Source organism: Gordonia sp. PS3, assembly GCF_041950545.1.
In the GTDB taxonomy this organism is placed as follows: Bacteria; Actinomycetota; Actinomycetes; order Mycobacteriales; family Mycobacteriaceae; genus Gordonia; species Gordonia sihwensis.
Window position 1 is genome coordinate 1,200,061 of sequence record NZ_CP169524.1, and the last position, 112,330, is coordinate 1,312,390.

Below are 112,330 nucleotides of genomic sequence, written 5' to 3' on the forward strand. Positions count from 1 at the left end.
TCGGCGCTTGCGCGTCGGGGCCGTTCCTCTCTCGCGGGCCAGGTACCGGGTTCCGGCGATCGCTCGGCTACCGTGACGAGTATGAGTGAATCTGCCCGGCGGACGATCGGACCGCTGGTTGTGCTGCTGGTGGGTGTCGTCGGGTGCGCACTGCTCGCGATCTGGTCCTCGGATCTGCCGGATCGGGTGGCCTCGCACTTCGGCGCCGACGGCGCCGACGGATTCTCGTCGATCACCGAGTTGATCGTGCTCACGGCGGCGACCGCCGTGGTCGGCGCCGTGATCGCGGGGGTCGGCGCCTTCGTGGTGAAGGAGCCGGTCACCTCGCGGATCGTGACCGGGATCGGAACCGGAACCGCGACCTTCGTGATCGCGGTGACGATCTGGATCACCGGCCGCCAGCGAGGGCTCGACGACGCATCGTCGGCGACGGCACCGGTCTGGCTGACGGCGGTCTGCGGCGTCGGTGCCTTGGTTCTCGCGGTCGCCGTCGCCTTCGCCACGCCGGTCCGGCCGGTCGGATACGGTCGCACGGCCCCCGTGGGCGAGGTGCCGGTCGCCCACGACGGGCAGCGCAGCTGGACGGGAACGGCGTCCGTGGGCGCGGGTGGCCTGGTGACCGTCGGAGCGGCCGTCGCCGTGCTGTGCGGGCTGGGCGTGGTGATGGCGAACTGGTATCTGCTCGGTGTGGCGGTGCTGGTCGCCGCCGTCGGGCTGGCATTGACCGGTTCGATACAGGTGAGCGTGTCCGAGGACGGCTTCAGGGCGGCGAGTCGGATCGGCTGGCCGGTGATCGCCATGCCGCTCTCGGAGATCCGGCGCGCCGAGGTCGTGGAGGTCAACGCGCTCCGTGACTTCGGCGGCTGGGGTTACCGGGTCTCGGGTCGGCGGAATCTGCGCGGCGCCAAGGGGTTCGTGCTGCGGTCAGGTCAGGCGCTGCTGGTGGTCGGTGACGACCGTCGCGAGGTGGTCGTGGTCGACGGCGCCGCCGACGCCGCGGGCGTCCTCAACGCACTGGTGTCTCGCTGATCCGGGGAGTGCGGTCGCGGGGCACGAGGGGGATCGCGATGACGGGTGCGATCGCCGCGACGGCGAAGGCGGCCGAGTAGCCCGCTGCCTCGATCAGCGCGCCGAGCACGGGCGTGCTCGCCGCGGTCGTGACGTACTGGGCGGTGTTCTGCACCCCGAGGGCGCGGCCGCTCCACGACGGCCCGGCGAACTCGGCGATCGCCGTGAACGCCAGTCCGTTGTCGGCGACCGAACTCACCGTCGCGACCACCATCACCGCCGCGGCCAGCGGAGAACCGATCCAGTCGGTCAGCGCCAGCAGCGCAGTTCCGGCTCCCGCGGCCACGGCGATCACCCGGATCGGTCGCATCCTCGATCCCCAGACGTCGGATATCCGGCCGGCTGCGATGCGTCCCAGCGCGCCGACCACCTGTGTGGCGGTGACCAGGACACCGGCGCTCAGGGGCGACCACCCGTGCCCGACGATCAACCATGCCGGAACGAAGGTCCACAGCATCGACTGCGGGATCACCAGCAGGACGCTCACCGCGTGGATCCGCTGCAGAAATGTCGCCCCGCGATACGGATTCGCCGACGAGTCCGAACCGGCGCCGCGTCCGATCGGCGGATCGATGATCCCGAAGATCACGGCGATCAGCCCGAGCGCGGTGACGGCGACCGGCACCGCGAAGGCCGCCGTCAGTCCGGCCCGTGCGGCGAGCACCGGCATGGTGAGCGCGCAGACGGCGATGCCCAGCGGCTGCGCCATCTGCCGGATGCCCATCGCGGTGCCGCGCGAGGAGGCCGGGAACCATCCGACCACGATCCGTCCACTCGCACCGTTCGCCGCGCCCGCGCCCAGCCCGCCCACCAGCAGGGCCGCGGCCAGCGCGGTGAAACCCGCGCCCGCCGCCGCGGCGGCCAGTGCGCCGATCGTTCCGGCCAGAGTGATCAGCAGGGAGACCGTCAGGACTCGGCGCTCGCCGAAGCGGTCCAGCGCCGCACCCCAGACGATGATCGTGAGGGTCAGGCCGATCGTCGGGATCGCCGCGAGCGTGGCCGCCGACGAGAGCGACATTCCCTGCGACCGATGCAGTTCCGGAATCACATAGGCCACTCCGGATGTGGCGCACGTCGTAGTCATCGCCGCCAGGAGCGAGCAGGCGAGCATCGTCCACGCTCTGACATCGGAGATGGATTCGGTGCGTCCCGGCATCATCGGCCTCCCGGTCGATCGGGTGAGACGCTGCGCCTTTGCGCTAGCGTCTCACATAGTGATATATCCGTTTCACATTCTAGAACTGTCCGACTCGTGCGTTAGCCTTGGGGCTATGAAATTGGGTCGTGTAGCCAGTCCTGACGGCGTCGCTTTCGTCGCCGTCGAAGGTGAGCCCGGGCAGGAGACGGCCCGGGAGATCGCTGAACATCCCTTCGGAACGCCCACGTTCACGGGGCGCTCATGGCAGTTGTCGCAGACGCGCATCCTCGCGCCGATCCTCGCGACCAAGATCATCGCCATCGGCAAGAACTACGCCGCGCACGCAGCCGAGATGGGCGGCGAGGCGCCGGCGGATCCGGTCATCTTCATGAAGCCGAACACCTCGATCATCGGTCCGGAGGCGCCCATCGTCCGCCCGCCGTCGTCCGAGCGCGTCGATTACGAGGGCGAACTCGCGATCGTGATCGGGCGCCCGTGCAAAGACGTCCCGGCGGCCAAGGCGGGCGAGGTGATCCTCGGTTACACGGTGGCGAACGATGTGACCGCCCGCGACCAGCAGCAGCACGACGGCCAGTGGACGAGGGGCAAGGGCTACGACACCTTCTGTCCGCTGGGGCCGTGGATCGTCACCGACTTCGACCCCTCCGACGTCCAGATCAAGACCGAGCTCGACGGTGAGGTGAAGCAGTCGAGCCGGACCTCGCTCATGCTGCACAGTGTCGGAGAGATCGTCGAATGGGTGTCGCGTGTGATGACGCTGCTGCCGGGCGACGTCATTCTCACGGGCACCCCGGAGGGGATCGGGCCGATGACCGCCGGTCAGCGCGTCTCGGTCTCCGTGGAGGGTATCGGGACGCTGAGCAACCCGGTGGTCGACAAGTGACCCGGCCCGCGCCGGCACGGCCTCAGACAGTGCGCGTCAACGGGATCAATGTGTCGTACACCGATGCCGGGTCGGGGCCTCTGGTGGTCATGGTGATGGGTACTGGGAGTCCCGGACGCGTGTGGCATGCGCACCAGCAGCCGGCACTCCTCAAGGCGGGCTACCGCGTCGTCACCTTCGACAACCGGGGTATCGCGCCCTCCAGCGAATGTGCCGAGGGCTTCTCGCTCGCCGACATGGTCGCCGACACCGCCGCCCTGATCGAGCATCTGGGCGGTCCCGCGCGGGTGGTCGGGACGTCGCTGGGCGCTCGGATCGCCCAGGAACTGGCGCTCGCCCGGCCGGATCTGGTGACTGCGGCGGTGATGCTCGCCACCTACGGGCGTCCGACCCCGATGCTCGAGGCCTTCTCGGCGGGGGAGCGGGAACTGTTCGACAAGAACATCACACTGCCCGATTCGTACCACGCCGCGCTCACGGCACATATGAATCTCTCGCCGCACACGCTCGCCGACGACCGCTCGGCGCGCGACTGGCTCGACATCATCGGCTTCAGCGGCCAGACGCGCGCGCCCGGCGTCCGCGCCCAACTCGCGTTGCACGACCGCGAGCAGAACCGCCTTTCCGCGTACCGCGACATCGCGGCGCCGTGCCTCGTCGTGGGGTTCGCCGACGACCGGACGCTTCCGGCCTACCTGGCCAAAGAGGTATCCGAGGCGATTCCGGACGCCGAGTACCGTGAGGTGGCGCGAGCCGGTCACTACGGATACATCGAGCAGCCCGACGAGGTGAATTCGCTTATCCTCGAGTTCCTCAGCCGCCACAGATGATGGCGGGATCGGTGCGTGCACAGGGAGTCGCTCATGCCCCACAGTCAGCCGGGTGGGACCGGCCACCTTCTCCAGCGGACCTTCTTCGCGAGTGAAACCGCTCGCGTCGACCCCGCCCTGTACGCCGATGCAGGCGGAACACCGGTCCGGGTGGAGCGTGACTGTGCGGTCCTGTCCGACGGTTCGCGGCTGAGCACCGACACCTACTTCGGTCGGTTCGCCGCCGCGTACTGGCAGCGGTACACCGACGTCGGGACGGTCGCCGTCGAGTTCGACTACTCATGCGACGACGGCGCCGAACTCACCGTCGCCACCCGTGCCTCCGACATCAGCGGGCGGATACGGCCGCTGACCGTGGTCGGTCTCACCGGTGCGGGCCGCGCCGTGGTGGAGGTGCAGATCGATCGCTACCTCGACGGCGGTGCCGCGTGGTTCGACCTCGCGGTCGTCGGTGGCCGAGCGCGCGTGTGGAACGCCCGGTGGACTACGGCGGTCGAGCCGGTCCGCGACCGCCGGGTCAGTGTGGTGATCTGCACGTTCAACCGTCCCGACGACGCTGTCGCCACGGTCGGCGCCGTCGCTCGTGACGCCGATCTCGCCGAGCGCGTCGAGACGGTTCACCTCGTCGACCAGGGCACACGCCGGGTCGCCGACGCCGCGGGCTTCGACGATCTGAGGGCCGACCTCGGCAGCCGGCTCGACTATCTCAACCAGGCCAATCTCGGTGGCAGCGGCGGCTTCTCGCGGGGAATCTACGAGGCGACCGCGGCCGGCCGACCGCTGACCGACGTGCTGGTGATGGACGACGACATCCTCTGCGAGTCGGAGTCGATCCTGCGGATGACCTCGTTCGCGCGATTCGCGCGGGAACCGATGCTGGTCGGTGCGCAGATGCTGCTGCTGTCGGAGACGACGCGCATCCACATGACGGCGGAGACCGACGATCTCGATCACCTGACCTGTGCCGACCCGCCGCCCAACGCCCGCCGCGGTGTCAACGCGCTCGAGTTCCGGCAGGACGTGCGTGTGATCGCCGGGTACAACGCCTGGTGGTCGTGCCTGATCCCGCGGGAGGCGATCGACGCGGTGGGTCTGCCGATGCCGTACTTCATCAAGTGGGACGACATCGAGTACGGCGTACGGTGCCGTCGAGCGGGCTTTCCCACGGTCACGCTGCCCAACGCCGGCGTCTGGCACGCCGACTTCCATCTCAAAGACGTCGACGACTGGTCGTCGTACTTCGGTCAGCGCAATGTACTGATCTCGGCGGCCATCCATTCGCGGTTCGACGGCAAGACGATCTCCGCGACCGTCGCGGAGCACATCGGCGAGTTGATCGTCGGCCTCAAGTACGGGCAGGCGGCGATCGAACTGCGGGCGGTCCGTGACTTCCTCGCCGGGCCGTACGTGCTCGCCGACGGCGGCCGAGCCAAGCTCGCCGAGATCAACGCGCTGCGTAGCGAGTACGACGACACCAGGCTGCGGCCCGCGTCTGAGATCGCGGACCTGCCGGTGATCCCGCGGCCGCCGGCGCCCGCGAAGAAGTGGGAACGGCGGGTGCTGGTGAAGCGCGCCGCGCAGCAGTTGCTCGGTCGGCGGGCGCCCGGGCGGGTGGCGATAGGCGCCGACGACGGAGCCTGGTGGCACGTCGGACGGTTCACCTCAGCGGTGGTCACCGACGCCTCGCAGACCGGCGTGCGGGTTCGCACATACGATCGCGCGACCAGTGTGGCGCAGGGCAGGGAGCTCGCCACGCTGTGCTGGCGACTGCGGCGGCAGGCCCCGGAACTCCAGCGCGCCTGGCGCGAAGCAGTGCCGCAGCTCACGAGCAGGGAGAACTGGGAACGACTGTTCGCAACGGACTGACTACCATTACGGCCATGACCAGTGCCGAGAACGTCCGCGTCCGCTTCTGTCCCTCCCCAACCGGAACTCCGCACGTCGGACTCGCCCGGACCGCGCTGTTCAACTTCGCTCAGGCGCGTCACGTCGGCGGCACCTTCGTCTTCCGGATCGAGGACACCGACGCGGCGCGTGACAGCCAGGAGTCGTACGACGCCATCCTCGACGCCCTGCGCTGGCTCGGATTGGAGTGGGACGAGGGACCCGAGGTCGGCGGCCCCTACGGACCGTACCGGCAGTCGGAGCGTAAGCAGATTCACCGCGATGTGGTCGCCCGGCTGCTCGAGGCGGGGGAGGCGTACGAGGCCTACTCCACCAACGAGGAGGTGGAGGCGCGGCACAAGGCGGCCGGACGCGACCCCAAGCTCGGCTACGACAACTTCGACCGTGATCTCACCGACGCGCAGCGCGCGGAGTTCCGTGCGCAGGGCCGCAAGCCGGTGATCCGGCTGCGGATGCCCGACGAGGACCTGACGTGGGACGACCTGGTTCGCGGCACCACCACGATCAAGGCGGGGACGGTGCCCGACTTCGCGCTCACTCGCGCCGCCCGCGGGGACGACGAGATCGGCGATCCGCTGTACACGCTGGTGAACCCGGTGGACGACGCGATGATGAAGATCACCCACGTCCTGCGCGGCGAAGACCTCCTTCCGTCGACGCCCCGGCAGATCGCGCTGTACCGCGCACTGATGAGACTCGGCGTGGCCGACCGCGTTCCCGAGTTCGGGCACCTGCCCTTCGTCATGGGTGAGGGCAACAAGAAGCTCTCCAAGCGCGACCCCGAGTCGAGTCTGTTCCACCACCGTGATCGGGGATTCATCCCCGAGGGTCTGCTCAACTACCTGGCCCTGCTGGGGTGGGGAATCTCCGCCGACCACGACATCTTCACGCTCGACGAGATGGTCGAGGCATTCGACGTCCGCAACGTGAATTCGAATCCCGCTCGCTTCGACCAGAAGAAGGCCGACTCCATCAATGCCGAGCACATCCGCCGGCTCGACTCCGCCGACTTCGCCGACCGACTGCAGGAGTTCCTGATCGACGGGGGCCGGTTGTCCGGGCCGGTCGACGCCGACCGGTGGGCGGTGATCGCCGACCTCGTCCAGACGCGCATTCAAGTGCTCGGCGACGCGTGGGATCTCATCAAATTCCTGTTCGTGTCCGACGATGACTTCGCCTACGACGAGAAATCGGTGAAGAAGAACCTCGGCGGGGAGGCCACCGGTGTGCTCGACGCGGCGATCGCGGCGTGCGAGGCGGTAGATCTCTGGGAGACCGCGGCCCTCGAGTCGGCTCTCAAGGAGGCTCTCGTCGACGGTCTGGAGCTCAAGCCGCGCAAGGCCTTCGGGCCCGTGCGCGTCGGTGTCACCGGTGCAGCGGTGAGCCCGCCGCTGTACGAATCGATGGAGTTGCTGGGGCGAGAGAAGTCGCTGGCTCGACTCCGCCAGGCGCGCGAACTGTCGGCTTCGCTCTGATCACCTCGGCTGGTCGGGCGCCCTGAATGGGTCCCTGACCAGCCGATTTGTGTTTAGGGTGGGTGTTGTTGGTATTGTTCTTCCCGGCCCGGAAAGCGGAACGGCAGCGCCAAGCCCAACGGATTCCGGTTCAAACCCTTGGGGTATGGTGTAATTGGCAACACAGCTGATTCTGGTTCAGCCATTCTAGGTTCGAGTCCTGGTACCCCAGCGAAGTACACGGATGTTATTCTGTGTGCCTCACAATTCAACAGAGTTGTTCTAGGGCCCCGTCGTCTAGCGGCCTAGGACGCCGCCCTCTCAAGGCGGTAGCGCGGGTTCGAATCCCGTCGGGGCTACAGAAGAAGACCCCCGGTCATGAAGTGGAATTCATGGCCGGGGGTCTTCTCTTTCGGCGTCCTCGATACACCATCCTTCACTGTGCCATTGACAACTGGCGCAGTGGGTGATGTTGTTCAGAGATGGGAAGTTGCGCGAATCACTCAGGTCCGGATCCGGTGTCTGGAATCACCGGTCGGCGCTCGGGGAGCCTCGACAGCGCGACGGGGGCGCACTGATGTACGGCGTCGACCGGCTTCTTCATCGTCTGGTCCGCGACCCGCGCTCAGTCGGTGCCGACGCGGTCGTCACCGGTGCGGGCAGCGGGATCGGGAGGGCCTTCGCACTCGAACTCGCCCGCCGGGGCGGTGATGTGGTCTGTGCCGACATCGACGCCGAGCGCGCCGCCGAGACCGTCGCGCTCATCGCCGCCGAGACCGGCCGCAGCGCCCACGCGGTCCGATGCGATGTGGCCGATCGGGCCGATGTCGAGGCGCTGGTGACCGTCGTCTGCGATGTCTTCTCCGGGGCGCCGACACTCGTCGTCAACAACGCCGGAGTCGGAATCGGCGGCGAACCGGTGGGGCAGGTGGGCCTCGACGACTGGGACTGGGCGCTGGGAATCAATCTCTGGGGCGTGATCCACGGATGCGAACTCTTCGCCCCCATGCTCCGCGCGGCCGGCCGCGGCGGAATCATCAACGTCGCGTCCGCGGCGGGGTTCGCCGCGGCACCGTCGATGGGGCCGTACAACGTCTCCAAAGCCGGCGTCATGTCGCTGTCGGAGACCCTCGCAGCCGAGCTCGCGGGGTCGGGCGTCGGAGTCACGGTGCTCTGCCCGACGTTCGTCAAGACCAATGTCGCGCGGGACGGCCGGATCACCGAGGCCGGACAGAATCTGGCCGGCCGGCTGATGGAACTGACCGGAACCTCGCCGCAGTCCGTCGCCGCCATGACCCTGGACGCCCACGATCTCGGACGGCTGTACGTGCTCCCGCAACTCGACGCCAACGTGATCTGGCGTCTCAAGCGTTTTCTCCCCGTCCCGTACGCCCGCGGTCTCGGCGTGCTGGGCCGCTTCCTGCCGGCCGCCTGACCGACAGTCTCATCGCATCCAACGAAAGGACCGGCCATGGCCATGGACTTCGACAGCATGCTCCAGAAGATCAAAGACCGGCAGTGGGCGCTCGCCGACATCGACTGGGACGCACCGGGTGCCGAACTGATCGAGCCGGAACTGCATGCGAAGCTCAAGCCGTTCATCTCCGATCTGATGTGGATCGAGAACGTCGGTGCGCGCGGATTCGCGGCGATGGCGAAGAAGGCTCCCGACGCCACCCTCAAGAGCATCTACGAGCACTTCCACGCGGAGGAACAGAAGCACGCGAACGCCGAGCTGGCGCTGATGCGGCGCTGGGGGATGCTCGACGACGATGAGATCCCGTCGCCCAACGTGAACGTTCAGCTGGTGATCAACTGGCTCGATCGTTACTCCGACGGACTGTCGCTGTCGTTCCTGGGCACGGTGATTCCGATGCTGGAGGTGGCGCTCGACGGTGCGCTCATCAAGTTCATCACCGACGAGGTGAAGGACCCGGTGGCGCAGGAGGTGTTCAAGCGGATCAACTCCGACGAATCACGCCACCTGGCAGTGGATTTCGAGGTGATGGACATGTTGGGCCACGCCAGTCTGCGTCGGCGCACGATCGACTTCGTCGGCGGATGGGCGCAGCCCTCTCTTCTCGTCGGACTGCTGACATACCTTCCGCTGCTGAACAAGATGCGCGACAACATCGTCGCGATGGGCGTCGACGAGCAACGTCTCTACAGCGCGATGAAGCGCTACCGCTCGGTCGGGCGGCGCAGCGAGTACACCCGCAGACTGCCGATGTTCCGTTTCGTCGCCACACACGGCGCTCTGGTGACCAATCGTGACAACGTCGCCTATCACGCGGTCGCCGATTCGCTGGTGACGGTGACGAACTGGATTCCCGTGTCGCTCGTGCGGCGAACACCGACGTGGTCGCGGGAGTTGACCTACGAGCCCACGGCCTGACGGGAGACCACCATGACACTCTCAGTGGCCGTCATCGGAGCCGGATTCGCCGGTATCGGCGCCGCGATCAGACTCAAAGACAAGGGCATCGACGACTTCGTCGTGTTCGAACGGGACACCGCGATCGGCGGGACGTGGCGCGACAACACCTATCCCGGTGCCGCGTGCGATATTCCGTCCCAGCTGTACTCGTACAGCTTCGCTCCCAATCCGGAGTGGTCGCACACCTATTCCGGCAGCCGCGAGATCCTCGACTACATCGAAGAGATGGCCGACGCCGCCCGAGTGCGCGAACACATCCGGTTCGAGCACACCGTCTGCGGCCTGGACTACGATGCGGCCTCGGGTGAATGGACGATCTCCTTCGAGCACCTCGCACCTGTTCGGGCGCGGTCGGTGATCCTGGCGTCCGGCCCGCTCGCCAATCCCTCGTTCCCGGACATCCGCGGAATAGACGACTACGAAGGTCATCGGATCCACAGTGCCCGATGGGACCACGACTACGACTTCACCGGCAAACGGGTGGCGGTGGTGGGCACCGGGGCCAGCGCCGTCCAGATCGTGCCCGAGTTGGTGAAACAGGCGGCTTCGGTGAAGGTCTTCCAGCGGACCCCCGGCTGGGTTCTGCCGCGCGTCGACGTCAAGACCGGCAGGCTGACCAAGACCGCATACCGATCGATTCCCGGAGCCCAGAAGCTGGTCCGTTCGGCATGGTTCTGGGGACACGAATCCATCGCGCTCGGCGTGGTCTGGAACACTCCGCTCACCCGCGCGGTGGAAGCGGCGAGCAAGCTGTACCTGCGGTCGCAGGTGTCCGACCCGTGGCTCCGGCGCCAACTCACCCCGGACTTCGCAGCCGGCTGCAAGCGGCTGTTGATGACCACCGACTACTATTCGGCGCTTCAGCAGGACAATTGCAAGCTGGTCACCTGGCCGATCGCCCGGATCGCACCCCAGGGGATCCGGACGGTCGAGGGTATCGAGCACCAGGCCGACTGCATCGTCTTCGCGACCGGGTTCGACGTGGCGAAGGCGGGCACGCCGATACCGGTGACGGGTCTGGACGGACGGGTCCTCGCCGACGAATGGCGAGGCGGTGCGTACGCGTACCGGAGCGTCGCGGTGTCGGGGTACCCCAATCTGTTCTTCACGTTCGGACCCAACTCCGGCCCGGGCCACAACTCCGCGTTGGTGTACATGGAGGCCCAGATCGAATACATCACCGACGCCATCGGGCGACTGCTGGCGGCCGACTGGAAGGCACTCGACGTCCGGGCCGACGTCCAGCGGGCCTACAACGACGACATTCAGCGGCGGCTGGGCGCCACCACGTGGAACTCCGGTTGTCGGAGCTGGTATCTCACCGATGACGGCTTCAACGCGACGATGTATCCGGGATTCGCGACCCAGTACGTCCGTCAGCTCCGCAGGGTGGATCTACGCGACTACCGAATCCTGGTGCACGCGTCGGGGCGGGGCGCCGATGCCGAGATGGCGGGCGGCCGCGGCGGAGGCTCCGATGCCGCCCGTGCGGTCGATCCCGGTCTGCGGGGTCGGAGGCGACCCGTGGGTGCCGGATAACATCTGCGCATGACCGAGTACCGGATCGACGACCTCGCTCGCATATCCGGGGTCACCACCCGCAACATCCGCGGCTATCAAGAGCACGGCCTCCTGCCGCGTCCGGTGCGTCGAGGCAGGGTGGCGATCTACACGGAGAAGCACCTGAGCAGACTCCGCGCGATCGACAAACTGCTGCGCAACGGGTTCACGCTCAAGCACATCGCGACCTTCCTGACGAATCCGCGGGCACTCGTCGGCGAGGCTCTGGAACTGACCGAGATCCTCGACGAGCCGTGGGCGAGTACGGAACGGACCGTGTTCGACCGCCCGGCGCTCGAGCGTCTGTTCGGAACCGTCGACGACGCAGACGTGCAGGCGTTGCTCGGCGCGGGCCTGCTGGAGGAGACCGCCGACGGCGCGGCGTATGAGACCGGCGATCCTCGGAGCCTCCGCAATCTCGCGCGGCTCGTCGAACAGGGAATGCGACTGACGGTGCTGGCCGACGTGCACCGTCGGTTCGCCGAGAAGGTCGCCGAGGCCGCCGAGATCCTGATGGTCTCCGCACGGGAAGAGGTGGACCGCAGGCGCGGCCCGGGATGGGTGCCTGCCGACCAGGACGAGGCGTCCTGGGCGGCCTCACTGCTGGGGACGATGCGTGCGGTCGGTACGCAGAATGCACACGCCACCCTCGACCGGTGCCTCGACGGAGCGCTCGACCACGAACTCAGAGTCCATCAGCACGCGGCCGGGGAACGCGAGTCTCAGTCGTCGAGCCACTGAGCCGTCGACCCCGCCACGGGCATCGACGGGAGGTTCAGCTTCCGGTGATCCCACGAGCGGATCCTTGACGGCACCAGGCGCACCGCGACCCTCTTGTTCATCATCGCTTCGACGGCGGGCTGGAGATCGTCGCTGTACGGCCCGGTGTACCGCTCCCACACGCTGATGCCGACCTTGAGGCAGCTCTCGGCGTCGTCGTAGACCTCGACGGTGCCTTCGATGCTGACGCCGCGCAGAGTGTCGTAGGTGTCGCCGTCCTCGATCAGGACCGTCGCGTGCGGGTCGCGGCGGAGATTGACCACCTTCTGCGACTTCGCCTTGGTCTCGAACCAGATCTCGCCGTCGATCACGCCGTACCACATGGCGGTGAGGTGGATCGCGTCCTCGCCGTGCGTTCCGAGAGTGGCGACCCGGTGGCGGTTGATGAATTCCTCGATCTCGTCGTCGCTCATGACGATCGCCGCGCGTTGGTTGATTCCCATGATCCGACGTTATCGTCTCGCCCGTCGGGCTGCCGCGGTCGACTCAGATCTGTGCCGGTGTCTTGAGTTTCGCGCTGATGGCGTCGGCGGCCGCCACCAGGTCGGTGGCCAGCCGGTCGCCGGGACGGCGGCCCATCCGGTCGACGGGTCCGGACACCGACACCGCGGCCACGACGGCGCCGGAGGCGTCCCGCACGGGTGCGGAGATGCTCGCCACGCCCGCAGCGCGTTCGGCGACGCTCTGCGCCCATCCTCGCCTGCGGATCTCGGCGAGCGTCCGCTCGGAGTAGACGGCGTCGGCGAGGAGACTGCGGAGAGTGTCGGGATCGGACCAGGCGGCGAGCACCTTGGCCGCCGAGCCCGCGGACATCGGCAGCCGCGTGCCCTCCGGAACGGTGTCGCGCAGACCGGTCGGCGGCTCCACGGCCGCGATGCAGACGCGATCGGCGCCCTCGCGGCGATAGAGCTGCACCGACTCGCCGGTGGACTCCTGCAGGCGGGGGAGCACCATCAGAGCGGCTTCGCGGACGGTATCGCGGGCGGTCGCGGCGAGCCTGCCGAGAGTGGGACCGGGAATCCACCGGCCGCTGTCGTCGCGCGCGACCAACTGGTGCACTTCGAGCCCGACGGCCAGCCGGTGGGCGGTGGCCCGGGGCAGCCCGGTCGCGTCGCACAGCTCGCCCAAGTTGCACGGCTGCTCCGACACCGTGTGCAGAATCATCACGGATTTGTCCAGCACGCCGATTCCGCTATCCTTTCCCATAGGACGATATTAACCGTCCAAATACTGAGATTGAAAGTCGAGGGGCGCAGGCCCGGCCGAGGTGGTCCACAGCCCGGACCTCCCGGTCGCGTCTCCCGACTCGAAGCGGAACTACTAGAAGATGCGAGTGAGCTCATGACGCAGAGCGCCGGAAATCCGCGCACGCTGGCCGAGAAGGTCTGGGACGACCACGTCGTCGTTCCGGGAGAGGCCGATGCGAGCGGCAACACCAACCCCGACCTGATCTACATCGACCTGCACCTCGTGCACGAGGTGACCAGTCCGCAGGCCTTCGACGGCCTCCGGATGGCCGGCCGGAAGCTGCGTCGACCGGACCTCACCATCGCCACCGAGGACCACAACGTCCCGACCGTCGACATCTTCAGCCCGATCGCCGATCAGGTCTCGGCCCTGCAGGTGGAGACGCTGCGCAAGAATTGCGAGGAGTTCGGCGTCCGCCTCTACCCGATGGGCGACGCGGAACAGGGCATCGTGCACGTCGTCGGTCCCCAGCTGGGACTGACCCAGCCCGGCATGACCGTCGTCTGCGGCGACAGCCACACCTCCACTCACGGCGCCTTCGGCGCGCTGGCGATGGGGATCGGCACCTCCGAGGTGGAGCATGTGATGGCCACCCAGACGCTGTCGCTGCGGCCGTTCAAGACGATGGCGATCACCGTCGACGGCGAACTGCCGCCCGGCGTCACGAGCAAGGATCTGATCCTGGCCGTGATCGCGGAGATCGGCACCGGCGGGGGACAGGGACACGTGCTGGAGTACCGCGGTCCGGCGATCGAGAAGCTCTCGATGGAGGCCCGGATGACGATCTGCAACATGTCGATCGAGGCGGGTGCCCGGGCCGGCATGATCGCGCCGGACGAGGTGACCTACGAGTTCCTCAAGGGCCGTCCGCATGCACCGACCGGCGACGACTGGGATGCGGCCGTGGAGTACTGGAACTCGCTGCGGACCGACGAGGGTGCGGTCTTCGACCGCGAGGTCCACATCGACGCCTCCGCCCTGACGCCCTTCGTCACCTGGGGGACCAACCCCGGCCAGGGTCTGCCGTTGGGGGCGAACGTGCCGGATCCGGCCGACATCACCGACGAGACCGAGGCGCAGGCGGCCGCTCGGGCGCTCGAGTACATGGACTTGACGCCCGGCATGCCGCTGCGCGAAGTCAAGGTCGACACCGTCTTCGTCGGCTCCTGCACCAACGGACGCATCGAAGATCTGCGGGCGGTCGCGGAGGTCCTCAAGGGCCGCAAGGTGGCCGACGGAATGCGGATGCTGGTGGTGCCCGGTTCCATGAAGGTCCGTGCGCAGGCCGACGCGGAGGGACTCGGCGAGATCTTCGAGGCAGCCGGCGCCGAATGGCGGATGGCGGGTTGCTCGATGTGCCTGGGAATGAACCCGGACCAGCTCTCGCCGGGCGAGCGCTGCGCGTCGACGTCGAACCGCAACTTCGAGGGTCGCCAGGGCAAGGGCGGCCGCACGCATCTGGTGTCGCCGGCCGTCGCCGCCGCGACCGCCGTGCGCGGCACGCTCGCCGCCCCCGCCGATCTGGACTGACCGAGCCTCTCCAAGGCCTGACTAGGAGTCAAACACGATGGAACCGTTCATCACCCACACCGGTGTCGGAGTTCCGTTGCAGCGCAGCAACGTCGACACCGATCAGATCATCCCCGCCGTCTACCTCAAGCGCGTCACACGCACCGGATTCGAGGACGGCCTGTTCGCCGGATGGCGAGGCGACCCCGACTTCATTCTCAACAACGAGCCCTGGAGCAAGGGGTCGGTGCTCGTCGCCGGACCGGATTTCGGCACCGGCTCCTCGCGTGAGCACGCCGTCTGGGCACTCATGGACTTCGGCTTCCGCGTCGTCATCTCGTCGCGCTTCGCCGATATCTTCCGCGGCAATTCCGGCAAGGCCGGGCTGGTGGCCGCACAGGTGGCCCAGTCCGACGTCGAGCTGCTGTGGAAGCGGCTCGAGGCCGAGCCGGGACTGGAGCTGACGGTCAGTCTGGAGGACAAGACCGTCACCGCGGGCGATCTCGTGGTGCCGCTGCAGATCGACGATTACACGCGCTGGCGCCTGATGGAGGGACTCGACGACATCGGGCTGACCCTCCGCCAGACGGATGCGATCGCCGAGTACGAGTCGCGGCGTCCGTCGTTCAAGCCGACCACCCTGCCCTGACCTGCGATCGCGGGCGCTGAAGCCTCACGGCGAGAATCGATTTCGACGCTCGCCGTGAGGCTTGCGTTCTGCGGCCGAACTTCTCATGTGAATTTGCGCTGGTTGGCTTATTTTGCGCCACGATCCGTTTACCGTGTGGATTAGCTGGCACGCCCGGCCAGTGTGAATCCTGCGGAGGTACGGATGAACAAGGCAGAACTCATCGAGGAACTCACCAAAAGACTCGATGCGGACAGGAAGACAGCCACCAACTTCGTCGAGCAGGCGATCGACACCATCGTTCGCGCCGTGAACAAGGGTGAGAGCGTCACGATCACCGGTTTCGGCGTCTTCGAGAAGCGCCGTCGTGCAGCGCGCGTGGCACGCAATCCCCGCACCGGAGAAACGGTGAAGGTGAAGGCCACGTCGATCCCGGCCTTCCGGCCGGGTGCTCAGTTCAAGGCGATCGTCTCCGGCAAGCAGAAGCTCAAGTCGGGGCAGCCCGCGGTGAAGCGCGCGTCGGCGACACCGGCCGCCGGTTCCGGAACCGCCAAGAAGGCCGCACCGGCTAAGTCCACCACTGCGGCGAAGAAGACCACCGCGGCGAAGAAGACGACGGCCAAGAAGACGACGGCCACGAAGACCACGGCCGCGAAGAAGACGGCCGCCACGAAGGCCGCCGCGAAGAAGACAACGCCGGCGAAGAAGACCGCCGCCGCGAAGAAGGCGCCCGCGAAGAAGACCGCGGCCAAGAAGACGGCTCCGGCGAAGACCGCCGGCGCGGGTACGACGGCCACGAGCGCCGCGGCCGAGAAGACGGCACCGGCGAAGAAGGCGACAGCCAAGAAGACCGCTGCTGCCAAGAAGACGACGGCGGCCAAGAAGTCCGCTCCGGCGAAGAAGGCCGCCGCCAAGAAGTCCGCACCGACGAAGGGCGCCGACGACTGACCGAATCCACCTGCCGCCAAAGGGTATTGCGCACTTCGGCCCCTGTCCGCACGATGTGGACGGGGGCCGAAGTGCGTCCGGTGTGTCAGTCGGCGAGCGGACTGGGGATGTGATCGGCGGCGACGAGATCGCCGTCGCGCGTGGTCAGCACCCATACGCTGCCCTTGCGGTTGTCCGCTTCGGGCAACTCCACACCGTCGGCCTCGGCCCACCGGTGCAGCAACGGTGCGATGACTCCGCCCTGACTGCACACCGCGTGCACCGACCCGGTCTTGCTCGCCAGTCGTCGAATCCTGCGGTAGGCCTCGTCCGGAGCCGCCTCGAAGGACTCCTCCGACAGTGCGGGTTCCAGCTTCACCTCGGTGCGCAGCGATTCGGCCAGCGGCGCGAGAGTGTCGACGCACCGTGTCCGGTCGGCGGCGTGCAGGCGGTGCGCGCCGAAGAGGGGGAGCAGCTCACGGATCGCCGCGGCCTGGGCCACCCCGCACGTGTCGAGCGGCCGCAGGCGATCGTCGCCGGTGAAGTCCCTGCGGCTCCCCGCCGACGCATGCCGGAGAACGATCAGTGTGTGCAGCTCTCGCACCGGCCGGGAGGCGAAGGTGTGCAGCACATCGCGATCGGCGTCGTAGCTGACCGCGTCGATCGCGTCGGCAACCGGAAGCCACTTCAGATCGTCGCATTCGCGGTTGGCGTGGAACCCTCCGCCGACGGCCTCCACCGCCCAATAGGAGACCCGTTTCGGCACCCCCGAGGCCAGACGGTAGCCGACAGTGCGCAGCCGGTGTCCCAACCGCACCTCGTAGCCGGTCTCTTCGACGAGTTCCCGCGCGGCCGTCACCGGCAGGATCTCGCCGCGTTCGGCCTTTCCCTTGGGCAGCGACCAGTCGTCGTAGCGCCGCCGGTGAACCAGCGCCACCTTCACGCCGGCCGACTTGCTCGGCTTCCAGAGGACGCCGCCTCCGGCCCACACGGTACGGGTCGGCCGGCTCATCAGGATCCAGTCGGGTCGGCGTGGTGGCGTTGACGGGTCATCATCTGTCGCTGGTGGTCGCGGACCTGCTCACCGGCCGCCGGCTGGGCCCGCCAGGTGCCGTCCGGCTGCAGTTCCCAGCAGCGGGTCCGGGGATCGAGCGCCGACTCGAAGATGTCCTCCAGATCGGCGGCCAGCCTGCGGTCACGGACCTGCACCATCACCTCGACACGTCGATCGAGGTTGCGGTGCATCATGTCGGCGCTGCCGATCCAGTACTCGTTCTGGGCACCGAACTGCAGGATCCGTGAATGCTCCAGGAACTCGCCGAGAATCGACCGGACGACGATGTTCTCGCTGAGTCCCTCCACACCCGGTCGCAACGCGCAGATGCCCCGCACCACCACGTCGACGCGAACGCCCGCCTGTGAGGCCCGGTACAGCGCGTCGATCACCTGCTCGTCGACCAGCGCGTTGGCCTTGAGCCGGATGAGTGCCCCCGGATCTCCGGACCGGTGGGCCGCGATCTCGCCCTCGATCCGCTCGATGATGCCGGTGCGGATGCCGTGGGGCGCCACCAGCAGATTCCGGTACTCCTGCTTGCGCGAGTAGCCGGTGAGCGTGTTGAACAGGTCGGTGAGGTCCGAGCCGATCTCCGGTGCGGCGGTGAACAGACCGACGTCTTCGTACAGCCGTGCCGTCTTCGGGTTGTAGTTGCCCGTGCCGATGTGGCAGTAGCGGCGAAGGGTCGAGCCCTCGCGACGGATCACCAGGCAGGTCTTGCAATGCGTCTTGAGACCGACGAGCCCGTAGACGACGTGCACCCCGGCCTGTTCCAGAGTGCGCGCCCAGCGGATGTTGGCCTGTTCGTCGAACCGTGCCTTGAGTTCCACCAGCGCCACCACCTGTTTGCCCGCGGCCGCGGCGTCGATCAGCGCGTTGACGATGGGCGAGTCGCCCGAGGTGCGGTACAGGGTCTGCTTGATGGCCAGCACGTGCGGATCGGCGGCCGCCTGCTCGATGAATCGCTGGACGCTGGTGGAGAACGAGTCGTAGGGGTGATGCACCAGCACGTCGCCGTCGCGCAGGGTCGAGAAGATGCTCTTCGGCGTCTCCCGCTCACCGAACGCCGGGTGGGTGGCCGGCACGAACGGACGCTCCTTCAACTGCGGCCGGTCGATCCCGTAGATCTGCCAGAGACAGGTCAGATCGAGCAGTCCAGGCACTTGGATGACGTCGCCCGGGTCGACGTCCAACTCGCGGAGCAGGAGTTCGAGCATGTGCTCGGTCATGTCGTCGCCGACCTCGAGCCGGACCGGTGAACCGAACCGCCTGCGCGCCAGTTCGCGTTCGAGCGCCTGGAGCAGGTCCTCGTCACGGTCCTCGTCGACCTCGAAGTCGGCGTTGCGCGTGACCCGGAAGACGTGGTGCTCCACGATCTCCATGCCGGGGAACAGTTCCGGCAGATTGGCCGCGATCAGATTCTCCACGGGCAGGAAGAGCGCGGTGCGCGGCCCGTCGTCGGGGCCCTGCGGCTGGACGAGACGGTCGACCCGGACGAACCGGTTGACGTTGTCGGGCACCTTCACACGCGCGAAGTGCTCGCCGCCCTCGGCGCGGTCCTTCACCGTCACCGCGAGGTTCAGGCTCAGACCCGAGATGTAGGGGAACGGATGCGCCGGATCGACGGCCAGCGGGGTCAGGATCGGGAACAGTTCGTTGTGGAAGTGCGTCTGCATCCGCACCCGCTCGGCGGCCGTGAGATCGTCCCAGCCGATGATCTTGATGTTCTCGCCGGAGAGTGCCGGGAGCACCGAGTCACGGAAGACGCGCGCATGCCGGTCGGCGATCTTCTGGGTGCGGACAGCGATCATATGCAGTTGCTCGCGCGGGGAACGGCCGTCCGCCGAGCGCACCGAGAGGCCGGTCTCGTCGCGGCGCTTGAGGCCCGCGACGCGCACCATGAAGAACTCGTCGAGATTCGACGCGAAGATGGCCAGGAACTTGGCGCGCTCCAGCAGCGGGCGGGAGACGTCCTCGGCCAGTGCGAGGACGCGAGAGTTGAAGTCGAGCCAGCTCAGCTCACGGTTGAAGTACCGGTCGGCCGGCAGGTCCGCCGCTTCGTCGGGATCCACGGTCTCGGCCGGCAGTGCGGCGGGCAGGGCGGTCTGGGACTCGTTCTCGATCTCTTCCGTGGCACTCACGCGTCAATTGTGGACTATCGGTCCGATGCTGTCCTGTCAGCCGGACGGTTTGGTTCACCGGAGTGTCGGGACGCCCGGAGTGCCGCGCCCGTGCGTCTCCCGACGCCGAGTTCGACCGCGGCGGCCAGATCCGCGGGCGTGTCGACGTCGGTGCGCAGCCGGGCCCACCGCAGCCGCCCGGGATCGAGCTCAACCGCTCCGGCCGCTCGGTGCGCCGACGCCGACCGCGCACCGAATCGCGGTTCGACGGGGTGCTGGGCGCGCACCACCAGCAGCGCCGTGCCCTCTCCGGAGCGGTCGGCGACGAAGGCGGCGGGGGCGCCTCCGGCGATGGCTGCGGCCGCCTCGTCCAGTACCTCGGCGAGCGTGAGCGCGTCGAGCGCGGCGAGGTCGGCCTGCAACGCGGCGATCAGCGCGGCGGTCGGGGAGACGGCCGCGATCGCATGCGCCAGCGCTGCGTTCAACGGTGATCGGCGCGGCGCGGCGCCGGCCTCCTCGGGCTCGTCGAGTACCCGGACACCGTGCTCGCGGACGGCGACGTGCACGGCGGGGTCGGGAGTGACGATAGCCGCCTGCGCGACGCCCGCCTCCCGGACCGCCTCGAGCGTGTCGCCGAGCATCGCGGTCACCAGGCTCCGGCGCTGCTCGTCGGAGGGCAGGGCCCCGGCCAGCCGTGACTTCGCGTGGTCCAGCCGTTTCACGGCCAGGACGACGGCTATCGGGAGCGGGTCGCGCATGTTCACCATGGTGCAGCACCGACGGGCCGGGCCGCTTGCCGGGCCGTCGAGCCGACCCCGGCGATCGGCGCTGAGCCGTGGCGAGGTGGCGCTAGGGTGGACCGCAGTTACCGGTCGTGGGTGGAGGAGTCGCGAGTGCGTGCAGTAGTGATGGGTGCTGGGTCGTGGGGCACCGCGGTGGCGAAGGTGCTCGCCGATGCGGGCAACGAGGTGAAGATCTGGGCTCGCCGTCCGGAGCTGGTGGAGCAGATCAACACCGCCCACGAGAATCGCGATTACCTCTCGGGTATCGCGCTGCCCGAGAGTCTGCGGGCCGTCGGCTCCGTGGAGGAGGCGCTGGCCGGCGCCGAACTGGTGGTGTGTGCGGTGCCCTCGCAGTCGTTGCGTGCCAACCTCGAGATCTGGCGACCGCATCTGCCCGCCGATGCGATCCTGCTGTCCCTCGCCAAGGGCGTCGAGACGAGTTCCGGTAAGCGGATGAGCGAAGTGATCGCCGAGGTCACCGGGTTCCCGGCTCGGCAGATCGCGGTGCTGACCGGACCCAACCTCGCGAAAGAGGTGGCGCAGGGACAGCCCGCCGCCACCGTGATCGCATGCGTCGACGAGGCCCAGGCGGTTCGTGTGCAGGAGGCGTTCGCCACCGGATACTTCCGTCCGTACACCAACGTCGACGTCGTCGGCTGCGAGATCGGCGGAGCAGCGAAGAACGTGATCGCGCTCGCATGCGGCATGGCGTCCGGGATGGGCTTCGGCGAGAACACGCTGGCGACGATCATCACGCGCGGTCTCGCCGAGACCATTCGGCTGGGAGTGGCACTGGGCGCCGACATCACCACCCTCGCCGGTCTCGCGGGCATCGGCGACCTCGTGGCGACGTGCTCATCGCCGCTGTCGCGCAACCGAACCTTCGGTGCCCGCCTAGGCGAGGGCGCGAGCCTGGCCGAGGCTCAGGCGGCGACCAACGGGCAGGTGGCCGAGGGCGTCAAATCGTGCTCGTCGGTGCTGGCGCTGGCGAAGGCGCACGGGGTGGAGATGCCGCTGACCGAGGCCGTCCATCAGGTGTGCCACGAGGGCATGTCGGTGTCGGACATGGTCAGTTCCCTGCTCGGGCGCAGCACCAAACCGGAGGTGTACGGGCGGGCCTGAACCGCGTCAGCGGCCGAAGTCGAGCGGGGCTCGCTGCAGATTCTTCTCGATCAACGCCGAGACGTCGGTGATCGGCGCGTTGCCGGCACCCGCGGGCACCCACACGGCCACGTAGGGGCGGTGGTCGACGCTCACGTACGCCTGACCGCGGCCCTCGATCGTGTCGGTGATGAACCACTGGACCGGGTTGATCACCTGCAGTGAACTCGTCGGCGCGAGTTCGTGGGGCCGCTCGACACCGCAGCGCACCACAACCGGGTCGGAGTCGGCTCTGGTCCATCGGACGGTGGTCCCGTCGACCGACTTGCCCTCGAAGTCGCCGAGCTCATCGGGCAGTTTCTTGATGAACTCGGCGCAGCGGGCGGCGTCGGCGGCGGTGGTCGTGTACGACTCGACCGGTGACGGCGGGGTGTCGTCGGCGGAGAAGTGCAGCGCCGCGTACGTGATGAAGCCGGCGATCACCATGACCGGGACGGCCACCAGGGTGGCGATCATCGCCGGACTGAATCGCGGTCCCTCATCGGCCGCGGTCTGGCCGTCCTGAGCCTTCTCCGTTGGAGTGTTCCCGGTGCCGTCGCTCATGCTGCCAGTGTGATCGATGGACTGCGTCCGTGGAAATCGGTGCGACCGTTCGCGGTGCGCCGGCGGTAGCATCGGCCCGATGAAGACAGTGGGTGAAGTCGGAGAACGCGCGCTGGTCGCGATGTTCACCACTGCCGCGGCGTCGGGCGGTGACACCGACGATCTGGTGATCGGGTCGGGCGACGATGCAGCGGTGTTCGCGCCCACCGGACCGGTGGTGGTCAGCACCGACACAGCGGTCGCGGGCAGGCACTTCCGGTTCGACTGGTCGACTCCGCGGCAGATCGGGGCACGGGCGGTGGTCCAGAGCGCCGCCGACATCGCGGCGATGGGCGGGGTCCTCACCGGCGTCGTCGTGTCGATCGGCTGCCCGCCGCAGACCCCGGTGGAGCGCGTGCTCGAGCTCAACGCCGGCATCGTCGACCAGACCCACAGGTATCGGGCGCGGGTGCTCGGCGGCGACCTCGTGTCCTCGTCGGAGGTGGTGCTGACCGTGACCTCCCTCGGTGTTCTCGACGGCACGCAGGCGGTGGCGCTGTCGGGTGCGCGCGGCGGCGAGGTGCTCGCGCTCAGCGGTCCGCTCGGCGGTCCGGCAGGCGGTCTGGCGGCTCTGTCCGCCGTCGAGCACGGGGCGGATCCCCTTCTGCTGGAGCAGTTCTCCGATCTGGTCGAGGCCTACCGCCTCCCGCGGCCGGATCTGGGGCAAGGGCGCGTGGCGGCGCTGGCGGGCGCCCGGGCGATGACCGACGTCTCCGACGGCCTCGTGGAGGAGATCATCACGATGGCGGAGGCTTCGCAGGTACGGATCGACATCGATTCGGCGTCGGTTCCCCAGGTCCGCGGGCTCGCCGAACTCGGGGCTGCGCTCGGCGTCGACCCCGCGCGATGGGCCCTCGCGGGCGGCGAGGAACACGAGCTGCTCGCGGCCTTCGATCCCTCGGCGGTCCCCGCGTGCTGGACGGTGATCGGGACGGTGTCCGACGGCGAGCCCGATGCCCGCATCGACGGCGCGGCCGTCGGAGAGATCCGCGGGTGGCAATCGTTCACCGAGACCTGACCTGATTAGATCGACGTATGGCTGTCTACGCACTCGGCGATCGTGAGCCGGTTCTCGGCACAGACGTTTTCATTCATCCCGACGCGACCGTCATCGGTGCGGTGACGCTCGGCGACGGGGTCTCGATCTGGCCGGGAGCGGTGCTCCGCGGCGACTACGGGACCATCACCGTCGGCGACCGCACCAACATCCAGGACGGCACGGTGGTGCACTGCACCTTCACCGAGCCCACCGTGATCGGCGCCGGTTGCGTCGTCGGGCACAACGCGCATATCGAGGGATCGACGATCGGCGACGAATGCCTGATCGCTTCGGGTTCGGTGGTCCTGAACCGTTCGGTGATCGGCGCGGGCTCGGTGGTCGGCGCCGGTGCGGTGGTGTCGTACGGCTTCACGGTTCCCGAGCGGTCGATGGTGCTCGGCGTCCCGGCCCGCCTCCGCGAGGGCTATCAGGTTCCGGAGGGCCATCTGCAGCAGAACACCGAGCTCTACTACCAGAACGCCCAGTACTACCGGAAGAGCCTCCGGAGGCTCGACGCGTGAGCGCCAAGCCGTTGGCCGAGCTGATCGATCCCGGTTGGGCTCAGGCACTGGCGCCGGTCGAGGAGACGGTCGCACGGATGGGCCGATTCCTGCGCGAGGAGATCGCGGTCGGCCGTCGCTACCTGCCCGCCGGAGAGAACGTGCTGCGCGCGTTCGCGCAGCCCTTCGATGACGTCCGGGTTCTCATCGTCGGACAGGATCCCTATCCCACGCCGGGGCACGCTGTGGGACTGAGCTTCTCCGTGGCGCCGGACGTCCGCCCGATTCCGCGATCGCTGCAGAACATCTACCAGGAGTACTGCGAAGACCTCGGTTATCCCCGTCCGGCCAACGGCGATCTGACGCCGTGGGCGCGGCAGGGCGTTCTCCTTCTCAACAGAGTTCTGACGGTGCGCCCGGGCGAACCGGCGTCCCACCGCAACAAGGGGTGGGAAGAGGTGACCGAGTGCGCGATCAAAGCGCTGGCCGCGCGCGACGAGCCCATGGTGGCGATCCTGTGGGGCAACGACGCCCGGCAGCTGGTGAAGTGGTTGCCCGACGTCCCGGTCATCGAATCGCCCCACCCGTCGCCGCTCTCGGCGTCGCGCGGGTTCTTCGGTTCGCGACCCTTCTCCCGCGCCAACGAGGAACTGCTCGATCTCGGCGGCGATCCGGTGGACTGGCGTCTGCCCTGATCCGGTCGGACTACCGGCGGGCGGCGGCGTAGTCCGGCGCGCGCTTGGCGACGAAGGCGTCGACTCCCTCGACGCCCTCGGGCGTGGATCCGAGGGCTGCGATCGAGGCCGACTCCGCGGTGAGCTGATCGCCGAGGGTGCTGGTGGCGCTGTGGTGCAGCAGACGGCGGATCGCGCGGTAGGAGCCGCGCGGTCCGGAGGCGAGCCCGGCCGCGACGTCGTGGGCGGTCTGCTCGACGGAAGCGTCGTCGACGATCTCCGACAGGATGCCGAGGTCCAGCGCGCGGTCGGCGTCCAGGATCTGGTCGGTCATGATGATGTGCCGTGCGCGGGCCGCGCCCACGACGCGGGGGAGCAGCCATGACATGCCGCCGTCGGGCGACAGTCCGATTCCGGGATAGGCGGGACGCATCTTGGTGGCGCGACCGCCGATCGCGATGTCCGCGTGCAGAACGAGGCTCATGCCTGCGCCGGCGGCCCAGCCCTTCACCGCGGCGACCACCGGAAGCTCCGTCTCGTAGAGGAACTCGATCGTCGAATGCAGATCGTCGGCCAGGCCCCGCAGGTAGTCGCTGCGGTCGTCGGCCGCCGCGAACGCCGCGACATTGCCACCCGCGCAGAAGTTCTTGCCAGCACCGCGGAGCAGCACCGCACCCGCCTCGAGCTTTCCCCGGGTGACGGCGCGCAGCGCCTCGCGTGACTCCAGGACCAGAGCGTGATCGAGAGCGGTTCCCGCATCGCCGGTCGAGATGGTGAGGTTCAGAACGCCGTCGTCGTCGACGCGGATCAGATCAGAGGCCATGGCGAGTACTCTACGGAACGCTCGTCGCCGGCCGGTCCGGGTGGTTGCCGTCCGCGCCGGACAGGTGCACTCGGCGACTCCGGAGACGACGAAATCGCCGCCCGGCACTGCCGGACGGCGATCTCCTCACGCTTGGTGCGCTCAGGCCTTGACGGTCTTGCCCGCCTTGAGGCACGAGGTGCACACGTTCTTGCGCTTCTTGTTGCCCGGGGCGACCTCGACGCGCACAGACTGGATGTTCGGGTTCCAGCGGCGGTTGGTGCGCCGATGCGAGTGCGAGACCGACTTGCCGAAGCCGGGGCCCTTGCCACAAACGTCACAAACGGCAGCCATGATCGAACTCCCTTGGTAGAAAACTTGGGTCAGTGGTCAGCCGATAGCGGGCGCTGCGGTGCGCGCCGCGACGATCGGCAACCCGAATAGAATAACCGCGCAGACCTCGGGTGTCCAAATCGGCGCCGGAACGCGAGAGTCCCGGCGACCTCGGCGAGGGGCCCGGACCAGACGCCGCGACAGTACCTGTCCGAGTGTCGGGGGCGGGCGGTAACCTCGGGGCACATCGAGGTTCACCGGCGGTTCGGCGACCGCGCACGAGGATCGCGACGGGCCGGCGGAGAGCGACGGGAAGGCGGGGTGGTCGTGCGGTTGATGACCGGAGACAGCAGTACCGCGGTCAATCCTCAGCTCATCAGGGACTGGGCACGTGCCTGCGCCGACGGCCTCGAGGCTCTGCGTCCGGAGATCAACGACCTCAACGTCTTCCCGATCCCCGATTCGGACACCGGAAGCAACATGGCGCAGACGATGGCCGGCGCGCTCGCGGTCCTCGACGAACTCGACGGCGCGGCCGATCTGCCCGCGGTGACCCGCACTCTCGCGGAGGCGGCCGTCGGATGCGCTCGCGGCAACTCCGGCGTCATTCTCTCGCAGGTCCTGGTCGGGATCGCCGACGCGGTCGATCTCGCGATGGCCGAGAACGACCACAGTTTCAATCGACTGTGCAAGAACGGGCTGCGTCTCGGCGCCCTCGCGGCCCGGCGTGCCGTCAGCGAGCCGAGGGAGGGAACCGTTCTCACTCTGCTGCAGGTCGCGGCGGATTCGGCTGCGGCCAATGTCGCCGGCTCACCGGCGGATCTGGCGCGCGCGGTGGCCGACGACTGCGCCGAAGCACTCGAGCTCACGCCCGAGCAGATGCCCGAACTCGCGAGCGCGGGCGTGGTGGACGCCGGTGCACGAGGCTTCCTGGTGATGGCCGACGCGCTCGTGCTGGTCGTCACCGGCGTCGCCAACAAGCGCCGCGCCTACCGCGGCATCCTCACCTCGAGTGTGCACGGTGCGGGCCACGAGACCGGAGAGTGCGGCGGTGCCGGCGACACCGACTTCGAGGTGATGTATCTGCTCGACGGCGCCGAAGGAGCGCAGATCGGCGCGCTCCGCGACCGGCTCGGACAACTCGGCGACTCGGTCGTGATCGTCGGCGACAGCTCCGCCGACGGCGAGCGGTTCTCCGTGCATGTGCACACCGACGACCCCGGGGCCGCGGTCGAAGCCGGGATCGAACTGGGTCGGCTCACCGACATCCGGATCAGCTGCTTCGCGCTCGACGCCATCCGTGCCGCGCCGGGGGCCAACGAGCCGCCGCCGCGGTTCAAACGGGCCGTCGTCGTCCTGGTCACCGGCGACGGCGCCGAACAACTCTTCGCCGAGGCGGGAGCGGCAGTGGTCCGGGCCGATCACGGCGTCCAACCGGCGACGCTCTCGAAGGCGATCCGCGCGACCGACAGCGCCCACGTCATCGTGATGGGGAACGGGATGATGTCCTCGCAGGATCTGGTACAGGTGGGCGCGCAGGCGCGTTCGCCCCAACGGTCGGTGGTCTTCCTGCCGACGCTGTCGATGGTGCAGTGCCTGTCCGCCCTGGCCGTGCACGATCCGATCGAAGAGCCCGACGTGGACGCCTTCGCCATGGCCGAGGCGGCCGCGAACACGCGCTGGGGCTCATTGATGCACTCCAACACCAAGATGATGACTCTGGCAGGCACCTGCGAGATCGGCGACACCCTCGGACTCATCGGCTCCGATGTGCTGGTCATCGCACCCGAGCAGCGGCAGGCGGCCACCGCGCTGCTCGATCTGATGCTCGCGACCGGCGGCGAGCTGGTGACCGTGCTCGCGGGCCGGGACCTCGACGAACGGACGCGGGAGGCGATTGCCGAGCATCTGCACGCGCACTACCCGGGCATCGAACTGGCGCTGTACGAGACCGGACAGTCGTCGCACCTGTTGCAGGTCGGCGTCGAATGATGCTGACCGCCGCCTCGCCGCTGACCGACTCGTCGGTGGACCCGGCGCTGCTGAAGAAACTGGCCGGACTGGAACTGACCACGGTCGGTGAACTGCTCCGCTACGTGCCGCGCCGGTACCTGCGGCGCGGTCATCTGTCGGAGTCCGAGCGCCCGGAGGTAGGCGAGTGGATCACTGTGATCGGGCGCATCAAGAAGGCGCAGATGATCCAGATGAAGCGCAGGTACGGACAGTTTCTCAAGATCGTGGTCAACGACGGCCGCGCCGACTACGAGGCGAGCTTCTTCAACGCCCGATGGATCCAGAAGGTGCTGCGACCGGGTACCCGTGTCGCGCTCGCCGGCACCGTGAAGCTCTTCCGCGACCAGATCCAGCTGTCGCATCCGGACTGGATGGTGCTGCCCGAGGACGACGGCATCGACGTCGTGGGGAACGCCGCCATGATCGGCGAGTTGGCCGCCGAGGAAGCAGAGTCGGAGGGCAAGGGCTCGCATGGATCCACGGCGTCGCCCGACGACGTCGCGAACTTCTCGCGCGACATCATCCCGATGTATCCGGCCACCAAAGACGTTCAGACCTGGGAGATCTGGCGTGCGGTGCGGCAGGTGCTGGCGGACACGGTGCCCGCCGAGGACCCGCTCACGGAGGCGCAGCGCGCCGAACGCGGTCTGATCACGGCCGACGAGGCGATCAGCCGCATCCACCTGCCCGACAGCCTCGACGACATCGAGGCCGCACGCGCTCGGCTGAAGTTCGACGAAGCGCTGGCCGTGCAGACCGAGCTCGCCCGCAGGCGTTTGAGCGCGGTCTCGGAGTCGGCGCGCTCGTGCCCGCACGTTCCCGGCGGCCTGGAGGATCGGCTCCTGGAACGGTTGCCGTTCGAACTCACCGGCGGCCAGCGCGACGTTCTCGCGGAGATCGGCGAGGACCTCGCCGGCGAGCACCCGATGAGCAGGCTGCTGCAGGGCGAGGTCGGTTCCGGCAAGACCCTCGTCTCTCTGCTCGCGATGCTCCGAGTGGTCGACAACGGCCACCAGTGCGCGATCCTCGCACCCACCGAGGTCCTCGCCGCCCAGCACTACCGCACCGTGATGACGATGCTCGGAGACCTCGCGCGAGCGGGTGAACTGGGCGCCGCCGACGGTGCGACCCGCGTCGGACTGCTGACCGGATCGCTCGGGACCGCGGCCAAACGCCAGACGCTGCTCGACGCGGTCACCGGGGAGGCGGGCATCGTCATCGGCACGCACGCACTGCTGGAAGAACATGTGGAGTTCTTCGATCTCGGGATGGTCGTGGTCGACGAACAGCACCGCTTCGGTGTCGAACAGCGCGACGTCCTGCGGTCCAAGGGTCGCGACGAGACCCGGCCGCACTTCCTGGTGATGACGGCGACTCCGATTCCCCGCACCGTCGCGATGATCACCTTCGGTGATCTCGAGACGTCGGTGATGACCGAACTGCCGCGAGGCCGGCAGCCCATCGCCACCAGCGTGGTGCCGATGCGCAACCAGAAGTGGGTGGACCGGGTCTGGGCACGGGCCAATGAGGAGATCGACGCCGGCCGACAGGTGTATGTGGTGTGCACCAAGATCGGCGACGAACAGACCAACGTGAAGAAGTCGAAGAAGGCCGCCAAGGATCAGGAGCCCGACGACGACACCGTCTCCGTGCTGGACCTCGCCGAACAGTTGGAGGCGGGACCGCTCGCGGGCCGCCGCATCGGCATCCTGCACGGTCGGCTGCCCGCCGACGAGAAGAACGACGTCATGGACGGCTTCACCCGCGGAGACGTGGACGTGCTGGTCGCGACCACCGTGATCGAGGTCGGCGTCGACGTCCCGAACGCCACCATGATGGCGATCGTCAATGCCGAACGGTTCGGCGTGAGCCAGTTGCACCAGCTCCGCGGTCGCGTGGGACGCGGTCGTCATGCCGGGCTGTGCCTGCTGATGACGACGGCGAGCGACGTGGGGCCGTCGATGGAGCGTCTCCGTGCTGTCGAGGCCAGCAACGACGGCTTCGAGCTCGCCCGCGTCGACCTCGCACAGCGACGCGAGGGAGACATCCTCGGATCGTTGCAGTCGGGCGGCAAGAGTTCGTTGAGCTTCCTCTCGCTGCTCGACGACACCGAGGTCATCGCGGATGCCCGCGACCTCGCGGAGCAGATCGTGCTCGACGATCCGGATCTGGTGGCGCACCAACCACTCGCCGATCTCGTGCATTCAATCCTGCTGCCCTCCCGCGCCGAGTACCTCGACAAGTCGTGACCGTCTCGCCCGCTGGTCGAGCGGCTCCCGCCCGCGCTGGTTGAGCGGCTCCCGCCCGCGCTGGTCGAGCGGCTCCCCTCCCGCTGGTTGAGCGGCTCCCCTCCCGCGCTGGTTGAGCGGCTCCCCTCCCGCTGGTTGAGCGAGCGCAGCGAGTCGAAACCACCGCATCCCCGGGCTGGGAACCCCGTCGCGCCCGTACCCGCTCGTCAACCGGCGCGGGAGCGGTGCGACAGGGTCTGGTCTTTCGGCGAGTTTTGGCGGACCCTGGAGATGTCGAATTCAGCTCACCGAACGGGTGGAGGACGGCGAAATGCGGATTTCCCAGATCCTGAGCAAGAAGGGCAGCGGAGTGATCACCGTGGGCGCCGCATCCACGGTGCGCAGTCTGCTGGCGACGCTCGACGAGTGGAACATCGGGGCGGTGGTGGTGATCGACGAGGGCGGTGCACTCGCCGGCATCGTCTCCGAACGCGACGTGGTTCGCAGGCTGCATTCGGGCGGCGCGGACATCCTCGACGGTCCGGTGGGCCGGATCATGACTCCCATCGTGCACACCTGCTCTCCCGGCGACGAGATCGAGGGCCTGCGGGAGACGATGACCGAACACCGCGTCCGTCACCTCCCGGTCCTCGACGACGGGGCGCTGGTCGGGATCATCAGTATCGGGGACGTGGTCAAGAGCGCGATCGATGAGCTGGAGACCGAGCGTGAACATCTGGTGCGCTATATCCAGCACTGAGCGCGTGCGCTACATCCAGCGCTGAGCGCGTGTCGCGGAACCGCGACCGTCGCGGCTGCGTCTAAGGAGCATGGGGCGTCTTCTCGGCCTGCCGCGTGCGGCCGCTCAGCGATGGCGGTGGAGTCGGTCGCGGCGCAGACCCGGGCGGATTCGGCTCACCGTCCGGCAGTGGACGATCGTCGTGGTCTTCGCGGTCACGTCCGCAGTGGTCGCGGTCGGGGCAGGTCTTCCGCACACGCCTTCGAAGGTGCCGGCGGCTGCCGTTGTACGGGCGCGCGCCGCGTTGTCTGCGCTTCCCGTCCTCGGCCGACGGCCGCCTCACGACTCGTCGTACGACCGGGACGCCTTCGGTCCGGCGTGGACAGACGATGCGGCGGTGCGGGGCGGCGGCAATGCCTGCGACACCCGCAACGACATCCTCGCCCGCGACCTCGTGGTTTCGGCGCGAACCGGTACGTCGTCGTGCCCGAGTGCTGTCGCCTCAGGCACGCTGACCAGCCCGTACACCGGCCGGACGATCGGATTCCAGCGCGGTCGCGGTTCGGCGGCAGTGCAGATCGATCACATCGTTCCGCTCTCTTACGCCTGGGACCTGGGGGCGTCGAGGTGGCCGGCGCCGCGCCGATGGTCGTTCGCCAACGACCCGGCGAACCTCGTCGCGGTGGACGGTGCCAGCAACCAGGCGAAGTCGGATGCTGAACCGGCTCGCTGGATGCCGCCGCTGCGTGCCTTTCACTGCCAGTACGCGGTCCAGTTCGTGGCCGTCCTCACCGCGTACGGACTCCCGATCGACGTTCCGTCGAGAGATATCCTCGGTGCGGTCCTGAGGTCGTGCTGAGCGGGTGGGAGAACAGTGGATCGTCGAATCGTGGTGAGCGCCGTGGTGATGCGCGACCGGGTGGGCCGCGTGCTCGTAGTGCGCAAACGCGGGTCGTCGCTGTTCATGTTCCCCGGCGGAAAGCTCGATCCGGGGGAGAGTTTCGCGTCAGCCGCGGTACGCGAGGCGCGGGAGGAACTCGGAGTGCACCTGGATGAGAGTTCACTGCGTGCTCTCGGCACGTTCGAAGCCGACGCCGCGAACGAACCCGGTCACGTCGTCGTCGCGGAGGTCTTCGAGCACCCTGTGGTCGGCGTTCCCGCGGCGAGTGCGGAGATCGCCGAGATCGCGTGGGTCGAGCCCACCGACCGGAGCCGAGCCGACATCGCACCGCTGTTGCGCGACGCGGTGTTCCCCGTCTTGTCGCCCGTCGATTAAAGGGTCGAGCGACTCCTCTCGGCTTGGCTGTCGGTGCGGTGATTTCGACTCGCTGCGCTCGCTCAATAAGCCTGGGGAGGGCGCTCGGCGGTGGCTGAACTCTCGTCCTCGCTCAAGAACCCTGGGGACGCTGCGCTCGCTCAATGCGCTTGGGGAGGGTGCGCTCGGCGGCGGGCTGAACTCTGGTGCTCGGTGGTTGAGCGAGCGGATGTTGTGCTCGCCTCATTAGGCCTGGGGGAGGGTGCGCTCTGCGGCGGGTCGAACTCTCGTGCTCGGTGGTTGAGCGAGCGCAGCGAGTCGAAACCGGGGGTGGGGGATTTCGACTCGCTGCGCTCGCTCGATGAGCCTGGGAGCGCTGCGTTCACTCAATGACCCTGGGGGTGACTCACAAGCCCTTCAGCATCGCCTTCATCTCATCGATCTCGGACTGCTGGGAGTCGGCGATGTCGCGGGCCATCTCGACCGCGTCGGTGTTCTTGCCGTCGGCGATCTCCTCCTTGGCCATGTCGACCGCGCCCTCGTGATGCTCGATCATCTGCGTGAGGAAGAGCCGGGCGGCGTCGGTGCCCTGTGCGGCGCGCAGCTGAGCGATCTGGTCCTCGGACAGCATGCCGTCCATCTCGTGGTCCATCGACGAATGCGTCGGCTCGTTCCATGCCGTGAGCCAGGACTTGAGCTTGTCGATCTCCGGCCCCTGCGCGTCCTTGATCCGCTTGGCCAGGGCCGTGACATTGCCCGGGACACCCGGCTTGGCGAGAATGATGTCGCTCATCACCAGTGCCTGTTCGTGGTGCGGGAGCATCATCTGAGCGAACATCACGTCGGCTTCGTTGTGTTCGGTGCCGGCGGACGCCTGCGACGAATGCGGAGCCTCGTGCGAGGCCGACATGCTCGACATGTCGTGGGTGGCGTCCGAGGCCTCCTCGTTCGGGCTGCACGCGGCGGCGCCGACGATGACAGCTGCGGCGGCGATCGTGGTGGCGGCGAGTCGGGTTCTCACGATGAGCGTTCCTTCCGTGGTGGTCTCGAGCCAGTCTGCCGCACGGACTCGCCTCGTTCGATGACCCTTCTGTGAAGGTTTGCTCAAGCTCCGGACCGTCGGCACCCGGGTAGATGAGATCCCGGCCGGATTCCGGTCAAGATGGAGGCCATGTCGGCACGGGCGATGGTGGTGGAGGACGAGGCGGCGATCGCGGCGCTGGTGGCGTCGTACCTGGAGCGGGACGGGTTCGAGGTCACAGTGACCGGCGACGGGGGCGAGGCGGTGGCCCGCGCGCGAAGTGTGGACCCCGACGTGGTGGTCCTCGATCTGGGGTTGCCCGGACTCGACGGTGTGGAGGTGTGCCGCCGGCTGCGCACCTTCTCCGACGCCTACGTGGTGATGCTGACCGCACGCGCCGACGAGGTCGACACGCTGGTGGGGCTGTCGATCGGGGCGGACGACTACGTGACCAAACCGTTCAGTCCGCGCGAGCTGTCGGCACGGATCCAGGCGCGGATGAGGCGTCCTCGCAACGGTTTCGCCGGAGCGGCGGCGGGCCGGTCGGGCACGGTCCGCGTGGTCGGTGACCTGTCCATCGACGTTCCCGGCCGAGAGGTGCGGGTGGCAGGCGCGCCGGTCCATCTGACCCGCACCGAGTTCGATGTTCTCGAGGTGCTCTCGTCGGCCCCCGGAACGGTGTTCTCGCGCAGTCGTCTCATCGACGCCGTATGGGGCCCGGAATGGGTCGGCGACGACCACCTCGTCGACGTCCACATCGGCCACGTGCGACGCAAGCTCGGCGACGACGCGGCCCACGGACGATATGTGCGCACCGTTCGCGGCGTCGGCTATCGAATGGGCACCGGGCGATGACCGCGACCGGTCGGCCGAGCCGGTTCGCGGTCGGCACCGGACTGATGCTCGTGATGGCGGCGGTGGTGGTCGCCACCACCGCGTGCGCACTGATGATCGCGTGGCTCGTCGCTCCGGGGATCTTCCGTGAGCATCTGCGTCAAGCGGGAATCGACCGCGATTCGAGCGAGGCGATGCACGTCGAACGCGCCTTCGCCGCTGCCGTGGGTGTGTCGTGGGGACTGGCCGCCGTGATCGCCACGGTGTCCGCGCTCGCGGTGAGCTGGTACCTCGCCGGACGCGCGCAACGGACCGTCACGGCGGTGGCGGCGTCGACCGCCCGGATCGCGGACGGCGGATACGACGTGCGGGTGCACGGCGGCGGAATGGGACGGGAGTTCGACGCGCTCGCCGCAGCGGTGAACCGGCTCGCCGCACGGCTGGCGGAGACCGAGGCGACGCGCCGCCGGATGCTCTCGGACCTCGCCCACGAGATGCGCACCCCGCTCGCCACCATCGACTCGTATCTCGAAGCCGTCGAGGACGGTGTCCGGCGGCCGGACGCCGACACGATGGACATCCTGCATGCGGCGACCGGCCGGCTGCGCCGTCTCGCCGAGGACGTGACCGCGGTGTCGCAGGCGCAGGAGGGCGTGCTGTCGGTGATGCCGGTGCGGACCACCGATCGTGAACTCGCGGAGTCGGCGGCCGCCGCGGCGGGGGAGGCGTATGCGGCGAAGGGAGTGACGCTGCGGGTGGAGGCGCATGCGGCGACAGCCGTCCGCGCCGACCCCGCACGGATAGGCCAAGTCCTGGGAAATCTGCTGGCCAACGCGTTGCGGCACACTCCTGACGGTGGCGCGGTGACGCTGCGGACGCGCTGTGCCGATCCGGACGCCGTCATCGAGGTCGCCGACACCGGCGACGGTATCGCCTCCGACCATCTCTCCCACGTCTTCGACCGGTTCTATCGTGCTGACACCGCCCGCGATCGGGACCACGGTGGCAGCGGGATCGGGCTCACCATCGCGCGGGCTCTGGTCGAACAGCACGGCGGCAGCCTGTCGGCCGCGAGCGACGGGCCCGGCAGGGGAGCGACGTTCACCGTGCGGCTGCCGCGGGTGTGACCGGCCGTCGCGGCTACCCTGGAGTCATGAGTGCACCCACCGCCGATTCGGTCGACGCGACCGCCGGCGTGACGGCAGACGTCACGGCCGCGGTCACCGAACTCGCCACCGCCGCCAAGAAGGCCGCCCGCACGCTCGGGCCACTGACGACCGCGCAGAAGAACGCCGTGCTGCTGGCGGCCGCCGATGCAATCGACTCGGCAGCCGAGGACGTTCTCGCAGCCAATGCCGACGATGTGCGTCGCGCCGAGGAAGCAGGCACCGAGGCGTCGCTGGTCGACCGACTGCGTCTGACCCCGGAGCGCGTGGCGGGCATCACCGGCGGCCTGCGCCAGGTGGCGGCGCTGCCCGATCCGATCGGCGAGGTACTGGCCGGGAAGACCCTGCCCAACGGTCTCGAACTGCGTCAGGTGCGGGTGCCGCTGGGCGTGGTCGGATTCGTGTACGAGGCCCGCCCCAACGTCACGGTCGACGGCTTCGGCATCTCCTTCAAATCCGGAAACGCGGTCCTGCTGCGCGGGTCGTCGTCGGCCGCGGCGTCCAACGCGGCGCTGGTGGAGGTGCTGCGCGGAGTGCTGCGCGACCACCAGATCGACCCGAACGCGGTGTCGTTGCTGCCGAGCGAGAGCCGCGAGAGCGTCACCGCGCTGATCCAGGCGCGCGGATTGGTGGACGTGGTGATCCCGCGCGGCGGTGCCGGACTGATCAACGCGATCGTCGAGAACGCCAAGGTCCCGACCATCGAGACCGGAACCGGCAACTGCCACATCTTCGTCCACCGGGATGCCGATGTCGACGTCGCGACCCGGATCGTGCTCAACGCCAAGACCCGTCGGCCCAGCGTCTGCAACACGGTCGAGACCGTGTTGCTCGACCGCGAGATCGCCGACCGAGCATTGGTTCCGATCACCTCTGCGCTGCAGGCTCAGGGAGTGGTGATCCACGGTGAGGAACCCGGAATGGAACCCGCCACGGAGGACGACTGGCACCGCGAATACCTCTCGCTCGACATCGCGCTCAAGGTGGTCGACGGCATCGACGCCGCGATCGAGCACATCGCGGCGTACGGCACCGGTCACACCGAAGCGATCATCACCGGAAGTCTCTCGGCGGCAAACGAGTTCACCTCGCGCGTCGACGCGGCCGCTGTCATGGTCAACGCGTCCACGGCGTTCACCGACGGCGAGCAGTTCGGCTTCGGCGCCGAGATCGGCATCTCGACGCAGAAGCTCCATGCGCGTGGGCCGATGGGGCTTCCGGAACTCACCTCGACCAAATGGCTGGTGTGGGGCGACGGACAGATCCGTCCCGCATGAGCGCGGCGGAGAACCTCGGCGGTCCCACCGTGCGTGACGACGTGCGGCCCGCGTTCACCGGGGTCGACGACGTCCGGTCACGGCTCAAGCAGACCGGCTATCTGGCCGACGACGCGACGTCCACCACGGCCTTCCTCGCCGACCGGCTCGGAAAGCCGCTGTTGGTGGAGGGCCCCGCGGGTGTCGGCAAGACGGAGCTGGCCCGCGCGCTGGCGCAGGCGACCGGTTCGGAGCTGGTCAGGCTGCAGTGCTATGAGGGCATCGACGAGGCCCGGGCGCTGTACGAGTGGAATCACGCCAAGCAGATCCTCGCGATCCAGGCGGCGGGTCATCGGGACTGGGATGCGACGAAGGGGGACATCTTCTCCGAGGAGTTCCTCCTCGCACGGCCGCTGCTGACGGCGATCTCGCGGACCGAGCCCACGGTGCTGCTGATCGATGAGATCGACAAGGCCGACGTGGACATCGAGGGTCTGCTGCTCGAGGTGCTCAGCGACTTCGCGATCACGATTCCGGAGATGGGGACGGTGACCGCGGTCCGCCGTCCGATCGTGCTCCTGACGTCGAATGCGAATCGCGAACTGTCGGAGGCGCTCAAGCGCCGCTGCCTGTACCTGTACATCGACTTCCCGGACGCACAACTCGAACGGGAGATCCTCGCCTCCCGCGTGCCGGAGCTGCCTGCCCGGTTGGCGGAGGAGATCGTGCGGATCGTCGGGGTGCTGCGGACCCTCGACATCAAGAAGAAGCCGTCGGTGGCGGAGACCATCGACTGGGGCAACACCCTCCTGGCGATGACCGCAGGCGCCGACGTCGCGTCGGGCCGGATCGACGACTCACTGGTGGCGCGGACCCTGGGAGTGGTGCTCAAACACCGCCCGGATGTGAAGACCGCACTGCGCGAACTCAAACTCGGTGACAGATGAGCGGTGGGATGTCACTGATGGGATCACGCAGTCGATGACGGAGCCGCTCGTCGACACCCTGACCGGTTTCGTGGACGACCTGCGCAGCCGCGGCATCACGGTGGGGCCGTCGAGTCTGATCGACGCGGGGCAGGCGATGAGCGTGCTCGATCTGCTCGACCGCGACTCGCTTCGGGAAGGGCTCGCTGCGACGCTGCTGGGCGACCACACTCACCGCGACACCTTCGATCTGTGTTTCGAGCTGTGGTTCCCGCTCGGCTCGGCGGCGCGGCGGTCGGCCATGGAGGTTCCGCGCGACGCGGACGGCAACGTCGACGTGCAGGCCCTGCGGGAGCTGACCGCGGATGTGCTCGCCGATGCCGAGGCGATGAGCGACGGCCGGTTCGACCAGCTGGTCGCGATGATCGTCGGCGAGGTGGGACAGTACGAGTCCGCGCGCGGTGAGGCGTACTCGACCTATCAGGCGATGACGGCGATCTCGCCGCAGACGTTGATCGCCCGTATCGCGGCGGCGATGGCCGGCGGGGAGCCGACGGAGTCCGGCGGGCGGCCTGGCACGGATCCGATGAGCCGTCGCGCGGCTCGGGACGCGACCGAACGGCTGCGGGACGCGGTGACGACCGAGACGCAGCGCCGCATGGCCGAGGTGCGCGGGCGCGACGCCGTCGGCCAGTACGCGGTGCCGAAGCTGCCGGAGATGATCGACTTCTTCTCGGCCAATCCGCAGGATCTGGCCAAGATGCGGCGCACGATCGCACCGATCGCGCGCTTGCTGGCCGCGAAGCTCGAGTTCCGGCGCAGGCGCAACCATCACGGCCAGGTGGACGTGCGGGCCACGCTGCGAGCCTCGATGTCGACCGGCGGCGTGCCGATCGAGCTGCGCCGCCGCAAGCCGCGGCCCGGCAAACCCGAACTGGTCGTGATCTGCGACGTCTCCGGTTCGGTCGCGGGGTTCAGTCAGTTCACGCTGCAACTGGTGTACGCCCTTCGCCAGCAGTTCTCCCATGTGCGGGTGTTCGCCTTCGTCGACACGGTCGACGAGGTCACCGAGTTCTTCGACCGCGGCAGCGGTGACGAGCAGTTCGGCGACCGGATGCACCGCATGCTGACCGAGGCCTCGATCAGCACGCGCGACGGCCACTCCGACTACGGTCACATGCTCAAGGGGTTCAACGCCCGCTACGGCGATTCGCTCACGCACAAGAGCGCGCTGCTGATTCTGGGCGATGCGCGCAACAACTTCCGCCCGACGCACGCCGACGCCCTCGCCGCGATGCGCGACCGTGTCCGCAACGCCTACTGGCTCAACCCGGAACGCCGGTCGTCGTGGGACTCCGGCGACTCGGACGCCGGCAAGTATGCAGAGGTGATCGAGATGTTCGAGTGCCGCAACGCCGACCAACTGTCGAGAGTGATCGCCGACCTGCTCCCGGTCTGACACTCCCGCACGTCCTTCCCCAGGCCTGCTGAGCGCCCCTTCCCAGGCCGGCTGAGCGCCCCTTCTGCACGCTGGTTGAGCGACCGTTCCCCAGGCTTGTTTGAGCGACTCTTCCCAGGCCTGTTGAGCGAGCGGAGCGAGTCGAAACCCTCCCGACCCCGCACCCCGGCCCGCGACCGCCGCCCGAACCGCTCCCGGTAGACTCAACCGGCATGTCACAGGCCGCACGCGCGCCCCGCCGGATCGGCGTGATGGGCGGGACGTTCGATCCGATCCACAACGGGCACCTCGTCGCGGGCAGCGAAGTGGCCCACCGCTTCGGACTCGACGAGGTGGTCTTCGTCCCGACGGGCCGACCGTGGCAGAAGGAGGGCGACCACGCGCCCGACCCGTCGCGGCTGGTCTCGCCCGCCGAGCACCGGTACCTGATGACTGTCATCGCCACCGCCTCCAACCCGCGGTTCACCGTGAGTCGGGTGGACGTGGATCGCGAAGGCGTGACGTATACCGTCGACACTCTCCGCGACCTCCGGAAGACCTATCCGGACGACGAGCTGTACTTCATCACCGGTGCGGACGCCTTGGAGACGATCCTCTCCTGGCATGATTGGGAAGACCTCTTCGAGCTCGCGAACTTCATCGGAGTCTCGCGACCCGGATACGAACTGAATGCCACACATCTGATGGAGCATCTGGCGGCCAAACCGGCCGATGCCCTGCAGATGCTGGAGATCCCCGCGCTGGCGATCTCCTCGACCGATTGCCGTGCACGCGCCGCCGCGGGACGCCCGGTCTGGTACCTGGTACCGGACGGAGTGGTCCAGTACATCGCCAAGCACGGTTTGTACCGAAAGGACCTCGCGTGACCGCTTCTCCCGAAGCCCGCCAGATGGTGACGATCGCGGCTCTGGCCGCCGCCGACAAGGTGGCGACCGACATCGTCGCCCTCGACGTCTCCGACACGCTCGTCATCACCGACGCCTTCTTCATCGCGTCTGCGGACAACGAACGGCAGGTTAACTCGATCGTCGAAGAGATCGAGGACAAGCTGCGCGAAGCCGGATACAAGGCGTTGCGCCGGGAGGGGACGCGTGAGGGCCGTTGGGCGCTGCTCGACTACGGCGATCTCGTCGTGCACGTCCAGCACGACGACGAGCGCGACTTCTACGGGCTCGAACGGCTCTGGAAGGACTGCCCGGCGATCGAGATCGACGGCATCGAGCCGCCGTCGCGCGATCGCGCCGCCGAGGACGACGGCGAACCCTCCGGCGCAGAATCCGCGACGGGCGAATGAGAAGTGAACCCGACGCCGGCGACACCAGTGTCGAACGGCTGACTCCGATCGTCCGCAGGCTGATCCTGCTGCGCCACGGACAGACCGAGTACAACGCGGAACGGCGGATGCAGGGTCAACTCGACACCGAGCTGTCGCCGGTCGGGGTGGCGCAGGCGGCCGTCGCCGGCCGGGCTCTCGCCACTCGTGGACCCCGGTTGATCCGCTCCTCCGACCTGCGCCGCGCCTACGACACGGCGCTCGCGCTGGCCGCGGTGACCGGCCAGGAGGTGGAGACCGACGTCCGGTTGCGGGAGACGCATCTGGGCGACTGGCAGGGTATGACCCACACCGAGGTGGACACCGTCGCGCCCGGTGCGCGCAGGCACTGGCGCGACGACGCCCACTGGGCGCCGCCGAACGGTGAGTCACGCGTCGAGGTGGCGGGCAGGTCGGTCCCGGTGGTCACCGAACTCGTCGACCGTCTCGACGACTGGGGGCAGGGCGAGAACGCCGAGGCGCCGGTGGTTCTGGTGGCGCACGGCGGGGTGATCGCCGCGCTGACCGCGGGTCTGCTCGGGCTGCCGGTGGAGAACTGGCCCATTTTCGGAGGCCTCGCCAACACCAGCTGGGTGCAGTTGTCCGGCCACGCCCTGCCGGGTGAGGAACCGGTGTGGCGTCTGGACGTCTGGAACGCCTCCGCGGAGTCGGCCGAGAGCACGGTGCAGTAGACCGCTATGGGTTCGATCATGGTGCTGGGCGACTCCCTGTCCTTCTACGGAGCCACTGGAGGGCTCGCCGCCGACGATCCGCGGATCTGGCCCAACCTGGTGGGTGCGGACACCGGCCGCGACGTCGAACTCTTCGCGCGTATCGGCTGGACCAGCCGCGACATCTGGTGGGCGATCACGCAGGACCCGCGGGTGTGGGCCGCGGTGCCGGAAGCCGAGGTCCTTGTGCTGGCGTTCGGCGGGATGGACTCGCTGCCGTCGCCGCTGCCGACCGCGCTGCGCGAGCAGATCCGATACGTGCGGCCGGCGAAGCTGCGCCAGGCGGTGCGCGGCGCCTACGGCTGGCTGCAGCCCCGGTTGTCGCCGATCGGCTGGCCCATGGCCATTCCGCCGGCGGAGACCGCACGCTACTTCGAAAAGATCCGGGGTGCGCTCGCGCACCTGCGGCCGGATCTGCCGGTCGTCGTCGCGCTGCCTCCGACCCACGACAGCCCGTACTACGGAAACGTCCACCCGGGCCGGATCCCGACCACGGCCGCGATCAGCGAGTGGGCGCGACGCCACCGACTGCCGACCGTGGACTTCTATCCGGTGACGGCGGAGGCGTTCGCCGACCCGGCGGTCGAGATGAACCCGGACGGCATCCACTGGGGATTCGAGGCCCACCGACGGATCGCCGCGCTCATGACGCCCGCGGTCCGCGCCGTTCTCGGCTGACTCACCGTCGAATCACCCAAACCGACCGGCTACCGTGTAGGGGTGCCAGTCGTCGTCGTCACCGATTCGTCCTCGCGGTTGCCCGCGACACTCCTCGACGAGCACGGGATCGGCCAGGTGCCGCTGTACTTGCACACCGAGGACGGTGCCCAGTACGCCGAAGGCGTCGACGAGATCCCGCCCGACGTCATCGGCTCCCAGAAGGTCACCACGTCCGGTGCCAACCTCGGCGATCTCAAGCGCGCGTACGCGCAGGCGTGGGAGGCCAGCCAGGGCGACGGGGTGGTGGCCGTGCACATCTCGCGCAGGCTGTCGGGCACGTGGGGCGCCGCGCGTCTGGCGGCGGACCAGACCGACGGTGAGGTCCGCGTCGTCGACTCGCGCTCGGTCGGGATCTCGCTCGGCCTGACGACGATGGCCGCGGTTCAGGCGGCCGAGAACGGCGCGTCTCGGGACGAGGTGTACGAGGCCGCGGTCCGGGCGGCCGCGACGGCCGAATCACTGCTCTGCGTGCAGGGGCTGGACAATCTGCGGCGCAGCGGCCGGATCAGCGCCGCCGGACACCTGCTCGGTTCGGCGTTGGCGATCAAGCCGATCCTGCACATGTCCGACGGACTCCTGACGCTGCGCGAACGGCATCGCACGTCCACCAAGGCGGTCGCGAAGATGCTCGACGCCGCCGTGGAACTCGCGGGCGACGACGCCGTGACAGTCGGGATCCAGCATTGTCAGAACCCCGACCTGGCGACCGAGGTGCTCGCGCAGATCAGCAGGCGGCTGGAGAACATCACCTCCACCATCGTCGTCGATCTCGGCGCCGTGCTCGGCAGCCACGTGGGGCCGGGGGCGGTCGGCATCAGCCTCGGACACGGACTCGGACCCCTGCGCTGATCACGCGCCGTAGTCGGGCAGATCGATGCCGTCGGCCTTGGCGAACTGGCCGGCGAGCAACGGCCGCATCGGCCACTTGTTCATCGACCAGTAGGAGAAGCGGCTCAGGGCGACGGCCGCACGGCTCGACGGCGCGTACCCTGATGCGCCGCCGGGCGGCAGCTGCTGAGTACGCGCGATGAACGGCCGCATCACCGCCTGGTACTCGGTGAGCGCGGGCGCGACCTCGCCGCCGGAACGCCCGAGCTCACCGGCCAGGACGTATGCCCCGACCAGAGCCAGGGTGGTGCCCAGACCCGTCAGCGGCGTCGGGCAGTAGCCGGCGTCGCCGACCAGCGCCACCCGCCCGGAGGCGAAACGCTCCATCCGCACCTGAGCGAGATCGGCGTAGGCCCAGTCGGTCGCCGAGCGCATCTGCTCGAGCAATCGGGGCGCCACCCATCCGACGCCGTCGAACGCTTCCTCGAGCATGCGCCACTGGCTCTCGCGGTCGTGCAGCGGCTCCGGGTCGCTTCCGCGGACGGCGAGCGAGGCCTTGACCGTCCCGTCGACGCGTGACGGGCGGGCCGACACCACTCGGCCGCCGCGGCTGTTGTGCATCAGATACCAGCCGTCGAGCGGCTGATCGATGGTCGCCGTGAACCAGGCGTACCGCAGCCCGATCGGCCGCAGATGGCGGTCGTCGGGGCCGAAGGCGGCGCGGCGCACCGCGGAACTCAGCCCGTCGGCACCGACGACCAGGTCGAACGAGCGGTCTGGGGCGCGCTCGAAGGAGACGGTCACCGAGCCGGTGTGCTGTTCGATGGCGCGTACCGAGTCGTCCCACAGGTACTCGACGGACTCCGGCACGGCCCCGACGAGCACCTCGGCGAGATCGCCGCGCAGGATCTCGTGAGTCGAGACGATGCCGTTGCCGCCGAAGGCTTCCACGGGCAGTTCGCTGCGTCGTCGGCCGCGGGCGTCGACCGTCGCGATCCCGCGCTGGTCGAGCAGTCGTGCGTCGGTGGCCGGCGTCAGTCCCATTCGGTCGATCACGGTCCGTCCTGCCCCGCGCAGATCGACGGTCTGGCCGCCGGGGCGGAGCCGGGGAGCCCGTTCGACCACGGTGACCCGGTGCCCCTGCCGGGCCAGGAGCAGAGCGGATGCGGGGCCGGCGATCGATGCGCCGCTGATGAGGATCTCCAACTTCTTCATGGTGCGACCGTACGCCGTATCGAGTGCACTGAGATACGGTGTTCACGTGTACTTTTCGTAAAAGTGCACTAGAGCACTGGGGAAGGGCGGTCAGATGAGCCGAGCGGAGCAGATCGCGGACGAGCTGCGAATGCGGATCGTCACCGGGCGATTGCGCCCGGGCGACGCCGTCCCATCCACTCGGGCGATCATGCGCGACCACAACGTGGCGATGGCGACGGCGAGCCGCGTGCTCTCGCTGCTGCAGGCGGACGGTCTGATCGAGTCGGTGCCCGGACGGGGCAGCGTGGTGCTCGCACCGGACGGCGGCGACCCCGCCGTGCTGACTGCGGACGGCGTGGTGAGCGCGGCCGTCGCGATCGCCGACGCCGAGTCGCTCGCCGCGGTGTCGATGCGACGGCTGGCCTCGGCGCTCGAGATTCCGACGATGGCCGTCTACCGGTACGTGCCGAGCCGGGAACAACTCGAGTTCGCGATGGTGGACCGGGTCCTCGGCGAAGTGCGGGCACCGAACGCGTCGGGACAGTGGCGCGCCGATCTGGAGGCGGCCGCGACGTCGATGTGGGCGACGATGGTCCGTCACCCGTGGCTGGCGGGCGCGCTCTCGATGACCCGGCCCGCGGCCATGCCCCAGGCGATGCCGCTCGCCGAATCGATGCTGTCCGCGCTCCACGCCGCCGGACTCGATCCGGTGCAGGCGTTCACCGACTATCTCGGCCTGCTGAATCTGATCCGGGCGGTGGGTCTGACTCTCGAGCCGGAGCTGGCCGACGCCGCGGAGACGGGGATGAGCAACGACGAGTGGATGGACACCCAGGTGGCGGAGCTGCGCAGACTGACGCCACCGGATCGGTTCCCGAACATGCGCCGGATCATGGAGGTGGGGTACCCGTACGATCCCGAGGTGCTGTTGACGTCGGCGCTGCGGAGATTCCTCGACGGCATCGAGTCGTCCGTGAGCTGAGCGGGCTCGACGCGTGCGCCGCGTCTGTGGAGTTCGGCGAAGCGGTCCACAGATGACCGGGATCGCCGGATCGGCACCGCCGCGCGGCGGGCGCGCTGCCTACTCTTCCCGGCATGGGGAGGAACAAGCGGGTGGCCCGCGACCGCGCAACCGGGGCCGATCCACTGGCACGCCTGGCGGGGCCGGCCCCGCGGGCCGACACGCCGTGGGGTGTCACTGGCATGCCGAACTGGCTCGATACGCCCCAGGGCCGACGGGCGTGGTCGCAGCGGGCTGAATTCGACTGCCTCTCGGATGAACCGGAGGACGAGGACGGCGCCGACCGCCCCGACGACTACGAGCAGGAAGGCTATGAGCAGGAAGGTTATGAGCCGGAGCGCTACGAGCCGGCGGGCATCGAGTCGCTCGGTGACGGCGACCGATCCCGGCACGGTGACGATGAGGAGCCGTGGGACGACGAATGGGATGCGCCGCGTCGCCGGTTCACGATGCTGCCGCCGGCCGCGATCGGCCTGATCGTCGTCGGTCTGGTGGCGTGTGCGATCGCCGGGTACTCACTGCTGAAACAGAACGAGCCGACGGCGCCGCTGGTGGCCTTCGAGTCGAGCGCCGGCCCGCGCGCGCCGGCGGCCGCATCCGGCGGCGATTCCGCGTCGGTACCGCCGCCGTCGTCTCCGCGGATCGTGGTGAGCGTCGTGGGTCTGGTCAATCGGCCGGGTCTGGTGGAACTGACCGGTGCGGCGCGAGTGGCGGACGCGCTGAAGCGAGCAGGCGGGGCCCGGCCCGGCGCCGATCTGCTGAGCCTGAACATGGCACAGCCGCTGCACGACGGAGACCAGATCCTCATCGGCAGGGGCGGGGAGGAGGCGACGGTCCGCAGCGCGGTGGTGGCGGCGGGTTCGGCGCCGGCGGGGGAGTCGCCATCGGTTCCCGGCGGCAGTGCGCCGGCGGCGGGCACCGGCCTCGTCGATCTGAATACGGCCACCGCCGAGCAGTTGGACGCGCTGCCCGGAGTGGGCCCGGTGACGGCAGCCTCGATTCTGGCCTGGCGGCAGGCTCACGGCCGGTTCGACTCGGTTGACCGGCTCGCGGAGGTGGACGGCATCGGACCGGGCAGGCTGGCCAAGCTCAAGCCGCTGGTGACGGTCGGTTAGCGAGGTGCGCACGTCCGACCTGCGGCTCGCGGCACCGGCCGCGGGATGCTGGGCGGCCGCGGCGACGGCGCTCGCGGCGCCGGTCGCGGTGAGCGCGTCGATAAGCGCCGGATTCGGGGCTGCCGGAATCGCCGCAGCGGTGTGGAGCAGGCGGAACGCGGGCCTGCGTCGCGCGATCGGCGTCTCGGCCGCAGCGGCGTGCGGATTGATCGCGGCGTCCACTCTGGCCGTCGTCCTGCGAGTGATCGCCGTCGACTCCGCACCGATCCGAACCGCTGAGGGCAAGCCGACCGTCGAGGTGGAGACCACCGGCGACCCGGTGTTCCTCACCGGCGGACGCATGCGCGTTCCGGTCACCGTCCGTGCGCTGAGCGGCCTCCGCCAGCGACCGGTCGCGGCACAGCTGACCGCGCCGGTGGACGGCCCGGATGTGCTGCCCGGCGAGCGGTACCGCGTACGAGTCCGCGTCCGGCCACCGCGTGACCGTGCGGCCGACCGGTTGCAGGCCGCGCAGTTGACCGCGACCGGTCCGATGACCGGGCTGCGGGGACCGCCGTGGTGGCAGCGCGCTGCCGGTACCGTCCGGGAGCGGTTGCGAGATGTCTCGCTGCGGGCCTTGCCCGAGCGGTCGGCGGGATTGCTGCCGGGACTCGTCCTCGGCGATGTGAGCGGACTCGACGAACGCACGGCCGCCGACTTCCGGGCCGCCGGTCTGGCACATCTCATTGCTGTCTCCGGCAGCAATTTCGCGCTCGTGTGCGGCGCCGTGATTCTCGGCGTCCGGTCGTGCGGAGCGTCCGAGCGCACGGTGGCGATACTGGGCGGCCTCGCGATCATCGGTTTCGTGATCCTGGTCCGCCCCACCGACAGTGTGCTGCGAGCGGCGGTGATGGGGTCGGTGGGCCTGGCTGCGGGTCTGGGCTCGCGACGGGCTCAGGCGCTCCCCGCTCTCGGGACGGCGGTGATCGTGGTGACCCTGCTGTGGCCTCAGATGGCGCTCGCTCCCGGGTTCGCGCTGTCGGTGGTCGCGACGCTCGGGCTGGTGCTGTGGTCGGTGCCGATCCGCTCGGCGCTCGTGCGTCGCGGGGTCCCCGAAGCGCCGGCGACGCTGTTGTCGATGACCCTCGCCGCACAGGTGCTCACCACGCCGTTGCTGATCGCCGTCACCGACACGGTGAACCTCCTGTCGGTTCCGGCGAATCTGCTGGCGGTGCCGGTCGTGGGCATCGCCGGACTGCTGGGCACGGCGGCGGCGGTGATCGGCGGGCTCGGACCGCGCTACGGACCGACCACCGTTCTCGCCGAACTGCTGGTGCGCGCCGCGGGTCCGCCGACGAGGTGGTTGATCGCGGTCGCCGACTGGCTGGGAGGGCCGCGGTGGTCCACGGTGGCCGTGCCGGGACCGACCGCGGTCACGGTGCTGGTCCTCGGTGCCGCCGGCGTGCTGGGGTGGCGCAGCCGCGGTCGTGTCCGGGCTGTCTGGCACCATGTTCGATGTGAGCGATCGGCTGTACTTGCTACTCGGAGACGACGACTTCCTGACCGGGCGCGTCATCTCGAAGGTCTCGGCCGAGCGCAGTCGCGAGGCGGGGGTCGACGTACCGGTCACCCGCGTCCGCGCCGGTGAAGTCACCGCGCCGGAGTTGGCCGAACTGTTGAGTCCGTCGCTGTTCGCCGACGAACGCATCGTCGTGGTGCAGTCCGCGGCGGATGCGGGCAAGGAGCCCGCGGCGCTCATCACCGCGTCCGCCAAGGCCCTGCCCGAGGGCATCACGCTGATGGTGGTGCACACCGGCGGCGGCAGGCAGAAGTCGATGGTGGGTGAACTGCAGAAGGCCGGGGCCCAGGAGTTCGCGTGCGCGGCGCCCAAGTGGCCGTCCGAGCGGATGGACTTCGTGCGCGCGGAGTTCCGCGCGCTCGGCGCACGGGTCAGCGCCGAGGTGGTGGAGCTGGTCACCGAGATGGTGGGATCGGATCTGCGTGAGCTCTCGGCCGCCTGCCACCAGTTGGTCGCCGACACCGGCAACAAGGTCGACGCCGCCGCCGTTCGCCTCTACTACACCGGGCGTCCCGAGGTGACGGGCTTCGAGGTCGCGGACAAGGCCGTGACCGGTGACCTCGCCGGCGCGCTCGAATCGCTCGCCTGGGCCGAACACCACGGCACGGCGCGTGTTCTGCTCGCGGACGCGCTCGCGGAGGCGGTGCACGCCATCGCGCGGGTCCGGTCGATGGGCGGCGGCGACAAGTACTCCCTCGCCTCGGAACTCGGGATGTCGCCCGGCCGGGTCGGGAAGATCCAGACCCAGGCTCGAGCCTGGGATTCGGCGTCGATCGGCGAGGCCGTGCTCGTGGTCGCCGACCTCAACGGTGCAGTCAAGGGACAGGCCGCCGATCCCGATTACGCACTCGAGCACGCGGTCGCCACCGTGGCGCGTCTGCGTCCGCGCCGGCGATAGGCGGTGTGTCTGCGCGACGACAAACACCTCGATGACTCCGTGGCCCGTCATCGAGGTGTTTGCGAAAGCGTGATTCTGTTATGGCTTCGCTCAGCAGAACGAACTCAGCTGAACGAAGCGGAGCGGCCCGAAGGCCGCCCGGCGTCAGAGCTTGTTGACCGCGAGAGCCATGGCCGACTTCTTGTTGGCGGCCTGGTTCTTGTGGATGACGCCCTTCGACGCAGCCTTGTCCAGCTGGCGGCTGGTCGTGACGAGCAGCTCGGCGGCCTTGTCCTTGTCGCCCGAGGCGACCGTCTCGCGGAAGTTGCGGATGGCGGTACGCAGGGCCGACTTGATCGACTGGTTGCGCTGACGTGCCTTCTCGTTGGTCTTGTTCCGCTTGATCTGAGACTTGATGTTAGCCACGCGATGTCCTCTTCTGGCGTCCTGTGCGGCCCTCGGCCGACTGTCGTTTGTACCCATCGGCGACAGAGCGGTCCGGTCATCGGCCAGCGTCCATCGCAACAGCGGTCAACGATACCAGCGACGCAGGAAGCGCCAAAATCGCCCGCACCGGGGGTGCGAGCGTCATCCGATGGTGCGCACCGCTGCCTACAGTGGAAGCACTATGTCAGTCGTCTATGTCCACGTAGGTCTGCCGAAGACCGGAACCACGCACGTTCAGGATCGGCTGTGGCGCAACCGCGACCACGCCCTCGCCCGAGCCGGGCTGCTCTATCCGGGCAACCGGATCGACGACCACTTCCACGCCGCGGCCCACCTGCAGCCCGAGCGCTACCTCGACTGGGCCGATCCCGCACACGCGGGCGTGTGGCCGTCGATGGTCGCCCAGATGCGGGCCTGGCACGGCTCGTCCCTCGTCTCGCACGAGCTGTTCGCCAACGCCGGTCCGGAGCACATCCGGCGCCTGGTGGCCGACCTGAGCTTCGCAGACGAGGTGCACGCCGTGCTCACGGTGCGCGATCTGGCCAGACAGGTTCCATCGGTCTGGCAGGAGAACGTCAAGAATCAGCGACAGGCGGCGCTCGACGAGTTCGTCGAGTCGATCGCCGACGACCACGCCGGCCCCGGTCAGGAACCGTTCTGGGAGTTCCAGGACTACCGGCGGATCACTGCGGACTGGTCGGAGGTGGTCGGTCCCGAACGCGTTCACATCGTCACCGTTCCGGCGCCCGGAACCGCGAGCGACGGCGACGGTCTGTGGGAGCGCTTCGTCCGCGCGCTCGGCATGGATCCGGCCGACCTGCCCGCGGAGGTGCCCAGCAGCAACAAGTCACTGTCGGCGACGCAGACCGAACTGCTGCGCAGGCTCAACGGCCGGCTGCAGCCCGAGGACATCGAATGGCGCCGGTACGAGCGTCTCGTCAAAGGCGTTCTGATCGGCGACTACCTGTTCGCGACGCGCGACGGCCGGCCTGAGGGGCTGACCGGGCCGCAGGCGGCCTGGGCCGCGAGGAAGTCGGAGGAGATGGTCGCCGAACTCGTCCGGCGCGGACATCCGGTCGCCGGAACAGTTCAGGACCTTCGAGTGACCGCCACCGCGGGGGACGAGTCCGCCGCTGTCACCGACGGCGACATCGTCGAGGCCGCGCTCGATGTGATCGCACTGTGGGCGAAGACCGGTCCGGTGCCCGACCGCAGTCCCGCGTTGACCACGCGCGCGGCTGATCTCGTGCGGCGGGTGCGGCGCCGGCTGATGCGCTGACGGGTCAGGAAGCGGACTTCGCCGGCGCATTGGGAACGTCCGGTCGACGGCAGCGGGCCGGGTGCCGCGGTGCGCTGCTCATCGTCGTTCCGCGCGCTCGGCGGCCGCGGGCAGGAGCCATGCGTCGACCGCATCGGCCGTCAGGTCGGCGACGCCGCTCCGGTCGGGTTTGAGGCTGTGATCGGCCCGCTCCACTTCGAGCACTCGCACCGGACCGCCGAACAGGTCTATCGCCTCGGCGAACTCCTGCGACGTTCCGAAGGCGTCGCTGCGGCCGTGCACGATCAGCGTCGGCGCGGTGATCGCGGGGAGATGGTCGGTCCGCATGCGGTCGGGTTTCCCGGGCGGATGCAGTGGATACGAAGTGAGCAACAGCCCGTCGAACAGATCCGGGTCCTCGGCCGCCACCATCGACGCCTGACGTCCGCCGTACGAGTGTCCGCCGACGATCAGCGGGCCGGGAGCCGCGGACCGCAGCTCGGCCACCGCCTCGCGGATGCCGTCGCGGTCTCGGGCCGCCTTCGACGGTGACGGCGGACCCTTGGGCCGGTCCTGCCGGTACGGCAGATCGATGCGCGCGACCGCCAGTCCTCGGGCGGCCAGGGCGCCGCCGACCGCCCGCAGGATCGCGGCCCGGCGGTCGGCGCCCGCTCCGTGCGCGAGGATCACTAGTCCGCGGGGTTCGTCCGGGCACGTCACGTCCGCCGCGACCGTCGCCGTCTCCACCGTGAACTCGTTGTCAGTCATCGCCTGTCCGTACCCATGATGCGTCGAGCCTAATCGGTGGTGCGGCCGCGCTGCGGGCCGTCGGGCCTGCGGCGGCCCGCCTCGCGCGGGGCGGCGGGGCGAACTGCCGGCCGGTGTCGTGCGAAACTGGAGGGTGATCTGCACCGGGCTTCACCCGGGCCCGCCGCGCAAGGAGTGAGTGAGATTCCCAGCTTCGCCGACAAGACGTTCACCGATCCCGCAAAGATCCGCAACTTCTGCATCATCGCGCACATCGACCACGGCAAGTCCACCCTCGCCGATCGGATGCTGCAGCTGACGGGCGTCGTCGAGGAACGGCAGATGCGCGCGCAGTACCTCGACCGCATGGACATCGAGCGCGAGCGCGGCATCACCATCAAGGCGCAGAACGTCCGGCTGCCGTGGAAGGTGGGCGACGAGGAGTACGTGCTGCACCTCATCGACACCCCCGGCCACGTCGACTTCACCTACGAGGTCTCCCGCGCGCTCGAAGCGTGCGAGGGTGCGATCCTGCTGGTGGACGCCGCCCAGGGGATCGAGGCGCAGACGCTGGCGAACCTGTACCTGGCGATGGAGAACGACCTCACCATCATTCCGGTGCTCAACAAGATCGACCTGCCCGCGGCCGACCCCGACCGCTACGCGGCGGAGATCGCGCACATCGTCGGCTGCGAACCCGAGGAGGTGCTCCGCGTCTCCGGCAAGACCGGCGTGGGCGTGCCGGAACTGCTCGACGAGGCGGTCCGTCTGATCCCCGCCCCCGTCGGCGACCCCGATGCGCCGGCCCGGGCGATGATCTTCGACTCGGTGTACGACACCTACCGCGGTGTGGTCACGTACGTCCGCGTGGTGGACGGACGCATCGTCCCGCGCGAGAAGATCGCGATGATGTCGACCGGCGCGACGCACGAGCTGCTCGAAGTCGGCATCGTCTCGCCGGAGCCGAAGGCCAGCGCGGGTCTCGGCGTCGGCGAGGTGGGCTATCTCATCACCGGCGTCAAGGACGTCCGGCAGTCGAAGGTCGGTGACACCGTCACCACCGCTCGCAACGGCGCCGACGAGCCGCTCACCGGTTACCGCGAGCCGCGTCCGATGGTCTACTCGGGTCTGTATCCCGTCGACGGGTCCGACTACCCGGTCCTGCGCGAGGCACTCGAGAAGCTCCAGCTCAACGATGCGGCCCTGACGTACGAGCCCGAGACGTCGGTGGCGCTCGGCTTCGGTTTCCGCTGCGGCTTCCTCGGCCTGCTGCATATGGAGATCACTCGCGAGCGGCTGGAGCGGGAGTTCGACCTCAACCTGATCTCCACCGCGCCCAACGTGGTGTACCGCGTGGTGATGGACGACGGCACCGAGCACATCGTGACCAATCCGTCCGACTGGCCCACCGGCAAGACCAGCCAGATCTTCGAGCCGATGGTCAAGACCACGGTGATCGCGCCCAGTGAGTTCATCGGCGCGATCATGGAGCTGTGCCAGTCGCGCCGCGGCGAGCTCGGCGGCATGGACTACCTGTCGGAGACCCGCGTCGAACTGCGCTACACGATGCCGATGGCGGAGATCATCTTCGACTTCTTCGACTCGCTCAAGTCGCGCACCCGCGGTTACGCCAGCCTCGACTACGAGGAGTCGGGAGAGGCGCAGGCCGATCTGGTGAAGGTCGACATCCTGCTGCAGGGCGAAGCCGTCGACGCGTTCAGCGCGATCGTCCACAAGGACTCGGCGTACTCCTACGGCAACCGGATGGCACTCAAGCTCAAGGACCTGATTCCGCGCCAGCAGTTCGAGGTCCCGATTCAGGCCGCCATCGGGTCGAAGGTCATCGCCCGCGAGAACATCCGCGCGATCCGCAAGGACGTGCTGGCCAAGTGCTACGGCGGCGACATCAGCCGCAAGCGCAAACTGCTCGAGAAGCAGAAGGAGGGCAAGAAGCGGATGAAGACGATCGGGCGGGTCGAGGTTCCGCAGGAGGCCTTCGTCGCCGCGCTGTCCACCGACGAACTCGGCGATAAGCCGAAGGGCAAGTAGTGGCGGCCACGACGTCGCCGGTTCTCGCCGACTCGCCGCTGCCGTACGGGCTTCCGGATTTCGCGTCGATCTCCGACGACCACTTCCTGCCCGCGTACGACATCGCGCTCGCCGAGCATCGCGCCGAGGTGGACGCGATCGCGGACTCGACGCAGGCCCCGACCTTCGACAACACGGTGGCCGCGCTGGAGGCGTCGGGACGGTCGCTGGCCCGGGTGAACGGGATCTTCTTCAATCTCGAGGGGCCCGACAGCAATCCGCAGCGCGCGAAGATCGCGCAGGTCCTCGCGGTGCGCCTCACTGAGCACGCCAACGCGATCGCGCTGAACTCCGCGCTCTTCGCGCGCATCGCCGAGCTGTACGAGCGTCGCGCCGAACTCGACCTCGACGAGGCGCAGACGCGCCTGCTGGAGCAGCGGTATCGCGACGCAATCCGGTCCGGCGCGGCCCTCGACGAGGCGGGGCAGGAACAGATGCGGGAGATCTCCGCCCGACTGGCGACGCTGACCACCGACTTCGGCCAGCACCTGCTCGACGACACCAACGATTCGGCCGTGCACTTCGAGGACGCCGCGGACCTCGACGGGCTGTCGCCCTCGGAGATCGCCGCGGCTGCCCGCGCTGCGGCCGACGCCGGTCGAGACGGCTACCTGGTGGCCCTCGAACTCCCGACCAGTCAGGCGACGGTCGCCAAGCTCACCGACCCCGCCGCGCGTCGCCGCGTCTTCGACGCCTCCGCGGTCCGGTGTGCCCGCGGCAACGCCCACGACACCCGGGAGTCGATCCTCGAGATCGTCCGGCTGCGCGCTCGGCGCGCGGCCCTGCTCGGCTACGCGAACCACGCCGAGTACGTGATCGCCGAAGAGACGGCGCCGTCGCCGCAGTCTGTCGCCGATCTCCTGGCTCGGCTCGGCGCCGCGGCGATGAAGGCCGCCGACGATGAGCTCGCGCGCCTGGCCGCACTCGCCGGCGGTCCGCTCGGTGCGGCCGATGTGACCTACTGGCTCGCCGCCGAGCAGCGGGCCCGTGCCGCCGGCTCCGCCGAGCCGATCGACATCGACGGCTTCGCGGACTACTGCGAGCTGGACACCGTCATCACCGACGGGGTCTTCGCCGCGGCCGGACGCCTCTACGGGTTGAGCTTCGCCGAGCGCGACGACCTCGCCGGCTACCATCCCGACGTCCGGGTGTGGGAGGTGAGCCGCAACGGCACCGGGATCGGGCTGTTCCTCGGCGACTACTTCGCCCGGCCGTCCAAGCGGGGCGGCGCCTGGATGAACAACATCGTCGACCAGTCCCGGCAACTCGGCACGGCGCCGATCGTGGTCAACGTCCTGAACCTCACCCGTCCCGAGCCGGGCCGTCCGTGTCTGCTCTCCCTCGACCAACTCACGACGCTGTTCCACGAGTTCGGACATGCGATCCACGGGTTGCTGTCGGCGGTCGACTACGTCTCCCAGTCCGGAACCTGCGTGCCGCGGGACTTCGTCGAATTCCCGTCGCAGGTCAATGAGATGTGGGCGCTGCACCCGGAGGTGGTGGCAGGCTACGCGCGTCACCACCTCACCGGTGAACCCGCGCCGGCCGAGCTCATCGACGCAGTCCGCGGCGCGACCGGAACCGAATCGGCGCACTCCACCGTCGAGTACCTCGCCGCCGCCGCGCTCGACCTCGCATGGCACCGGCTCGCCGAGGACGAGATCCCCGACGACGTGCTGGAGTTCGAACGCCGCGCACTCTCCGATGCCGGGCTGGCAACCGACCTGATCCCGCCCCGGTACCGCAGCACGTACTTCAACCACGTCTTCGGCGGCGGTTACTCGTCGGCGTACTACTCGTACATCTGGTCGGAGATCCTCGACGCCGAGACCGAGCAGTGGTTCCTGGCGGGCGGCGGTCTCAGACCGGAACTGGGAGCGGCGTTCGCCGAGGCGGTGCTGTCGCGCGGCGACAGCGTCGATCCGGTCGCCGCGCATGCCGCCATGATCGGCCACAGCGCCCGGATCGAACCGCTGCTGCTCCGCCGTGGGCTCGCCTAGCGCGGCGGTGCCGGGGCAGTGGCGTGACCCCCGTCGCAGGCACCCGGCGAGTAGGGTTTCAAATCAGTGTGGGCGAAACCGCGCGAGTGCGAGTGCAGATGAGGTGATCGAGCGGTGAACGGCGTTCTGTCCTGGTGGGACGGGGTCGAGGAGTGGCTCACCGGTCTGCCCTTCGTCCCGCAGCTCATCGTCACCGCCGTGGTGCTGGTGCCGTTGGCCACGCTCGTCGCGTCCGGGGTGAACTACCTGGTCGGACGACTCTTCTCGAAGCTCGGCCGCGCGGAGGCCGACGACGATCACGGATTGGGTATCTGACGCGATGTTTCGTTCCAAGGTCACGATTGCTCTGGTGGCACTGCTCGTTCTCGTGTTGCTCGCCTGGCTGATCCTCCGCTAGCACAACCTCGACGCCGCGTCACCACCCTCGCGGAGACACGAATCGCGGCGTTGAGAGCGGCCCGGCGCGGTGGTTAGGTTCTTCGGGTGAGCACGGGAACTCTTCAGCGCGCAGTCCTCAAGGCGGCATGCGTGACGGTCGCGCTGGCACTCGTCGCCGCGCTGGCCGGGTGCGGCGGCGGATCCACCGACCGTCCCGACGGCATCGACATCTCCTCGGGAAGCAGGCATCTCAACCTGGTGGCCTACGCGACCCCCAAGGTCGGCTTCGACATGGTGATTCCCGGTTTCCGCGCGACGCCGGAAGGTCACGACGTCGGCTTCTCCCAGTCGTACGGCGCGTCCGGCGACCAGTCGCGGAAGGTGGCCCGCGGTCTGCCGGCCGACGTGGTCAACTTCTCCGTGGAGCCCGACATCACCCGGCTGGTCGACGCCGGTGTCGTCGATGAGGACTGGCAGCAGCAGGCGCCGAACGATTCGATTCCCTTCGGGTCGGTGGTCGCGCTCGTCGTCCGCCAGGGCAACCCCAAGAACATCCATACGTGGGACGATCTCCTGCGGCCAGGCATCGAAGTGGTGACGCCGAACCCGGGCAGTTCCGGGTCCGCGAAGTGGAACCTGCTCGCTCCGTACGCGGCCAAGAGCGACGGCGGCCGGAACCCGCAGGCCGGGCTGGATTACGTCAGTGCCTTGGTCCGCGATCATGTGAAGGTGCTGCCGAAGTCCGGACGCGAGGCCACCTCGGCCTTCCAGCAGGGGCAGGGCGACGTCCTCATCAGCTATGAGAACGAGGCGATCATGCTGTCCCGCAAGAATGCGAGTTCGCCGCCGGCCGACCGCATCGACTACATCGTGCCCTCGGTCACCTTCAAGATCGAGAATCCGGTCGCGGTGGTCAACACGAGCACCGATCCGGCCGCCGCGCGGGCCTTCGTCAGGTACCTGTTCTCGACCCCGGGCCAGAAGCTGTGGGCCGAGGCGGGGTTCCGGCCGGTGGATCCGGACGTCGCGCGGCAGACCGCCCACCTGTTCCCCGGAGACATCCGCAAGGAGTGGACCGTCGCCGATCTCGGCGGCTGGAAGAAGGTCGACAAGCAGTTGTTCGGCAACGGCGGCGACATCAGCGAGATCTACGCGCGGGAGGCCGGACGGTGACCACCGAGCGCGTCTCTCACGAGACCCAGGACTTCGCGCCGCGCCGCGGATGGCGGCCCGACGGACCGCTCTCGCTCGGGATCACCGGGCTGTGGCTCAGCATCATCGTGCTGCTTCCGCTCGCCGCGATCGCCGCTCAGGCCTTCGACGACGGCGCGGGCGGATTCTGGGACGGCATCACCGATCCGGCGGCGCTGCAGGCGCTGGGCATCACCGTCGTGGTGTCGCTGATCGTCGGCGTCGTCAACGTGCTGTTCGGCACCGTGATCGCCTGGGTGCTGGTGCGTGACGAGTTCCCGGGCAAGGGTGTCGTCAACGCCATCATCGACCTGCCCTTCGCGCTGCCCACGATCGTCGCCAGCCTGGTGCTGCTCGCCCTCTACGGGCCCAACAGTCCCTTCGACATCCACCTGGCGGCCACTCAGCCGGGCGTCGTCCTCGCGCTGACCTTCGTGACGCTGCCCTTCGTCGTCCGGCAGGTGCAGCCGGTCTTGATGGAACTCGACACCTCGGTGGAGGAGGCGGCCGCGGTCCTGGGCGCCGGCAATCGGGTGATCTGGTCGCGGATCGTGCTGCCCGCGCTGCTGCCCGCGATCCTCAGCGGTGCCGGACTGGCGTTCACCCGCGCGATCGGCGAGTTCGGTTCGGTGGTTCTGATCGGCGGCAACATCCCGGGCAAGACGCAGGTCGCTTCGCAGTACATCCAGCAGCAGATCGAGGTCGACGAGCCGGTGAACGCGGCCGCAGTGTCCGTGGCATTGCTGGTCATCGCCTTCGTCGTCCTGTTCCTGCTGCGTGTCGTGGCCAAGATCCAGACCCGCCGGGAGGGCTCGGAATGATCGTCTCTCGTCTCACCAGATTGACGCTGCGATCCATCGCACTGCTGTACCTGACGGTGCTGCTCGTCGTACCCGTCGGACTGATCTTCTGGCGATCGTTCGAGCACGGGCTGGGGCAGTTCTGGGAGTGGATCACCACGCCGGCGGCCATCTCGGCGCTCCAGCTCACATTGCTCATCGTGGCGATCGTGGTGCCGCTCAACGTGATCTTCGGAGTCCTGACCGCTCTCGCCCTCGCGCGCGGCCGGTTCCGGGGCAAGGGCGTGCTGCAGGCGGTGGTCGATCTGCCGTTCGCGGTGTCGCCGGTGGTGGTCGGCGTGGCGCTGATCGCCCTGTGGGGCGCCGAGGGCTGGTTCGGCGGCATCGAGTCGCTCGGATTCCGCGTCATCTTCGGGATCCCGGGCATGGTGCTCGCCACGATCTTCGTCACCCTGCCTTTCGTCGTCCGCGAGGTGGAGCCGGTGCTGCGCGAGATCGGCACCGAGCAGGAGGAGGCCGCCGCGACGCTCGGCGCCACCGGCTGGCAGACGTTCAGCCGGATCACACTGCCCGCCGTCCGATGGGGTCTCACCTACGGTGTGGTCCTGACGATCGCCCGCGCGCTCGGCGAATTCGGCGCGGTCACGATGGTGTCGTCGAACTTCCCGGGAGTCTCGCAGACGCTGACGCTGCTGGTGAACTCGAGGTACACCGACGACTACAACGAGTACGGGGCGTACGCCGCGGCGACCCTGCTCATGATGGTCGCCATTCTCGTCCTGGTCGTGATGACGCTCATCGAGCGCCGGGCCAAGGGCAAGCTCGCGGATGCGAGCGCGGAGACGATGAAGGCCGTGTCCGCGGACCGGAACGAACACGAGGCTGCCCACGCGCCGACGGCCGTCGGCGCGGGCGAGGAGAACAACTGACATGTCCATCTCGGTGATCGGCGCCAACAAGCGCTACGGCGACTTCGCGGCCCTCGACGACGTCTCCATCGACATCCCGGAGGGATCCCTGACCTCCCTGCTCGGCCCGTCGGGATCGGGCAAGTCGACGCTCCTGCGCGCCATCGCGGGTCTGGATCGGCTCGATTCGGGAACGGTACGGATCAACGGCGTCGACGTCTCGGGTGCGTCGCCGCAGCAGCGCGACATCGGGTTCGTCTTCCAGCACTACGCCGCGTTCAAGCACCTCACTGTCCGCGACAACATCGCCTTCGGCCTGAAGATCCGCAAGCGTCCCAAGCACGAGATCAAGGCGAAGGTCGACGAGCTGCTCGACATCGTCGGACTCACCGTCTTTCAGAAGCGCTATCCGGCTCAGCTCTCGGGCGGTCAGCGTCAGCGGATGGCGTTGGCCCGCGCTCTGGCCGTTGATCCGCAGGTGCTCCTGCTCGACGAGCCCTTCGGCGCCCTCGACGCCAAAGTGCGTGAGGACCTGCGCAAATGGCTGCGTCAGCTGCACGATGAAGTGCACGTGACGACGGTCCTCGTGACACACGACCAGCAGGAGGCGCTCGACGTCTCCGACCGGATCGCGGTGCTGAACAAGGGGCGCATCGAGCAGGTCGGCAAGCCCGACGATCTGTACGACCGGCCGGACAACGTCTTCGTCGCGTCGTTCCTCGGATCGATTTCGCGGTTGAACGGCGAACTGGTGCGTCCGCACGACATCCGGCTCGGCCGCTCGGCCGAGATGGTCTATCCGCCCGCCGAGACCGCGCTGGACACCGGCGTGATCAAGGCGCGGGTGAAGCGCGTGGTGAATCTCGGCTTCGAGACCCGCGTGGAACTGGTCTCGGCGGCGTCGGGCGAGGAGTTCGTCGCGCAGATCACGCGCGGTGACCAGAACGCCCTGCGTCTGGTGGCCGGCGAGGACATCTTCGCGCGCGCCACGAAAGTGCCGCAACTCTCGGCCGACTAGGGATTCGGTACGGCACGAAGTGCCGTAGATCGCAGGGGTTCGACCGTTCGGCGCAAAGACTTCGGACCTATGGTGGCACTGAGTGTCATTGGACTATGGTGGTCGGGTCACACTGCACCACCACTCCCCGAAGGGGTCACACCATGACGCTTCCCGCCCGATCCGGACTCGACAGCCCGCTGACGCCCCTGCGATTCCTCGACCGTGCCGTCGAGGTGCATCCGGACAAGGAGGCGGCCGTCGACGGCGGTCGGCGACGCACGTACCGCGAGCTGGCGGCTGAGGTGACCCGTCTGGCCCAAGCCCTGCGTGCCTCTGGGATCGGAGAGGGCGACCGAGTGGCGTATCTGGCGACCAATTCGCTGGAGATGCTGGTCGCGCACTTCGCGGTGCCGCTCGCCGGCGGCGTGCTGGTGGCGGTCAACACCCGTCTCGCACCCGCCGAGGTCCGCTACATCTGCAATCACTCGGGAGCACGTCTGCTGGTCGGCGACGCGCCGTTCCTCGAGGCGCTCGCGGGCGTGGAATTCGAGACCGTGCGCGAGGTGGTCGAGACCCCGAGCGTCGACGGCGAGTACACCGGTGCGGGCGATCTGCGGTACGACGAGCTGACGGCACGCGGCTCCGACAGCCCGATCCCGTGGGAGGTCGACGACGAGAACTCGCTGATCAGCATCAACTACACCTCGGGCACCACCGGCGAGCCCAAGGGCGTGATGTACACCCATCGCGGTGCGTACCTGGCCTCGCTGGGCAACGTGCTCACCCAAGGATTCGGCATCGACACCCGCTACCTGTGGACCCTGCCGATGTTCCACTGCAACGGCTGGTGCGGCCCCTGGTCGGTGACGGCGGTCGCGGGCACGCACGTGTGCCTGCGGGCGGTTCGCGGCGACGACATGTGGCGTCTCATCGACACCGAACTGGTGACCCAGATGAGTGGCGCGCCGACGGTGCTGACCACACTCGCCACCGCGGGCGAGGCCCACCGGATGGACCGGCCCCTGACCATCGCGACCGCGGGGGCGCCGCCGAGCCCCACGATCATTCGCGCGATCCGCAATCTGGGGATCGAGCTCGTGCACGTCTACGGTCTCACCGAGACCTACGGCCCGTACTCGGTGTGCGAGCCCAGCGCGAGCTGGTCGTCGCTGTCGGGCGAGGAACTGGCCGTGCGCATGGCACGGCAGGGCGTCGGGATGATCACCGCCGATCGGCTCCGCGTCGTTCTCCCGGAGCCCGCCGAGGACGGGACCCTGGTGGATGTGGAGCCCGACGGTGTGATGATGGGCGAGATCGTGATGCGCGGCAATGTGGTGATGAAGGGTTACTTCGAGGATCCGGAGCGCACCGCCGAGGCCTTCGCCGGAGGCTGGTTCCACTCGGGCGATCTCGGCGTGATGCATCCCGACGGCTACGTGCAGCTCCTCGACCGGGCCAAGGACGTCATCATCTCCGGCGGTGAGAACATCTCGACCATCGAGGTGGAGCAGGCGGTGGTGAGCCATCCCGCGATCGTCGACGTCGCGGTGGTCGGCGTGCCGGACGACAAGTGGGGCGAGCGCCCGAAGGCCTACGCGGTGCGCAAGCCGGGCGAACAGCTCACCGAGGCCGAGGTGATCGCACACGTGAAGAGCCGGATCGCGGGCTACAAGGCTCCGCGCGAGGTGGAGTTCGTCGACGATCTGCCGAAGACGTCGACCGGCAAGATCCGCAAGAACGAACTCCGCGACGCCGCCTGGGGCGACTCGACCATGCGCATCCAAGGCTGACCGTTTGAGGGTTGTCTCGGGCTGGGTCTGCAGGGTTGTCGAGCAGCGCGCGAACGCAGTGAGTGTGCGTGTCGAGACGCGCGTATGTCTCGATTCGCTTCGTCACTTCGTTCCTCGCGACTCGACGGGCCTCGGGCTGGGTCTCGCAGGGTGGCCTCGGGCCTCGCAGGGTTGTCGAGCAGCGCGCGAACGTAGTGAGTGTGCGTGTCGAGACGTGTGCGTATGTCTCGATTCGCTTCGTCACTTCGTTCCTCGCGACTCGACGGGCCTTGGGCTGGGTTTGGCAGGGTTGTCGAGCAGCGCGCGAACGCAGTGAGTGTGCGTGTCGAGACGTGTGCGCATGTCTCGATACGCTTCGTCACTTCGTTCCTCGCGACTCGACGGGCCTCGGGCTTCGCAGGGTTGTCGAGCAGCGCGCGAACGTAGTGAGTGCGCGTGTCGAGACTCCCGGGGCCCGGAGGAAGCGAACTCGGGAGTCAGCTCGCGACGACGACCGCGGCGGCTGTATACAGGCGAGCGACTGCGTCGACCAGACACGGGTGGTCGGCGACAGGACCGGCCACGACCATCGGTACGTCCATCGCGTCGAGATACCGCTCCACCCGATCGGTCAACAGGCCCGCCGATAGGAACAACGGACTGACCGCGACGCGGTCGGCGCCGTCGGCCAGGAGTGCGTCGACCGTCTCCCGGACGGCGGCGCCGTCACGGCCCAGACGGGTGGCGAAGAGCGTGCGTACCGGCCGGCCGAGCGCTGCGGAGAGTTCGCGGCCTCGTCCGATCACCGAAGCGTCGCTGCCGGCGTCCGACGATCCGACGGCGAGCATCAGCACGCCGTCGCGAGGGCCGGCACCGGCCTCCGACAGCCGCTCGACCAGCGCCGGAACCGGGGAGTACCGGCCCACGACCGGAGTCTGGACGATGGTCGCGGCGGGATTCGCGGCGTGGGCCGCGTCGATCAGCGCGGGCAGATCCACCTTGCTGTGATAGCCGTCGCCGAACAGCAACGGAACGACCACCACTTCGCCGGACACGGACCCGAGAACATCGGTGAGCAGGGGAGCGGTCAGGTCGAGGTATGCCAGCTCCACCGTCACGCCGGGCAGCGCGATGCGGACCGCATCGGTCACCCGGCGCGCGGTGACGCCGAAGCGCGGATCACGACTGCCGTGCGCGGCGAGAACGAGCGTGGTCATCCGGACCGGGCGGTCACGCCAAGGCCGGCGACGGCAGCTCGAGCGCCGCCAGCGCGTCGCCGACCAGGCCGGCACCGAGGGTGTTGCCGCCCTGCGGATCGATCAACAGGAAGCTGCCCGACTCGCGGCTGCGCGAGTAGTCGTCGGCCGGGATCGGCTCGGCGGTCATCAGCGAGACCCGTCCGATCTGGTTCAGCTCGATCGACTCCGGTGCCTCGACCAGGGCGAGGTTCTGTTCGTCGAAGAGCGCGTCGAGGCCGCCGACGATCACCTGCGTGGTCTTGGCGCCGTGCTTCAACAGCAGGCGGGCACCGGCACGCAGCGGCTTCTCCGACAGCCAGCACACCGTGGTGGTGAACTGCTGCGCGGGCTCCGGCGCATCGGCCGCCGAGGCGATCAGATCGCCGCGCGAGATGTCGATGTCGTCGGTCAACAGCAGCGTGACGCTCCGGCCGGCGTGCGCCGTGTCCAGCTCGCCGTCGGGGGTGTCGATCTTCGCGATCGTCGAGCGCAGACCGGACGGCTGGACGACGATCTCGTCGCCGACCGACACGCTTCCCGCGGCCACCAGACCGGCGTAGCCGCGGTAGTCCGGGTACTCGGGGGTGCGCGGCCGGATCACGTACTGCACGGGGAATCGGAGTCCGACCTGCCCGCGGTCGAGCTCGTTCGGCACCGTCTCCAGATGCTCGATGAGAGTCGGACCGTCGTAGTACGGCGTGTTCTCCGAGCGGATCGCGACATTGTCGCCGTGGAGCGCCGAGACCGGGATCTCCTGGACCTGCTCGGGCGAGTAGCCGAGCGACGCGGTGATCTGGTTGAACTCGGCCGAGATCTCGGCGAACACCTCGGCGGCGTTCTCCACGAGGTCGATCTTGTTGACTGCGAGCACCAGCCGCGGAACGCCGAGCAGGGCCATCACGGCGGCGTGCCGACGCGTCTGCGCGACGACGCCGCTGCGGGCGTCGACCAGCAGGATCACCAGCTGCGCGGTAGACGCTCCGGAGACGGTGTTGCGCGTGTACTGCACGTGGCCGGGGGTGTCGGCGAGGACGAACGACCGGGCGGGGGTCGCGAAGTAGCGGTACGCGACGTCGATGGTGATGCCCTGCTCGCGCTCGGCGCGCAGGCCGTCGACCAGGAGCGACAGGTCCGGGGTGTCCATGCCGCGGTCCACCGAGGCCTTGGTGACGGCGTCGATCTGGTCGGCGAGCACCGACTTGGTGTCGTACAGCAGGCGGCCGACGAGGGTCGACTTGCCGTCGTCCACGGAACCGGCCGTGGCGATGCGCAGAAGGTCGGGGGAGTGCTTCATCAGAAATATCCTTCGCGCTTGCGGTCTTCCATGGCGGCCTCGGAGACGCGGTCGTCGCCGCGGGTGGCTCCGCGTTCGGTCAGCCGCGATGCGGCGACCTCGGCCAGAACGGCTTCGTTGTCGGTGGCCTCGGACAGCACCGCACCGGTGGTGGAGCCGTCGCCGACGGTGCGGTAGCGCACCATCCGGGTCTCGACGGTCTCGTCCTCGCGCGGTCCGCCCCACGGCCCGGCGGTCATCCACATGCCGTCGCGCTGGTACACCTCGCGCTCATGCGCGTAGTACAGCGGCGCCAGCAGCACCTGCTCGCGGGCGATGTAACGCCACACGTCCAGCTCGGTCCAGTTGCTCAGCGGGAACACGCGCACGTGCTCGCCCGGAGCGTGCCTGCCGTTGTAGAGGTTCCACAGTTCGGGACGCTGACGCTTCGGGTCCCACTGGCCGAAGGCGTTGCGCAGCGAGAAGATGCGTTCCTTCGCGCGGGCCCGCTCTTCGTCGCGCCGGGCGCCGCCGAACACGGCGTCGAAGCGGTTCTCGCTGATGCCGTCCAGCAGCGGGATGGTCTGCAGCGGGTTGCGGATGCCGTCCGGCCGCTCGGTGAGACGGCCGTCGGCCAGATACTCCTCGACGCTCGCGACGTGCAGGCGCAGGCCGTGACGTTCGACGATCTCGTCGCGGAACTCGATGATCTCCGGCAGGTTGTGGCCGGTGTCCACGTGCAGCAGCGAGAACGGCAGCGGCGCGGGCCAGAAGGCCTTGAGCGCCAGGTGCAGCAGCAACGTCGAGTCCTTGCCGCCGGAGAACAGGATCACCGGCCGCTCGAACTCGCCCGCCACCTCGCGGAAGATGTGGATGGCCTCGGACTCGAGGGCGTCGAGCGTGGTGAATCCCTCGTCTCGCTGCGCTCGCTCAGGACGGTGTTCGTCACGGTCCGCGACGGCGGACTGGACGTCTGTCGATTCGATGATGCTCATGCGTGCAACCCGCATTCTGTCTTGGCGCTGCCGGCCCAACGGCCGCTGCGCGGATCGGCTCCGGCGGCTGGTTTGACGGTGCACGGTTCGCACCCGATCGAGGGATAGCCCTCGTCGACCAGCGGATTCACCAGGACGCCGTGGCTGTCGATGTAGTCCTGGAACTGCTCGTCGCTCCATGCGGCGAGCGGATTGATCTTGACCAGGCCGAAGCCCTCGTCGAAGGAGATCAACGGTGCGTTGGCGCGGGTGGGCGCCTCCACTCGGCGGATACCGGTGACCCATGCGCGGAAGGGTGCCAGGGCACCGCGCAGCGGGACCACCTTGCGCAGCCGGCAGCATTCGGCCGCGTCGGTGGCGAACAGATTTCTGCCGACCAGCTCGTCCTGCTCCTGCACCGTCTGCTCGGGCGTGATGTTGAGCAGTTCGAGGTCGTAGACCTGCTCGACGGCGTCCCGGGTGCCGAGGGTCTCGGCGAAGTGGTAGCCGGTGTCGAGGAACAGCGCCTTGAGCCTGCCGCCGACGGCCTCCTTGTCCTCGATCGCCTTGTCGGCGACGTCGATCAGTACGGCGTCCTGCATGTTCGCCGCGATGACGAAGTGCGGGCCGAAGGTCTCGGCGGTCCAGCGCAGCAGTTCCTCGGCGGTGGCGTCGGGTCCGAGCTGCTCGGCACCGGCCTCCGCGATCGCCTTCAGTTCGTCCAGATCATCTGTGGTGACGGTCATCGTCTTTCCCTCACTGCAGTTCGGCGTCGTCGGCGCGGACCGCCCATTCGGCGAAGCGTTCGCCGGGGTTGCGGCCTGCGATGAAATTGCGGACGAGACGTTCGATGTACTCGGTGGCCTCACTGGCGTAGATCTTGTGCTGGCGCAGCTTTCGGCCGAAGCCGCTGTCGAAGCCCAGGCTTCCGCCGAGATGCACCTGGAAGCCCTCCACCGGGGTGCCGTCGTCGTCGATCAGCTGACCCTTGAGGCCGATGTCGGCGACCTGCACGCGGGCGCAGGAGTTGGGGCAGCCGTTGAAGTTGATGGTGATCGGCACGTCGAGCTGCTCGTTGAGTTCGGCCAGACGCTTCTCCAACTCCGGAACCAGAGCCTGCGACCGGCTGCGGGTCTCGGTGAACGAGAGCTTGCAGTACTCCAGACCGGTGCACGCGATCAGGTTCCGGCGCCACACCGACGGCTTCGACTGCAGGCCGACGGCGGTCAGGTCCGCGTCGAGTTGGGCGATCCGGTCCTCGGGGACGTTCACCACGACCAGCTTCTGGTACGGCGTGAAGCGGACGCTGTCGCTGCCTGCCTTCTCCGCGGCATCGGCGATCGCGTACAGCACGTCGTCCGACAGTCGGCCGGAGACGGCGGAGAACCCGACCGCGTACAGGCCGTTCTTCTGCTTGGTGACGCCGACGTGGTCGATTGGCTGCTTCGGCGGAGTCGGCGCCGGGCCGTCGATGAGCTTGCGGTGCAGGTACTCGTCTTCGAGGACCTGGCGGAACTTCTCCGGCCCCCAGTCCTTCATCAGGAACTTCAGCCGGGCCTTGGAACGCAGGCGCCGGTAGCCGTAGTCGCGGAAGATCGCGACTACGCCCTCCCAGACGTCGGGGACCTCGTCGAGCGGCACCCAGACACCGAGCCGCTTGGCCAGCATCGGGTTGGTCGAGAGCCCGCCGCCGACCCAGAGGTCCAGTCCGGGGCCGTGTTCGGGGTGCTCGACGCCGACGAACGAGACGTCGTTGATCTCGTGCACCACGTCCTGCAGACCCGAGACGGCGGTCTTGAACTTGCGCGGCAGGTTCGAGTACTCGGGGTTGCCGATGTAGCGGCGCTTGATCTCGGCGAGGGCCGGACTGGCGTCGAGGACCTCGTCGGTGGAGAGCCCTGCCAGGGGAGAGCCGAGCATGCCGCGCGGGCAGTCGCCGCAGGCCTCGGTGGTCTCCAGGCCGACCTCTTCGAGCCGGCGCCAGATCTCCGGGACGTTCTCGATCTCGATCCAGTGGTATTGCAGGTTCTGGCGGTCGGTGACGTCGGCGGTACCGCGGGCGAAGTCGCGAGAGATCGACGCCAGCGTGCGCACCTGCGCCAGGTTCAGCTGTCCGCCGTCGGTGCGGACCCGCATCATGAAGTACGGCGCCTCGATCTCGTCGATGTGGGCTTCGCCCGAGTACGTTCCGTCGAATCCTTCGGCCCGCTGGGTGTAGAGGCCCATCCAGCGGAAACGGCCCCGCAGGTCGGCCTTGTCGATGCCGTCGAAGCCGACGTACTGGTAGCTGTCGATGATGCGACGCCGCACATTGAGCGGGTTGTCGTCGCGCTTGCTCTGCTCGTTCGCGTTGAGCGGGGTGCGATAGCCGAGGGCCCACTGGCCTTCGGATCGGCGCTTGGTGGGACGCGCGCGCTTGCGGGGCGCCTCGGTGGGCGTCTCCGTCGGCTCCGCGGTGGTGGGGGACGTGAGCGTCATCAGTTCTCCTGAGCGTGCAGCGCACAGCACGGCACGACGATTGGGCTGAAATCAGAATGTGACGAAGATCGGCATCCTCAGAGACCCGCGATGGGCTGGCGGGTCGGGACTTCTCGAAAGGCCGAGACGTCGGCTAGTGCCGACAGAAAGCGCTGCAGACGCGCTTGAGATCGATGTGCCGCCGTTCGGCGAGCCACACTCCTGAGGAAGTCACGACTGCCATAGTGCCACGTCCGACGAGGTCAGTCTACTTGGGGTTATTTTTCCTCAGCGTGAGATTAATATCCTTGACACGGCGTGAGTCATGATGGATAGGTGATTGACCGACGTGCTCCGGAGGCACTCTCCGCACAGGCACGCACCACAGTGGCGACCGCCGACCCCAGTCGGCCGCTGAGCCTCTACCTCCATGTGCCGTTCTGCGCCACGCGCTGCGGATACTGCGATTTCAACACGTATACGGCCGGTGAACTCGGTTCGTCGTCGTCCCCGCAGAGCTGGATGGAGGGGGTGCGCGCCGAACTCGATCAGGCCGCCGCGCTCCTGGCCCCGGGCCGGCGCGTCGGCACCGTGTTCGTCGGCGGCGGCACCCCGTCGCTGCTCGGCGCCGACGGGCTCGCCGACCTGCTGGGGGCCGTGCGCGACTCGTTCGTCCTCGCGCCCGGCGCCGAGGTGACGACGGAGTCGAATCCGGAGTCGACGTCGCCGGAGTTCTTCGAAGGGCTGCGGGCCGCGGGGTTCACCCGCGTCTCGCTCGGGATGCAGTCGGCCGCGCGGCACGTACTCGCGGTACTCGAACGCACGCACACGCCCGGCCGTGCCCTCGACGCCGCGCGCGAGGCCGCGGCGGCGGGCTTCGAGCACCTCAATCTGGATCTGATCTACGGGACACCGGGTGAGCGCGACGAGGATCTCGACGCCTCGCTCGACGCCGTCCTGTCGGTCCCCGTCGACCACGTCTCGGCCTACGCGCTGATCGTGGAGGACGGAACGCGGTTCGCCCGCAAGGTGCGCCGCGGGGAGATCCCCATGCCCGACGACGATGTGCTCGCGGCGCGCTACGAGATGATCGACTCGCGTCTGCGCGCCGCGGGAATGGCCTGGTACGAGGTGTCGAACTGGGCGCGCGCTCGCCCGGATGCGTCGCCCGACCCGGATTCGGTGTGCCGCCACAACGAGGCGTATTGGCGCAGCGACGACTGGTGGGGGATCGGCCCGGGTGCGCACTCGCATGTGGACGGGGTGCGCTGGTGGAACCAGAAGCATCCGGCCACCTATTCGGCGTCGCTGGCCTCCGGCTCGCTCCCGATCGGCGGCCACGAGATCCTCACCGCGGACGACCGGCACACCGAGGCGGTGATGCTGCGTCTGCGCATGCACCTGGGGCTCGACGTGAACGTGCTCTCGGGCGCGGAACGGATTCGAGCCGATGCCGCGGTGGCCCAGGGGCTGCTGCGGACGGTCGCGGGCGCCTATGTGCTGACCGATCGCGGACGCCTGCTCGCCGACGGCGTGGTCCGCGACATCCTCGTCGCGCAGTAGCGGACCTCGGCCGTGCGATCGCTGCTGAGAAGGGCGGTCATCCCGTCTGGTAGACCCCGCTGCCCGTCGCGACGAGCCCGTCGTCGGCCCGGGTCCGGATCTCGACCGCGCAATGGTTGAGTCTCCGGCCCTTGCGAAGCCGGGTCGCGACGATCTCGATGTCGTCGTTCATGGCGGGTGCGATGAAGTTGACGGACATGCTGACGGTGACCCCGCGCAGCTTCTCGGGTACCGGGTCGTCACCCGCCCATGCGGCCGCCATGATGCCCAGATCCACGCATGCTCCGATGGCTCCGCCGTGGACCATCGGCCCGACCGTGGTGTTGGACTCGGCGAACGGGAGGCGCAGGTGTGCGGTGCCCTCGCCGATGTCGATCAACTCGACGCCGAGTGTGTCGATGAACGGTGATGTGGGGAAGAACGCGCGCATGGCGTCCGAGCCGGTGGCCGGCTGTCGGTCGGCGGTGGTCGTCATCTGAATGCTCCTTTTCGTAGTATTACTATGAAACCATAATTTGACTACGAAATCGTAGTGTTACTACGTTATTGATATGACAGTTCCCTTGACCCCGCCGTCCGACAAGCGACGCCGCCGAACACATGACGCGGTGCTCGACGCAGCCGCAGAACTCTTCGCCGACCAGGGGTTCCGCCGCACGTCCGTCGACCAACTCGCCCACGCGGCCGACGTGGCGCTGAGCTCTATCTACTCGAACTTCCCGGGCGGCAAAGCCGACGTGTATGTGGCGCTGGCATGCCGAATCGCCCGCGACCACGTGGAGCGGATGGAGGCGGCGATCGCTTCCGCGGAAGAGGCCGTGGAACTCGCCGTCTTCGACGAGTACCTGCTCTTCCACGCCGACAACCCGCTGGCCTTCCGGGCGCTGGGACTGGTCGACGTCGGTCCGGACGATTCCGAGCTCGTCGACCAGGCGCGGGCGATGATCCGCGGGCTGCTCGGCGGGCTCGTCGAGCAGGTGGTCGGAGCGTCGGCCCTGCCGCCCCGCGCGGCGAGACTCGAGGCGCTGCGGCTCTGGGGTACGGCGAACGGCATGATCTCCCTGCGTGCACAGGGGTTCACCGACTCGGCCGAGTTCGACGCCTTGCTCGCGTCGATCCGCGGTGAGCTGGCCGACCGCGTCGACGGCGCGCACCGGATCGGCGCGCGATGAGGGCGGGCGAACACCTGACCCCGCCGCCCGACTCCCGGTTCGCTCGCGAGGTGGCTGAGCGTGCAGCCGACGAACTCTCCGGCCCGGTGCATCAGCACAGCCTCCGATGCTGGCAGTGGGCGATCGCGTTCGCCGAGGTCGACGGCCTGGACGTCGATGCCGAGCAGTTGTGGGCGGCGACGATGCTGCACGATCTGGCGCTCGGTGCGCCCGATCACCCCGACTACGGCTGTTTCGCCGCGCTCGGCGCCGATCATGCGGCCCGACTCGTCGCGGCACACCGAGGCCAGGCGCAGGCCGAGGTGGTGCGCGCGGCGATCGCCGGACACTTCCACCCGGCCGTTCCGGCGGAGCCGGTCGCGCGATGCCTGCACTCGGCGGTCGAACTCGACGTCGTCGGATATCGGCTGAGGGAGGTCGACGGAGGGCTCGTCACGGCCACCGAGAGCGCGCATCCGCGCGCCGGGTTCGGCGAGGTGTTCACGACTGCGATGAGAACCGAGGCGAGACTGCGACCGCACTCGAGCGCGGCAGTGCTGTGGCGCGCCGGCGCGCGCGTTCCGATGGCATTGAACCCGCTCGCGCGTTGATCGATCCGGTCGCCGGTGCGTCGGCCGGATCAGTCGGGCAGCCGATGCGCGCCGACCGAGCGGCGGCGCCTGCCGGTGACCGGGGCGATCGGCGCAGTGATCTCCAGCTCGCCGGACTCGGGTGCGACGCGGCCCGCGGCGATGCGCTCGTCCAGATCGAGCATCCGGGCGTGGATGATCGTGCGGTTCCGCAACGCCGAGCGCACGGCCCGGTGCAGCCCGTCCTCGAGATACAGGTTTCCTTCGAACAGCACCACGTGGGCGAACAGGTCGCCGTAGAAAGTCGAATCCTCCGACAGCAGCTTGTCGAGTGCGAGGACGGTGGTGACGGTGGTGAGCTGATCGAGCCGGAACTGGCGCGGCGGGATCTGCGCCCACTCGCGCGCGGTGAGACCGTGATCGACGTAGGGTCTGCCCTCGCGCACGCCCTTGAAGATCATCGCGGTCCTGGTCTTTCCGTCGGTTACGTAGAATGGTCGTATCCACTGTAGGCAAAGTCGTGGCATCGGGAGGTACGGACTTGTCGTCGTCGACGGATGACCGGCGTTTCGAGATCTTGCGTGCGATCGTCACCGACTACGTCTCCACGCAGGAGCCGATCGGGTCGAAAGCGCTCGTGGAGCGCCACCACCTGGGCGTCTCGAGCGCCACCGTCCGCAACGATATGGCGGCGCTCGAAGCCGAGGGGTACATCGCCCAGCCGCACACCAGCTCGGGTCGGATCCCGACCGACAAGGGCTACCGGATGTTCGTCGACCGCATCAGCGAGATCAAACCGCTGTCGGCCGCCGAACGCCGCGCGATCCTGTCGGTGCTCGACAACGGGGTCGACCTCGACGACGTACTGCGCCGCTCGGTCCGCCTGCTCGCGCAACTCACTCGCCAGGTCGCCGTGATCCAGTACCCGGTGCTCTCCACCGCCCGCGTGCGGCACCTCGAAGTCGTCTCACTCTCGCCCACCCGATTGCTGCTGGTGGTCATCACCGACACCGGCCGGGTGGAGCAGCGGATGGTGACCCTCTCCGAGGAGATCGACGAGGACAACCTGGTGCGGGTGCGCGACATGTTCTCCACGGCCCTGGACGGCAAGCGGCTCGAAGACGCCTCGGTGGCGGTCGCCGAACTGGCGACCACCGCGCCCGCGGACCTGCGCGAGGCGGTCATCACCATCGCCACCGTGTTGGTCGAGACCCTCGTGGAACGCGGAGACGACCGGCTCGTCCTCGGCGGCACGTCGAACCTGGCGCGGTCGGCGGCCGACTTCTCCTCGAACATGGGCGGCATGGACATCGTGCTCGACGCGCTCGAAGAGCAGGTGGTGGTCCTCAAGCTGCTCGCGCACACGCAGCGGACCGGAAAGGTCACCGTCCAGATCGGCGAGGAGACCAACACCGAGAACCTCCGGAGTACCTCGGTGGTCTCGACCGGGTACGGTGCTTCGGGCACCGTCTTCGGCAGTGTCGGTGTGGTTGGACCCACCCGAATGGACTATCCGGGAACAATCGCATCGGTGGCGGCGGTTGCGAAATACGTCGGCGAAGTCCTCGCCGACCGTTAGTTGATGTCTTGATTGCGAAGGACCTAATTCACCGTGGCTCGTGACTACTACGGAATTCTGGGCGTGTCTGCAGGCGCGTCGGACCAGGAGATCAAGCGTGCGTACCGCAAGCTGGCTCGCGAACTGCACCCCGACGTCAACCCCGACGCCGAGGATAAGTTCAAAGAGGTCACGACCGCCTACGAGGTGCTCTCCGATCCCGAGCGCCGGCGCATCGTCGACGCGGGCGGCGACCCCCTGGCGGGCCCGAGCGGCGGCTTCGGAGGCGATCCGTTCGGTGCAGGCGGGCTCGGCGACATCTTCCAGACTTTCTTCGGTGGGGCCACTGGCGGCTTCGGGGGCGGCCGCGGTCCCCGGGGACGGGTGCGCCCCGGTGAACCCGCACTGGTGGGCGTCAGTCTGACCCTGGAGGAGATCGCGGCGGGCGCACGCAAGGAGATCACGGTCGACACCGCGGTCCTGTGCGATACGTGCAAGGGATCGGGCACTCGCGACGATTCGAAGCCGGTGACCTGCGCGACGTGCAAGGGCGCCGGTGAGATCCAGGCCGTGCAGCGGTCCTTCCTCGGCCAGGTGATGACGGTGCGCGAATGCCCGGAGTGTCACGGGGTCGGAGAGACCATCCCCGATCCGTGCCTCAAGTGCGGCGGCGACGGCCGCGTCCGTTCGCGCCGCACGATGACCGTGAAGATCCCGGCCGGCGTCCAGGACGGCATGCGCGTGCGACTGGCCGGGCAGGGCGAGGTGGGCCCCGGCGGAGGCCCGGCGGGCGATCTCTACGTGGAGGTCTCCGAGCAGGCCGACGACGTCTTCGTCCGTGACGGCGACGATCTGCACTGCACCGTCCGGGTGCCGATGGTCGACGCGGCGCTGGGCACCGAACTCACCGTCGACACCGTGCTCGGCGGCTCCGCGACCCTCACCGTCGAACCCGGCACCCAGCCCGGCACCGTCGTCCGGGTGCGCGGCCAGGGGCTGCCGCATCTGAACTCCGGTGTGCGCGGCGACCTGCACGCACATCTGGACGTGGTGGTGCCGAAGCGGATCGACGGACGCCAGAGCGACCTGCTCCGCGAACTGCGCGAGGTCTCCGGCGAGGAAGTGGAACTTGTGACCGCCACCTCCAAGGCCGCCGCCAACGGCGGACTCTTCTCCAAGCTGCGTAACGCCTTCGCCGGCCGATGACGCCGCCGCTCTTCTGGGTCGACGAGGTGCCGCGCGCCGGCGACACCACGGTGCTGTCCGGCCCGGAGGGCAGACATGCGGTGACCGTCACGCGGATCGGTGCCGGAGAGACGGTGACCCTCGGCGACGGACGCGGAACCACCGCCGAGTGCGAGGTGATCGAGGTCGGCGGAAAGGACCGGCTCACCGTCCGCGTCGGCCGGGTACAGGTCCACCCCCGTCCCAAGCCGCTGGTGACGATCGTGCAGGCGCTGCCGAAGGCTGAGCGCAGCGATCTCGCCGTCGACCTGATGACTGAGGCCGGGGTCGACGCGATCGTGCCGTGGCAGTCGGCTCGCACCATCGCCCGCTGGAGCGGCGTGAAGGCCGTCAAGGGTGTGGAGAAGTGGCGTGCCACCGCGGCCACCGCGGCCAAGCAGGCGCGCCGGGCGTGGATCCCCGAGGTCGCCGATCTGGCCGGCACCACCGACGTGCGCGAGCTGGCGGCACGGGTGGCCGCCGACGGAGGGATCGTCGCGCTGCTTCATGAGGACGGCGCGGTCGCGTTCCGTTCGCTGGATTTCGCCGAGGTGCCCGAGGTGCTTCTCGTGGTGGGGCCCGAAGGCGGACTGGCGGAGACGGAGATCGCCGACCTCACCGCCCTGGGTGCGGTGCCGGTGGTGCTGGGTCCGGAGGTGCTGCGTACCGTCGCCGCCGGAGCGGTGGCGCTCGGCGCCCTCGGCGCGGTCACCGACCGCTGGACTCGATAAAGGACATCTGTTGCGTCGCAAGAAGATTCACTATGGCGATCAGCCAAGCCAGTTCGGCCACCTGTATCTTCCGGAACGGGGGCCGGCCGAGTGCGCGCCGCTCGTCGTCCTGGTGCACGGCGGATACTGGTCCACCGAGTACTCGCTGGTGATCAACACACCGGTCGCCCGCGACCTGGCGCAGCGCGGGGCGGCGGTCTGGAACATCGAGTACCGCAGGGTGGAAGAGACCGGCGGCGGCTGGCCGGGTACCGGGCGCGATGTGGTCGCGGCGATCCGTGCCCTCGAGGGTCCGGTCGCCGAACAACTGGCGATCGACGGCGTCAAGGTCGATCGCAAGAACGTCGCCGTCGTCGGACACTCGGCGGGCGGACAACTCGCGGTCTGGGCGGTCGCGCAGACCGACGCGAGGGCGGGCGGCTTCCGCATCGCGACGGTGGTTCCGCAGTCCGCGGTCCTCGACTTCACCGGCGGCGCCTCCGACCGCACGTCGGTCCGTCGGTTGATGGGCGTCTCGTTCGAGGAGGCGCCGGACCGCTACGCGGCGGCGTCGCCCGCCTGCCAGCCGCCCTTCGACGCGCTGGTGGCCGCCGTGCACACGGCCGACGACGCCTCGGTGCCGATCGAGCTGAGCCGCCGCTACGTGGAGGGGGCCGCCGCGCGCGGTCAGCGGGCGGTGCTCTACGAGGTGCCGGGGGAGGGGCACGACGCCTTCGTCGATCCGCGCAGCGCGGCGCACAGGCAGACCCTGCGGGTGCTCGGCATCTGACCGGCGACGGCGGCCGCGGGCGTACTCGCTCGCACCCGGCGATCACCGGCGATAGACTTGAGCGAATCCACACAAGCGTGCGACCGCCCGCCGACCGACCCCGGGGAGACGAAACTCAGTGACTGACGACAACCGCGACGACCCGACGGCCGCGGCGGTGACCAGTTCGAATATCGAGGTTCCCCAGGACCTGGCGGTGGGGCTGCTCGGCGCGGCCGACGTCAACCTCCGCACCCTGGAGGTGCAGCTGCCCGCCGACATCCACGTCCGCGGCAATCTGATCACGCTCACCGGCGTACCCGCCGACGTGGCCGCGTCCGAACGGGTGATCGCCGAACTGGTCCGCGTGGTGCGCGGAGGGACCACACTCACCCCCGACCTGGTGCGTCAGAGCCTGTCGATCCTGGCCACGAGCGATTCGGAGACCCCCGCCGATGTGCTGAGCCTCGACATCATCTCGCGGCGCGGCAAGGTGATCCGCCCCAAGACGCTCAATCAGAAGCGGTACGTCGACGCGATCGACGAGAACACGATCGTCTTCGGAATCGGACCCGCGGGCACGGGCAAGACCTACCTCGCGATGGCCAAGGCGGTGCAGGCACTGCAGACCAAGCAGGTCAGTCGCATCATCCTGACCCGTCCCGCGGTGGAGGCGGGAGAACGGCTCGGCTTCCTGCCCGGCACGCTCCATCAGAAGATCGACCCGTACCTGCGCCCGCTCTACGACGCGCTTCACGACATGATGGATCCGGAGGCCATCCCCAAGCTGATGGAGGCCGGCGTCATCGAGGTGGCGCCGCTGGCCTACATGCGCGGCCGGACGATCAACGACGCCTTCATCATTCTCGACGAGGCTCAGAACACCACGGGCGAGCAGATGAAGATGTTCCTCACCCGCCTGGGCTTCGGCGCCAAGATCGTCGTCACCGGCGATACGACGCAGATCGACCTCCCGGGCGGGGCCCAGTCGGGCCTGCGCGCTGCGGCCCGCATCCTCGACGGGATCGACGACATCCATTTCGCGAACCTGACCAGCGCGGACGTGGTGCGGCACCGGTTGGTGGCCGACATCGTCGACGCGTACGGCAGGGCCGAGGCTCACGAGGGCAATCGCGCGGCTCGACGCGAAGGGCTGCGCCACACGAGCGGAGGGCGTCGCCGGTGAGCGTCGAACTGTTCAATGAGTCGGGCGTCGACGTACCCGAGCAGCTGATCATCGAGGCGGCACGGTTCGCGATGCGCCGGATGGAGGTGCATCCGGGTGCTGAACTGTCGATTCAGCTGATCGACTCCGATTCGATGGCCGAACTGCACATGCAGTGGATGGATCTGCCGGGGCCCACCGACGTGATGAGCTTCCCGATGGATGAGCTGACGCCCGGCGGGCGCCCCGACGCGGACGAGCCCGGCCCGGCGATGCTCGGCGACATCGTGCTGTGTCCGGAGTTCGCCGCCGAGCAGGCCAAGTCGCAGCACCACAGCTTCGAGCACGAACTCGCCGTACTCACCGTTCACGGCGTGCTGCACCTGCTCGGATTCGACCACGCCGAGCCGGACGAGGAGCGCGAGATGTTCGGGCTGCAGGGCCAGATCATCACCGATTGGTACTCGGCCCGCGACGACCGCGCGCGGCTGCTTCAGCAGGCGCAGCGCGACGCCCGGCTTCTCAACGACATCGGATTCGCCGGCCCGGAAGGGCGCTGACGGGTGTCTCCTCTGCTCAGCGACATCGTGTTTCTGTGCGTTGCCGCGCTGCTGACCGTGCTCGCGGGCGGCTTCGCCGCCACCGACGCCGCGCTGGCGACCGTCTCGGTCGCACGCGTCGACGACCTCGTGAAAGAGGGTCGGGCGGGGGCCCGGCGCCTGCACACCGTGGTGGAACAGCGCGGCACCTACGTGGGACTCGCGGTTCTGCTGCGCGTTCTCTGCGAGGTGGCCGCGACGACGATGGTCGCGGTGGTCGCGGTCGACGCGCTCGGCACCGGATGGGGCATCGCCGTCACCGTCGCCGCGATGACCGTCGTCTCGTACGTGGCCGTGGGCGTGGGCCCCCGCACCCTGGGCCGTCAGAACGCGTACTCCATCTCGCTCGTCGCCGGACCGATCCTGACGGCGGTCGGAGTCCTGCTGCGTCCGGTGACGCGGCTGCTGATCCTCATGGGCAACGCGCTGACCCCCGGCAAGGGCTACCGGAACGGGCCGTTCGCGACGGAGGTCGAGGTGCGCGAGGTGGTCGACATGGCTCAGCAGCGGGGCGTGGTCGACGCCGACGAGCGACGCATGATCCAGTCCGTGTTCGAGTTCGGCGACACCGACGCCCGCGAGGTGATGGTCCCCCGGCCCGAGATGGTGTGGATCGAGCACGACAAGTCGGCGGCTCAGGCGATGAGTCTCGCGGTCCGGTCGGGCCACTCGCGGATCCCGGTGATCGGTGAGAACCCCGACGACGTCCTCGGCGTGGTGTATCTCAAGGACGTCGTAGAACGCCTGCTGCCGCAGCTGTCGAGCGCGGCGCGCGGAGTCTCCGTCGAGGAGGTGATGCGCGACGCCGAGTTCGTGCCGGACTCCAAACCGCTCGACGACGTCCTCTCGGACATGCAGGCCAACCGTAATCACATGGCGCTGCTGGTGGACGAGTACGGCGGCATCGCCGGGCTCGTCACGATCGAGGACGTCCTGGAGGAGATCGTCGGCGAGATCACCGACGAGTACGACACGGACGAGGTCGCCCCCATCGAGAAGCTGGGCGACGACGTGTACCGAGTGTCCTCGCGGCTGCCGGTGGAGGATCTCGAAGAACTGTTCGGCACCGAGATCGACCTCGATCTCGACGACGTCGACACCGTGGGCGGGCTGCTGGCCCTGCGCCTGGGCCGGGTGCCGCTGCCCGGCGCCAAGGTGAAGGTCGACGGACTGCGGATGATCGCCGAAGGCGGTCCCAACCGGCTCGGCCGCCAGCGCATCACCTCCGTCGTCGTACGGCGGTCCAAGAAGTCAGCTCCCGCCGTCCCGGCGAGCGAGGGGTCCGGCGAGACGAACGACCTGAAGGAGAACTGACAGTGACCGAATTCCGATCCGGCTTCGTGTGTTTCGTCGGAAGGCCGAACACCGGCAAGTCGACGCTCACCAACGCGCTCGTCGGTGACAAGGTGGCGATCACCTCCAATCGTCCGCAGACCACGCGGCACACCATCCGCGGCATCGTGAACCGGCCCGATGCGCAGCTGATCCTGGTCGACACCCCCGGCCTGCACCGTCCTCGCACCCTGCTCGGCCAGCGGCTCAACGACCTCGTCCGGGAGACCTACGCCGACGTCGACATCATCTGCGTGTGCATCCCCGCCGACGAGGCGATCGGACCCGGCGACCGGCGCATCATCGACGAGATCAAGGCGACCTCGCCGCGTACGCGCAAGGTCGGCATCGTGACCAAGATCGACCGCGTGGGGCCCGAGAAGGTGGCCATGCAGTTGATGGAGCTGTCGAAGCTGATGGGCCCCGACGCCGAGGTGGTGCCGTGCTCGGCGAAGTCGGGCAAGCAACTCGACGTGCTGGGCGACGTCCTCGTCTCGCTCTGCGAGGAGGGCCCGGCGTTCTACCCGGACGGCGAGCTCACCGACGAACCGGAGCAGGTGCTGATGGCGGAGTTCATCCGCGAGGCCGCGCTGGAAGGAGTCCGGGACGAGCTTCCGCATTCGCTGGCGGTGGTCATCGAAGAGGTGATTCCCCGCGAGGACTCCGAGGTCGTCGACGTGCACGCCATCCTCTACGTCGAACGCGATTCCCAGAAGGGGATCGTGATCGGCCACAAGGGGTCCCGACTGAAGGAGGTCGGCATCACCGCGCGCGCCCAGATCGAGCGGCTCCTCGGCACCCGCATCTATCTCGACCTGCACGTCAAGGTCGCGAAGGACTGGCAGCGCGACCCGAAGCAGCTCGGACGCCTCGGCTTCTGAGCAGCGCACGGGCGGTTGATCGCGAGTCGGCCCGGCTCACCGCACCAGTGCCAGACCCGTGATCATCTGCCCCATGTCGGCCACGACGCGATCGCCCGTGCCGTCCAGGGCGACGGCCAGGATGGTGCCGCCCAGATCGGACACGTACGCCAGGCCGGCCCGCGTGTCGACGGCGATGCCGACCGCCTCGTGCAGTCCGCGGGCCAGGATCTCCGGAGGCGTTCCGGGCTCGCCGGGACCGGGCAGCGGCGCCCGGTTGAGCGTGTTGCCGTCGGGTTCGGCGCCGCGGTCGGTCCAGTACAGGACACCGTCGACCACCTCGAGATCGATGGGCTCGGGGAGTCCGCTCCACAGCGTCTCGACATCGGAGCGACGGTCGGCGGACTCGCCCTCGGGAACGGACAGTCCGGCCCGGAAGATCCGGCCGAGACCGCCTTTCGACGGCCCCTTCTGGGTCCAGTACAGGTGATCGCGGTCGACGGCGACGCCGACGCATTCGGCGGTGCCGTCCCCGGTCTGCGCGTTGACCACCAGGTCGATCCGGTCGGAGCCGTCGAGTCTGCACGAGGACACGCGCAGCCCCTCCCGATCACCCCAGTACAGCCGCTCGCGGCCGTCGGTCGCGAGTTGTTTCCCGGTGGTCAGCGCTCCGGGCGGCAGCAGGTCGCGTCGGTCGGTCCCGTCGAGGCGCATGGCGTGGAGGCCGCCGGTCGGTGCCGTGTAGTCGAACGCCGCCTCGCCGTCGACGCCGGGGATCCGTTCGGGACGGCCCATCGTCGTCCAGTAGACGGTGTCGCCGACGACGACCACGCCGTCCGGTGAGTACGCGGTGTCCTTGTGGACGACGCTCGTCCGGCCGTCGGCGACGTCGACGCGGAAGATGGTGCGGGTGGCGAGTCCGAGTGCCAGCAGTGCGGTCATGAGTCTCCTTCTCGCCGGGTCGGTTCCGAGAGTAGACGCCGAATCCCGGCGCCGCTGGCGGCTGAGCCGTTGACATCCCGCGCGGGCTGCGGGACCGTCGAGGAATGGGGAGCATCGATCTGCCTGCCGGACCCATCGACTACCTCGACACCGGAGGTGACGGGCCGGTGCTGCTCTTCGGCCACGGGCTCCTGATGAACCGGACTCAGTGGCGCCGGGTGATCCCCCTTCTCGACGACTTCCGGTGCATCGCGCCGACGTGGCCGCTCGGCGCCCAGCGGCAGCCGATGAACGCTTCCGCCGATCTGACGCAGTCGGGGCAGGCGAACATCATCGCCGATTTCCTCGAAGCACTCGATCTGCGCGCGGTCACCCTCGTGCTGAACGACTGGGGCGGTGGGCAGTTCATCATCTCGGAGGGCCGCGACGAACGGCTGGCGCGGCTGGTCCTCGCCTCGTGCGAGGCGTACGACAACTTTCCGCCGCGGCCGGCCCGGCCGGCCGCCCAGCTGTGCCGCGTGCCCGGCGGGACGTGGTTGCTGACCCGACTGACTCAGTTGTCGGTGTTCCGGCACGGGCGGGCGGGCTACGGCGGGCTGGCCAAGAACCGGATACCCGACGCGGTGATGGACGACTGGTTCGGCCATGCGCTGGCCGATCCCGGCGTCCGCCGTGACCTGCGCAAGTTCGTCACGGGTACACCGCCCAAGCAAGTACTGCTCGACTGGCACCGCAAGGTGGTGTCCTTCGATCGACCCGTGCTGCTGCTCTGGGCCACCGAAGATCGGATGATGCCGGTGGAGCACGCCCGCCGGATGGTCGACGAGTTCCCCGATGCGCGGCTGGTGGAGATCGCCGACTCCTGGACTCTGCTGCCCGAGGACCAGCCGGAGCAGGTCGCCGCGGCGCTGCGCGAATTCGTCGGTGCCCGGTGACACAATGGTCGGGTGAGGTTCTACCAGGATGAGGCCGTCGTGCTGCGCCAGCACAAGCTGGGCGAAGCCGATCGCATCATCACCTTTCTCACCGCCGAGCATGGTCTGGTGCGCGCGGTCGCGAAGGGCGTGCGGCGCACGCGCTCGAAATTCGGTGCGCGGCTCGAGCCGTTCGCACACGTCGACGTCCATTTCTATCCCGGTCGCAATCTCGACGTCATCACCCAGGTGCACAGCCTGAACGCTTTCAGCGATCTCATCGTCGCCGATTACGGCCGGTACACCACCGCGTGCGCGGTACTGGAGACCGCCGAGCGTCTGGCCGGTGAGGAGCGGGCGCCGGCACAGCATCTGCACCGGCTCACCGTCGGCGCCCTCGAAGCGCTCGCCGAGGACCGCCGAGACCGTCAGCTCATTCTGGACGCCTTCCTCCTGCGTGCGATGTCGTCGGCCGGCTGGATGCCCGCGCTGTCGGTGTGTGCGCGGTGCGCTTCACCGGGACCGCACCGCGCGTTCCACGTCGCGGCCGGTGGCGCGGTGTGCGTGCATTGCCGCCCGGCCGGTGCGGCCACCCCGTCGGTCGGGGTGCTCGATCTGATGGAGGCGCTGGCGCGCGGAGAGTGGGATCACGTCCTGCTCGCGACGCCGTCGCAGCGCCGTCAGGCGACCGGTCTCACCGCCGCGCATCTGCAGTGGCATCTGGAACGGCAACTGCGCACCTTGCCGCTCATCGAACGGCAGGCGCCGCATAGTCTGATCGAGCGACCCGCGAGCGAAGGCGCCGCCCGGACCGACGTCCCGGGCGCCGGCGTCGCAGTCACCGAAACCGCATGAAAGGCCGGAGCTGATGGCTCGTCTCACCCGCCGCGCCCAGGCGTCCGCACCCGTCGAGGTGCGCCCGCCCGATCCGCATCCGTCCGGAGCCACACCGCCGGAGATCCCCGCCGAGCTGATACCGAGACACATCGCGCTGGTGATGGACGGCAACGGCCGGTGGGCCAAGGAACGCGGCCTGCCGCGCACCGAGGGGCACAAGCGCGGTGAGGCCGTGTTGATGGACAGTGTCTGCGGCTGCATCGAGCTGGGCGTCACCCATCTGTCCGCCTACGCGTTCTCCACAGAGAACTGGTCGCGCAGCCCGGAAGAGGTCAAGTTCCTCATGGGTTTCAACCGCGACGTGATCCGGCGCCGCCGCGACGAGATGAACGAGATGGGCGTCCGCGTGCGGTGGGCCGGGCGACGGCCGAAGCTGTGGCGCAGCGTGATCAAAGAACTCGAGGTCGCCGAGGAACTCACCCGGAACAACACCGTCATGACCTTGACCATGTGCGTCAATTACGGCGGCCGGGCCGAGATCGCCGATGCGGCGAGAGAGATCGCCCGCCGGGCGGCGCGGGGGGAGATCGATCCCGAACGGATCACCGAGGCGAGTTTCGCCAAGTACCTCGACGAGCCCGACATGCCCGACGTGGACCTGTTCCTTCGTCCGTCGGGGGAGCAGCGGCTGTCGAACTTCCTGCTGTGGCAGAGCGCGTACGCCGAGATGGTCTATCAGGAGAAGTTGTTTCCCGACTTCGACCGCCGGGACCTCTGGGCCGCCTGCCTGGAGTATGCCAAGCGCGACCGACGATTCGGGAGCGCCTGAGGCCGCGACGTCAGTCCGGCGTCGCCGACGTGAACTGCGCGAGCGCCTCCGTCAGCCGCTCTTCAAAGGCTTCGGGCGTCACACCGGCGTCGCTGAGCGGACCGCGACCGTCCTCCACCTCCAGCAGAGCGAGCACGATGTGCTCGGTGCCGATGTAGTTGTGCCCCAGACGCAGCGCATGGCGGAAAGTCAGTTCCAGCACCTTGCGTGCGGCGGCGTCGTACGGAATCACCTCCGGTGCCTCACCCGGTTCGGGCAGGGCCTCGGACGCCCCGGCGGCCAGCGCGTCGACGTCGACGCGCAGCGCGGCCAGCAGCGTCACCGCCAGCGACTCGCGGTCGTCGAGCAGCCCGAGCAGCAGATGCGCGGGGGATACCTCGCTGTTGCCCGCCGCTTCGGCGGCGTTGTGTGCGGCGGCCGCGACATTGCGCGCACGAGGGGTGAACTGATTGAACCCCTGAGCCGGGTTCAGATCGGCCGCCGTACCCGGGTCCTTCGGTGTGAACCGCTTCTGCACGGCCTGTTTGCTGACGCCCATGCTGGTCCCGATCTGGGTCCAGGACGCACCGCTGCGGCGTGCCTGATCGACGAAGTGGCCGATCAGGTGGTCGGCCACCTCGCCGAGGTGGTCGGCGGCCAGCACCGCGTCGGACAGTTGATCGAGCGGATCGTCGTGCACCTTCTTGATCGTGTCGATCAGGTCGTCGAGTCGGACGGTGGGAGTCAGGGAGGTCTTCTCAGCCATGAGTCAACCTTAAGTTGACGCAGGCGCTCTCGTCAACGGTTGGTTGACGCTGCTGTGCAGTCTCTGCACGTCCCGAAGATCTCGACGGTGTGCGAGATGTCGGCGAAGCCGTTCTCCGAGGCCACCGAGTCGGCCCATCGCTCCACCTTGTCGGCTTTGATCTCCACGGTGGTTCCGCACTCGCGGCATACCAGGTGATGGTGGTGTCCGGTGGAGCAGTGCCGATAGCGGGTCTCGCCTGATCCGTCCCAGATCGCGTCGATCTGCCTGGCTGCGGTGAGCGCCTGGAGGTTGCGGTACACCGTGGTCAGTCCGATCGACTCGCCCCGCTCACGCAGTTTGTCGTGGAGCTGCTGGGCCGACAGGAAGTCGTCGGTGTCCGACAGCACATCGGCGATCGCCGCCCGCTGCTTGGTGGACCGCTGGCCGGTGACCGGCTTGTTCGCCGTGTCGCTCATGTCTGCGCCTCCGTCCGATGTTCAGCGGCGTGCAGGACTGCGTCGACCACGATGTGTGCGACGTGATCGTCGGCCAGCGAGTACTCGACCTCCCGGCCGCGCCGGCTTCCGACCACCACGCCCGACTGCTTCAGGACGCGGAGGTGCTGGCTCACCTGCGGCTGGTTCAGTGCGAGGGCGTCGACCAGTTCGTGGACGCACATCGGCCGGTCGCGCAGTGTCATGACGATCGACACCCGGGCGGGCGAGGCCAGCGCCCGCAGCAACTCGCTGGCGGCGCCGTGCGCCCGGCGGTCGGCGGTCAGTGCCGGCGACATCACCGACTGACTCATGACTGCTCCTTCGAAAGGGATTCAACACCTCCATCCTAAAGGAACTGATTTTCATTTGCCTGTGGCCTCGGCCGGCGCAGCGTAGCGTGCCTGGGTATGACCAGCATCGGTGCGCGGGCGCTGCGGACCCGGTGGTTCGTGCGTTCACCGATACCGCTCTTCCGCGCGGGACTCGGGTTCCTCTTCGGCGGTCGGCTGCTGCTGTTGCAGCACACGGGCCGCAAGTCCGGTGAGCCTCGATACGTCGCCCTGGAAACAGTGGAGCGGCCGGACCGGAACCGAGTGATCATCGCGTCGGGCTTCGGTCGTAGCTCCCAGTGGTTCCGCAACCTTCAGGCCGATCCGCGGTGCCGCGTCTGGATCGGTTTCGACCGCGATCGACCGGCGACCGCGCGAGTTCTCACCCCGCAGGAGTCGGTCGCGGTCCTGGACCGCTACCGCCGCGAGCACCCGAAGGCGTACGCGGAACTGGCGGGAGTGATAGAGGAGTCGACCGGTCTGCCGATCGACCAGATCCCCTATCTCGAACTGACCCTGGATCGCTGACGATCAGCAGACGGCCATCGCGTATCGGCCGGTGCTGCTGTCCTCGGAGACGAGGACCCCGTTCACATAGGTGCGGCAGGCGGCGTAGTGGCCGCTGGTCTGGAAAGAACTGCCGGTGAACTGATACGTCGACCGCGACGTGACGGTGATGCTCCCGGACCACGTCTTCCGGTCCTTGGATCGGGTCGGGAGCGACGGGCGCGACATGGTCTGCATGTCGTCGTAGGCGTCGTACCAGGCCAGCGACTCATTCACCTGCGTGTCGCTGAAGAAGACGTACCTCACGGTGTCGCCGACGGTCGGATCCGCCGAATCGGCGGCGGCCGGGCCGGCAGCGATCGCACAGGCGGTGGCCGCGGCGGCCACGACGGCTCCGGCGACGGCGCTTCGCTTGGTGAGTTTCATGGTTGCTCCTCGTAGTCGGCGATGAGGCGCTGCGCCTCATCGGGTGCTGCGAACGTACGCGGCACCTACGACAATTCCGGCCAGTGCGACTGACCCGGCGATACCGCGGTGGTTCCGGCGCAGTCCCGCGCCGAGCCTCCCCGTGCGGGTGACCGGCGCACTCGTCCCGGCACCGACTACGCTGTACTGCGACGTGCACGACCACCGTCGAGCACCGTGACAGAAGTCCGACCCCCTACGTCGTGGAGATCAGAAAACCGTGGCTGTGCAGTCCAAAGTCGATGCCGTCGTCAACCTCGCCAAGCGGCGGGGTCTGGTGTATCCCTGCGGTGAGATCTACGGCGGAACACGCTCCGCATGGGACTACGGTCCGCTCGGCGTGGAGCTGAAGGACAACATCAAGAGGCAGTGGTGGCGGACGATGGTGACCTCGCGCGAGGACGTCGTCGGACTGGACTCGTCGGTGATCCTGCCGCGGCGGGTGTGGGAGGCCTCCGGGCACGTCGAGGTCTTCACCGATCCGCTGGTGGAGTGCACCAACTGCCACAAGCGTCAGCGCCAGGATCACCTGCAGGAGGCGTACGCGCTCAAGAAGGGGATCGACGATCCCGACTCGGTCCCGATGTCGGAGATCGCGTGCCCCGAGTGCGGCGCGAAGGGGCAGTGGACCGAGCCCAAGGCCTTCTCCGGGCTGCTCAAGACCTTCCTCGGGCCGGTCGACGACCAGGAGGGGCTGCACTACCTCCGTCCCGAGACCGCGCAGGGCATCTTCATCAACTTCAAGAACGTGATGACCACGGCGCGCCGCAAGCCCCCGTTCGGCATCGCGCAGATCGGCAAGAGCTTCCGCAACGAGATCACGCCCGGCAACTTCATCTTCCGCACCCGCGAGTTCGAGCAGATGGAGATGGAGTTCTTCGTCAAGCCCGGCGAGGACGAGCAGTGGCACAAGTACTGGATCGACGCGCGGCACAACTGGTACATCGACCTCGGGATCGATCCCGAGAACCTGCGGCTGTACGAGCACCCCAAGGAGAAGCTCTCGCACTACTCCAAGAGCACGGTGGACGTCGAGTACAAGTTCGGCTTCGGCGGCAACCCGTGGGGTGAGCTCGAGGGCGTCGCGAACCGCACGGACTACGATCTGTCGACCCACAGCAAGGCTTCGGGTGAGGACCTGTCGTTCTTCGACCAGGCCTCGGGTGAGCGATACACCCCGTACGTCATCGAGCCCGCGGCGGGACTGGGCCGGTCGATGATGGCCTTCCTGTGCGATGCCTACACCGAGGAGGAGGTGCCCAACGCGAAGGGCGGCACCGACACCCGAACCATGCTCAAGCTCGACCGTCGGCTCGCGCCGGTGAAGGCGGCGGTGCTCCCGCTGTCCCGCAACGAGAAGCTGTCCCCGAAGGCGCGCGACCTCGCCGCGGACCTGCGCAAGCACTGGAACATCGAGTTCGACGACGCGCAGGGTATCGGCAAGCGCTACCGCCGCCAGGACGAGATCGGCACGCCGTTCTGCGTCACGGTCGATTTCGACACCCTCGACGATCAGGCGGTCACCATCCGCGAGCGCGACAGCATGAGCCAGGAGCGGGTCGCGCTCGACAAGGTCGTGGAGTACCTCGGCGGCAAACTGATCGGCGTCTGACGGGCGCGGGCGGCGCTACCGCAGTGCCGCCACGACGCCGGCGCCGCCGTCCCATTCGGCGACGAGCCACGCCGCACCCGACACCGGGGAGGCGAGGTCGTCGCTGAGGGCGAGCGCCGTCGCGTCGGCCGGTGCGCCTTCGAGGCGGATGCGCACCGGCGGTTCCTGGATCGTCACGGACCCGTCGCTGCTCTGGATCTCGAGACGTGCCTGTTCCTGTCGCCCGCGCAATGCCCGCACGAAGCAGTCGACGGCGACGGGATCGGCGGCGGCCTCGTAGATCCAGCGATCGCCGAGCACCGAGTGAGTCATCGTGGAGACGAGGAACTCGTCGGCCTCCGGCAGCGGAGCGCCACGGTAGGTCAGCGGGATGTGCAGGCTGCGGTCGTCGCGCGAGACCAGCAGAGCTTCGACACCGACCTCGCCCGCAGGATCGTCGAAGCGGTAGCCGCCGATCATCTCCACCTCTCCGGTCCCGCCCCACGGGACGCTGTCGAGGTAGGCGGTGACCAGTTCGAGCTTGGTGGGCGAGAGGGTCGCCTGGTGAACGAGTGCCATGTGACGACCCTAGTGCGCGATGTGCGGACTGTCTCGCGCCGTCGGCGATCGACGTGGGCGGGAAGTCCTGTTCCGGTGGGTCGCGTGATGGATGTCCGCGCCATCGGGTATCTGTAGTGCAACCCCCGACGAGAGGACCGCAGTGAACCCGAGGCTCATCATGTTGTTCAGCGGTGTCCTGATGATCATCGCGTTGGGGTTGATGGTGGGGCAGAAGCAGTGGGTGATGCTCGCCGTGGTCCTGCCGATCTGGCTGATCATCCTCGGCGTGTGGTGGCATCGCCAGCGGAGTCGGTAGTGCCTCGATCCTCATACCCCACACCGGGCTTCCGGCTCAGCGGTCCGTGAACTGATCCAGAACCGAACGCACGCGGGCGTCGGTGAGCTGTGCGAAATCGTCGTACGCGCCGCCGACTCCGATGAAGTCCTCCGGCGTGTACGGACAGACGACGGAGTCGGCCTCGGGAAACATGTCCGCGGTGCCGACCGGGCCGGCGGGCACTGCCACCACGATCCGTCCGGCCCCGCGGCTTCGGAGCGCGCGGACGGCCACGTTCATCGTCGCGCCGGTGGCGACACCGTCGTCGACGAGCACCACGGTGCGGCCGGCCACGACGGGTTGCGGGCGTCGGTCCCGATAGGCGGCGTCACGTCGCCGGAGTTCGGTGCGAGCCGCGTCGACGGCCTCGGCCAGCCTCGCCGGGGTCAGGCCGGTGGCGCGCAGGACGTCGTCGTTCATCACCACCGAATCGTCGGCGCCGATGGCGCCGGCCGCCACTTCCGGCTCCCACGGCACGCCGATCTTGTGCACCAGGTAGACGTCCAACGGCGCCCGCAGGTCCTCGGCGATCGGTGCGGCCACGTCCACTCCGCCGCGGGGGAGTGCGAGCACGATCGTGTCGTCGCGCCCGCGGAGATCGGACGACAGCCTCTCGGCCAGGACCCGCCCGGCGTGCGCGCGGTCGCGGTACCGGCGAGTCGAGAACCTCCGCGATATCACCACAGTCGCCGTTCCAGTTCGTCGACCCGGTCCTGCAACTGGTGGATCTGATCGATATACGGCTGCACCCGTTCACGGACCTGTTCGGAGGTGTACAAGGGCACCATCGACCGCGCACAGTTCCAGTCGAAGGCCTCGACGTCGATGACGATGCTGCGCTCGCATCGTGCGGCGATCCGGCCGTCCGCGACCTGGGACAGGCGTTCGAGCAGTTCGGGATCGGCGTCGCCGTCGATCACAGTGGCACGCCCGAAGACCTTGAGCCGCATCTTCTTCGGATGATCGGCGACGAAGAGCGCGACACGACCGTCTGTCTCCAGGTTGCCGACCGACACGAACTGCTGATTGCCGCGGAAATCGGCGAATCCGAAGCGATTGCCGCCGAGGTGGTGGACGAATCCGGTCGGCCCGCTGCGGTACTGGACGTACGGCCACCCCGAGGGGGTCACCGTCGCCATGTGGAAGGCGAACACCCCGGTGAGCATCCGAACCTCCCGCGGCGTCACCTGCTGCGGGCCCGAATCGGGTGTGTCGAGACCCGCGCCGTAGGCCACCACGCTGCCGGTGATGCGTTGCCGCGCAACGGCTGCGTCGCCGAACGCGATGTGCTGATACCGATCTCCCACGGTCTCCAGGCTAGGCGGGGCCACCGGAACCGCGTCATCCGATACTCGTCAGTAATTAGAACAGGTTCTAATTCTCCGCTATTCTCCATGGTCATGGAACGATTGAGCGGCCTGGATGCCAGCTTCCTCTACCTCGAGACACCCGAGCAGTTGATGCACGTCTGCTCGGTGATGGTCATGGACAAGTCCACGGTTCCCGGCGGGTATTCGTTCGCGACCTTCCGAGCCACACTCGACGAGCGTGTGCGCCGAGTTCCCCAGTTCACTCGGCGGGTGCGACGCGTTCCGCTCGATCTCGGCCACCCCGTGTGGGTCAAGGACGAGCACTTCGCTATCGACCACCACCTGCACCGGATGGCACTGCCCGCACCCGCCGGCCACGCCGAACTCATGGAGATGTGCGGTCATCTGGCCGGACTCCCGATGGACCGCGGCCGCCCGCTGTGGGAGATGAACGTCATCGAGGGATACCGCGGCGAGGACGGCGAGGAGAAACTGGTCGTCTTCACGAAGATGCATCACGCCACGGTCGACGGCGCGTCGGGCGCCAATCTGATCTCGTACCTGTGCAGTCTCGAACCGGACGCGCCACCGCTGGCCACCGATGAGATCCCCATGGACGGACGGTCGCCGGGGTCGCTCGAACTCTTCGGCCGCGGCATCGTGAGCACGCTGTCGCGACCGCTGTCGATCCCGAAGATGCTGAGTCCGACCCTGGGGCTGATCACCGAGACGGTGAGCCGCGCCCAGCACGGCACCGCGATGGCGCCTCCGCTCACCGCGCCGCGGACCTCGTTCAACGGCACCATCACCGGTCACCGCACCATCGCGGTGGGCGATATGGACCTCGAGGACGTCAAGGCGGTCCGGCGCGCGACCGGTGCGACGGTCAACGACATCGTGCTGAGCATCGCCGGCGGCGCTCTGCGCGACTATCTCCTGGAACGCGACGAGCTGCCCGACTCGTCGCTGCTGGCCACCGTGCCGGTCTCGGTGCGCGGAGAATCCAAGCGTGACGAGGGGGCGAACAAGGTCTCGGCGCTGTTCACCCGGCTCGGGACCGACATCGCCGACCCGCTCGAGCGGCTGACCGCGATGACCGAGGCGAACAAGCACGCGAAAGACCATCACAACGCGATCTCCGCGGACACCCTGCAGGACTGGGCCGAGTTCGCCGCGCCGCGCACTTTCGGGCTCGCCGTGCGCGCATATGCGGGACTGCGCCTGGCCGACCGCCATCCGGTGGTGCACAATCTGGTCATCTCGAACGTCCCCGGTCCGCCGATTCCGCTGTACTTCATGGGAGCCCGGATGGACGGGATGTACCCGCTGGGCCCGGTCTTCCACGGAGCGGGCGTCAACATCACGGTGCTGTCGAACAACGGCGTCGTCCACGTGGGCGTCATCGCGTGTGAGGACAGCATGCGCAGCCCGGAGAAGCTCGTCGCCCACTTCCCGGAGGAACTCGCGCGGCTCAAAGAACAGGTCGCGCCCGCGGGGTAGACGCGAAGTGGGCGAACAGCGCGGCGGGCATCACGACTCGGCGCGCTCGCGCCACCGAGCCCGCACCACGCTGCAGGCGTGCGCGAACACCGGCACGAATTTGTCGGCATCGATCACGCAGCACGAGTGACCGCCGTCCACCTCGTGCACCGTGGCGCCCGGGATGCGGCGGGCCATCGCGATCTGCCGGGCCGGCGGTATCGCGCGGTCGCGCAAGGGCACCACGACGGCGGTCGGCACATCGATCTGGCTGATCCACGGTCGCGTATGGTGCCTTCCGATGGCGCCGACCGCCTTGCCGACGGCGATCGGCGACGTGGAGCGGAACTCGTTGAGCGCCCACCGGTTGATGTCGACGGCCGGGTCGACCTGCGACGCCTGAACTCGGCCGGCGCGGCGCGGGGAACCGGATCCGGGAACGCGTGAGGTGATGCCCGCCATCCCGTTGTGGAAGACCCGTTCGGTCGCGGTCATCTGAAAGGCGTCGGTGGAGGCGCAGAGCACCAGCCCGCCCGCCCGGCCGGGATGCTGCCGCCAGACACGCTGAGCGACCAGCGATCCCATCGAGAAGCCGGCGAACATCGCTTCATCGATTCCGAGGACGTCTAGCAGTGCCACGGCGTCGTCGGCGCAGTCGCGGAGGCTGAACTCGGATGATTTGATGCCCTGACCGTGCCAGCGCAGGTCGAGAGTGATCACCCGGAAGCGCTTCGACAGTTCCGGGATGCTCGGAAACCAGGTCAGCAGGCCGGTGGTCGTCAGCGCGTGCAGAAGAACGATCGGCGGTGCGTCGGCGGTGGGACCGGCGGTGTCGGTGACGTAGGTGGAGCCCCGTCCGGGCAGTTCGATCAGACGGCCCGCGGGTATGTCGACTCTCGGCAGCCGGACTCGCGGTGCGCGCGTGGCAGTCAGGTCTCGTCGAGCAGGATTCATCGGTCGCCCCTTCGTTCCCGGAGCCCCAGGAACTAGAACATGTTGCATTTGCGATCACTATGCCATGAGGTGTCGGTGGCCGGTCATCCGAGCGCCGTCACTTCTCGGAAGTGGTGCGCAGATGACATACAGATAACGCTTCATGTCATCGGAGCGGCCGTTATCCCTTGTCTCGTAGCGTGGAGGCACAGCAGTCGAGACAAAGGATGGGCAAATGGACGCAATTGCAGCGAGTGAGATCCTGGCGCGCTCGAGTACGACCACCAATGTCGGATGGATCGGCTATCTGGTCATCGGCGCGATCGCGGGCTGGATCGCCGGAAAGATCGTCAAGGGCGGCGGTGCCGGGATCCTGATGAACATCGTCATCGGCGTCATCGGCGCGCTGATCGGCGGTTTTCTCTTGAGTTTCTTCCTGGACACCGCGTCCGGCGGCTGGTGGTTCACCCTCCTGACGGCAGTGCTCGGTTCGGTGATCCTGCTGTGGATCGTGGAGAAGGTGCGCGGCAGTTCGGGCAGTTGAACGCCAGTTCGCCACGGCGGCGGGTCCTCGGCTTCGGTCGGGGACCCGCCGCCGTTCTCGTGCGCTGATCTGCGGGTCTCAACTCGGTCTCAGGGCGCTGTTTCGGAGCGAAGTGGCCCCATACTCAGTCGAAACACCAGTCACTTCAGCCACGGAGGTCACATTGTCCAGGTCATTTCGTTTCTCGATCGCGTCGGTCGCCGCGTCGGCCGCACTCGTCGGAGGCGCGGTCGCCGCACCCGCCGCACACGCCGACACCTCCCGCGACGCGGCTGCCGCCCGTGCCGCACTCCACGAGGTCGCCGCTCAGCCGAACGACGCCGCATCGGTGATCGACTCGATCGACGAGGCCAACGCGGTCCTCAAGAAGCTCGGCATCACTCCGTTCACGCCGACCAAGGGACTGTGCACCGATCTGTCGATGCCGTCGGCGGTCGGCGGCGCGATGCCCGGATCGATCACTCCGCTCCTCGGTGACCTGAACAAGTCGCTTCGCGTCAAGGACAAGGACATCAACGCGATTCAGAAGGGTGAGGTGCTCTACGGCTTCGTGCCGGTCGACAAGTTCTCCGACACCAAGGACAAGAGCGGCATGCGTGTCGCGTGGTTCAACGTCAACACCCTCGACGGCGGGTTCGGCGAGCCCATGAAGGGGCTCGGCGACTCGATCGTCGACGCCGTGGACGCACGCCTGAAGGAAGCGGATGTCAGCGCCTTGGTGCGGACCCTCGCCCGGAAGACGCTCGGCTCGGTCGTCGCGGCGATTCCGGCCAACGGCGCTCGAGGCGGCATCGTCAAGACCGGCTCGGGCACGGTTCTCTCCGCGATCTACGGCACGATGCAGAAGGCCGGCGGCAGTGAGGACGCGCCGGTCACGTGCTACTTCTTCCCGTCGCTGGGCATCGCGACCGTGAAGTAGCCGGCCGGGAAAAGGTCTCCCGATCGCGTGCACACCCCTCCGCCGAAGCGAGACAATGGAGTCGACGATTCGAGGAGGCGGGCAATGACTGATCTCACCGGAAAAGTGGCCTGGGTGACCGGTGCGGCGCGCGGGCAGGGACGATCGCACGCACTGGCCCTGGCGGCGGCGGGCGCGCACGTCGTCGTCACCGACATCGCGGCGCCGGTCGACACGATCGCCTACCCGATGAGCGATCCGAAAGACCTCGCGGAGACGGCGAGAGAGATCAAGTCGACCGGCGGCTCGGTGACATCGGCGCAGGTGGACGTTCGCGACCGGGCCGCGGTGAACGGGCTCGTCTCGCGGATCCGCGACGAACGCGGACGCCTCGACATCCTCGTGTGCAATGCCGGCGTCTGCTCGTTCGAACCGGTCGAGTCGCTGACCCACCAACAATGGGCCGACGTCATCGACACCAATCTCACCGGTACGTTCAACTGCGCGCAGGCCGTTCTCACGCTGATGAAGGAGAACCGGTTCGGCCGCATCGTCGGGATCTCCTCGGGAGCCGGCCGGGGCGGCATGCTGCATCTGAGCCATTACGCCGCGAGCAAGTGGGGGATCATCGGATTCATCAAGTCGTTGGCCCTGGAAGTGGGTGCGTACGGCATCACCGCGAACGTGGTGTGCCCGGCGTCGGTGGCGACGCCGATGGTGCTGAACACCGCGACGATGAAGAGATTCTGTCCGACGATCGAGCATCCGACGCAGGACGATCTCGCTCAGGTCTTCGCCGGTTGGAGTCCGCTGGGCGTGCCGTGGCTGGCACCGGCCGACGTCACCCGCGCGGTGATGTATCTGGTCGACGACCCCGGCGTCATCACCGGCACGGTGGTCGAGGTGAGCCTCGGGACGAATGCGACGCGTCAGTAGGAGCCGCGGTGGTCGTCGACCGGTTGACATTCCGATCACTACCAGGCATTTCAGCTCGGTCGGCTGACGGTTTTGAGGCATAGTAGTAGGGGAGTGCGTCGCGCGGGCAAGGGGTTCGCGGTGTGGGCGTGCTTTGGAGAGAGAGTTTGTGGTGGCTGTCAACGGCAAGGTCGTGCATTTCGACACCAATCGTGGTTTTGGATTCCTGGCGCCCGCGGAGGGCGGAGACGACGTCTTCCTGCACATCAACGACGTGGGCATCGATGAGACCCTGCTGCGCCCCGGCGCCGAGGTCGAGTTCGACGTCGAGAGCACCGATCGTGGCGCGAAGGCACTGAACGTGAAGGTGACCAAGGAGGCTCCGGAGGGCGAGTCGCCCGCCGCCGAGCGCGCCCAGCGCCGTGACGAGGGCCGCGGACGCTTCGGCGACCGGCACGATCGCGGCGACCGCCGTGACGACCGGCGCGGCGGCCGTGATGACCGCGGACCGCGACGCTTCGGCAATCGGGGCGGCGGCCGTCTGTTCAACGAGATCACCGAGCTGCTGCTCGACGCCTCGCCGGACCTGACCGCTCGTCAGATCGTCGCGATCCGATCCGGTCTCCTGGACATGGCATCCCAGCGCGGCTGGTCGGAGTAGTTTGACCGACGCCGATCGGTCCGCGGGCGGCCCGCCCGTAGCGGTGTACGACGCTCACGACCTGGAACGGATGGTCGTCGAGGCGCCCAAGATCGCCGCGGGCGCGAATCCCGCGACCGACCATCGCAGCGACTTCGCCCGCGACCGCGCCCGGGTGCTGCACAGCGCGGCCCTGCGGCGACTCGCGGACAAGACGCAGGTGGTGGGTCCGCGGGAGGGCGACAACCCGCGGACTCGTCTGACCCATTCGCTCGAGGTCGGCCAGATCGGACGCGGTATCGCGGTCGGTCTGGGCTGCGACCCGGATCTGGTCGAACTCGCCGGACTCGCCCACGACATCGGCCACCCGCCCTACGGGCACAACGGCGAGCGGGCTCTTGAAGAAGTGGCCCGCGACCGTGGCGGATTCGAAGGCAATGCGCAGAATCTGCGCATCCTGACGGCGCTGGAACCGAAGATCGTCGGCCCGGACGGGGTCAGCGCCGGTCTCAACCTCACCCGGGCGGCGCTCGACGCAACGCTCAAGTACCCGTGGTCGCGCACGGCGCCCGGCACCAAGTACGGCGCATACGTCGAAGACCGCCCCGCGCTCGACTGGGTGCGTGACGGCGCGCCCGACGGCCGGCGCTGTCTGGAGGCCCAGGTGATGGACTGGTCCGACGATGTCGCGTACTCGGTGCACGACCTCGAAGACGGAGTGATCGGCGGGCGGATCGATCTGCGCCAGTTGAGTTCGCCCACCGATCAGCACGATCTGGCGCAGCTAGGCATGCAGTACTTCGACGGGCTCACCGCCGATCCGCTGGTCGGGGCGGCGCAGCGGTTGTCGGAGATGGAGATCTTCGCCTCGCTCGGCGAGTTCGACGGTTCGTTGGAGGCGTACACGCGGCTCAAGCGACTCACGAGCGAGCTCATCGGGCGTTTCGCTTCGGCCGCGATCACCCGGACGCGCAGGGTGGAGGGCGCACGTCCGCTGCGCCGGTACGACGCGGATCTCTCGGTGCCGGCCGATGTGGCGGCCGAGGTCGCCGTGCTGAAGACGCTCGCCCTGCGGTTCATCTTCTCCGACCCGAGTCACCGCGCCAAGCAGGACCGTCAGCGCGAACGCATCCACCGCGTCGCCGAGATGCTCCTGGTGACCGCCCCGGGCGGCCTCGACCCGATCTTCGCCGCCGCGTGGAATGCCGCGGTCGACGACAACGCCCGGATGCGCGTGGTGATCGACCAGATCGCCTCCATGACCGAGGGCCGCCTCGAGCGCCTCGACAAGTCCAGCGCCGAAGTCCAGGCACACCTGGGCTAGCCCGTCGAACTCCCGCCACGCTTCTCCTGTCAGGCTCGTCGAGTAAGCGGGGGAGCGCAGCGACCCCGCGCATCGAGACCGCAGTCTCGCACGTCTTCCCTGTCAGGCTCGTCGAGTGATCTCCACCCGGGCAGGCTCGTCGAGTAAGCGGGGGAGCGCAGCGACTCCGCGCATCGAGACCAAGCAAACCCCCACCCCACGCCCGCATCACCGGCCGGCCAGCACCCCACTCCGCAACTGCATCCCGCGAATCCCCGCGCAGCCGGCGGCCATCACCGCCAGCACGACGATCGGTGCGACGATCCCCACCGTGGGTGCGATCACTCGCAGCAAGACCGGCAACCCGAACCCGAGGTACGTGCCGACGTAGAAGATCCCGGTGGCCAGCCCGATCCGGTCGGCGGGAGCGAAGGTCTCGACGTCGAGCAGGCCTTCGCGGAGGCAGAGCCCGTAGCCGCTGCCGAGAACGATGGACGCGGCGACGAAGGCGACCGGCGCCGGGTCGGACCCGGACGCCGCGACGATCACGAATCCGACGGCCGACAGCAAGGCGCCGCACACTCCGGCGCGCGCACCCCAGGAGTTTCGGCGCGCGATCACCTGCACGGCCACGCCGGATCCCAGCGCGAGCACGGCGGCGACGCCCGGCACCCACGGACCGCTGAAGCTCGACATCCGCCCGGCCATCGTCACCACACTGATGGTGACCGATGCGAACACCCACAGCGACATCGGAAGGCTCGTGACCAGCGCGCGGGACAGGCTCCGCGGTCCGCGCACGGTCGAGTCGGTGACGTCGGTGCTCTCTGCGACGGTGCTCTCGGCGACGGTGCTCTCCATGACGGGGCTCTCCGAGACGGTGCGCCGCGAGTTCGGCACGGCGAGGCCCGCGACGACCGCCAGGAGCGAGCCGGTCACGGTGACCGCGAAGGGGGCGATCAGCGCGGCGCCGTCGGTGAACTGAGCGATGAGTCCCGACGCGAGTGGACCGACGGCGAAGCCGCTTGTGAGGACTGCGCCTGCGAACACCGTGCCGCGAGAACCGCCGACGTCGGCGCTCCACGCGGTCCCTGCGCTGACAGCCAGCCCGACGCCGAGTCCCACCGCGAACCGTCCGACGAAGACGCCGGGCTCGGTGTGCCACAGGAGCATCAGCAGATTGCCGAGTGCGGCTCCGGTCGCGCCGACGAGGACCACGGGTTTGCGTCCGACGCGGTCGGAGATCCCGCCGCCGGTCAGCAGCCCGGGGAGCAGGCCGATCGCGTAGACACCGAACGCCCCTTCGAGCGCCGCATCGCCGATTCCGTTGCGGTCGTGAAGGACCGGCATCATCGCGACGAAATGGTTGGTGGCCCAGCCGGTGGTGAACAGGAGCGCGAGCACGGTCCAGAGGTTTCGGCGGTCGGCTGTCGTCGTCATCGGCGATGCGGTTCCTCGTGGTGGTGAGCGGTCGCTCACCAGTGTGGCATCGTGCCTATCCGAGCAGACCGCGGACGTCCTCGGCGGTGATCGCGCCGGAGAACGCGGCGCCGTCGTCGAGCAACGCGTCGAACAGTTCGCGTTTGCGGTTCTGCAGGTCGATCACCTTCTCCTCGATCGTGCCGGTCGACACCATTCGGTAGACGGTCACCGCGCGGTGCTGGCCGATGCGGTGCGCGCGGTCGACGGCCTGATTCTCGGCGGCGGGATTCCACCAGGGATCGGTCATGAAGCAGTAGTCGGCGGCGGTGAGGTTCAATCCGAAGCCGCCGGCCTTCAAGCTGATGAGGAACACCCGGGTGCGGCCGTGGGTGAACTGCTCGATCTGCTCGCCGCGCCGGGTGATCGCGGTGGAGCCGTCCAGATAGCTGTAAGCGATCCCGTCCGCGTCGAGCCGGGCGGCGATCAGTTTCAGGAACCCGGTGAAGCTGCTGAAGACCAGCGCACTGTGGCCCTCGTCGATGAGGATGGGCAGCTGCTCGGACAGGTACTCGATCTTCGCCGAGTTCACCGCGGCGTGCTCGTCGTCCACCAGCGCCGGATGCAGACTCAACTGCCGTAGCCGCGTGAGCGCACGCAGCACCTGGATGCGGTTGCCGTCGAAGTCCTCCAGGAGCCCGAGGAGTTGCTGGCGGTCGCGGGCCAGATAGGTGTCGTACACCTTTCGATGCTTGGGCTCGAGCTCGATCGGCAGCAACTGTTCCTGCTTCTCGGGCAGGTCGACGAGCACTTGATCCTTGGTGCGGCGCAACATGATCGGACGCAGTCGGCGTCGGAGAATCGCCAGCCGCTCGGGAGCCTGCCCGCTTTCGATCGCGTCGGCGAAGTGCTCCTTGAACAGTTTCGGTGAACTGTAGAGTCCCGGCGCCACCACCGACACCAGCGACCACAGCTCCATCACGCGGTTCTCCATCGGGGTTCCGGTGATCGCGAGCTTGAACGGGGCCTGCAGCCGCCGTGCGGCCTGGTAGGTCTTGGAGTTGTGGTTCTTGAGGAACTGCGCCTCATCGAAGATCGCACCCGTCCACGGCACCCGGGCGAAGGCGTCGTAGTCGATCCGCAGCAACGCGTATGAGGTGACGACGATCCGGGCGTCGGCGATCCGATCTGCCAGCGGCGTCCCGACCCGCTTCTCGGTGGCGGGAACGGTCAGCATCTCGAGGCCGGGTACGAACCGGTGGATCTCGGCGGCCCAGTTGGCGATCACGCTGGTGGGCGCGACCACCAGGAACCGGGCATCGGGTCGCTCGTCCACTATGCGCTGGATCAGCGCGAGAGTCTGCACCGTCTTGCCGAGCCCCATGTCGTCGGCGAGCACGCCGCCGAGCTCGTTGTCCCAGAGGAACGTGAGCCAATCCAGGCCCTCCTGCTGGTACGGCCGCAGCCGGGCGTCGAGACCCGCGGGCGGCGGTACCGAGTGCGGCGGCCTGGCCGCGGCCAGACGGGCGATGCGTTCACGCCATCGGCGGAGCTGCTCGTCGACCACGCCGAGTTCGAGCAGTTCGTCCCACAGTGATGCGTTGAGGGTGTGCGTGCTGACGCGGTCGTCGTCGAGCTCGCCCATCTCCCGGGCCTCGTCGAGCCGGTCGCGCAGGGTCTGCAGCGCGGGGATGTCGAGGGCGAAGTACGTACCGTCGTCGAGCACCATGTGCGTCTCGCCGGACGCGAGGGCGGAGATGATCGTGGTGATCGGAATCTTGTGGCCGTCCACGTCGAGTGCCACGCGGAGGTCGAACCAGTCGCTGCGCGCGTCGCCGTCGCCGGAGAAGCTCAGGACCGGCGGCGCCTCGGCAGGACGGTAGTCGGGCGGCGTGCCGACCACGTCGACGCGCACCCGGCCGAGCTCGGTGATCTTCGGGACCGTCTCCGCACACAGGATCGCCACTTCGAGCTGTGACAGCGGCACCGGAACGGTGCGGAAGTCGGGAAGAGAATCGAACGCCGCCGCGACCGTGCAGCCGCCGCGGAGCTGACGCAGGACGGCGTACATCCGATTGAAGCGACGGTAGTCGGAGCGGTACTTCGGCAGCCGACGTTCGAGGAGATCGGCGGCGGCTGCCACCCAGTGGGCGCTGCTGCGGGCGACCATCTCCAGCTCGGGACGCACCTCGTCCCACATCGCGCGTTCGGCGGCCGCGTTGCGGAACCGGCCGGTCTCGGTGCCCTGCGTCGGGAACTCATGGACCTCGCCGTCGGTCTCGTACGCCGTCGACCAGGTGGCGCACGGGTGCTCACCGGTCTCGATGCGCAGGACCGGGAACGGACCGGCGAGGTCGGCGGCCGGGAACGCTCCGGGTTCCACCACCACGGCGCGGTCGGCCTGCAGGGTCGGCAGCGCCTCGCGGAAGTCGCCGAGTTCGTCGTCGCTCACCTCCAGTGGGACCCGGCTCACCAGCAGCATCGATTCGGTGGTGGTCAGCCTGCGCAGCGGGCCGATGTACAGTACGTCGCCCACCTCCTGCGCGATGCCGTGCGCGCGGGGCCTGCCGATCGGGAACTGGAAGGCGTCCGGCGGAACGGTCCGACCGTCTACCAGCACCTCGAGCGCCACATGGACGCCGGCACGCTGAGCGGTGACGTGCAGTCGGGTGCTGAGGTGATCGCCGTACTCGACGGTCGTGCTCTTCGACGACCGCGCGTTGACGAACTCCACGCCCGCGTCGCGGGCCTCGTCGAGCAGGACCCAGATGCTCGGCGGAGCCATCAGCAGCGACATCTCGTCACCGACGGAGGCGCTCTGTCCGCTGATCGCCAGCGCCGAGGCCAATCGGGTCAGGACGTCGAGGGCCTTCTCCGGATGGCGGTCGGCGGTCTTTCCGGACAGGATCGTCTTCCAGGTGACGCGCGTCTTGACCCACCGCCCCTGCTCGCTCATGGTGAGCGGCCGGAGACGGACGGAGTCGGCGTCGCGATAGCTGCGGTGTACGGAGAACTGAAGTGCCAGTGGCAGTTCCGGACCGTCCGGGGTGTGCTCGACGGACTGCGACGACTTCGAGATCTCGTCGATCAGAGTGCGCCATCGTGAGAGCGGGAGGGCCGAGGGCGCCGACGACGATCGCCGGGCGACGGCCGTGCCTTCGGCGGTCGCGGCCATGACCAGCGCCGCGCAATGCTTGCAGCGGATCGCGACCGGGCAGGTGCAGCTCGCGGACACCCGCGGCTTCGGGCCATCCCAGGCGGCTGTGACCTTGCATCGGTAGCGCTGCTCACCGGAGCCGAGTGAGACGCCGGTGAGGACGCCGTCGGACCAGTCGATACCGGTGATCATGCCGCTGGTGGCGTACGACCGCGCACGCTGCAGCGTCCGAGTGTCGAAGGCGCCGAGGACGGCGTCGACCTGCTCGTCGGTCCAGTCGGGGGAGGTCATCGGATCCAGCGTAGTCGGGATCGGCGGCGTGCCGCGGCGACGGTGCTTCGGCGTGTGTGACCAGGACATTCGCGAAAAACAGTCACGAACGATTGTTTTTGCGCTACGGTCGCCTCACGCCGACCGCGTGTCCCCGCGATCCACTGCAAGGAGTTCTTGATGTCCGGAATGCGCCCCGACCTGTCCGGTGTCGACCCGCTGACCGTCAACCTGACGCATCGCGTCTGCGTCGGCGACCTGTTGACTCGCAGCGCCGCCCACTACGGCACGCGCACAGCCCTGGTGGACGGCGACCTCGAACTCTCGTACGCCGAACTCGAGGCACGTGCCAACGCGCTGGCGCGGGGGCTGCTCGAACGCGGTTACGAGCGGGGTGACGCCATCGCGCTGCAGTTGCAGAACAGCTGGCAGTTCGTCACGTCGTTCTTCGCACTCGCCAAGATCGGCGTGGTGGCGATGCCGCTCAATCTGCTGCTCTCGCCGTCCGACATCGCCTACCAACTCGCCGACAGCGGCGTCCGCGCCATCGTCACCGAGGATGTGTTCCTCGGAGTGCTCGAGCCGGCGGTCGCGGAGGCCTCATCGGATCGCCTCGGTGAGGTGATCGTGGCCGGCACGGCACCCGACACGGTGGCCGGGTTGCGGTCGGTGGCCTTCGACGAGGTCTTCGCCGTCGACCGGTCCGTCGTCGAGACGATCGTCGACGACCGCGACATCCTGCACTGCCTCTACACCTCCGGCACCACGTCGCGGCCCAAGGGCGTGGTGACTTCGCATGTGGCCGTGCAGATCTCGGTGCTGAGTTCGGCACTGGGCCTCGGTCTGCGGCCGGACACCCGCCCCGCGGTGCAACCGATTGTGCTGCCGCTGTTCCACGTCACGGCCCTGGATGCGCTGCTGCTGCCGTCGTTGACCGTCGGCGCGACGGTGGTGCTGCTGCGCGGCTTCGACCCCGCCGCGCTCGCCGAGGTGTTCACCCGGCGTGCGGTGACGCACCTGACGATGCTCCCGATGATGTGGGCCGCTCTCCTGCAGCAGCCCGCGCTGGCGGAGGGGGACACCGACAGCCTCGTCACCGGGCTGTACGCGATGGCGCCGATGCCCGCCGAACTGCTCGCGGCGCTGCGGTCGAGGTTCCCCAACGCCGCGATCATCCTCGGCTCGGGGCAGACCGAGACCACGCCGGCCTCGGAGTTGCAGTGGTCGGGCCACCAGGGTGTCAAGGACGCCTCGTGGGGGCCGGCGACGGTCAGCACCGACATCGCCATCATGGGCGGCGACGGCACCCTCCTGCCGACCGGTCAGGAGGGCGAGATCGTCTATCGCGCACCGCAACTCATGGAGGGTTACTGGAACAACCGCGACGCGAACACCGAAGCCTTCGCGCATGGCTGGTTCCACGGCGGCGACATCGGCTATCTCGACGACGAGGCCGTCGTGTGGTTCACCGACCGCGCCAAGGACATCATCAAATCGGGCGGCGAGAACGTCTCGTCGGTGGAAGTGGAACGGGTGCTGCTCGGACACGAGTCGGTCGCCGAAGTCGCGGTGGTCGGCGTGCCCGACGAACACTGGGGTGAGGCGGTGACCGCGTTCGTCGTGCTCAGTGAGCCTGCCGACTCCGGTGAGACGCGGTCGGAGGAGATTCAGTCGTGGGCGCGCGAGCGCCTCGCCGGATTCAAGGCGCCCAAGAGCGTGGTCGTGGTGGACGCTCTCCCGAAGACGGCGACCGGCAAGATTCAGAAGCACCTCATGCGCTCACGGTGAGCTGCCGGAATGTGGGTCAGCCGGCGTCGTACTCGTCCCAGAATCGTTGACGGAGGCGGAAGCGGACGGGCTCGTCGACGGTGTAGCGCTCCATCGCCTCCGAGGCGTCGAGCAGGAGGGCGCGATCGATGTCGCGCGGGATGGAGGGTCGTGCGCGCTCGAGCTCCGCGGTCTCCTGCGGGGTGGCGCTCTTGCGGAAGGCCGCCAGCACGCGGCCGACGACGTCGCCGATGATCTGCTCCTGCTCGGCGTCGTCGAACTCCGGCATCACGTGTGCCACCGATCCGGTGGTGGAGCTGTAGGCCAGCACGCCGGTCGGTGCGGGCGGGGGAGTAGCGCGTGCGGCCACCGACGCGGCGGCGGCGTCGAGCGGTGTGCGCGCGGCGGGTTTGGGTGCGACCGGCCCGGGTTTGGCGGTGACCGGCGCCGACGGAGTCGGGGCGGGCTGGCGATCCACGCTGAGAACGGAACGGTCGATCGCGGGTCCGTCGATCCGGTGCAGGTCGTCCGCGGCGCGGATCAGGTGCCTGCTGACGCCGTGCGACTTGCCGTCGGCGTTCGGCACCGCCAGCAGGATCACCTGCACGCCGTGTACCTGTGCTTCTTCGACGGCCTCGGTCAGGTCGTCGTCGCCGGAGACGAGGAAGAAGACGTCGGAGGTGCTGTTGCGGGCGTGCGCGACGAGATCGAGGCCGATGCGGAGGTCGACGCCCTTCTGCTCGCCGTTGACGCCGAAGCGGCCGAGTCGGAGCTTCACCTTGGCCAGTTCGCCGATGCGTTGCTGTGTGGCATTGGGAACGCCGTTGTCGGCGGAGTCGTACCAGTGCACCCGCAGCGTCGGGAGGCCGGAGAGGTGTTCGGCGGTGTCGACCAGTGTGTCGATCAGACGCGAGTACTCGACGTTGATGCTGCCGCGCAACGATGTTCCGGCGACGCGGGTGGCGGCCGACGCGAGGAGGTATCCGGTGTCTATGTACAAGCTGCATGTCGGGCGCATGGTTCGACTATCGCAGGGCCGGAGACGGTCCACCGGCCGAAACGCCGCCCTTGTTACCTCGGAGTAATCACGGGGCCCTGCTGAAATCAGTCCGCACAGTGCCGCGCCGGGTGAATCCTCCCTCGGCATCGGTTGTGCGAACTGATTTCAGCAGGGCTCCGTGGCGACTAGCGTCCCAGGCAGAGCGAAAGGACCAGCCATGCTCACCTCGGACCTGCGTCGCGTCCTCGACGGCGCCCCGATCGCCCACGTCGCCACCGTCTCTCCCGACGGCTCACCGCACGTCGTCCCGGTCTTCGTCGGGACCGACGGCGATCGCATCGTCGTCTTCACCGGTCCTGGCTCGGTGAAGGCGCGCAACTTGCGGCGCGATCCGCGCGTCGCGCTCTCGATCGCCACCTCCGACGATCCGTTCACGCCGGTGACGGTCCGCGGTCGAGTGGTGGACTGGATCGACGGCGACGCCGGCTGGGAGATCGTCGACCGCGTCGCGGCCAAGTACATCCCGGTACCCTACCCGCGCGAGGACCCGAGGGTGGTCGCGGTGATCGAACCGACGGTGCAGAAGGTCGGAATGGGTTGAGCGTTGTCGTCACAGCTCACGTTCGTCGAGTAGGCCGACGCCACTTTCTAGGCCCGCCGAGCATCCCCGCGCCACCTCCAGGCCCGCCGAGCAGGCCGACGTCACCCCCAAGGCCGGTCGAGTAGCCCAGCGAACGCAGTGAGCCGGGCGTATCGAGACGATCACCAACCCGCCACCCCCTTCACTCCGACTCCGACTGTCCCTCCAGTGCCGCCAACGCTCGCCGAGCCGCTTCCAGCTCCCGGCTCAACTCCTCGACCCGCCGCTGAGCCTCCTCCCGCGCCGCATTCAGCACCGACAACGCCGCTTCCAACGCCGCGTCGTCACCGAGTTCGCGCATCGCAGACTCGACGGAGTCAGCAGCGACACTGCGCGACCGCGTGGGCTTGCGTCCGCCCCGTGTCACCGATACCGACCATTCGTTGTCGGCCGAACCGAAGACCGTCACCGTCACCGACGACGGTGCCTTCCTGCCCGCCGCGCGCTTCGCCGGCCTGGCCGCAGTCTTAGGCGCCGCCGCGGTAACTGGTATCTGAGCCGCCGCTGCGTCGGTCTTCGGTGCTGCGGCCGGTCTCGGCTGAGCGGCCTTTTTCGCTGCCGCGGGCTTCGCGACCTTCGCAGCCTTCGCCGGTTGAGCCGGTGCGTCCTTGGTCATCCGCAGTTCATCGGCTTCGTAGGGGAGTTCGTCGTCGACGCCGCGCGGTTTGATGGTCAGCGTCGTCCCGGAGATCGCGATCACGCGCGCCGAGGCGCCGGGCGCGAGGCCGAGGCTGGGTGTGCCCTCGCGCAGATACACCGTGGCGCGTCGCCCCTCGGCCAATGCCGAGTTCAGGGAGGCGAGGTCGTCAGCGGTCAGAGACTCCGATGCCAAGCGGCGGCGCGGGGGCATGGCGGGCCTTTCTCCTCGTTCAGATGCGGCTGTGAACACTGTGCCACAGCCGGACGACATGTTCGCACAGATGTGCGATCCGGTGTGTCGGAGGGCCCGATGCTCAGTGACATGGACGGGGGATGCGGCGAGGTGTCGGCGATGCCACTGCAGATGGTGTCACCTCGTGTCCTGCAGGGTCGAAGGGGAGTGGGTACCGTCGGAAGTGTCGTCCAAACGAGTGGCGACGAAGTGTGGAAGATGCAGATCCATCCGCTATTCAAGGAGGACAGATGAGCTTTTCCGACGATGCACAGAACAAGGCTGAAGACCTGAAGGGCCGGGCGAAGGAAGCCGTCGGCGCTGCGACCGACGATGACCAGTTGCGTACCGAGGGGCAGACCGACCAGGGGAAGTCTGCCGCCAAGGAGAAGGTCACCGAGGTTGCGGACAAGGTCAAGGAAGGCGTCGACGCCGTGAAGGACAAGTTGACCGGCCGCTGACCGTACCGACCGGAGCGGCCCGCCACCCGAGAGTTCGGGTGGCGGGCCGCCGTCGTTCAGCAGGGAGATCAGTCCGTATTCACCATTGCTGGTGCAGGTCCTGGTCGCGTCCGATGACGCGCGCCTGAGCCACCACGCCCGCGATGACGAGCACGATGTAGGCGGCGTACCACCACCAGTGATGACCGATGGTGGATGTGACGCTCGCCCGCGAGAAGTCGTCGAGCGCGATCGTCGACGTCAGAAGCATGAGACCGCCGACGATCGCCGTGGCGCCGCCGAGTGCGCTGAGCACCACGAGCAGTAGCGCCGGCAGATTCAGCGCGATGGCAGCGACCGCCAGGAGGATGCCGACGAGCACGCCGACCACGATGATGACCCAGTTCCAGGTCACTCCGATGGCGGCCATCAGTGCGGTGCCCAGGACGAAACCGATGGAGGCCATCGCCAGCGTCACCGCCACCGCGTAGTACAGGTACGCCAGGAGGGCGAAGAGGATCGCGACCGCGATGCCGACGATCCATCCGACCGCAGTTGAGAAGAAGCCGTCTCCGGTGACGGCGGAGACGAGCCCCGCACCCAGGTTGAGGCCGACGAAAGCGCCCCACACGGCGATGACGACACGCATCGCCACCACGCCTCGGAAGCAGAACAGAATGCCGATGATGATGGCGATGAAGCCGATCAGGATGCTGGACATGGCGTAAGCGTAGTGCGCGCTTCGTGTCCGAATGGGCGGCTTCGCCTGGCGAGGGTGAAGTGCGTACGTTCGCAGCGCGCCGCGGTCGCCGGTTCTGGTCAGCCCTCGTCCGTTGTCTCCACGACCTGCGTCACCCTGGCAGTGACCTCGGTGTCGCTCGACGGTGTTTCGACCGATGTGCTCTGGTCGATGGTCACCTGTGTGCCCACCATCGTGAACTTGTCGAGGATCGGATCCTCGCCGCCGTCGATCTCGTAGAGGACTTTGAAACTACGGTCCGTGAGGACGCTGGAAGCACCTTTGAAGGTCGGCTCGAGAGAGACCGTGACGAGGCAGCCGGCGGAACCGAAACACTTCTTCTCCTCTGTCAGGACGGAGAGACTGAAGTCGGCTGCCGTGACCGGGACGGTCGAGACCCCAGTCGTCGGCGGGTAGCTGTATTCGGGCGATGCCGCGGTCTCGGTCCCGGAGGTCGCGGACTCGTCCGACCCGATCGCGTATCCCACTGCACCCGAGCCGACTGCGATGAACACCGCTGCGACGATCGCGAACAGAATCCGGCCACGCTTACGCGGGCGCTTCGGCGCGGCAGCGCTTTCGGGTGGTGCAAGGGTTCCCGGCGGTGTCGCGAATGGACTCGTGGGGCGGGGGATACCCGGCGGCGGCGAAATGATGTTCGCCGGTCGGCGGAACTGGTCTGCCCGTGGGACCGTCGTTGCCCGCGTCGTGTTCGTTCATTTCCTCGTCCTTCGTTCTGTCTGTTTTGCGATGGTTCCGAGAACGTACGACTGACCTACGACAAGAACCTGATCGCTGCACGTCCCGCGCGCCGACGTCTGCGCCGGTCGTATGACGATCAGCGCTGGTGACAGGCGGTCGGTGTGGTCCGTTCGGGCGGATCTCGATTGCCGCCTTCACGTCCGCGATCGGCTCAGAAGCGGGAACTCCGCGGCGTACCTGCGGCCGTACGCTGGACGAGTGCACGGCGAATACAAAGTTCCTGGTGGCAAGCTGGTGGTGGTCGACGTCGACGTCGAGGATGGGAGGCTCTCGCGGGTATCGCTGTCGGGCGACTTCTTCCTCGAACCGGACGACGCTCTCGACGTCATCACCGAGGCCGTCACCGGTGCGCCCGTGACGGCCAATGCGTCCGATTTGGGCGCGCTCATTCAAGCGGCACTGACCGCTGACGTCTCGATGGTCGGCTTCACGCCCGAGTCGGTCGGTATTGCGATCCGTCGTGCGCTCGGTCATGCCACGAGTTGGCACGACCACACCTTCGACGTCGTCGAACCGGTCGTCATGGCGCCCGCGATGCACGTCGCGCTCGACGAGGCGCTCCTGCGGGAGGTGGCGGCGGGCGGCGGGGACTCGCCCGCCGACCTTGCGCTTCTGGGACTGGGACTCGCCGCTCGTCGTGATCGGCTCGTTCCAGTCGGTCCGCAACGAGGTCGACGAGGAGGCCGCCGCCCGCCACGGCATCGGGATCGTCCGGCGCATATCCGGTGGCGGCGCGATGTTCATGGAGCCGGGTAACTGCATCACGTACTCGCTCGTCGTGCCGACATCGCTGGTGGACGGACTCAGCTTCGAGCGGTCGTACGAGTTCCTCGACCAGTGGGTGATGGGCGCCCTCGCCGATGTCGGCGTCAACGCCCGCTACGTCCCGATCAACGACATCGTCTCCGACCACGGCAAGATCGGCGGCGCCGCGCAGAAGCGCATCGTCGCCGGCGCGGTGCTGCACCACGTCACGATGTCGTACGACATCGACGCCGACAAGATGACCGAGGTCCTGCGGATCGGGCGAGAGAAGATCTCCGACAAGGGGATCACCAGCTCCGGCAAGCGCGTGGATCCGATGCGGTCGCAGACGGGGATGACGCGTGCAGCGATCATCGAGGCGTTCTTAGATCACTTCCGCGGGCGGTACCGGACGCGGGAGGCCGGGTACACGGATACGGAACTGGCGGCCGCGCAGGAGTTGGTCGACGAGAAGTTCAGCAGTCAGGAGTGGACGTACCGGGTGCCGTAGTGGCTACGCCGCGCGGCGGTGCGGGCTCGTGCCGCCCAGTCGCAAACTCGGCCAATGGGACGACCCCGACCGCAGCTGCCTGCGCTACCGTCGCAGTGGAAGCAGCTTGACGGGCCGGCGCGAACTGCATTACGCAATGGCCGGTGGTAACACCGTCACCGAACCATCTTCACGCCGGAGAATGTCAATCGCGACGTCGTTCTGCAGCCCCGGGCGCGACACTTGATCGCCGAGCTTGCGGAGTCGATACGTGGTGTGCAGCAGCTTATCCACTGAACTAGAACCGAACGTGAAGTCGGCTAAACCGTGCGACCGGTCGATTTCGAGCGACGACAGTCGCAGGCGCACGAAGTCGAGCTCGCTGATCAGCGCTTCGAGGTTCTGGGTGTCGAGCTTCAACGCCTCGGCGAAGTTCTTGAACTCATTTCCTTCGTCCTGTTGGGCGTGTTCAACGGCCTGCAGGACGACGACGCGTCGTTTGAGTGCGATCGCGAGATCCGCGAGTTCGAGGTGTGCGTAGAACTCGCTGTCTGCCGAATCGATCCCCTCAATGGCGGCGGCGAGGACAGGGAGCTCCACTTTGTCAGCGGGGAGCCTGTCGAGCGCTGTGCGCCACCGCTTGACGCGGCGTTCCGCGGCGGCGATCGCTGTATCGATCGCATAGACCGCTGGGCCGAGTGCGATCGTCGCGCCGATGTTCCCGTTATCGAGCAGAACTGCAGTCGCCTTGTCGATAGAGTTACGGCATCCGTCGAGCTGGTTGCGTTCGTCGTCGAGCCGGTCCTGGTGCAGCTTCTCGAGGAGTAGGGTGATCTTCTCGATCGCGGCCTTGCGTTGCTGCTCGGCATAGACGCTGGCACCGGCCGCGACCGCCAATAGAACGAGCGGCGTCGCGATCGCCATTGCGCCCGCCGCCGCACCCGCAGTCACCGGCACGAAGGTCGCCTGCGCGCTGATCCCTTTACTGCCGACGAGAGCGCTGTGTACACCGCCGGCGGCCGCGCTCGAGGTCATCGGCTTGAGGATGTTGCCGCTAACCTGCGAGGCGACTCGTGCAGGCACAACCATCCGGTAGAGCGTCTCACCGCTGCTCGCGACTTGAGCGGTGGCTTTCGGCGTGTTCACCGCGAATGTCGCCAACTGTTGCGCGATCGGGCTTGCGCTGCCGAATTTCATTCCGTGCGAGGTGTCGAGAGCCTCCGGCCGCGGTCGGACCTCGAGCGTGGTAACGGGCGATTCGGCGAGCACGGCCAGTACGCTGCGCAACTCGGCGAGTCGTCCAGCGGTCATCGCCTTGTCGAGTGCTACTGGGACGTTGACGTCGTCCGTGGTGAGCGTCCAGATGGGGACTACGTTCCCAGTCTCGGTTGTCATGGAGAACCTCGATCTCTTCGAACTCGTCAATCTCTTGTAACTCGTCGTAGATCAGTGGAGTCACCGCGCACTTTAGCTGTCGCCCCTGACAAGGTCCGGACGCCCCGTGCTATTCGTGCAGCGTCCAGCGCCGTTGGTTCAGCGGGACCGGTCGGGGCAGCGGGCCGCAGTCGCTTGTGATCGTCGAGAAGGCGCTGGTGTCGGACATACCGATGTTGAAGACCGCCGGATCCTTTGAGGTGGCGCAGAGGACCGGCTTCCACCGCCTCAGGGCGGGGCGGTCTGTCGGCGTGACGGGTGTGATGCGCGGGGTGATGCTTTGTCGTGCCCGAACGCAGTTGCCGGCTCCGGCAGAGGGTTGGGGATGGTGACGCCCGACTTCTCGCCATGCTGGAGGCGGACGGTCGCACCGGGGGAGGAACCGTTGAATACCCAAGTCGGCGTGTATGAAAGGGCAAGATCCTGCGCAGTTTGGGGCTGAAGTTGTGACGGAGGATCCGTGTCGTAGTGCCGGAGACGTGTCGAATCAGGGATTCGCCGGAACTGCGCGTTCACTACGTGACCCGGAACTTAGGACGGCCCGCTTTCGCGGTGCTCAGTCGGAGGCTTCCGTAGTCGAGATCAATCGGCTCATCTGGAGGATCAGCAGGGCTGAGCAGCGAACCGGCGAGCTACCGTATGTCGATCCGACCTTTGGCGGAGTAGGCGCTACGGTTGTGCTGTTGCTGAAGGCACCGCAAGCGGACGCAGACCCGAAGCTGGGCGATCAACGATTGATCTCTCTCGATAACGACGATGAAGGTGCCGCGCATCTCTTTCAGCTGATGCGAGACCTCGGTGTCGACCGTCAGCGTTGCGTGCCGTGGAACATCTGTCCCTTCCCGCTCCCGCCTAGTCGGTTCGATCCGAGTCCCGAGGAATTCGAACGGAGCCGACCCTACTTCGACAAGTTCATGGACCTCATCGAAGCGCCGGAGGTGGTCCTTGTTCTCGGCGCAGCAGCTAGACGTGGTTGGCAGCAGCATGATTTCGTTGATCTCGCGCGAGGCTGTCGAGTCGTCTACGGTCCGTCGCCCTCCCCACCCGGAATCGACAACCGCGGCGCGCTGAATCGGCTGCGCGATGCGTTCGTCGACGCATTCGAGATCGAGATATGACAGGGCGTCGGCGACTCTGGTGCGTTCGCCGGTGACATCGCACTGAGCAACTCCCGAATGATCGACTCAGTGTCCGCACTGAGATCGATTGTCGCGAAACGGATCCGATGCGCGGAGTTCGCGACGTGCTACTCGGTGCGCTGCCTGATGGTGTCACGCTGACTAAACGTGCGACCGAAGCGTTAGCGGGGTACCGATCGCAACGCGCCGCGGACGTTCATCCGACGTCGATTGTGATCCGGCGCGATGACCGCGGCGACTGGCGATGGTGGACGTGGGCGGGAGCCAAGGCGAATCGCACGTTGGCCGCGTGGGCACCGGACCTGATTCCGCCCCGGCAACGGCTTGGTGCAGAGTCCGTTCGGTTGCATTCTGACCTGACACGAGACGACATCCGCGACGGCATTGCCGCGGTGCTGGCTTCGAATGATCGGCCGTTGCCCGCCGTCGACGCACGCGCGGTGAAGGGGCTCAAGTTCTCCGCGGCGCTGCCGATCGCGCTTGCTCAACGAACGTTGGCTGTCCGGGGGATGGATACTCTCGGGGCGACAGCGGTTCTCCGGGACAGCGTGTCGTATCGCATCGGCGGTGATCAGTCATAGGTTCGCAGTGAGTTCTCCATACTCCGGAAGCTGAATCGGACTCTCGCGAGCTGCGATGATACGGAACGCCATCGTCGCCAGCGCGGCGCTGTGCGATCCTGCCCACGGGGTGGCCCGCTGCCTCATCGCGGCAAGTGACATCGCGCGAACACTCTCCGCGGACTGTTGGGGAGTGTCGGTCGACAGCAGCACGTCCAGCACGGTCCCAGCCGGGGTGCATAGGCGATTGATCTCGTCGAGGCTCTTATAGCTGACCAGGTCGACGATCGCCGGCCGACCGGGATATCGAGTCTCGGCCACGAGGCGCGTTCGTTTGAGGCCGAGTCGGCCGGCGAATGAGCCCCGGATATCTGCAGCGAATGTTCCCGCGGGTGCGTTGACATACATTGTCGGCGGGGTACCGGCGTCATTCTCGGGCCGCGAACAGTACGCAAGCTCGACGCCACCGACGTTGACCGTGAACCCGCGGCCACCGCCGGTGTCGGGCCAGTCGGTGACGGACCAGAACCGGCCTTCGGTCTGCTGCGGGGCAGGGATGAACAACTCGATGATGGTTGCTAGATCGTCGATCATCTCGGCCCCGAAGGGGGAACGGAAGACACGTGAATGCTTTCCGACCCGGCGCTCGGCCCGTCGCCGGATCGCGTCGATGTCGAGCGTGTCCGCTTGATCCAGCCACGTCCTTTGAATCTGGGGATCGATGAGGTCGTCTAGAGTCGACTTCTGGTCATGGCCGAGATTGTGAACGCGGTTCCGCAGAACGTGCTGGCCCCGCTGCCGCGCGATTTCGGACCGCTCTGGACCGTCGAGATCCCCGCTCTCGATAGGACGGAATTGAATCCTCTCAATATCGGTCCACGCAGGGTGATGAACAGTGTCTCGACGGTGTTGGTAGAGCCGCCTTCTGACGTCGGTGGCCTTGCCGACATACCGCTGCCCGCCTGTGAACTCGAGGACGTAACAATCTCAGCGCAGTGCTCCCGCGCGATCAGATGACGTCACGCATCCGCTCAGCGTACGCGGCGAATCCGGCGGACTGTCGGACGCGACGGCTTGCTCACTCGAACAGACGACCCGCTATTGCGTTGAATACCAACCACAATCGGCACGGTGCCGCGCAAGTGCCTCAGCTGATGGCTGGTCGCTGTCCGACGCCGGAAGCTCGATCTGTCTGCCGTGCAGGTGGGCGTACTTAGTCCTGCGGAGAGCGGGCGAGAGCGCCACGCGATAGTCCTCGTCGATAGTGAGTTCATGGAGGTCGAAGAGGGTGTGAATGTCTGAGCGGAGCAGGAGACCGTTCTGGACGTGGTGGTTGTCGGCGCCGCGATACGGATCGATGTGGGCCGCTTCGAGTGCGTTCGGCACGCGGTAGCCGGTGATCGCACACGTTTCGTCATAAGCCGCGCGCAATTGCTTCCGAAACGCAGGCTGACCTTGACGAACGGCGATCGCTCGCTTGACTACGCTTCGCGAATCGGTGCCGCTACTCGGGCGGTACGGTTCGAGGTCGTCGACGGGGCTCGGCCGTTTCGGCGTGCCGAAGGTGAGGTCCACGCCTCTCGCAGCACCCGGAATGTACAGACCGCGCATCAGCTGGACGTGAACAATGTCGTAGAGCGGACTCACCGGGGCGGAAGCCGCGAGACCCTTGCCCAAGGTGTCCTGGAGCTCACTCCACGTCGGATTCCACTTGGGAGAGGAGGCGAGCGGTTCGAACGTGAATCGGTGGGTGTAGCCGCCGGAATCTGCGTCGACCCAGCGGGCCGGTCGCATGTCACCGGTAAGCGGCGTCAACCCGTCCTCGACCCGGCCCCAGCCCTTCAACCCGCCGTCGGGTGCTCCGCCGCCGAGCCAGAAGAAGACGTCGTCACCGGCGGAGATCTTTTTGAACGCGCCATAGTTCCGGATATCCCAGAGGCAGTCTTCGATCGCGAAGTCGGCGTGTTCGGGAGTGGTCTCGCTGATCTTCACGATCCAGCCGGCCATTTGTACGCATGCCCAATCCAGGTTCGCTCCGGGTGGAGGCATGTCCTGTGCGGAAGCCTGTCGGGCCGTGCTCGTTTCGTTCGTCGGTCTTCAGTTGTCGGGTCGTGCGGTCACGCACGCGCGGGGATCAGCCTGCGCAATGCCTCGCGGGTCTCCGGATCCGTCGAGTAGATGATCGTTCCGACCATCCCGCGAGTGAGAAGCACTTTGTAGACGTGGCGGAGCAGGAGGTCGAACCGAAGGTCGGAGACCTTCGTGCGATTGCGGAAGTCTGGATCCTTGTTCGCAGCTCGGACGCTGACGAATCCGCCGTCGCGCCAGACGAGGTCGGGACCGAGGATGACGCCGCTCCAGTCGTACTCGAAGCCCTGCGCGGTGTACACGCAACCGACTTGGCCGAAGCCGCCGTCCTGCGTCGCCCAGAGTGCGGCCGGCGGCGCGTCCCCGAGTCGTCGGTTGGCAGGGGAGTTCCACGGACGATGCCAGTCGCCGATCCGGACATCGGGGACGAGGTGGCCGTCTGGCGTCGGCTTCGACCACGGCCAGCAGTACCCTGCGGCCATGCGCGCTGAGTAGCCGTCGTCGAGCTTCGT

At 68.2% G+C, this 112,330-nt stretch carries 112 protein-coding genes, 2 tRNA genes and 1 pseudogene (1 of these 115 cut by a window edge); 76 read left to right on the forward strand and 39 right to left on the reverse strand.

Translation table 11 applies throughout. The annotated features are described in order from the left end of the window. Positions 1-81 precede the first annotated feature (81 nt). Complete coding sequence (locus ACE11G_RS05520; protein ID WP_278124387.1) at positions 82-1,029, forward strand: DUF1648 domain-containing protein; 948 nt, start codon at positions 82-84, stop codon at positions 1,027-1,029. Here ACE11G_RS05520 and ACE11G_RS05525 read toward each other — a convergent pair. Continuing rightward, a complete protein-coding gene (locus ACE11G_RS05525; protein WP_222111530.1) occupies positions 1,007-2,224 on the reverse strand; it encodes an MFS transporter in 1,218 nt (405 codons plus the stop codon). The genes ACE11G_RS05520 and ACE11G_RS05525 overlap by 23 nt on opposite strands. A 115-nt stretch (positions 2,225-2,339) precedes the next feature. Between ACE11G_RS05525 and ACE11G_RS05530 the strand changes: the two genes are divergently transcribed. From ACE11G_RS05530 to ACE11G_RS05575, 10 genes are all read left to right on the forward strand, one after another. Beyond that, complete coding sequence (locus ACE11G_RS05530) at positions 2,340-3,110, forward strand: fumarylacetoacetate hydrolase family protein (protein WP_062366961.1); 771 nt, start codon at positions 2,340-2,342, stop codon at positions 3,108-3,110. Continuing rightward, entirely contained in the window at positions 3,107-3,940 is an 834-nt protein-coding gene (locus ACE11G_RS05535) for an alpha/beta fold hydrolase (protein WP_045539419.1), read from the forward strand. The genes ACE11G_RS05530 and ACE11G_RS05535 overlap by 4 nt, the downstream gene beginning before the upstream one ends. A gap of 33 nt (positions 3,941-3,973) precedes the next feature. Continuing rightward, positions 3,974-5,806 carry a glycosyltransferase gene (locus ACE11G_RS05540; protein WP_006895945.1) on the forward strand — a complete coding sequence of 611 codons (1,833 nt, stop codon included), beginning with the start codon at positions 3,974-3,976 and terminating at the stop codon, positions 5,804-5,806. Between the two features lie 14 nt (positions 5,807-5,820). Then, on the forward strand, positions 5,821-7,320 hold the full coding sequence (gene gltX, locus ACE11G_RS05545) for a glutamate--tRNA ligase (RefSeq protein WP_375003908.1): 1,500 nt from the start codon (positions 5,821-5,823) through the stop codon (positions 7,318-7,320). A 139-nt stretch (positions 7,321-7,459) separates the two neighbouring features. Continuing rightward, positions 7,460-7,531: transfer RNA gene (locus ACE11G_RS05550), tRNA-Gln, on the forward strand. Between the two features lie 54 nt (positions 7,532-7,585). After that, positions 7,586-7,658: transfer RNA gene (locus tag ACE11G_RS05555), tRNA-Glu, on the forward strand. A gap of 218 nt (positions 7,659-7,876) precedes the next feature. After that, positions 7,877-8,734, forward strand: coding sequence for an SDR family NAD(P)-dependent oxidoreductase (locus ACE11G_RS05560; RefSeq protein WP_197078093.1), 858 nt, complete (start codon positions 7,877-7,879; stop codon positions 8,732-8,734). Between the two features lie 36 nt (positions 8,735-8,770). Next, positions 8,771-9,694 carry a reductase gene (locus tag ACE11G_RS05565; RefSeq protein WP_039867238.1) on the forward strand — a complete coding sequence of 308 codons (924 nt, stop codon included), beginning with the start codon at positions 8,771-8,773 and terminating at the stop codon, positions 9,692-9,694. Positions 9,695-9,706: 12 nt separating this feature from the next. Further along, positions 9,707-11,275 carry an NAD(P)/FAD-dependent oxidoreductase gene (locus tag ACE11G_RS05570; RefSeq protein ID WP_222111531.1) on the forward strand — a complete coding sequence of 523 codons (1,569 nt, stop codon included), beginning with the start codon at positions 9,707-9,709 and terminating at the stop codon, positions 11,273-11,275. Positions 11,276-11,284: 9 nt separating this feature from the next. Continuing rightward, on the forward strand, positions 11,285-12,037 hold the full coding sequence (locus ACE11G_RS05575) for a MerR family transcriptional regulator (protein WP_006895949.1): 753 nt from the start codon (positions 11,285-11,287) through the stop codon (positions 12,035-12,037). Here the strand turns inward: ACE11G_RS05575 and ACE11G_RS05580 are convergent. Both ACE11G_RS05580 and ACE11G_RS05585 read right to left on the reverse strand, forming a co-directional pair. Then, complete coding sequence (locus tag ACE11G_RS05580; RefSeq protein WP_375003909.1) at positions 12,019-12,519, reverse strand: pyridoxamine 5'-phosphate oxidase family protein; 501 nt, start codon at positions 12,517-12,519, stop codon at positions 12,019-12,021. The genes ACE11G_RS05575 and ACE11G_RS05580 overlap by 19 nt on opposite strands. Positions 12,520-12,562: 43 nt before the next feature. Further along, positions 12,563-13,282 (reverse strand): IclR family transcriptional regulator, encoded by a 720-nt coding sequence (locus ACE11G_RS05585; protein WP_039867175.1) that lies wholly within the window; start codon positions 13,280-13,282, stop codon positions 12,563-12,565. Positions 13,283-13,417: 135 nt separating this feature from the next. On the opposite strand from ACE11G_RS05585, the gene leuC reads away from it, so the two are divergent. The 3 genes from leuC to ACE11G_RS05600 all read left to right on the forward strand — a co-directional run bounded on the left by leuC (position 13,418) and on the right by ACE11G_RS05600 (position 16,409). Beyond that, positions 13,418-14,854 (forward strand): 3-isopropylmalate dehydratase large subunit, encoded by a 1,437-nt coding sequence (gene leuC / locus ACE11G_RS05590; protein WP_006895952.1) that lies wholly within the window; start codon positions 13,418-13,420, stop codon positions 14,852-14,854. A 37-nt stretch (positions 14,855-14,891) separates the two neighbouring features. Further along, entirely contained in the window at positions 14,892-15,482 is a 591-nt protein-coding gene (leuD, locus tag ACE11G_RS05595; protein ID WP_006895953.1) for a 3-isopropylmalate dehydratase small subunit, read from the forward strand. Positions 15,483-15,665: 183 nt separating this feature from the next. Then, a complete protein-coding gene (locus ACE11G_RS05600) occupies positions 15,666-16,409 on the forward strand; it encodes an HU family DNA-binding protein (protein ID WP_375003910.1) in 744 nt (247 codons plus the stop codon). Positions 16,410-16,494: 85 nt separating this feature from the next. On the opposite strand, the gene ACE11G_RS05605 is transcribed toward ACE11G_RS05600, so the two are convergent. The 3 genes from ACE11G_RS05605 to cofC are packed head-to-tail and all read right to left on the reverse strand — an operon-like array spanning position 16,495 to position 20,329. Beyond that, positions 16,495-17,400 carry an NUDIX hydrolase gene (locus ACE11G_RS05605; protein ID WP_006895955.1) on the reverse strand — a complete coding sequence of 302 codons (906 nt, stop codon included), beginning with the start codon at positions 17,398-17,400 and terminating at the stop codon, positions 16,495-16,497. Then, positions 17,400-19,583 (reverse strand): RNA degradosome polyphosphate kinase, encoded by a 2,184-nt coding sequence (locus ACE11G_RS05610; protein WP_006895956.1) that lies wholly within the window; start codon positions 19,581-19,583, stop codon positions 17,400-17,402. The genes ACE11G_RS05605 and ACE11G_RS05610 overlap by 1 nt, the downstream gene beginning before the upstream one ends. 14 nt (positions 19,584-19,597) lie before the next feature. Continuing rightward, positions 19,598-20,329 (reverse strand): 2-phospho-L-lactate guanylyltransferase, encoded by a 732-nt coding sequence (gene cofC / locus ACE11G_RS05615; RefSeq protein ID WP_375003911.1) that lies wholly within the window; start codon positions 20,327-20,329, stop codon positions 19,598-19,600. Between the two features lie 126 nt (positions 20,330-20,455). Here cofC and ACE11G_RS05620 point away from each other — a divergent pair, with 126 nt between their 5' ends. Beyond that, on the forward strand, positions 20,456-21,466 hold the full coding sequence (locus tag ACE11G_RS05620) for an NAD(P)H-dependent glycerol-3-phosphate dehydrogenase (RefSeq protein ID WP_062367028.1): 1,011 nt from the start codon (positions 20,456-20,458) through the stop codon (positions 21,464-21,466). Positions 21,467-21,472: 6 nt separating this feature from the next. Here the strand turns inward: ACE11G_RS05620 and ACE11G_RS05625 are convergent, their stop codons facing one another. After that, the gene (locus ACE11G_RS05625; protein ID WP_062366942.1) at positions 21,473-22,048 is read right to left on the reverse strand and encodes a DUF3515 domain-containing protein; all 576 of its coding nucleotides are present in this window, start codon (positions 22,046-22,048) and stop codon (positions 21,473-21,475) included. Between the two features lie 79 nt (positions 22,049-22,127). Here ACE11G_RS05625 and thiL point away from each other — a divergent pair, with 79 nt between their 5' ends. The 3 genes from thiL to ACE11G_RS05640 are packed head-to-tail and all read left to right on the forward strand — an operon-like array spanning position 22,128 to position 24,321. Continuing rightward, the gene (gene thiL / locus ACE11G_RS05630; RefSeq protein WP_375003912.1) at positions 22,128-23,105 is read left to right on the forward strand and encodes a thiamine-phosphate kinase; all 978 of its coding nucleotides are present in this window, start codon (positions 22,128-22,130) and stop codon (positions 23,103-23,105) included. 17 nt (positions 23,106-23,122) lie between these two features. Further along, the gene (locus ACE11G_RS05635; protein WP_006895961.1) at positions 23,123-23,647 is read left to right on the forward strand and encodes a gamma carbonic anhydrase family protein; all 525 of its coding nucleotides are present in this window, start codon (positions 23,123-23,125) and stop codon (positions 23,645-23,647) included. Then, the gene (locus ACE11G_RS05640; protein ID WP_006895962.1) at positions 23,644-24,321 is read left to right on the forward strand and encodes a uracil-DNA glycosylase; all 678 of its coding nucleotides are present in this window, start codon (positions 23,644-23,646) and stop codon (positions 24,319-24,321) included. The genes ACE11G_RS05635 and ACE11G_RS05640 overlap by 4 nt, the downstream gene beginning before the upstream one ends. A gap of 10 nt (positions 24,322-24,331) precedes the next feature. On the opposite strand, the gene ACE11G_RS05645 is transcribed toward ACE11G_RS05640, so the two are convergent. Beyond that, positions 24,332-25,123: an enoyl-CoA hydratase/isomerase family protein gene (locus ACE11G_RS05645; protein ID WP_006895963.1), complete on the reverse strand. Its 792-nt coding sequence runs from the start codon at positions 25,121-25,123 to the stop codon at positions 24,332-24,334. Between the two features lie 141 nt (positions 25,124-25,264). Continuing rightward, positions 25,265-25,456, reverse strand: a complete 192-nt coding sequence (rpmB, locus tag ACE11G_RS05650; protein WP_006895964.1) for a 50S ribosomal protein L28 — start codon at positions 25,454-25,456, stop codon at positions 25,265-25,267. Between the two features lie 315 nt (positions 25,457-25,771). Between rpmB and ACE11G_RS05655 the strand changes: the two genes are divergently transcribed. From ACE11G_RS05655 to ACE11G_RS05675, 5 genes are all read left to right on the forward strand, one after another. Next, positions 25,772-27,427 (forward strand): DAK2 domain-containing protein, encoded by a 1,656-nt coding sequence (locus tag ACE11G_RS05655; RefSeq protein WP_375004102.1) that lies wholly within the window; start codon positions 25,772-25,774, stop codon positions 27,425-27,427. Further along, entirely contained in the window at positions 27,427-29,697 is a 2,271-nt protein-coding gene (recG, locus tag ACE11G_RS05660; RefSeq protein WP_375004103.1) for an ATP-dependent DNA helicase RecG, read from the forward strand. The genes ACE11G_RS05655 and recG overlap by 1 nt, the downstream gene beginning before the upstream one ends. A gap of 310 nt (positions 29,698-30,007) precedes the next feature. Continuing rightward, complete coding sequence (locus ACE11G_RS05665) at positions 30,008-30,436, forward strand: CBS domain-containing protein (protein ID WP_062367024.1); 429 nt, start codon at positions 30,008-30,010, stop codon at positions 30,434-30,436. Positions 30,437-30,506: 70 nt separating this feature from the next. Beyond that, entirely contained in the window at positions 30,507-31,274 is a 768-nt protein-coding gene (locus ACE11G_RS05670) for an HNH endonuclease family protein (RefSeq protein WP_006895968.1), read from the forward strand. A gap of 15 nt (positions 31,275-31,289) precedes the next feature. Beyond that, the gene (locus ACE11G_RS05675; protein ID WP_280512903.1) at positions 31,290-31,691 is read left to right on the forward strand and encodes an NUDIX domain-containing protein; all 402 of its coding nucleotides are present in this window, start codon (positions 31,290-31,292) and stop codon (positions 31,689-31,691) included. Positions 31,692-32,076: 385 nt separating this feature from the next. Here the strand turns inward: ACE11G_RS05675 and ACE11G_RS05680 are convergent, their stop codons facing one another. Next, positions 32,077-32,691: a DUF305 domain-containing protein gene (locus ACE11G_RS05680; RefSeq protein WP_006895970.1), complete on the reverse strand. Its 615-nt coding sequence runs from the start codon at positions 32,689-32,691 to the stop codon at positions 32,077-32,079. Between the two features lie 165 nt (positions 32,692-32,856). On the opposite strand from ACE11G_RS05680, the gene ACE11G_RS05685 reads away from it, so the two are divergent. The 10 genes from ACE11G_RS05685 (at position 32,857) to ACE11G_RS05730 (ending at position 41,944) form a co-directional block, all read left to right on the forward strand. Beyond that, on the forward strand, positions 32,857-33,546 hold the full coding sequence (locus tag ACE11G_RS05685; RefSeq protein WP_039867249.1) for a response regulator transcription factor: 690 nt from the start codon (positions 32,857-32,859) through the stop codon (positions 33,544-33,546). Beyond that, a complete protein-coding gene (locus ACE11G_RS05690) occupies positions 33,543-34,652 on the forward strand; it encodes a sensor histidine kinase (RefSeq protein ID WP_375003913.1) in 1,110 nt (369 codons plus the stop codon). Before ACE11G_RS05685 ends, ACE11G_RS05690 begins: the two co-directional genes overlap by 4 nt. Before the next feature lie 26 nt (positions 34,653-34,678). Next, a complete protein-coding gene (locus ACE11G_RS05695) occupies positions 34,679-35,968 on the forward strand; it encodes a glutamate-5-semialdehyde dehydrogenase (RefSeq protein ID WP_375003914.1) in 1,290 nt (429 codons plus the stop codon). Further along, complete coding sequence (locus ACE11G_RS05700) at positions 35,965-36,894, forward strand: MoxR family ATPase (protein WP_045539011.1); 930 nt, start codon at positions 35,965-35,967, stop codon at positions 36,892-36,894. The genes ACE11G_RS05695 and ACE11G_RS05700 overlap by 4 nt, the downstream gene beginning before the upstream one ends. Before the next feature lie 34 nt (positions 36,895-36,928). After that, positions 36,929-38,332 carry a VWA domain-containing protein gene (locus ACE11G_RS05705; RefSeq protein WP_222111537.1) on the forward strand — a complete coding sequence of 468 codons (1,404 nt, stop codon included), beginning with the start codon at positions 36,929-36,931 and terminating at the stop codon, positions 38,330-38,332. Between the two features lie 212 nt (positions 38,333-38,544). Continuing rightward, the gene (nadD, locus tag ACE11G_RS05710) at positions 38,545-39,198 is read left to right on the forward strand and encodes a nicotinate-nucleotide adenylyltransferase (protein WP_006895976.1); all 654 of its coding nucleotides are present in this window, start codon (positions 38,545-38,547) and stop codon (positions 39,196-39,198) included. Next, the gene (rsfS, locus tag ACE11G_RS05715) at positions 39,195-39,626 is read left to right on the forward strand and encodes a ribosome silencing factor (RefSeq protein ID WP_006895977.1); all 432 of its coding nucleotides are present in this window, start codon (positions 39,195-39,197) and stop codon (positions 39,624-39,626) included. Before nadD ends, rsfS begins: the two co-directional genes overlap by 4 nt. Continuing rightward, positions 39,623-40,336 (forward strand): histidine phosphatase family protein, encoded by a 714-nt coding sequence (locus ACE11G_RS05720; protein WP_375003915.1) that lies wholly within the window; start codon positions 39,623-39,625, stop codon positions 40,334-40,336. The genes rsfS and ACE11G_RS05720 overlap by 4 nt, the downstream gene beginning before the upstream one ends. A 6-nt stretch (positions 40,337-40,342) precedes the next feature. Continuing rightward, complete coding sequence (gene octT, locus ACE11G_RS05725) at positions 40,343-41,053, forward strand: diglucosylglycerate octanoyltransferase (RefSeq protein WP_006895979.1); 711 nt, start codon at positions 40,343-40,345, stop codon at positions 41,051-41,053. A gap of 42 nt (positions 41,054-41,095) precedes the next feature. Then, positions 41,096-41,944: a DegV family protein gene (locus tag ACE11G_RS05730; protein WP_039867181.1), complete on the forward strand. Its 849-nt coding sequence runs from the start codon at positions 41,096-41,098 to the stop codon at positions 41,942-41,944. Here the strand turns inward: ACE11G_RS05730 and ACE11G_RS05735 are convergent, their stop codons facing one another. Then, positions 41,945-43,138, reverse strand: coding sequence for an FAD-dependent monooxygenase (locus ACE11G_RS05735; RefSeq protein ID WP_375003916.1), 1,194 nt, complete (start codon positions 43,136-43,138; stop codon positions 41,945-41,947). A gap of 94 nt (positions 43,139-43,232) precedes the next feature. On the opposite strand from ACE11G_RS05735, the gene ACE11G_RS05740 reads away from it, so the two are divergent. From ACE11G_RS05740 to holA, 4 genes are all read left to right on the forward strand, one after another. Beyond that, positions 43,233-44,102: a GntR family transcriptional regulator gene (locus ACE11G_RS05740; RefSeq protein WP_045540212.1), complete on the forward strand. Its 870-nt coding sequence runs from the start codon at positions 43,233-43,235 to the stop codon at positions 44,100-44,102. A gap of 113 nt (positions 44,103-44,215) precedes the next feature. Next, a complete protein-coding gene (locus ACE11G_RS05745) occupies positions 44,216-45,256 on the forward strand; it encodes a helix-hairpin-helix domain-containing protein (protein ID WP_039867183.1) in 1,041 nt (346 codons plus the stop codon). 4 nt (positions 45,257-45,260) lie between these two features. After that, positions 45,261-46,883 (forward strand): ComEC/Rec2 family competence protein, encoded by a 1,623-nt coding sequence (locus ACE11G_RS05750; protein WP_375003917.1) that lies wholly within the window; start codon positions 45,261-45,263, stop codon positions 46,881-46,883. Next, complete coding sequence (holA, locus tag ACE11G_RS05755; RefSeq protein WP_375004105.1) at positions 46,771-47,712, forward strand: DNA polymerase III subunit delta; 942 nt, start codon at positions 46,771-46,773, stop codon at positions 47,710-47,712. Before ACE11G_RS05750 ends, holA begins: the two co-directional genes overlap by 113 nt. A gap of 144 nt (positions 47,713-47,856) precedes the next feature. On the opposite strand, the gene rpsT is transcribed toward holA, so the two are convergent. Beyond that, positions 47,857-48,117, reverse strand: coding sequence for a 30S ribosomal protein S20 (rpsT, locus tag ACE11G_RS05760; RefSeq protein WP_006897618.1), 261 nt, complete (start codon positions 48,115-48,117; stop codon positions 47,857-47,859). A gap of 202 nt (positions 48,118-48,319) precedes the next feature. On the opposite strand from rpsT, the gene ACE11G_RS05765 reads away from it, so the two are divergent. Continuing rightward, positions 48,320-49,417 (forward strand): sulfotransferase family protein, encoded by a 1,098-nt coding sequence (locus ACE11G_RS05765; RefSeq protein WP_375003918.1) that lies wholly within the window; start codon positions 48,320-48,322, stop codon positions 49,415-49,417. A gap of 78 nt (positions 49,418-49,495) precedes the next feature. Here the strand turns inward: ACE11G_RS05765 and ACE11G_RS05770 are convergent, their stop codons facing one another. After that, a complete protein-coding gene (locus tag ACE11G_RS05770; protein WP_278124342.1) occupies positions 49,496-50,164 on the reverse strand; it encodes an alpha/beta fold hydrolase in 669 nt (222 codons plus the stop codon). Positions 50,165-50,302: 138 nt separating this feature from the next. Between ACE11G_RS05770 and lepA the strand changes: the two genes are divergently transcribed. The 8 genes from lepA to ACE11G_RS05810 all read left to right on the forward strand — a co-directional run bounded on the left by lepA (position 50,303) and on the right by ACE11G_RS05810 (position 60,298). Beyond that, positions 50,303-52,192 (forward strand): translation elongation factor 4, encoded by a 1,890-nt coding sequence (gene lepA, locus ACE11G_RS05775; protein WP_039867867.1) that lies wholly within the window; start codon positions 50,303-50,305, stop codon positions 52,190-52,192. Then, a complete protein-coding gene (locus ACE11G_RS05780; protein ID WP_062367883.1) occupies positions 52,192-54,231 on the forward strand; it encodes a M3 family metallopeptidase in 2,040 nt (679 codons plus the stop codon). Before lepA ends, ACE11G_RS05780 begins: the two co-directional genes overlap by 1 nt. Before the next feature lie 114 nt (positions 54,232-54,345). Beyond that, the gene (locus ACE11G_RS05785) at positions 54,346-54,546 is read left to right on the forward strand and encodes a hypothetical protein (protein WP_006897623.1); all 201 of its coding nucleotides are present in this window, start codon (positions 54,346-54,348) and stop codon (positions 54,544-54,546) included. 168 nt (positions 54,547-54,714) lie between these two features. Continuing rightward, entirely contained in the window at positions 54,715-55,782 is a 1,068-nt protein-coding gene (locus ACE11G_RS05790; RefSeq protein ID WP_062367882.1) for a sulfate ABC transporter substrate-binding protein, read from the forward strand. Next, positions 55,779-56,621 (forward strand): sulfate ABC transporter permease subunit CysT, encoded by an 843-nt coding sequence (cysT, locus tag ACE11G_RS05795; RefSeq protein WP_006897625.1) that lies wholly within the window; start codon positions 55,779-55,781, stop codon positions 56,619-56,621. Before ACE11G_RS05790 ends, cysT begins: the two co-directional genes overlap by 4 nt. After that, positions 56,618-57,529 (forward strand): sulfate ABC transporter permease subunit CysW, encoded by a 912-nt coding sequence (gene cysW, locus ACE11G_RS05800; protein ID WP_062367881.1) that lies wholly within the window; start codon positions 56,618-56,620, stop codon positions 57,527-57,529. Before cysT ends, cysW begins: the two co-directional genes overlap by 4 nt. A 1-nt stretch (position 57,530) precedes the next feature. Next, positions 57,531-58,526: a sulfate/molybdate ABC transporter ATP-binding protein gene (locus tag ACE11G_RS05805; protein WP_006897627.1), complete on the forward strand. Its 996-nt coding sequence runs from the start codon at positions 57,531-57,533 to the stop codon at positions 58,524-58,526. Between the two features lie 143 nt (positions 58,527-58,669). Then, a complete protein-coding gene (locus ACE11G_RS05810) occupies positions 58,670-60,298 on the forward strand; it encodes an AMP-binding protein (RefSeq protein WP_062367880.1) in 1,629 nt (542 codons plus the stop codon). Between the two features lie 476 nt (positions 60,299-60,774). Here the strand turns inward: ACE11G_RS05810 and ACE11G_RS05815 are convergent, their stop codons facing one another. Genes ACE11G_RS05815 through ACE11G_RS05835 form a run of 5 tightly spaced genes read right to left on the reverse strand, consistent with a single transcriptional unit; the run spans position 60,775 to position 66,240 of the window. Beyond that, positions 60,775-61,494: a sirohydrochlorin chelatase gene (locus ACE11G_RS05815; RefSeq protein ID WP_375003919.1), complete on the reverse strand. Its 720-nt coding sequence runs from the start codon at positions 61,492-61,494 to the stop codon at positions 60,775-60,777. Between the two features lie 13 nt (positions 61,495-61,507). Continuing rightward, positions 61,508-62,809, reverse strand: a complete 1,302-nt coding sequence (locus ACE11G_RS05820; protein ID WP_006897630.1) for a sulfate adenylyltransferase subunit 1 — start codon at positions 62,807-62,809, stop codon at positions 61,508-61,510. Beyond that, entirely contained in the window at positions 62,809-63,783 is a 975-nt protein-coding gene (gene cysD, locus ACE11G_RS05825) for a sulfate adenylyltransferase subunit CysD (protein ID WP_372452511.1), read from the reverse strand. The genes ACE11G_RS05820 and cysD overlap by 1 nt, the downstream gene beginning before the upstream one ends. Next, the gene (locus tag ACE11G_RS05830; protein WP_006897632.1) at positions 63,780-64,508 is read right to left on the reverse strand and encodes a phosphoadenylyl-sulfate reductase; all 729 of its coding nucleotides are present in this window, start codon (positions 64,506-64,508) and stop codon (positions 63,780-63,782) included. Before ACE11G_RS05830 ends, cysD begins: the two co-directional genes overlap by 4 nt. A 10-nt stretch (positions 64,509-64,518) precedes the next feature. Next, the gene (locus ACE11G_RS05835) at positions 64,519-66,240 is read right to left on the reverse strand and encodes a nitrite/sulfite reductase (RefSeq protein WP_045539104.1); all 1,722 of its coding nucleotides are present in this window, start codon (positions 66,238-66,240) and stop codon (positions 64,519-64,521) included. A 315-nt stretch (positions 66,241-66,555) separates the two neighbouring features. Here ACE11G_RS05835 and hemW point away from each other — a divergent pair, with 315 nt between their 5' ends. Beyond that, complete coding sequence (gene hemW, locus ACE11G_RS05840) at positions 66,556-67,782, forward strand: radical SAM family heme chaperone HemW (RefSeq protein ID WP_375003920.1); 1,227 nt, start codon at positions 66,556-66,558, stop codon at positions 67,780-67,782. Between the two features lie 37 nt (positions 67,783-67,819). Here hemW and ACE11G_RS05845 read toward each other — a convergent pair whose 3' ends face one another. Then, positions 67,820-68,257: a PaaI family thioesterase gene (locus ACE11G_RS05845; protein ID WP_222111544.1), complete on the reverse strand. Its 438-nt coding sequence runs from the start codon at positions 68,255-68,257 to the stop codon at positions 67,820-67,822. A gap of 76 nt (positions 68,258-68,333) precedes the next feature. On the opposite strand from ACE11G_RS05845, the gene ACE11G_RS05850 reads away from it, so the two are divergent. Together ACE11G_RS05850 and ACE11G_RS05855 are read left to right on the forward strand one after the other, a co-directional pair. Next, positions 68,334-68,954, forward strand: a complete 621-nt coding sequence (locus ACE11G_RS05850; protein ID WP_375003921.1) for a TetR/AcrR family transcriptional regulator — start codon at positions 68,334-68,336, stop codon at positions 68,952-68,954. A 50-nt stretch (positions 68,955-69,004) separates the two neighbouring features. After that, positions 69,005-69,544 (forward strand): HD domain-containing protein, encoded by a 540-nt coding sequence (locus ACE11G_RS05855; RefSeq protein ID WP_231650324.1) that lies wholly within the window; start codon positions 69,005-69,007, stop codon positions 69,542-69,544. 29 nt (positions 69,545-69,573) lie between these two features. Here the strand turns inward: ACE11G_RS05855 and ACE11G_RS05860 are convergent, their stop codons facing one another. Then, entirely contained in the window at positions 69,574-69,984 is a 411-nt protein-coding gene (locus ACE11G_RS05860; RefSeq protein WP_006897638.1) for a type II toxin-antitoxin system VapB family antitoxin, read from the reverse strand. 32 nt (positions 69,985-70,016) lie between these two features. On the opposite strand from ACE11G_RS05860, the gene hrcA reads away from it, so the two are divergent. From hrcA to era, 8 genes are all read left to right on the forward strand, one after another. Beyond that, complete coding sequence (gene hrcA, locus ACE11G_RS05865; protein WP_045540250.1) at positions 70,017-71,102, forward strand: heat-inducible transcriptional repressor HrcA; 1,086 nt, start codon at positions 70,017-70,019, stop codon at positions 71,100-71,102. Positions 71,103-71,135: 33 nt separating this feature from the next. Then, positions 71,136-72,287: a molecular chaperone DnaJ gene (gene dnaJ / locus ACE11G_RS05870; RefSeq protein WP_006897640.1), complete on the forward strand. Its 1,152-nt coding sequence runs from the start codon at positions 71,136-71,138 to the stop codon at positions 72,285-72,287. Beyond that, complete coding sequence (locus ACE11G_RS05875; protein ID WP_375003922.1) at positions 72,284-73,036, forward strand: 16S rRNA (uracil(1498)-N(3))-methyltransferase; 753 nt, start codon at positions 72,284-72,286, stop codon at positions 73,034-73,036. The genes dnaJ and ACE11G_RS05875 overlap by 4 nt, the downstream gene beginning before the upstream one ends. Positions 73,037-73,046: 10 nt before the next feature. Next, complete coding sequence (locus ACE11G_RS05880) at positions 73,047-73,805, forward strand: S9 family peptidase (protein ID WP_062367876.1); 759 nt, start codon at positions 73,047-73,049, stop codon at positions 73,803-73,805. Between the two features lie 118 nt (positions 73,806-73,923). After that, a complete protein-coding gene (locus ACE11G_RS05885; protein WP_006897643.1) occupies positions 73,924-74,970 on the forward strand; it encodes a PhoH family protein in 1,047 nt (348 codons plus the stop codon). Beyond that, positions 74,967-75,509 carry an rRNA maturation RNase YbeY gene (gene ybeY / locus ACE11G_RS05890; protein WP_006897644.1) on the forward strand — a complete coding sequence of 181 codons (543 nt, stop codon included), beginning with the start codon at positions 74,967-74,969 and terminating at the stop codon, positions 75,507-75,509. The genes ACE11G_RS05885 and ybeY overlap by 4 nt, the downstream gene beginning before the upstream one ends. A 12-nt stretch (positions 75,510-75,521) precedes the next feature. Then, entirely contained in the window at positions 75,522-76,862 is a 1,341-nt protein-coding gene (locus tag ACE11G_RS05895; RefSeq protein WP_039867904.1) for a hemolysin family protein, read from the forward strand. Between the two features lie 2 nt (positions 76,863-76,864). Further along, positions 76,865-77,761 carry a GTPase Era gene (gene era / locus ACE11G_RS05900; RefSeq protein WP_062367875.1) on the forward strand — a complete coding sequence of 299 codons (897 nt, stop codon included), beginning with the start codon at positions 76,865-76,867 and terminating at the stop codon, positions 77,759-77,761. A gap of 36 nt (positions 77,762-77,797) precedes the next feature. Here the strand turns inward: era and ACE11G_RS05905 are convergent, their stop codons facing one another. Beyond that, a complete protein-coding gene (locus tag ACE11G_RS05905; protein ID WP_062367874.1) occupies positions 77,798-78,682 on the reverse strand; it encodes a hypothetical protein in 885 nt (294 codons plus the stop codon). Between the two features lie 104 nt (positions 78,683-78,786). Between ACE11G_RS05905 and ACE11G_RS05910 the strand changes: the two genes are divergently transcribed. The 3 genes from ACE11G_RS05910 to ACE11G_RS05920 are packed head-to-tail and all read left to right on the forward strand — an operon-like array spanning position 78,787 to position 81,262. Further along, the gene (locus tag ACE11G_RS05910) at positions 78,787-79,617 is read left to right on the forward strand and encodes an alpha/beta fold hydrolase (RefSeq protein WP_006897648.1); all 831 of its coding nucleotides are present in this window, start codon (positions 78,787-78,789) and stop codon (positions 79,615-79,617) included. Positions 79,618-79,629: 12 nt separating this feature from the next. Next, the gene (recO, locus tag ACE11G_RS05915) at positions 79,630-80,451 is read left to right on the forward strand and encodes a DNA repair protein RecO (protein ID WP_006897649.1); all 822 of its coding nucleotides are present in this window, start codon (positions 79,630-79,632) and stop codon (positions 80,449-80,451) included. Positions 80,452-80,464: 13 nt separating this feature from the next. Further along, complete coding sequence (locus ACE11G_RS05920; protein WP_006897650.1) at positions 80,465-81,262, forward strand: isoprenyl transferase; 798 nt, start codon at positions 80,465-80,467, stop codon at positions 81,260-81,262. Positions 81,263-81,272: 10 nt separating this feature from the next. Here ACE11G_RS05920 and ACE11G_RS05925 read toward each other — a convergent pair whose 3' ends face one another. From ACE11G_RS05925 to ACE11G_RS05935, 3 genes are read right to left on the reverse strand one after another with little or no spacing between them, the layout of a single operon-like run. Next, the gene (locus ACE11G_RS05925) at positions 81,273-82,007 is read right to left on the reverse strand and encodes a Clp protease N-terminal domain-containing protein (RefSeq protein ID WP_045538843.1); all 735 of its coding nucleotides are present in this window, start codon (positions 82,005-82,007) and stop codon (positions 81,273-81,275) included. Positions 82,008-82,039: 32 nt separating this feature from the next. Then, a complete protein-coding gene (locus tag ACE11G_RS05930; protein ID WP_006897652.1) occupies positions 82,040-82,465 on the reverse strand; it encodes a Fur family transcriptional regulator in 426 nt (141 codons plus the stop codon). After that, positions 82,462-82,797 (reverse strand): metalloregulator ArsR/SmtB family transcription factor, encoded by a 336-nt coding sequence (locus ACE11G_RS05935; protein WP_006897653.1) that lies wholly within the window; start codon positions 82,795-82,797, stop codon positions 82,462-82,464. The genes ACE11G_RS05930 and ACE11G_RS05935 overlap by 4 nt, the downstream gene beginning before the upstream one ends. Positions 82,798-82,893: 96 nt before the next feature. Here ACE11G_RS05935 and ACE11G_RS05940 point away from each other — a divergent pair, with 96 nt between their 5' ends. Then, positions 82,894-83,343: a nitroreductase family deazaflavin-dependent oxidoreductase gene (locus ACE11G_RS05940; RefSeq protein ID WP_045538845.1), complete on the forward strand. Its 450-nt coding sequence runs from the start codon at positions 82,894-82,896 to the stop codon at positions 83,341-83,343. 3 nt (positions 83,344-83,346) lie between these two features. Here the strand turns inward: ACE11G_RS05940 and ACE11G_RS05945 are convergent, their stop codons facing one another. Further along, positions 83,347-83,748: a hypothetical protein gene (locus ACE11G_RS05945; protein WP_045538848.1), complete on the reverse strand. Its 402-nt coding sequence runs from the start codon at positions 83,746-83,748 to the stop codon at positions 83,347-83,349. 259 nt (positions 83,749-84,007) lie between these two features. On the opposite strand from ACE11G_RS05945, the gene ACE11G_RS05950 reads away from it, so the two are divergent. Continuing rightward, the gene (locus ACE11G_RS05950) at positions 84,008-85,399 is read left to right on the forward strand and encodes a glycine--tRNA ligase (protein WP_006897656.1); all 1,392 of its coding nucleotides are present in this window, start codon (positions 84,008-84,010) and stop codon (positions 85,397-85,399) included. 15 nt (positions 85,400-85,414) lie between these two features. On the opposite strand, the gene ACE11G_RS05955 is transcribed toward ACE11G_RS05950, so the two are convergent. Continuing rightward, complete coding sequence (locus tag ACE11G_RS05955) at positions 85,415-85,957, reverse strand: hypothetical protein (protein WP_006897657.1); 543 nt, start codon at positions 85,955-85,957, stop codon at positions 85,415-85,417. Positions 85,958-86,099: 142 nt separating this feature from the next. On the opposite strand from ACE11G_RS05955, the gene ACE11G_RS05960 reads away from it, so the two are divergent. Continuing rightward, complete coding sequence (locus ACE11G_RS05960) at positions 86,100-86,255, forward strand: hypothetical protein (protein WP_006897658.1); 156 nt, start codon at positions 86,100-86,102, stop codon at positions 86,253-86,255. Positions 86,256-86,291: 36 nt separating this feature from the next. Here the strand turns inward: ACE11G_RS05960 and ACE11G_RS05965 are convergent, their stop codons facing one another. Together ACE11G_RS05965 and ACE11G_RS05970 are read right to left on the reverse strand one after the other, a co-directional pair. Continuing rightward, the gene (locus tag ACE11G_RS05965) at positions 86,292-86,960 is read right to left on the reverse strand and encodes a phosphoribosyltransferase (protein ID WP_006897660.1); all 669 of its coding nucleotides are present in this window, start codon (positions 86,958-86,960) and stop codon (positions 86,292-86,294) included. Then, a complete protein-coding gene (locus ACE11G_RS05970) occupies positions 86,954-87,583 on the reverse strand; it encodes a pyridoxamine 5'-phosphate oxidase family protein (protein ID WP_062367872.1) in 630 nt (209 codons plus the stop codon). Before ACE11G_RS05970 ends, ACE11G_RS05965 begins: the two co-directional genes overlap by 7 nt. 93 nt (positions 87,584-87,676) lie before the next feature. Between ACE11G_RS05970 and ACE11G_RS05975 the strand changes: the two genes are divergently transcribed. Next, entirely contained in the window at positions 87,677-89,086 is a 1,410-nt protein-coding gene (locus ACE11G_RS05975) for a wax ester/triacylglycerol synthase family O-acyltransferase (protein WP_222111550.1), read from the forward strand. A gap of 30 nt (positions 89,087-89,116) precedes the next feature. On the opposite strand, the gene ACE11G_RS05980 is transcribed toward ACE11G_RS05975, so the two are convergent. After that, positions 89,117-90,019, reverse strand: coding sequence for an alpha/beta fold hydrolase (locus ACE11G_RS05980; RefSeq protein ID WP_375003923.1), 903 nt, complete (start codon positions 90,017-90,019; stop codon positions 89,117-89,119). A gap of 214 nt (positions 90,020-90,233) precedes the next feature. Here ACE11G_RS05980 and ACE11G_RS05985 point away from each other — a divergent pair, with 214 nt between their 5' ends. The 5 genes from ACE11G_RS05985 to ACE11G_RS06005 all read left to right on the forward strand — a co-directional run bounded on the left by ACE11G_RS05985 (position 90,234) and on the right by ACE11G_RS06005 (position 94,319). Next, positions 90,234-90,542 carry a GlsB/YeaQ/YmgE family stress response membrane protein gene (locus ACE11G_RS05985; protein WP_375003924.1) on the forward strand — a complete coding sequence of 103 codons (309 nt, stop codon included), beginning with the start codon at positions 90,234-90,236 and terminating at the stop codon, positions 90,540-90,542. A gap of 163 nt (positions 90,543-90,705) precedes the next feature. Then, positions 90,706-91,461, forward strand: coding sequence for a hypothetical protein (locus ACE11G_RS05990; RefSeq protein ID WP_375003925.1), 756 nt, complete (start codon positions 90,706-90,708; stop codon positions 91,459-91,461). A gap of 84 nt (positions 91,462-91,545) precedes the next feature. Beyond that, a complete protein-coding gene (locus ACE11G_RS05995; protein ID WP_375003926.1) occupies positions 91,546-92,376 on the forward strand; it encodes a mycofactocin-coupled SDR family oxidoreductase in 831 nt (276 codons plus the stop codon). 151 nt (positions 92,377-92,527) lie between these two features. Beyond that, positions 92,528-93,016 (forward strand): cold-shock protein, encoded by a 489-nt coding sequence (locus ACE11G_RS06000; protein WP_039867897.1) that lies wholly within the window; start codon positions 92,528-92,530, stop codon positions 93,014-93,016. 1 nt (position 93,017) lies between these two features. Next, complete coding sequence (locus ACE11G_RS06005) at positions 93,018-94,319, forward strand: deoxyguanosinetriphosphate triphosphohydrolase (RefSeq protein ID WP_375003927.1); 1,302 nt, start codon at positions 93,018-93,020, stop codon at positions 94,317-94,319. 207 nt (positions 94,320-94,526) lie between these two features. Here ACE11G_RS06005 and ACE11G_RS06010 read toward each other — a convergent pair whose 3' ends face one another. Together ACE11G_RS06010 and ACE11G_RS06015 are read right to left on the reverse strand one after the other, a co-directional pair. Next, positions 94,527-95,738: an MFS transporter gene (locus ACE11G_RS06010; RefSeq protein ID WP_278124293.1), complete on the reverse strand. Its 1,212-nt coding sequence runs from the start codon at positions 95,736-95,738 to the stop codon at positions 94,527-94,529. A 55-nt stretch (positions 95,739-95,793) separates the two neighbouring features. Further along, positions 95,794-99,165, reverse strand: a complete 3,372-nt coding sequence (locus tag ACE11G_RS06015; protein WP_278124291.1) for a DEAD/DEAH box helicase — start codon at positions 99,163-99,165, stop codon at positions 95,794-95,796. Positions 99,166-99,324: 159 nt separating this feature from the next. On the opposite strand from ACE11G_RS06015, the gene ACE11G_RS06020 reads away from it, so the two are divergent. Continuing rightward, positions 99,325-100,932, forward strand: coding sequence for a class I adenylate-forming enzyme family protein (locus ACE11G_RS06020; protein WP_375003928.1), 1,608 nt, complete (start codon positions 99,325-99,327; stop codon positions 100,930-100,932). Between the two features lie 16 nt (positions 100,933-100,948). On the opposite strand, the gene ACE11G_RS06025 is transcribed toward ACE11G_RS06020, so the two are convergent. Beyond that, on the reverse strand, positions 100,949-101,929 hold the full coding sequence (locus ACE11G_RS06025) for an NYN domain-containing protein (RefSeq protein ID WP_375003929.1): 981 nt from the start codon (positions 101,927-101,929) through the stop codon (positions 100,949-100,951). Positions 101,930-102,128: 199 nt separating this feature from the next. Between ACE11G_RS06025 and ACE11G_RS06030 the strand changes: the two genes are divergently transcribed. Next, positions 102,129-102,512, forward strand: a complete 384-nt coding sequence (locus ACE11G_RS06030; RefSeq protein WP_375003930.1) for a TIGR03618 family F420-dependent PPOX class oxidoreductase — start codon at positions 102,129-102,131, stop codon at positions 102,510-102,512. Between the two features lie 181 nt (positions 102,513-102,693). On the opposite strand, the gene ACE11G_RS06035 is transcribed toward ACE11G_RS06030, so the two are convergent. Beyond that, complete coding sequence (locus ACE11G_RS06035) at positions 102,694-103,401, reverse strand: DUF6319 family protein (RefSeq protein ID WP_375003931.1); 708 nt, start codon at positions 103,399-103,401, stop codon at positions 102,694-102,696. Positions 103,402-103,673: 272 nt separating this feature from the next. On the opposite strand from ACE11G_RS06035, the gene ACE11G_RS06040 reads away from it, so the two are divergent. Beyond that, positions 103,674-103,883, forward strand: coding sequence for a CsbD family protein (locus ACE11G_RS06040; protein ID WP_006897852.1), 210 nt, complete (start codon positions 103,674-103,676; stop codon positions 103,881-103,883). A 79-nt stretch (positions 103,884-103,962) separates the two neighbouring features. Here ACE11G_RS06040 and ACE11G_RS06045 read toward each other — a convergent pair whose 3' ends face one another. After that, positions 103,963-104,583 carry a DUF4203 domain-containing protein gene (locus ACE11G_RS06045; protein WP_006897851.1) on the reverse strand — a complete coding sequence of 207 codons (621 nt, stop codon included), beginning with the start codon at positions 104,581-104,583 and terminating at the stop codon, positions 103,963-103,965. Between the two features lie 98 nt (positions 104,584-104,681). After that, positions 104,682-105,116, reverse strand: a complete 435-nt coding sequence (locus ACE11G_RS06050) for a hypothetical protein (protein ID WP_375003932.1) — start codon at positions 105,114-105,116, stop codon at positions 104,682-104,684. A 445-nt stretch (positions 105,117-105,561) separates the two neighbouring features. On the opposite strand from ACE11G_RS06050, the pseudogene ACE11G_RS06055 reads away from it, so the two are divergent. Beyond that, positions 105,562-106,618, forward strand: a pseudogene (locus ACE11G_RS06055) (biotin/lipoate A/B protein ligase family protein). 129 nt (positions 106,619-106,747) lie between these two features. Here ACE11G_RS06055 and ACE11G_RS06060 read toward each other — a convergent pair. Continuing rightward, positions 106,748-107,992 carry a hypothetical protein gene (locus ACE11G_RS06060; RefSeq protein ID WP_375003933.1) on the reverse strand — a complete coding sequence of 415 codons (1,245 nt, stop codon included), beginning with the start codon at positions 107,990-107,992 and terminating at the stop codon, positions 106,748-106,750. A gap of 722 nt (positions 107,993-108,714) precedes the next feature. Here ACE11G_RS06060 and ACE11G_RS06065 point away from each other — a divergent pair. Next, entirely contained in the window at positions 108,715-109,149 is a 435-nt protein-coding gene (locus ACE11G_RS06065; protein ID WP_375003934.1) for a uracil-DNA glycosylase family protein, read from the forward strand. Between the two features lie 107 nt (positions 109,150-109,256). Continuing rightward, a complete protein-coding gene (locus ACE11G_RS06070) occupies positions 109,257-109,751 on the forward strand; it encodes a hypothetical protein (protein WP_231875675.1) in 495 nt (164 codons plus the stop codon). On the opposite strand, the gene ACE11G_RS06075 is transcribed toward ACE11G_RS06070, so the two are convergent. Next, positions 109,746-110,324, reverse strand: coding sequence for a hypothetical protein (locus ACE11G_RS06075; protein WP_062366571.1), 579 nt, complete (start codon positions 110,322-110,324; stop codon positions 109,746-109,748). The two genes, ACE11G_RS06070 and ACE11G_RS06075, sit on opposite strands and share 6 nt — an antisense overlap. A 156-nt stretch (positions 110,325-110,480) precedes the next feature. On the opposite strand from ACE11G_RS06075, the gene ACE11G_RS06080 reads away from it, so the two are divergent. Next, positions 110,481-110,747, forward strand: coding sequence for a hypothetical protein (locus ACE11G_RS06080; protein ID WP_062366572.1), 267 nt, complete (start codon positions 110,481-110,483; stop codon positions 110,745-110,747). Between the two features lie 81 nt (positions 110,748-110,828). Here the strand turns inward: ACE11G_RS06080 and ACE11G_RS06085 are convergent, their stop codons facing one another. Together ACE11G_RS06085 and ACE11G_RS06090 are read right to left on the reverse strand one after the other, a co-directional pair. Beyond that, positions 110,829-111,737, reverse strand: coding sequence for an HNH endonuclease (locus ACE11G_RS06085; RefSeq protein WP_375003935.1), 909 nt, complete (start codon positions 111,735-111,737; stop codon positions 110,829-110,831). 110 nt (positions 111,738-111,847) lie between these two features. Continuing rightward, positions 111,848-112,330, reverse strand: the 3' portion of a protein-coding gene (locus ACE11G_RS06090) for a DNA/RNA helicase domain-containing protein (RefSeq protein WP_375003936.1). The gene runs 1,398 nt beyond the window's last position; only the last 483 of its 1,881 coding nucleotides appear in the window; the start codon falls outside the window, past its right edge; its stop codon occupies positions 111,848-111,850.

Bases quoted from the DNA above. Each gene is read 5' to 3' on its own strand.
- ACE11G_RS05805 (WP_006897627.1), top strand. From the start codon at position 57,531: ATGTCCATCTCGGTGATCGGCGCCAACAAGCGCTACGGCGACTTCGCG.
- ACE11G_RS05720 (WP_375003915.1), top strand. From the start codon at position 39,623: ATGAGAAGTGAACCCGACGCCGGCGACACCAGTGTCGAACGGCTGACT.
- ACE11G_RS06080 (WP_062366572.1), top strand. From the start codon at position 110,481: ATGGCCGAGATTGTGAACGCGGTTCCGCAGAACGTGCTGGCCCCGCTG.
- ACE11G_RS05765 (WP_375003918.1), top strand. From the start codon at position 48,320: ATGTCAGTCGTCTATGTCCACGTAGGTCTGCCGAAGACCGGAACCACG.
- ACE11G_RS05945 (WP_045538848.1), bottom strand. From the start codon at position 83,748: ATGAAACTCACCAAGCGAAGCGCCGTCGCCGGAGCCGTCGTGGCCGCC.
- cysD (WP_372452511.1), bottom strand. From the start codon at position 63,783: ATGAGCATCATCGAATCGACAGACGTCCAGTCCGCCGTCGCGGACCGT.
- ACE11G_RS06025 (WP_375003929.1), bottom strand. From the start codon at position 101,929: ATGCGCCCGACATGCAGCTTGTACATAGACACCGGATACCTCCTCGCG.
- ACE11G_RS05770 (WP_278124342.1), bottom strand. From the start codon at position 50,164: ATGACTGACAACGAGTTCACGGTGGAGACGGCGACGGTCGCGGCGGAC.
- ACE11G_RS05735 (WP_375003916.1), bottom strand. From the start codon at position 43,138: ATGAAGAAGTTGGAGATCCTCATCAGCGGCGCATCGATCGCCGGCCCC.
- ACE11G_RS05690 (WP_375003913.1), top strand. From the start codon at position 33,543: ATGACCGCGACCGGTCGGCCGAGCCGGTTCGCGGTCGGCACCGGACTG.
- ACE11G_RS05845 (WP_222111544.1), bottom strand. From the start codon at position 68,257: ATGACGACCACCGCCGACCGACAGCCGGCCACCGGCTCGGACGCCATG.
- ACE11G_RS05940 (WP_045538845.1), top strand. From the start codon at position 82,894: ATGACCAGCATCGGTGCGCGGGCGCTGCGGACCCGGTGGTTCGTGCGT.
- ACE11G_RS05560 (WP_197078093.1), top strand. From the start codon at position 7,877: ATGTACGGCGTCGACCGGCTTCTTCATCGTCTGGTCCGCGACCCGCGC.
- ACE11G_RS05605 (WP_006895955.1), bottom strand. From the start codon at position 17,400: ATGAGCCGGCCGACCCGTACCGTGTGGGCCGGAGGCGGCGTCCTCTGG.
- recG (WP_375004103.1), top strand. From the start codon at position 27,427: ATGCTGACCGCCGCCTCGCCGCTGACCGACTCGTCGGTGGACCCGGCG.
- ACE11G_RS05930 (WP_006897652.1), bottom strand. From the start codon at position 82,465: ATGAGCGACACGGCGAACAAGCCGGTCACCGGCCAGCGGTCCACCAAG.
- ACE11G_RS05875 (WP_375003922.1), top strand. From the start codon at position 72,284: ATGACGCCGCCGCTCTTCTGGGTCGACGAGGTGCCGCGCGCCGGCGAC.
- ACE11G_RS05600 (WP_375003910.1), top strand. From the start codon at position 15,666: ATGAACAAGGCAGAACTCATCGAGGAACTCACCAAAAGACTCGATGCG.
- ACE11G_RS05685 (WP_039867249.1), top strand. From the start codon at position 32,857: ATGGTGGTGGAGGACGAGGCGGCGATCGCGGCGCTGGTGGCGTCGTAC.
- hrcA (WP_045540250.1), top strand. From the start codon at position 70,017: ATGGTCGTATCCACTGTAGGCAAAGTCGTGGCATCGGGAGGTACGGAC.
- ACE11G_RS05635 (WP_006895961.1), top strand. From the start codon at position 23,123: ATGGCTGTCTACGCACTCGGCGATCGTGAGCCGGTTCTCGGCACAGAC.
- ACE11G_RS05520 (WP_278124387.1), top strand. From the start codon at position 82: ATGAGTGAATCTGCCCGGCGGACGATCGGACCGCTGGTTGTGCTGCTG.
- thiL (WP_375003912.1), top strand. From the start codon at position 22,128: ATGAAGACAGTGGGTGAAGTCGGAGAACGCGCGCTGGTCGCGATGTTC.
- ACE11G_RS05570 (WP_222111531.1), top strand. From the start codon at position 9,707: ATGACACTCTCAGTGGCCGTCATCGGAGCCGGATTCGCCGGTATCGGC.
- cofC (WP_375003911.1), bottom strand. From the start codon at position 20,329: ATGGTGAACATGCGCGACCCGCTCCCGATAGCCGTCGTCCTGGCCGTG.
- gltX (WP_375003908.1), top strand. From the start codon at position 5,821: ATGACCAGTGCCGAGAACGTCCGCGTCCGCTTCTGTCCCTCCCCAACC.
- ACE11G_RS05860 (WP_006897638.1), bottom strand. From the start codon at position 69,984: ATGATCTTCAAGGGCGTGCGCGAGGGCAGACCCTACGTCGATCACGGT.
- ACE11G_RS05525 (WP_222111530.1), bottom strand. From the start codon at position 2,224: ATGCCGGGACGCACCGAATCCATCTCCGATGTCAGAGCGTGGACGATG.
- rpmB (WP_006895964.1), bottom strand. From the start codon at position 25,456: ATGGCTGCCGTTTGTGACGTTTGTGGCAAGGGCCCCGGCTTCGGCAAG.
- ACE11G_RS05925 (WP_045538843.1), bottom strand. From the start codon at position 82,007: ATGGCTGAGAAGACCTCCCTGACTCCCACCGTCCGACTCGACGACCTG.
- ACE11G_RS06035 (WP_375003931.1), bottom strand. From the start codon at position 103,401: ATGCCCCCGCGCCGCCGCTTGGCATCGGAGTCTCTGACCGCTGACGAC.
- ACE11G_RS06020 (WP_375003928.1), top strand. From the start codon at position 99,325: ATGTCCGGAATGCGCCCCGACCTGTCCGGTGTCGACCCGCTGACCGTC.
- ACE11G_RS05975 (WP_222111550.1), top strand. From the start codon at position 87,677: ATGGAACGATTGAGCGGCCTGGATGCCAGCTTCCTCTACCTCGAGACA.
- ACE11G_RS05985 (WP_375003924.1), top strand. From the start codon at position 90,234: ATGGACGCAATTGCAGCGAGTGAGATCCTGGCGCGCTCGAGTACGACC.
- ACE11G_RS05910 (WP_006897648.1), top strand. From the start codon at position 78,787: ATGGGGAGCATCGATCTGCCTGCCGGACCCATCGACTACCTCGACACC.
- ACE11G_RS06070 (WP_231875675.1), top strand. From the start codon at position 109,257: ATGCGCGGAGTTCGCGACGTGCTACTCGGTGCGCTGCCTGATGGTGTC.
- ACE11G_RS05980 (WP_375003923.1), bottom strand. From the start codon at position 90,019: ATGAATCCTGCTCGACGAGACCTGACTGCCACGCGCGCACCGCGAGTC.
- leuC (WP_006895952.1), top strand. From the start codon at position 13,418: ATGACGCAGAGCGCCGGAAATCCGCGCACGCTGGCCGAGAAGGTCTGG.
- ACE11G_RS05955 (WP_006897657.1), bottom strand. From the start codon at position 85,957: ATGGCACTCGTTCACCAGGCGACCCTCTCGCCCACCAAGCTCGAACTG.
- ACE11G_RS05815 (WP_375003919.1), bottom strand. From the start codon at position 61,494: ATGACCACGCTCGTTCTCGCCGCGCACGGCAGTCGTGATCCGCGCTTC.
- ACE11G_RS06085 (WP_375003935.1), bottom strand. From the start codon at position 111,737: ATGGCCGGCTGGATCGTGAAGATCAGCGAGACCACTCCCGAACACGCC.
- ACE11G_RS06010 (WP_278124293.1), bottom strand. From the start codon at position 95,738: ATGACGACGACAGCCGACCGCCGAAACCTCTGGACCGTGCTCGCGCTC.
- cysW (WP_062367881.1), top strand. From the start codon at position 56,618: ATGATCGTCTCTCGTCTCACCAGATTGACGCTGCGATCCATCGCACTG.
- ACE11G_RS06060 (WP_375003933.1), bottom strand. From the start codon at position 107,992: ATGACAACCGAGACTGGGAACGTAGTCCCCATCTGGACGCTCACCACG.
- ACE11G_RS05645 (WP_006895963.1), bottom strand. From the start codon at position 25,123: ATGGCCTCTGATCTGATCCGCGTCGACGACGACGGCGTTCTGAACCTC.
- ACE11G_RS05585 (WP_039867175.1), bottom strand. From the start codon at position 13,282: ATGGGAAAGGATAGCGGAATCGGCGTGCTGGACAAATCCGTGATGATT.
- ACE11G_RS05565 (WP_039867238.1), top strand. From the start codon at position 8,771: ATGGCCATGGACTTCGACAGCATGCTCCAGAAGATCAAAGACCGGCAG.
- ACE11G_RS05575 (WP_006895949.1), top strand. From the start codon at position 11,285: ATGACCGAGTACCGGATCGACGACCTCGCTCGCATATCCGGGGTCACC.
- ACE11G_RS05820 (WP_006897630.1), bottom strand. From the start codon at position 62,809: ATGAAGCACTCCCCCGACCTTCTGCGCATCGCCACGGCCGGTTCCGTG.
- leuD (WP_006895953.1), top strand. From the start codon at position 14,892: ATGGAACCGTTCATCACCCACACCGGTGTCGGAGTTCCGTTGCAGCGC.
- ACE11G_RS05540 (WP_006895945.1), top strand. From the start codon at position 3,974: ATGCCCCACAGTCAGCCGGGTGGGACCGGCCACCTTCTCCAGCGGACC.
- octT (WP_006895979.1), top strand. From the start codon at position 40,343: ATGGGTTCGATCATGGTGCTGGGCGACTCCCTGTCCTTCTACGGAGCC.
- ACE11G_RS05830 (WP_006897632.1), bottom strand. From the start codon at position 64,508: ATGACCGTCACCACAGATGATCTGGACGAACTGAAGGCGATCGCGGAG.
- ACE11G_RS05745 (WP_039867183.1), top strand. From the start codon at position 44,216: ATGGGGAGGAACAAGCGGGTGGCCCGCGACCGCGCAACCGGGGCCGAT.
- ACE11G_RS06045 (WP_006897851.1), bottom strand. From the start codon at position 104,583: ATGTCCAGCATCCTGATCGGCTTCATCGCCATCATCATCGGCATTCTG.
- ACE11G_RS05625 (WP_062366942.1), bottom strand. From the start codon at position 22,048: ATGAGCGACGGCACCGGGAACACTCCAACGGAGAAGGCTCAGGACGGC.
- ACE11G_RS05580 (WP_375003909.1), bottom strand. From the start codon at position 12,519: ATGGGAATCAACCAACGCGCGGCGATCGTCATGAGCGACGACGAGATC.
- ACE11G_RS05700 (WP_045539011.1), top strand. From the start codon at position 35,965: ATGAGCGCGGCGGAGAACCTCGGCGGTCCCACCGTGCGTGACGACGTG.
- ACE11G_RS05705 (WP_222111537.1), top strand. From the start codon at position 36,929: ATGACGGAGCCGCTCGTCGACACCCTGACCGGTTTCGTGGACGACCTG.
- ACE11G_RS05740 (WP_045540212.1), top strand. From the start codon at position 43,233: ATGAGCCGAGCGGAGCAGATCGCGGACGAGCTGCGAATGCGGATCGTC.
- ACE11G_RS05920 (WP_006897650.1), top strand. From the start codon at position 80,465: ATGGCTCGTCTCACCCGCCGCGCCCAGGCGTCCGCACCCGTCGAGGTG.
- ACE11G_RS05850 (WP_375003921.1), top strand. From the start codon at position 68,334: ATGACAGTTCCCTTGACCCCGCCGTCCGACAAGCGACGCCGCCGAACA.
- nadD (WP_006895976.1), top strand. From the start codon at position 38,545: ATGTCACAGGCCGCACGCGCGCCCCGCCGGATCGGCGTGATGGGCGGG.
- ACE11G_RS06040 (WP_006897852.1), top strand. From the start codon at position 103,674: ATGAGCTTTTCCGACGATGCACAGAACAAGGCTGAAGACCTGAAGGGC.
- ACE11G_RS05905 (WP_062367874.1), bottom strand. From the start codon at position 78,682: ATGACCGCACTGCTGGCACTCGGACTCGCCACCCGCACCATCTTCCGC.
- ACE11G_RS05670 (WP_006895968.1), top strand. From the start codon at position 30,507: ATGGGGCGTCTTCTCGGCCTGCCGCGTGCGGCCGCTCAGCGATGGCGG.
- ACE11G_RS05530 (WP_062366961.1), top strand. From the start codon at position 2,340: ATGAAATTGGGTCGTGTAGCCAGTCCTGACGGCGTCGCTTTCGTCGCC.
- ACE11G_RS05810 (WP_062367880.1), top strand. From the start codon at position 58,670: ATGACGCTTCCCGCCCGATCCGGACTCGACAGCCCGCTGACGCCCCTG.
- ACE11G_RS06015 (WP_278124291.1), bottom strand. From the start codon at position 99,165: ATGACCTCCCCCGACTGGACCGACGAGCAGGTCGACGCCGTCCTCGGC.
- ACE11G_RS05835 (WP_045539104.1), bottom strand. From the start codon at position 66,240: ATGACGCTCACGTCCCCCACCACCGCGGAGCCGACGGAGACGCCCACC.
- ACE11G_RS06075 (WP_062366571.1), bottom strand. From the start codon at position 110,324: ATGATCGACGATCTAGCAACCATCATCGAGTTGTTCATCCCTGCCCCG.
- ACE11G_RS06030 (WP_375003930.1), top strand. From the start codon at position 102,129: ATGCTCACCTCGGACCTGCGTCGCGTCCTCGACGGCGCCCCGATCGCC.
- ACE11G_RS05665 (WP_062367024.1), top strand. From the start codon at position 30,008: ATGCGGATTTCCCAGATCCTGAGCAAGAAGGGCAGCGGAGTGATCACC.
- ACE11G_RS05935 (WP_006897653.1), bottom strand. From the start codon at position 82,797: ATGAGTCAGTCGGTGATGTCGCCGGCACTGACCGCCGACCGCCGGGCG.
- ACE11G_RS05655 (WP_375004102.1), top strand. From the start codon at position 25,772: ATGACCGGAGACAGCAGTACCGCGGTCAATCCTCAGCTCATCAGGGAC.
- ACE11G_RS05995 (WP_375003926.1), top strand. From the start codon at position 91,546: ATGACTGATCTCACCGGAAAAGTGGCCTGGGTGACCGGTGCGGCGCGC.
- ACE11G_RS05695 (WP_375003914.1), top strand. From the start codon at position 34,679: ATGAGTGCACCCACCGCCGATTCGGTCGACGCGACCGCCGGCGTGACG.